A 115,343-nucleotide genomic window follows, 5' to 3' on the forward strand; every position below is an offset into this window, starting at 1 on the left:
TTAAATAATTGAAACTGACTAGCCATGAATGCTCCTACAAGTGTACCGCTTGTAATGGGTTGGATAAGCTAAATATAACCTATATCAAATATAATAGGCAGCACTAAAACGAGCCCGCTTTGTCAAGCTTGCTAAGGATTGTAAATAATAGCTATTACTATCAAAAACTTATAATAATATAAGATGGGATTTACCGATGTTAAGCCGTATAATAGCAATTGCTTGCTAGAAATATATATCCTCGATGCTATGATTTAATAATTAACTAAGTTATTATTTGTAAGCTTGCCCTTTAGTCTGCGTCTGCAACGATTTATAAGCATAGTTTTATTATGCCAAATGAAGTGATAGGAAATAAGTACATGAGTGGTCTATCCCCAACTCCAGCATTTGGCAGCTTGCGCTTGCCGACGCAAGATACTATACAAGATAATATAGAAGTACTAGATAGCCCTAATACTCAGCGTTTAGGGGTTGGTTATCCTTATAAGCATTTTGCTCGCTCAGCATTATTTACTGCGCTTACTACTAGCTTTGTAGGTTTAAGTATGAGCCCAGCAATGGCGGCTACTACCTCTAATACTAAGGCTAATAATAGCTCTGCAGCTATCAGCTCTGATGCTGAAATAGATAATGTACTTGATGCGCTGCGTCTTAAGCAAGCAGTTGAACAAGGGATTATTGATCGCTCGGTACTAGAGGAATATGCCCAACAGACTTTAGGCAATAAATCTAATAACAGTAATAACAATAGTAATAGCAACAATAATACAGCTCCTGAGGTATCGGATGCAGAGTTACAGCAAAAAGTAGCAGAGATGCAGCAGCGTGGCTATCAGATGATGACCCCTGAGCAGATCGAAAATGAGCTGGCAGCCTTAGACATATTAGATAGTGGACAAAATAGTAATAACAGTAATTTTAATAACAGTAATTTCAATAACAAGGCTAATAACAATATTAGCAATAGCATTGGCGCCGACGGTTTTAATGAAGATATTTTTATCACGGGTAATGATTTTAATCGGCCTATTGCTACCTTAGACAGTCGCCAGCCTCCTATTGGTCTAGATACTGAGTTAGATCAATCTACTCTACCAATGCCTAGTAATCTTGATACCCTTAACAAGCCTCAGAATCAGCAAGATCGTGCTGAAACTGCTGAGATTATGGCGCGTCCAATCAATGTGAGTGCTGCGGTAAGTAGCGGTCGGGTTGATTCAGGCGTTAATATCAATCAGCAGTCAAACCCAGAGCAAGTTTTAAGGCAGCAGCAAGCTAAGCATGTCACTGGTGCCACTGATAAGGTGCAGGATACTGTAGCTCAGATTAATGCCGGCAAAACACCCGATGTTGATCCTAAAACGGGTACTGGAGTTAATAGACCAAAACGTAAAGGTAGTGTTATAAATCCTGATGATTATCTACCGGACTATCAAGTAAGCACCGAAAAGCAAGCCATCAGTGAAAGTTTGCAGCAAGGCTCAAAACTTAAGACCAGCGCTCGTAATCCAGAAAGCTTTATTAAGCGCGCTTACAATAGGTTTTTTAATGGTGGGGTCACGGCGCTACCGCATGTCGAGACTACGGTTTATCTACAGCAAGCGTCAAGCAGCAAAGATGATAATAGCCCAGTAAAATTGGTTAAAGCAGACGACAAGATTCAACCTATCAATAATATAAAAGCGGCGTTAGATGATACTACAGTACAGTCTGTGGTTGATTTTACTGCCGCGTTGCCACGCTTACGTCAGTCGGCACTAGATGCGGCTAGAGCGGTTGGCTACTATGATATTGCTCTAAGCTTACGCCAGCCTAACAGTGATACTATCGATGTTATTATCGAGAGATTAGGCGAGCCGGTGCGGGTTGATAGTAGCATCGTCGATATACGTGGCGAAGGTAGCAACCAGCCAGAATTCCAAGCATTGCAGTCCAATCTACCGCCCAAAGAAGGGGATATCTTTAATCATCGAGTCTATAAAAGTAGTAAGGCGGCGCTAGAAGCCTTAAGTAATACTTATGGTTATTTTGATCAATATTGGTTGAACAAATCTGTTGATATCATCTTACCTGATAACACAGCCGATGTATCGCTAGTCTATAACACTGGCGATCGTTATCAGTTTGATGAAGTAATATTCTTTACCTATGATGAGGCAACAGGCACTTTGACCAGTGACCCTGCTAAATTGCCTGTTGAGATGTCGTTATTGAAGCAATTGTTTGATTTTGAAGCTGGTGATCCTTTTTATCGTCCGGACATTACCAAATTCAGTAATGACTTGTCCGCTACTCGCTACTTTAATACCGTCAATGTAGAGTCAATCCTACCGCCAGATGAGCGCAACGAAAACAGTACCTTAGCCTTTGACAATACCCCATCTAAAGATGAGGGCAGTGTTACTGATGAGGACGTTAATAGCGCCGCTACTGCCAGTAAGTTGACTACTAATGAGGAGAGTGGTAATGCTGCTAATAATGCAAAAAGCGCTAGCGATGACAGTGTTGTCGCCAATACTGGTGCCAGAGTAGATTCTGCTGATATTGCCCCTATTGAATTCGAAGTCGATGAGCAAACTAGTGAAAAGCTACAAGCTATCAAGCAAAAAGCCACGCGTTTAACTCAGCTGCCAAACAATCGAGTTTTAGATGAAAAGCAAGATAAAGCCGAAAACATCTTAGGCAAAATAAGCGACTCTATTAGTAGCGTGGTCAAAAGCATATTCCCTGATGGTGAGAAACCTTTTACAGATGAAAACTTCGTTGCCCCAACCCTTGTAGGCCGTATAACCCCTGAACAAGTACTGCAGAGCAAAAAAGTACCACTATATGTGTTTGTATCATCTGATAAGCCTCGTGATGCGCAAGTTGGTCTCGGTTATGGTACAGATACTGGAATACGAGCCACAGCAAAAATAGATTACAATTTAATCAATCGTAAAGGCTATCAGGCAGGGGCTGAGGTTGAGCTTTCTAGTGTTACCAAAAATGCTACGCTATACGGTAGTCGACCATGGAAGCACCCACTCAATGATAAACTTGAGGCACGTTTGACTTACGAGGAAGAGGTTATCAACCAAGGTGAAGGTAACTTTGACTTGTCTACTCAAACCTTAAAAGCGGCATTAGCGCGTAATATTCGCAACGAAAATGGTTGGAATCGAAGTTACTTTGTTAAGTATCGCTCGGACAAGCTAGAGACAGGGTTAGAAGGGGCTGATCTAGAAGATTTGCCTATACGATTTGTTTCCTCAAATCCTACTCAAGAAGCATTGCTGTTCGGTTATGGTGTTAATAAGACTAATGTCGATAATGTGCTCAATCCTACACGTGGTATTCGCCAATATTATAGTGTTGAAGCGGGCAGTAAGAGTTTACTAAGCGATACTGATATGGCAATTGTCAGAGCAGGGGTTAGTGGGCTATATAGCTTTGGTGAAGATGATAAGCACCAGCTGATCGGTCGCTTTAATACTGGCTATATTTGGGCTGACGAATTCGAAGCAGTACCTTATAAGCTACGTTTCTTCGCTGGCGGTGACCAAAGTATTCGTGGCTTTGACTACGAAAGCTTATCGCCACTACAGAATGGCTATCTGACAGGGGGTCAAATACTGGCGGTAGGTAGTGCTGAATATAATTATGAGTTTAAACCAGGTTTTCGCGGTGCATTTTTTACTGATGTAGGTAATGCTTATGATACTAACTTTGATACTGAAACCAAAGTCGGCGTTGGCGTTGGTATACGTTGGGCGTCACCAGTAGGTACCGTGCGAGTCGATGTCGCTGCTGGAGTTACTGAAGAGAGCATTCCAATAAGATTACACTTCTTTATCGGTTCCCCTTTATAGCTGTTAGAATACTAGTGATAAAGTGATGCTGAGTCCTATAGTTGAGATCAACTAAGTACTTTGAGTCTAGGAAAGTTATTACCTTTTTATCGCTAGTAATCTTGCCTAGCAAGGCTTCAAAAAACGCGCTAATCTTTGGTTAGTAATTAGAATTTTAATGCAGTTGAGTATAATGTTGACCAATAATACCACGCCTCCTAAGAACCCTATGGATGAAGATCCGGCCCAAAGAGATGCCCGTTTACTGCGTCATTGGTACCCGTTGTCCTTCCTATTAAAACTGCTTATTTTGATCCTTACCGTATTAGTGATCATGTTTGCGGTTTTTTTCTATATGGCAGGTACTGAGTCAGGTACTGAATTCCTACTAAAGAAGATCAGTGCTGAGACTGGTATTGGGTTCAAATATGGTAGCGGTAATTTACGCGATGGTATTTGGGTCACTGATATTGATATCAAGGCCACTGAAGATATCCAAGTATTGGTGGATAAAGCCTATGTAAAAATAGGCTGGCGGGCAGTTTTTGCTAAAGAAGTTCATTTGCGTGATGCCAATATCCAGCGTATTGATATTATCAATAAAAAAATGCCAACTGGCGAGCCTTTTGACTATAAAACTCTTAAGTTACCCGTCAACTTGCGTTTTGATCAAGCAAAAGTAAAAACCATAGTTTATCAACAAGTCAGCAAAGACCCTATTGTAATCCATGATATTTTTGCGCGTGATCTTACTTGGGTTGGCAGTCAAGTGACGGTAGGCGGTGGTGATTTGCGCTATGCTGATATTGTCAAAGTCAGTGCTTTGAAAGGTAGTATTGATTTACAAGGGGATTACCCATTAGATTTCAGCGCCATCGCTGAAGTCAGCGCCTTAGAAAAAGCTTATGTAGCTCCGCTTGATATCACAGCGACTGGTAGTTTAAAGCGTACCGTAGGTAAAGTGCGTAGCCGTTATAACGAAGGTGATGTACGTGGCGAAGTAGTGATACAAGGCCTGGATGCTGGTGCGCCTTTTGAAGCCAAATTACAGTGGGATGACCTACTTATTCCTTATGCTGATGAGCAAAAAATCCATCTGAAACAAGGTCTGCTTACTGCCTCAGGGGTTCTCTCCGAGATACAGTTGCGCATTAATACAGAATTGACCGCTAAAGACATCCCTTCAGGTCATTATCAAGCTCGCGGTATAGTCGCTAACAGCCAACTGCGTATTGGGCAACTCAATGCTAATGTACCTGCTGGAGACTTATTGGTGCAAGGAGTTCTGGACTGGAAAAACAGTTTTGATGCCAATTTGCGCGCTACAGGTAGTAACTTCGATATTCGACAGGTTATTCCTAAAGAGTATGCAGAATATAAAGTCTATGCACCCAAAAAGCTCAATGGAGAGCTATCCTTTCATTATCAGCATAATAATAGCGCTGGTAACTTAGAGATAGATGCGGATCTACGCCAGCGTGACGGCGAGCATGTCAATGCTAATATTATACGCGGTAAAAAACCAGTTAGATCTAAGCAGCCAGCGCCTTTGTATATCGATGCCAGCTGGCAAAACCTAAAACGTCAGGATCTTCCTAATATAGGTAATGTTGACAGTCCAAGTGGGAAAGCAAAGGTTACTGTTCGTGGCTCAAGCTTGTCTGTCGACTATAACGCGGTTATTAATGAGTTGAACATAGCGCCAAAAGGTAACTACGATGTGCGCATGCGCAAAGTGGCTAACGTAATCGATATCGATCGTTTGAATTATAAAGGTATTGTCGGCGACCTTTCAGGTACTGGTCAGATTCAATTGGCCAGCAAACAGCGTCCGCTAACTTGGCAGATAGATGCTCGTACTAAAGGGTTGTTACCTAAACAGTATCGCAGCGACTTACCGATAGAGCGCTTAGTAGGACGTATTAATGCTCGCGGGCGTTTACTCAATATTAGTAAAAACCGAGTAGAAGGTCAGCGTCATATCATCAGCTTTGATAATACTGACCTGCAAGTCAATCTTGATAATACTCAAGACAGTCGTGCTATAGGCATCGTTGGCGGTGGTGATGCTAGTATTGATGTTATCGGTGGTGAGCTGTCAGTATTCGATGCTCGTTTTGAGGGGCAAATTGATACCGCTGATGTGCCAAAAGGCCGTTTATCTATCGATGCTGCCGGCACGCCTAAGCTAGTTAATATTCGTAAATTAAATTATGCTGGTGAAGCGGGAGCGGTAAAAGCCAAAGGGGTGGTTGATCTCCGCAAAAACCTAGGCTGGAAACTAACTGGGCGTTTTGATAACTTTAACGTAGGTTATTTCTTGCCTAATAATCCAGCTATAGTGACTGGTGACTTAGTGACTAGCGGTGAGTGGCAGTCAGCCCCTAAAAACCAAGTTAACGCTAAAGGTAAGTTACAGCAGTTTGCTATCAACTTTGATGGGATACTTGATGCTGAGCAATTGCCAGCTGGTAAGCTAACCTTAGATGCTAGTGGCGACTCACAGCTTATTCGTATCAAGCGCTTCCGTCATGTGGGTGCTGCTGGTAGTATCGATGCTAAAGGCACCGTAGATGTGCGTAAAGCAATAGCGTGGAATATTAATGCGGTTATGGATCGCTTTAATCTAGGTTATTTCCTCAAAGATACCCCCAGTGTGATCACAGGAACGATTGATACTGATGGTAGTTGGGGTAAAACCAAACAAGTTGTTAATTTAAAGCGCTTTAATTTAAGCGGAAGTTTGAAAGGACAGCCGTTGACGGCCAAAGGTAGCTTGTCAGCTAAGCTCAATCTACCAGCAGATCTTTCCAGTTACTTTAAGCGTCTCCAAACTCAAGATGCTGAAGCGCAATATAAGCAAGTTAATGGCCTCATTGAGAGCTTGAATGCTAACGATGTCGTACTGCGTTGGGGAGACAATTACCTGACGGCTAATGGTAATGCTAAGCAGTTAGAAACAAAAATCAACATCACTAGCCTCGATCAGCTCTCAGATAAATTAGCGGGTAAAGTAACTGGCGGGGCCACTTTATCGCAGCCCAACGGAGAGGCGCTACCAACAATTTATATCGATTTGGTAGGCGAGCGTATTTCGTTACCTGGCATTATCCTACGTCAAGGTCAGATACGCGGTAAGCTAGTCAATCTGGCTAATAGTCCAAGCCAGCTGATTATCAGTGCCGAAGGCTTAGATGTCTCTGGTCAGAGTTTCAAAAATGTCAATGCCGCCTTTAATGGGACTGAGCAGGCACACACCCTAAATCTTGCTGTTGCAAATGATCAGCTTGATATCTCTGCTAGACTCAAAGGCGGGTTTGACCGTGCCAAGCTTAGCTGGTCCGGAGCTATAGGGAACGGTCGAGTTAAGTCTCAATATGCCACTCTAGATCAAGTACAACCAGCACAATTGATCGTCAATTTGCCAAGTAATAATAATAGCGATCTAAAAGTACAGTTGGCAGCGCATTGCTGGCAGGCTGCAGATCAGACTGGTAAGTTATGTTTGCGCGAAAACTTAATAGCATCTGCTGCCGCAGGCCAAGTCAACCTCACTGTACAGAAGATTGATACTTCATTATTTGCTATATTTTTGCCGGACGATATTGATTGGCATGGCAAAATCAATGGTAAGGCAATTGTTGGCTGGCAACGTGGTAAGCCGCCAACTATTAATACTACTTTATACTCGGACAACGGCAAAATCGGTTTGATTCAAGACGGAGATGCTGAACCGGTAACCTTGCCCTACCAGCGGGTATCGCTAATTGCTTTATCCGTTCCTGAAGGTTTAAAGCTGCGCTCAGATATCAATACAGGGCGCGGGGCTCGTGGCTACGCTGAGGTCATTGTTGATCCTTATAAAACCCCAAAACCTATCTCAGGAGCTGTAGTCCTTAACGAGTTAAATCTAGCAGTATTTAAGCCTTTCTTCCCAGGTATGCGGGTATTAGAAGGCAATATTACTATGGCAGGGGGCTTAGGCGGAACTTTAGATAAACCGCAGTTCTATGGGGATGTCAAACTAGTCGATGGTCGTGTAGCGATGCTAGACTTACCAGTCAATCTGTCCAAAATTGGGGCTACTGCTAAGATTCGTGGTACCCAAGCGACTGTCGATGGTAAGTTCAATAGTGGTACAGGGGCAGGTACTTTGACAGGGACTATCGATTGGCGTGAAAAGCTGCAAGCTAAGCTAAGTATTATTGGTGAGCGCTTAGTGTTGACTCAGCCACCTTTACTACTAGCTGAAGTCAATCCAGATATAGACATCATCGTGCGACCTAGTGATCGTTATGTCAATATTGCTGGGGCTATCAGTGTGCCATCCGCTACTATTCGTCCGCCAGAAGCTAGTGAAGATATTATCACTCAGACTGAAGACGCCGTGGTGCTAGATAGACGTTTAATTGGTAATATTGAGGAAGTACTAGCGATCTCTAAACCTTGGTCAATCAATGCTGATATTGGTATAGATTTGGGTGATGATATCAACTTCCGTGGTTTCGGTGCTGTTATTCCTTTGGCTGGCGCTATTAATGTCACCCAAAATGGCACAGGCGTCATGCGAGCGAAAGGGGTGGTTCAAGTAGCACGTCGTACTAGTATTGACGCTTTTGGACAGAGTCTCGAACTCAATTATGGTCAAGTGCGTTTCAATGGCGACGTTATGAAGCCTAACTTAAGTATCGAAGCGGTTAAAACTATCAGTGATAATACGGTGGGTGTGCGAGTTACGGGGTCTATAGAAAGTCCTAATATTATAGTATTCAATAACGCCGGCTTAACCCAACAGCAAGCTATGAATGCTTTAGTTACCGGTCGTATCAATGATGGCAGTCCTTCTCAGATTAGTGAACAAGGATTCAAATCACAAGTCACCAATAACTTAGCCGCTGCTGGCTTGAACTTTGGCTTAAGTGGTACTCGCAGTCTGACTAATCAAATAGGTCAAGCTTTTGGTCTACAGAGCTTAACGGTTGAAGCCTCAGGCAATAGTGAAGATACTAACGTTAACGTCACAGGTTATGTTACTCCTGATTTATATATACGCTATGGGGTCGGGGTGTTCAACGCCCAAAGTAGTCTGTCCATCCGTTATCAGCTGACTCGCCGTATCTATGTCGAAGCAACCTCAGCTGCTGAAAATGCAGTCGATGTAGTGTACAGCTTGCAATTTTAATCGCTGGTAATGGTATTAGTTTGCAATTGTCCTAGCTCAGCAAGGTAGCGCATAAACGGTATAGACGCAGGTTAGATGTTGATTAATAAGAACAGCCAATAAAAGCTGCCAATAAAAAACGCCTTCTAGTTAAAGGCGTTTTTTATTGGCTAACTAATAATATTTATACTGACTTCTAAAGCTTTTTTTTGATAGCTTTTTTCTCAATAAGTAAAGATTGGCCGTCTTCAGTCATCTACGCGGCTATTTAGTCAAAATCAAGCGGTTGTTACGGGTAAGGCGTAAGCGATATTCTTCGCCTTCGTGTTCAATACGCACCTCATTAGTCAGCGCAAATAAGTGCTGAGATTGCATAGTAGGCAAACGGTTGTCACGGTAGTTTAGATAACGAGAAATAACGATGCTCATAATAAATTCCTTTTGATGAGTGGCTAGGGTGTGAGTTATAGGGATAAAAATCAGTGCCAAGCTAGCTAAATAAGCTGAGTAAATAGGGTAAAGACAGAAGTTGGAAAACACTAACTTTGCTTAAGTAACGATAATCATTATCATTTACTATTTTGTAATTTGCAAGCAATTAAATAAATAAATATTAGCAATTAACTAAACTGATGTATTTAAGCCTTTATAATGAGTACTACTACGGACTTTTCTACTACAAAAAAACCGTACTCAGGCTAATTATAAATTTTTTAGGTGTGATTTATGCAAGGTGAAGTTGTAGCGCAGCAAGCCGCTATCGATACTAATAAGCCAAATAATGATCAAGCTGCTACGGTTATCAATGTGGCAGTAGCGGTTATTCATTATAAACAACAGTACTTGCTAGGGTTTCGTAACCGTAACCAACATCAAGGTGATCGCTATGAGTTCGTTGGCGGCAAGATAGACAAGGGTGAGGATGCAAGCGCGGCATTGATACGGGAAGTGAGCGAGGAGACTGCTATTGATATCAGTAATACTAGTATCAATGTCGCAGTGAAACTGGGTCGTTTGTATCATGATTATGGCGATAAAAAAGTATGCTTGCAGGTCTATAAAGTGGCGCTTAGTAGCGAGCAATATCAACGACACAAAAATGATACTTATGGGTCAGAAGGGCAAGCCTTAACTTGGGTCGATGAAGCTGAGCTGTTAGCAGGGCAGTATCCATTACCGGCAGCTAATCAGACGATCTTGGCTTGGTTGCGACTGCCAGCACAGATAAGTATTAGCTATCCTTTAGCGCACTTTCACTCAGCTGATAATAGCCGTAAGGCATGGTTAAACTACCATGAGCAGCATATCGCCAGAGGCGCTTGGGTCTATATCAGGGTCAAAGATCACCACTCAGCTTCCCTTGCCGAGCAGCTACTAGCATCAAGAGCTGATATTTATAGCATAGTGCCCAACCAAGACAATGTTAAAATCAGCCCTGAAACTAGTAACACCTCAGATGATCGAAGCCTGAATAGGCGAGTCAATGCTGTGCATCTTAGCCATAGCGAGCTGTTAGAGTGGTTTGATTCTTGCCAACATAGTGCTAAAGATAGGCAACCCTTGACTACCGCCTATCCCTTGATAGTCAGTTGCCACGATGTAGCTAGTATTCAAATCGCTAATAAATTAGCTGCGATACGCTTGCAACATAAACAGCCGCCGGTTATCGGTATTTTTTTAGCGCCAGTACTAGCAACGGCAACCCATCCTGATACTAGGCCGTTAGGATGGAAAGCTTGGTCATCGTTAGCCCAACTAGCTGATATGCCAGTAATCGCTTTAGGGGGGCTAGCGCCAAAGTTAAATCAAGTTGCAACTAGCCACGGCGCCACAAGTATCGCAGGAATCCGTCAATTTTTAATGCATTAATCTAGCATCAGTTTAAGCTTGAGCCATGAGCTACTAGGTGACATACACTGGCGTCTGAATGGTTCAATAATAAAAATCAATAGTAAAATACTGTACAGCTATAATTTAAGTTATTGTTTTAGCTAAAAATTACAAAGCCGTTACTAGTGACTGCTAATTGTGAATGCAGTGCATTGTTATTTACAAACCGTTGCTTTTCCCTACATTGCCACACTAGTTAGCTGACTACCATGCGCCTACTATAGAATTTGAAATTGGATAGCATTTTCTATCTCATAAATGCAGATAGAATGAATATACTTTAGTTGATGACAGTGTGAGTTACTAATACTGTTAGCTAGCAATCGAAAGTCATTCAGCCATTCTAATAACTCATTATATAATTGATAATGGTATTTTTTATGAAAACCAATAGATTACCTGATTCAGTATGGACTGATTCACAGGCAGCTGGTTCTCAGTCGCATCAGTTTAGCCAAGCCAGTAGTCCATACTTGAGATGCGATAACACTCACCAGACTGGCCGTGCCAGCAATGATGCCAGCTACGAAAATGAAGTTTCACAAGCAATGGCTAAAGTTATTGCTAATAAAAAAAACGCGCATACCGCCAGTGTATCAGGTATGCCTTATGTCGAAAAAGCTATGAACATAAATGGTGATTATAAAAAAGCGACTAGCGAAACTAGTTTTTCTCGCAACTCTATAGCACATAGCAACGATGCACTAAGCAAAAAAATTAAGCAAGATTTTCAAGATTTTACATCTACTAGCGGTATTCAGGTAAATATCGAAGCTGACAATGCCGAACCCCTTATGCATAATAGCCGTGGCAACCGCAATCTTGTCAATAATAATAAAATTAATAGTAAAATTAATAGCAATATTACAAATACTGATAAGTCAAACCCCTCGAAGCTAGGGTGCAAACAAGTCGTCAACCAACAACATAACAACATCCCAGAGCGTATATTCATGAATGGTTTACTTAAGCATACCGCTATTGCGTTAGCAATTATTATACCTTTAGCTGCCTTTTCTGCTTATGCAGCACCAGCTAACATAGTTAGCAGTACTACTACTGGTAGTAGCCCTACTGCTAGTATGAAGGCGGCAACCTTAGCGGTTGAGCCTGCTGATATTATGCATAAATCTGCTACTACTCCTACTACAGTGGATAGTGTCGATTTAGCAAAGTATGCTGGTACTTGGTATGAGATAGCCCGTTTACCTATGTATTTTCAGCGTAATTGTGATCGCGATGTGACGGCTACTTATACTAGCAAAACGGATGGATCAGGTATCGTTGTTACCAATAAATGTGTGGGTAAAGACGGCAAGGGGATTGCCGCAGATGGCTTAGCTAAACCAGTAGATAGTACTGGTAGTAAGCTAAAAGTTACCTTTTTGCCTTCTTGGATTCGTTGGTTGCCAGTAGGCCGTGCTGATTATTGGGTACTAGCGCGCGATGCTAATTATCAAACAGCTTTAGTAGGCACCCCAGACAAAGATTATCTTTGGTTACTAGGTCGTACGCCTGATATTAGTCAGCAAACTTATGCTAAGTATCGTCAGATTGCTCAGCAACAAGGTTACGATCTAAGAGAGTTTAAGTTGACTCATCAAAGTAGTCAGACTGTTAACTTAGTGCCTTAAGATTTATCAGCTATCTATTGGTTGGTTATCCGCATGCTACCTGCTGTTTATCGCCACTTAGTTGCCTCATTTAGCTTGCCAATGCTGATAATAAGCGGTTTTATCCCCCATAAAGAATAGTAATTACGGTTATCACTGGCAAAATAAGGCATTTTAGGCTAAAATCTAGGCGATTTAGAGGCTGTTATGGCCCTGACAGTGATGATTTAGACCTCGTTGCTGTCTTATTATAGCTACATTAATAATGCTATTCCCCTCAAGGCTATTTGCCTCATTTTTTACCGCGTTTTAACTATTTATACCCTATCTCTTAATTGTGCTATTCATTTTACTGACTATAAGGATGTTTCTCGTGAGCAATGCTAATACCTTACGCCAATTACATCAAGACCGTTTGAACGATTATAATAATCAAGAACAACAAGTGATCGAATTAATCGGTCTACTTAATAAGCTCTATAATGAGCAAGACGTACAAGTTACTTTGTTTGGTGAGGCTATTGATACCACCTCAATCAACCAAGTACTAGCGCTGCACCAAAAAGCAGCTATCCGTCATCAAGACAGTAAAGCCATTGCGATTGCTGATACGTTAGCAATGGTCAAAGCTTTAGCGGCTAGTGATATCCAAGCTACTCGTGTTGATGTCGGTCAGTTAATTACTAATGGCAGCGATATCCAGCAAGTATTACAAGCGCTGAGCAAAGATGATAATACTGTAAATGGTGCCACTGATGTAGTGCTGTACGGATTTGGTCGTATCGGTAGAGTATTGACTCGCTTGCTACTTTCGCAAGCATCGAGCGTCAAGGGCTTACAGCTAAAAGCTATTGTTGTGCGTCCTGCCGCTGCTGGTGATTTGGCCAAACGCGCCTCATTACTTGAGCGTGATTCAGTTCATGGTGGTTTTTTAGGTAGTGTTAGCGTCGATGAAGACAATAATGGCTTGCTGATTAATGGCCGTTTTGTACAAGTTATCTATGCTAAAGACCCAAGTGAAATCGACTATACTGCTTATGGTATTAACGATGCGTTGATTATTGATAATACGGGTATCTGGAAAGACGAAGATGGCTTAGGTAAGCATTTACAGTCAAAAGGCGCAAGTAAAGTATTATTGACTGCCCCTGCTGGCGGCGAGATCAAAAACGTTGTTTATGGAGTCAATAACGACACTGTCGGCGATGACACTATCGTGAGTGCGGCTAGCTGTACTACCAACGCTATCACCCCAACCTTAAAAGTACTCAACGATGAGTTCGGTATTGAGAATGGGCATGTAGAGACTATTCACTCTTTCACTAACGATCAAAACCTTATTGATAACTATCATAAAGCCGATCGTCGTGGTCGTAGTGCAGTGTTGAATATGGTTATTACTAGCACTGGCGCTGCCAAAGCTGTTGGTAAAGCATTACCAGAGCTTAGCGGTAAACTGACGGGCAATGCTATCCGTGTACCAACGCCAAATGTGAGCCTAGCCATTTTGAATTTAAACCTAAAAACTGCTCCAGCTAGTGCTGATGCGTTAAATGAATTTTTACGTAATATCGCTAACAGTAGCACTTGGCAATCACAGATTGCTTATACTGACTCTACCGAAGCAGTGTCTACTGACTTTGTTGGTACTAAGCATGTAGGCATCGTTGATGCTCAAGCGACTATCGTTACTGATAATCATGCCACTGTATATATTTGGTATGACAACGAAGTCGGCTACAGCACGCAAGTATTGCGTTTGGCGACCCAAATGGGTGGTATCAATTACGCACAGCTTCCAGCTTAATTGATAGCCGATGCTTGCTTATCAATAACAGTCAGCTATTTTATTGCTAGCTATGATCGGTCGGTAGCGTTTCAATGTTACCGTTCAATGTTATACTAGTGATACTATGATCGATGCAAATTGATAGAATAGATAGCACCCGATAGTCAGATTGGTTATCGGGTGTTTTTGTAGTAATTTTTGTTAGGAGCATTTGTTAATAGTTGTTGTTAAAATAAACTACTACAAATCGTCAAAAAACTCGCTGATAATAATAGCTAATCATACAGCTAGTTTGTTTTTTTATAGCAGTGCTGTATTTATGCTGCTTAGCTCGATTATGAACTCCAGTATTGAGGCTTTTATTTTTAAGTGTTGAGAATTTTATTTTTAAGTACTTTCTAAATATTAAAGCTTTTATTAGTATAAAAAGGGTAGCTTTTATCTACACCAATATTGAGTGTAGCGCTACCAAAACTTGCAATATTCTAAGCTTGTAACGCTATGAGAGAGTCAATGACTGTTCTGATAGATTATAAGTAAGATTGACAATTAAGGATTGAAACATGCGATTTATTGATGAAGCCGTCGTAACGGTAAAAGCGGGTGACGGTGGCAATGGTATCGCCAGTTTCCGCCGAGAAAAGTACGTTCCTCGTGGTGGCCCTGATGGTGGTGACGGTGGCACTGGTGGAGACATTTATGTCATCGCTGATGACAATACTAATACTTTAGTTGATTATCGTTATACCCGTCGCTACGATGCGATGCGCGGTGAGAATGGTCACAGCAAAAACTGTGCTGGTAAAGGGTCAGATGATATTTTCTTACCAGTCCCTATTGGTACTACGATTATTGATACTGAGACTGATGAAGTTATTGGTGATATGACTGAGATTGATCAGACTTTGTTGATTGCCAAAGGTGGCGATGGCGGCTTAGGTAACACCCATTTCAAAAGCTCGACCAACCAAGCACCACGTAAAGCCACTTCAGGTTTTGAAGGTGAGCTTAAAGTACTTAAGTTTGAGCTAAAAGTTGTTGCAGATGTTGGGTTGATTGGATTACCTAATGCTGGTAAGTCCACCTTTATTCGTCAAGTATCTGCTGCTAGACCGAAGGTTGCTGACTATCCGTTTACCACTATCGTGCCTAATTTAGGCGTAGTTGATATCGGCCGTCATCGCTCTTTTGTTATGGCTGATATTCCTGGTCTTATTGAAGGGGCCTCAGAAGGCGCTGGTCTTGGTATTCGCTTTTTAAAGCATGTGGCACGTACGCGCCGTTTGCTACATATTGTCGATGTCCAGCCTATTGATGCTACTGATCCCGTCAACAATGCTCGTATTATCCTTAATGAGCTTGAGCGTTTTTCACCTGAATTGGCTAATTTGCCACAGATCTTAGTCTTGAATAAGATTGACCAAATTATCGATGCAGAAGAGTTAGATGAGCTATGCAATCATATCGTAGCTGAACTTGGTTGGACTGGCGATGTGTTCCGTACTTCTACCTTAACGGGCGAAGGTACTGACGCTGTCAAATACCACTTGATGAATGAAATTGAACTTGAGCGTGAGCGTGAAGAAGAAGATCCAGAATTTGCTGCAGCCCAAAAAGCACGTTTTGAGCGCTTAGAGATAGAAGTGCGCCGCAATACTGAAGCTCAGCGTGAAGCTTATCGTGCCGCTCGTAAAGCCCAGCGTGAAGGTTTAGAAGTAGAAGATAGTAGTTTTGATTATGATGACGAAGGTTTTGATGATGATGATGACGGTGTTGAAGTCGTCTATAGTCCTTAAGCTATTGCTATCAACAGCAGTTGCTAGCTAGCTTGCTTAAGACTGCTGTTATGATGGTTGAGTTAATTTTTATAAGCTATTTTTAGATTTAATTTTTGCAACATACAGGAGTTTTTATGGCAGTTGACAGGGAACAGGCGACCGAAGAGGCAAGGTTCATCAAACAAGATCGTAACTTTGATATTCATCGCGTTATTGTCAAGATTGGCTCGTCGCTATTAACTAATAATGGTCGGGGTCTCGATCGTACTGCCATTTACGAGTGGGCAAAACAGATTGCAAGATTGCACAACAAAGGGATAGAAGTACTCTTAGTATCATCAGGTGCCGTAGCTGAAGGAGTAGTGCGCATGAACCTTGATGAGCGCCCTAAGAAATTAGCCGCTCTACAAGCTTGTGCTTCTATTGGCCAAATGGGTCTGATTGAAACTTGGTGGTCGGCATTGATCCAACACGGTATTCAAAGCTCTCAGCTGCTTCTTACTCACGATGATTTGTCTAACCGTAGTCGTTATTTGAATACCAGCAGCGCCCTGACTCAGCTATTAGAGTGGCGAGTATTACCAGTCATTAATGAAAATGATACTATTACTATTGATGAGATAAAATTTGGTGATAACGATACTCTAGGGGCGATGGCAGCAGCGATGGTTAATGCTGACTTATACATCATTCTAACCGATCAAGAAGGGGTGTTCACTGATAACCCACGTAACAATCCTGATGCTAGAATGATTCGTCAAGAACGAGCTATGGCTGACTATCTATTTGATATTGCTGGCGACGGCGGTAAATTAGGTCGTGGTGGTATGCTAACCAAAATCCGTGCTGGTCGTTTGGCCGCTATGGGTGGTTGTCCGACCGTTATTGTTAGTGGTGCTATCGATGATGTTATCACCCGGGTAGTTTCTGGTGAAGCAGTAGGTACTTTGCTAACTACTAACGATCAAGACAAAATTATTGCTCGTAAACAGTGGATAGCGGCACATCTACGCATGTCCGGTACTTTGATTATTGATGCTGGCGCTGCTAAAGCGATAACTGAAAATAATAGAAGCTTATTACCAGTCGGGGTCGTTGAAGTTCGTGGCGATTTTGATGAAGGTGAAGTAGTACAGATTATCCATCAGGATACTGGTGAGCGTTTAGCAGTAGGCCAAGTGAATTTTTCATCGAGTGATGCCCGTCGAGTGGCTCGTGAGCGCACTGGACAGTTTGATAGAATTCTCGGTAATAATGAAGAGCGTATCGTTATGGTACATCGCGATAACTTAGCTTTATCTATGTAAAGACCATTGCAGCGACTGTATAGCAGCCGTCTTGATAATGATTTTATTTTAATAATAAGTATTTTAATTCTGACAATAATAAATATTATTGTATTTTGGAGATTTAGGCATGAGCGTCTTAGAACAAAATTCTACGTCTAACCATGATTTCGCCCCTTTAAAGAACGATAGACTGCTACGTGCGCTACGTTTTGAGCCAGTAGATACTACTCCAGTATGGATGATGCGTCAGGCAGGGCGTTATTTACCAGAGTATAAAGCTACTCGTGCTGAGGCGGGAGACTTTATGAGCTTGTGCAAAGATACTGCACGTGCTACTGAAGTCACGCTACAGCCATTGCGTCGTATGGACTTAGATGCTGCAATTTTGTTCAGCGATATCCTCACTATTCCTGATGCAATGGGGCTAGGTCTATACTTTGAGGCTGGCGAAGGTCCTAAGTTTAAGTATCCTATCCGTGAGCAAGCAGATCTTGACCGTCTGCCAACGCTCGATGTGAATGATTCGCTTGATTATGTGATGCGTGCGGTGACTAGTATCCGTAAGGCTCTAAACGGCCAAGTACCCTTGTTCGGCTTTTCCGGTAGCCCTTGGACGCTTGCTACTTATATGATTGAAGGCGGCAGCTCAAAAGATTATCGTTATACTAAAGGCTTCTTATATAGCAAGCCTGAGTTTTTGCATCAGTTGCTTGATAAGATAGCTATTTCGGTGGTTGATTATTTAGATGCCCAGATCGTTGCTGGTGCCCAAATCGTACAGATATTTGACAGTTGGGGCGGAGCGCTTGGCCATCGTCAATTTATTGAATTTTCGCATGCGTATAATAAGCGTATCGTTGCTGAACTAAAAGTACGTCATCCGCATACTCCTGTAGTGTTATTTACTAAAGGTGGTGGTCTCTGGCTAGAGACGCAAGCTGATAGTGAAGCTGATGCCTTAGGACTAGACTGGACGATGCCACTTGATCGCGCTCGTCAAGTCTTAACTGAAAGTCAACGCCATCTTACTGAGCAAAATAAAAAAGTACAGCGTAGCAAGGCTCTTCAGGGTAATTTAGATCCAGCAACGCTTTATGGCTCACCAGCGACTATACGGGCAGAAGTCAACGCTATGTTAGACTTAGCTTATGCTAATGGTGAAAAAACAGGCTATATTGCCAATTTAGGTCATGGTATTACTCAATGGGTTAATCCTGAAAACGCCAAAGTCTTCATCGATGCCGTACACGATTATAAACTGTAGCTTTTAAGGGTTATATAACTCAGTAGTTTATTAATTATTATTTTGTTAAGTAATATAGATAAGTAATAGGAAGACTTATGATTTCAGCAGCTATAGTCGGCGGTACAGGATATACCGGTATTGAACTTATTCGTTTGTTGTCTGCTCATCCTGAGGTGTCTATTGACCTATTAACCTCGCGTAGTGAGGCGGGCAGACGCGCTGACGATATATTCCCCAGCCTTCGCGGTATCTCAGATATCGTATTTAGTGATCTGGGCGATGATACTTTAGCTGCCTTACAAAAATGCGATGTGGTATTCTTTGCTACTCCACATGGAGTGGCTATGCAACAAGCGCAAGCACTGACGCAAGCTGGTGTTAAAGTCATAGATCTAGCGGCTGATTTTCGCTTGCAGTCTTTGGTAGATTTTGAGCATTGGTATCAACAGCCGCATGCTTGTCCTGAACTGTTAAAGACAGCGGTTTACGGCTTGCCTGAATTGAACCGTGACAAGATTGCTAACGCTTTAGTAGTAGGTAATCCTGGCTGTTATCCGACGACTGCTATTTTAGGTCTAAAGCCGATTATTACTTTGCAAAATGAGCAGTCTCAGCGTTTGATTGAGCCGCGCATTATAATCGACGCAAAGTCTGGGGTTTCTGGGGCCGGTAGGCAGGCAAGTTTGGCACTCAATTATGCTGAAGCTACTGATAATTTCAAAGCATATGGAGTCACCGGTCATAGACATTTACCAGAGATTGAGCAAGGCATTGAGCAATTACTAGCCAGCAAATTCAGCCAACGTGTGCGCTTTTTACCCCATTTAGTGCCGATGATACGCGGTATGTTCAGCTCTATTCATTTAGAGCTAACAGCGGCAGGCACTGCTGTCGATTGGCAGCAAGCATTTGAGAATAGTTATGCAAAAGAAGGGTTTATAGATGTGTTACCGAGCGGTAGCTATCCAGATACCCGTAGTGTGCGTGCTAGCAACCGTTTGCGTATAGCTGTCCATCAAGATAATGAGCGGCTTGAGCTGACTATAATGGTCGTGCAAGACAATTTGGTCAAAGGCGCAGCAGGGCAAGCAGTACAGAACTTGAACGTTATGTTTGGTCTCAATGAAAGCTTGGGACTAAATGCGGCCCCTATTGTTCCTTAACGCTAAGTTGCTAGTTGTTGCTTTATATAGTTTGTTAGATAGATTTTTTATGACTGTAAGCGCTGATGACTAATGAAATAGGGGATTTGATGACTGAATCTCTTTTACGCTTTAGTCACTGTGGTTACAGCCTCATGCTAGGTATTGACGGTAAATTCCGTTATAATACTTCGCCTTTACTGTTAAGAGTACCCGTATAAATGCGTGTTAAGACTGCCCTACGCTTGCATTCGCAGCCTGCACGATTGTTGTGTTACGCTCCTGCATCTACAGCATCAACTGCTGCACCCAATACTATAGTTAGTGCGCTTGCTGATGATACCTTAGTGTCAGACGCTACAATAGACAGCTGCATGCCTTCTACTGCTTATAATAGCAATTACCATCACCGTATTAGTAGGCAACAAAGCGGTGCTAGTACTTTGCTGTTAGCCTTATTCGTGGTCGCTATATTAGTAACTTCGATTGTTGCAGTATTGCTAGGTCACAAGCTAGGTTATCAGAGTGGTTATTACTCTCAAGCTTCTAAAAACAAGCAAGTGATTGAGAACAGCGAACAGGCTACTACTGAGCTCAAAGACTTGCGTATGAGCAATAAAGTCCTTGCTAGTACAGCGGCTACAGCCAAACAAGAGCTGTCGATTAGTCTGAAAAATTTAGACGAGCTGCGTCAAAGCAAGCAGGAGTTAGAAGTTGAGAGTAAACAAGTAGCCCAACTTAATGAGTTCTACGCTGATTTTATCAGTGAAAAGGGTGGGATGCCTTTGCAAGTACTTGGTGCAAAAATTGAACCTTTGCCAGAGAATGCTTTTGAATACGGTTTTGATATAGGTATGCTTAGTAAAGATGCCTCAGCTAAGACTCTGACTGCTGTGTTAACCTTACAAAATAAAGACGATTTTGTAGAAGTACCTTTAGATCCTTCGCGTTTTTCTATCCAAGGTATTGTACGTATTCGTGGTCGTTTTGTGATGCCAGCTGGGTTTAAGCCTCTACAAGTTAAGCTTAGTTTGAAGGCGGGTAATGAAGAGGTTGAGCAGCTTTATAACTGGACAGTAGGGGCTATGGTAGATAGTATGCCGTTGTCGTTAATGGACTTACCAGAAGTTGATCAAAGCCCTATAGGTAGTGAAAAACTTGCCAGTATCAACGGAAAAAATCCGCAACAGTCGCAGTAGCCATAGTTATGTTTTTATAATAGTCATTACTTGTTAATGGCCATTGGTACTATCTGCTTTATTACTCTTGTTTAACAATAAATTTTGAATTGATTTTATGACAAAGCAGACCTTAATGACTTATGAGCAAACCGTAGCTGACTGGCATTTTCCAAATATACCAGTAGATCAGCGTGCCCAAGATAGCGACCCTGCAGGCGAGACTACTCCGCAGGCAGATGTATTGGTTGCTGAGCCAGAAGTAGCTAAGCCACCAATGTATGCCGTGGTGATGTACAACGATAATTACACTCCGATGGAGTTTGTAGTGTACATTTTGCAGTCAGAATTTCGTCATAATGTAGACTCTGCTGTCGAAATTATGCTCACTATTCACAATACCAGCAAAGGTATCGCTGGGATATATCCAAAAGATATCGCCGAAACCAAAGCCAAAAAGGTCAACAGTCTGGCCCATCGTGAAGGCTATCCTTTATTGACCCAAATTGAACCACATCAAGGCGAGTAATTAGTAACGTTCGCTAATAATAGTTGGTTGCACGCATAGTCATGCTCATCTCGTTACCTATGCCAGTTTATGATGGCTGGCGCCCTCGCTAGCCATGACTCACGGTCATCAGTGTTGCTTTTTATCTAAGTGTTATATTTATAAGTCTTTTATCCTTGTCACAAACCAACTTAACTTCTTGACACTAAGGGTTGATAATAAGCGTATTATTTACTCTTGATTTCCTCACCAAACAGCCTTATATACTACTTGTCATCAGCATAAGTATCATTCGTTATTATCTGTTCGATCATTCCACTTTTTACTCTTTAGTTTCATTATCTAGTTTTCATAAAAGTATCTTTTTAGTTCTCTAGCATTGCTACTCTAATAGCTGATTTTTTCTACAAATTAGCAACACCTAATCTAACTTGTGCCATTAGTTACAAGCTTTGATACATTTTAGCAGCGCTTAAAAGATTGACTCTAAGCGTTTATCATGTTGATATGAATGCATGTCTATTGTCATTGCTATGATAATTATTAACGCGGTTAGTAACGTGTTCTCGTTTGATACTATTACGTAATAATGATGCCATCGCCCTTGAACAAACTGTTTACCGCCCTGATTTAACAATCAAGTAACTCATAAAGCTATCCGCTTATAAAGATAGGTATAACCGTAGGAATCCGTTATGTTAAGTCGTCATCTTGAAGTGTCTTTACGTTTAGCTATGACGCTTGCGCGTCAAAAATCACACGAGTATCTTACCGTCGAACATCTGTTGTTAGCCCTGCTGGAAAACACCCATGCTGTTAATACTTTAACGGCTTGTAATGCTAATGTCTCAAGTTTGCGCACGGAACTTGAAGCTTATATTAATAAGCATACGCCGACTGTAGATGTCGACATAGAGCAGTCACCACAACCTACTCAAAGCTTCGATCGTATTTTGCAGCGGGCAATATTTCACGTGCAATCTATTGGCGGTGGTCGTTTAGTTGAAGGCTCAGATGTCTTAGTTTCTATGTTCTCAGAGCATGACACTTATGCTGTCTATTTGCTCAAAAAGCAAGGTATCAGTCGTCTGGAACTCACTCAATACTTGTCACATGGTCAAGATAAGGCTGAGTCAATTGAGCCGCGTGCGTCGAGCACTGGCGAACGTCGTAGTGCTTCTGAAAAGACTAGTAAAGATCCGTTGGTCGAGTTTGCTACTAACTTAAATCAGCGTGCTGCCGAAGGCAAGACTGATCCGTTGATTGGTCGTGGCCCGGAGATTGAACGTGCGGCTCAAGTATTATGCCGCCGCCGTAAAAACAATCCGCTATTGGTTGGTGAGCCGGGCGTTGGTAAGACTTCTATCGCTGAAGGTTTAGCTTGGTTGATTATTAATGACAAAGCCCCTAAACCGCTAAATGGTTGTGTGATTTATAGCCTAGATATAGGAGCACTAATCGCCGGTACAAAATATCGTGGTGATTTTGAAAAGCGCATGAAGTCTTTACTTGATGCGCTAAAGAACAAGCCTAACGCTATTTTATTCATCGATGAAATTCATATGATCATTGGCGCTGGTTCGTCAATGAGCAGTAATATGGATGTGTCTAACCTTATCAAACCCGCCCTTGCTAACGGTGAGTTACGTTGTGTAGGCTCAACGACGTTTACTGAGTATCGTCAAGTGTTTGAAAAAGATCATGCATTGTCACGTCGTTTCCAGAAGATTGATGTAAAAGAGCCAACTATCGATGAGAGCATCGATATCTTGCGAGGTCTTAAACCGCGTTATGAAGAGTTTCATAATGTTGAGTATACCGATGAAGCTTTGATAAGTGCAGTACAGCTATCCGCTAAGCACATCCATGAGCGTTTCTTGCCCGATAAGGCAATTGATGTTATCGATGAAGCGGGTGCTTATAAGCGTTTAGGAGTGATTCCTGATGCCGACGATATTCAAGCTGAAGAAAGCTTTATCGCTGATTTAGAAAAACAGATCGATGAGTCAGATTATGATGAAGATGATGATATCGAAAACCAGATGCTTGATGATTCTACTGCTGCTAAAGCAAACGATGATTCTAGTTCTGATAACGATACGCAGCAAGCCGGTCTTGGTAAAGTTAAGGGTAATAAAGCACCTATAAAAATCGATGTGAGTGATATTGAAGCTATCGTCGCTAAGCTAGCACGCATTCCACCCAAGTCAGTATCCAGTGATGATAAGAGCATCCTTCAGCACTTAGACCGTGACCTAAAACGTTTAGTATTTGGTCAGGACGAGGCAATTGCTAATCTAGCTGACGCCATTAAGCTGTCACGTGCCGGTCTTAAAGCACCTGATAAGCCTATAGGCTCATTTATGTTTGCTGGCCCGACTGGGGTTGGTAAGACAGAAGTCTCACGTCAATTGGCCAATTTGTTGGGTGTGGAGTTAGTACGCTTTGATATGTCAGAGTATATGGAAGCTCATACTGCTTCACGCTTAATTGGTGCACCACCGGGCTATGTTGGTTATGATCAAGGCGGCCTGCTTACTGAAAAGATCAATCAGCATCCGCATTGTGTCTTGTTATTTGATGAGATTGAAAAGGCGCATCCAGATGTCTTTAACTTGCTATTGCAGGTCATGGATCATGGTACTTTGACTGATAATAACGGCCGAGTAGCTATCTTTAAACAAGTGGTTGTCATTATGACCACTAACGTTGGTGCTGATAGTATTAGTCGCTCTTCTATGGGCTTTACTCAGCAGGATCATAGCCGTGATAATAATGAAGCACTCAAACGGGTCTTTACTCCTGAATTCCGTAACCGTCTCGATGCAATTATCCAGTTTAATGCTTTAGATGCATCAGTGGTTGTCTCAGTAGTTGATAAGTTCTTAGTTGAATTGCAAGTTCAGCTTGATGATAAGCAAGTTACCTTAGAGATTGATGATGAGGTTCGTGAGTACTTAGCGGACAAAGGCTACGATCGTTTAATGGGCGCACGTCCAATGCAGCGTCTGATTCAAGACGAAATCAAAAAGCCGTTGGCGAGTATGATTTTGTTTGGTGATTTGGTCAACGGTGGGGTAGTACATCTCACTTTAGAGCCAGAGAAAACGGCGGATACAGACTCGGTTAACCTTGATAAAAACAGTGATAAAGGTTCAGCGGATAGCCGTATTATACTCACAGTAGTCGAAACCCATGAGCCACGTTCAGACTCTGAATCATTAGCAAGCTAAGCTAGAGCTTTTGCTTTATAAAAAACGGTTACTACGGTAGCCGTTTTTTTATAGCTGCTATTTGCCCAGCCTTAAGATAATTTGTCTTACTAGAGGGTTATATTCAAACAGTCTTGTATCAAATTTTTGTCGTATCAAAGTTTTTATTATTATTAAATATAGTTATTTAATATAGCTATGAAATACAACTATTGGCTATAATTATTAAGGGTAATAATGAAAAACAAGCGATTTTTTTGCTACTATAATTAGCTTAATAATGCACTTGCAAATGTCAGTAAATCTGGCTAAAAAGCGTTATCCTAGCGCCACTGTAAACTCGCTCCGTTATAAAATTATAAATAAAGGAATAAGGCTATGAATTTGTTTGATAAAAATGACGATGAAGCTGTCAGTAATAATAAAACAGCAGCAGAAAAAAAAGCTATCTTGGATAATGTGCGATTACCACAGGACTGGAAAATAGCCTTGGAAGAAGAGCTAACTTCTGACAATATGGATCAATTGCGTGCTTTTTTAAAACAAGCCTATCAATCAGAGGCTAATATCTATCCGCCAGCCAATCTGATGTTTAATGCTTTTAACTTAACGCCTTTAGCGCATGTCAAAGTAGTCATTTTAGGCCAAGATCCTTATCATCGCCCAGGTCAAGCTATGGGCTTATCTTTTTCAGTGCCTAAGACCATTCCTAAACCACCTTCGCTTAATAATGTGCTAAAAGAGATGGCTCAGGATATCGGTACTGCTACTTCTAAGCATGGCGATCTGACGTATTGGGCTGAACAAGGAGTGTTATTGCTAAACAGCTCTTTAACGGTCAGTGAAGGCGAGCCTAATAGCCATCAAAACGCAGGGTGGGAGCAGTTCACTGACGCGGTTATTGAAGTGATAAATCAACAAACCGAGCATACAGTATTTATTTTATGGGGCAGTAAAGCGCAAAAAACTGGTAAATATATTAATACTGATAAGCATCTTATCTTAACTGCCGTGCACCCCTCACCACTAGCAGCCAATCGTGGCGGGTTCTTTGGTACTAGACCCTTTTCAAAGACTAACGACTATTTAGCACAATATGGCAAAACCCCTATTGACTGGCAATTACCGCAGTAGCCAATGATGAATAATAACTCTCAGCACCTTAGACGATTGCCAAATGACTGGCCATCAATAAGCCAGTCGCTCGCTAATAGTAAGTTTTGGTCATTGCAAGATGTTCAATGGATGCATTATGCTTTGACGCTGGCACAACAAGGTGCCGCTTGTGGTGAGGTGCCAGTAGGGGCCGTGTTGATTCATGACAATGCCATTATTGGTAATGGCTTTAATGAGCCTATAGGCCGTCACGATGCAACAGCTCATGCAGAGATCGTGGCAATTAGGGGAGCTTGTCAGCATTTGAATAACTACCGCTTAGCGCCAAAGACTACTTTATATGTGACACTAGAGCCTTGTACAATGTGCATTGGGGCCATGATTCATGCCCGTGTTGATAGGTTGGTCTATGCCGCTTTTGAGCCTCGTGCAGGTATGGTAGGTAGTCAAATGGACTTGAGTAGTAAAGATTTTTATAACCATCAATTGCAGGTGAATAGAGGCTTGCTGAACGAGTCTAGTGCTCAGCTGCTAAAAGCCTTCTTTCGTCAGCGCCGAAAAGCAGCTAAGAAAAATAAACCACAATAATATTAATAAACAAAATTGCTGTCACTAGGCTAGTGGTAGTCCTATTTATTTGCTATAATATGCGCCTATTTGGCTGTGAAAAATATATAGCTAACATTACCCTGAGTGCCTATAAGTGAGTTCTATGACTGCTTTTACGTCATTATCTGATACTAAAGCTGCTGATAAAAGTAGCCAAGTGCTACGCTATCCAGTTATTTGTATTGATGGGCCAAGCGGTGCAGGTAAAGGCACGGCAGCATGGCGTTTAGCCAAAGAGCTGGATTACCAACTCCTAGACTCGGGAGCTTTATATCGCATAGTTGGACTTAAGGCTTTTGAAGCTGGCCTATTAGCAGATAGCTTATTAGATGAACAAGCGATTGCGGCTTTAACTCAAAAGTTAGCTATTAGCTTTAAGCCGAACGAAGCCACTGGCAATGTAGATATTTTAGTTGATGGCACTTTAATCGGTACTGATATTCGTAATGAAACCGTTGGTGGCTATGCTTCACAAGTAGCGGTATTCCCACAAGTTCGTCAGGCACTATTGCAACTGCAGCAAGATATGGCCAGTCGTTCAGGGTTAGTCGCTGATGGTCGTGACATGGGGACGGTAGTGTTTCCAGATGCCGACGCTAAAGTGTTTCTGACTGCTAGTGCCCAAGCCCGTGCAGCGCGCCGAGTAACCCAGTTGACGGATGCTGGAGAGAATGCAAGTTATGACTCAATTTTAGCAACGATTAAAGCTCGTGATGATCGTGATGAGAATCGTGCGATTGCGCCATCGAAGCCGGCAGCAGATGCACTAGTAATCGATAGCTCAGTACTAAATGCACAGCAAGTTTATCAGCAGATAAAGAGCCATTGTCAAGCCAAGGGTATCTGTTGCGATTAGTTATAAATAGCTAAAGATTTTTAGTAGTATAAAAATAAATGCAATAGCTACGTAAAACATCTTCTAAAGATAGGGTTTTTACTATAAAATTGCAGTAATTAGAATGACATAGCTTGCATAGTGTTATTTAGTAGAAAATACATAACCGCATTATAGAGTTTGAGTAGGCTGAGACTGTTGTTGCTAGTGAGTTACCGCTTTAAACTTATTAGCAACAACTGTTTTATTATATGAATATGTAGGATATAAAACCAGTATCTCGTTTTATGTATTCATAAATTTGATCCGTACTGTGCTGGACAGGATACGGCTATACAAAGGTAGACATAATGGAATCATTTGCTGAACTATTTGAAGCGAGCATTGAAGAAACAGGTCTTGATATCGAGCGTGGCTCGGTTATTACAGGTACTGTTGTGGCCATCGATAACGACTGGATCACTGTTGATACTGGTCTGAAATCTGAAGGTATTGTCGCTCGTGAAGAGTTTTTAAGCGAAGAAGGCGAACTTGAAGTTGAAGTTGGCGATACTGTCGACGTTGTGGTTGAAGCGGTTGATAACGGTATGGGTCAAACCTTACTGTCACGTGAAAAAGCCAAACGCGTTGAAACTTGGAATATCCTTGAAAAAATCTCTGACAATGATGAGATCGTAAAAGGTATCATTTCAAGTAAAGTTAAAGGCGGTTTTACTGTTGATATCGGTTCAGTACGTGCGTTCCTACCAGGTTCATTAGTAGATGTTCGTCCTATTCGTGACACTACGCACCTTGAAGGCAAAGAGCTAGAGTTTAAAGTTATTAAACTTGATCAAAAGCGTAACAACGTTGTTGTTAGTCGTCGTGCCGTTATGGAAGCTGAAAACTCAGCTGAACGCGAAGAGCTATTGAACAAGCTTGAAGAAGGTATCGAGATCGAAGGTATCGTTAAGAACCTTACTGATTATGGTGCGTTCGTAGATCTAGGTGGTATCGATGGTCTATTGCATATCACTGATATGGCATGGCGTCGTATTAAGCATCCATCTGAAGTCGTTGAAGTTGGTCAAGACCTAAAAGTTAAAGTATTGAAGTTTGATCGTGAGCGCAATCGCGTAAGCTTAGGTCTAAAACAACTTGGTACTGATCCTTGGGATAACGTTGGTGGTACTTACCCAGTAGGTAGCGTAGTTAAAGCTCGCGTAACTAACCTTACTGATTATGGTTGTTTCGCTGAAATCTCTGAAGGTATCGAAGGTCTAGTTCACGTATCAGAGATGGATCATACTAACAAAAACATCCACCCATCTAAAGTAGTTCAAGTGGGCGATGAAGTTGAAGTAATGATTCTTGATATCGATGAAGAACGTCGTCGTATCAGCTTAGGTATCAAACAGACTCTTGCTAATCCATGGGATGAGTTTGATAAGAAACATGAGCGCGGTGATAAAATCTCTGGCACTATCAAGTCAATCACTGACTTTGGTATCTTCATTGGTCTAGATGGCGGTATCGATGGTCTAGTACACCTATCTGATATCTCTTGGAATGAGACTGGCGAAGACGCTATCCGTAACTACAATAAAGGCGACACCGTAGAAGCTATGGTATTGTCTGTAGATGCAGAAGCTAACCGTATCAGCCTAGGCGTTAAGCAACTAAGTTCAGATCCATTTAACGAATACTTGGTTAACAATGACCGTGGTGCTATCGTTAATGGTAAAGTAAAAGAAGTTGATGCTAAAGGCGCAACTATTGAGCTTGCAGACGAAGTAGAAGCTTATCTACGTGCCTCTGAGATCCAACGTGACCGCGTTGAAGATGCTACTAAGCATCTGACTGTTGGTGATGATGTTGAAGCTAAAATCATCAGTGTTGATCGTAAGACTCGTAACATCAGCTTGTCAATCAAAGCTAAAGATGAAGCTGAAGAGCGTCAAGCAATTAAAGATCTTGGCGGCGCAAGCACTACTGCTGCTGCTCCAGGTTCTGATGCTCAGCCAAAAACTATTGGTGACTTGATCAAAGAGCAAATGCAATAAACTGCTTTTTAATAACCACTGATCAATAAGTAATACTATAAGAGAGCGACTTAGGTCGCTCTTTTTGCATTTGTATTTTACTATTATTGACTCTTTTATAGGATTAAGGCCAAAAACCATGGTTGTTTAAGATAATGATATTCTGTTGATATTGACCGAATTTCCTATTACTATGTACAATACTAGTAACTAAATGTAAAATAGTAAATATACATCTTTAGAGAAATCTTTAACCTCTCTAATTAAATTTTGCTTGAGTCAAAATTCCATTGGCAAACGTAACCATTTACTAATAAGGCAAGCGTAACAATGCAACAAACGATTAATAAATCTGATTTTATCAATAACTTAAGTGTTAACTGTGACACTATGACTGATGTCGTTGTAGATGATGCTGTACGCGAAATACTAAACTTGATGGTAGATACCTTAGCGAATGATGGTCGAGTGGAAGTTCGTGGATTTGGTAGTTTTTGTCTTCATCATCGTCGAGCTCGTATGGGTCGTAATCCAAAAACGGGAGAAAGCGTTCCAGTACCAGCTAAAGCTATTCCTCATTTTAAACCCGGTAAAGCTTTGCGTGAGGCAGTAAACGACACCATAGCTTAACTATTGGCTTTTTATTGGTAACGAGTTGTTTTAAATTAGTCTCTAATACTTACTGTTAAGGTGCTTATACCATGCGTATTCTGTTATTTATATTGTTATTTTTGAGCTTTGCTTATGCATTAGGCTTAGTCTTAGCCAATAATGCTGATATAGGTGTAAACCTGCTATTCTCGCAAGCCCCTGCTATGAATTTAGGGTTATTGCTCATACTTTGTATGATTTTAGGTATTATCATTGGCTTGCTATTAGCGTTATTAATGTTCCGAGTCTTGCAGAACAAGTGGGAAATATCGCGCTTACAAAAGCAGAATAATAGCCTACAAGAGCAGTTAGATCAGGCCAAGGTAGTTATAGATAGACAAGCTAACGCACCAACAGTAGAAGAGGCGGTTTATGGTGCCTCTAATGTTCGTATCGATAATGACAGTAATAGAATTGCTAATCCTTCAGATGCAACAGTACTGAGCAAACGTAAACTTGACTAATAGTTATAGTTACTATTTATTCGTGTTGAATCTTCCTAGGTAGTCATTGCTGTAATCGAAGGTTCAACATGTCCTAGCGTAATATTAATTTAAAATATGATATAGAACGGCATCGCTATGACTGATAATTTACAAATTTCTAAGCAGATAACTTCTCCAATTATTGTGGCTTTAGACAGTGCGTCAATAGCTGAGGCTCTAGCATTAGCAGATAGCTTGGATCCAACGCTTTGCCGCTTAAAAGTAGGTAAAGAGTTATTTACTCGTTCAGGCCCTGCTATTGTAGAAGCTCTACATCAGCGTCAGTTTGAAGTCTTTTTGGACTTAAAGTTCCATGATATTCCCAATACTACAGCACAAGCAGTTCTAGCAGCTGCTGACATGGGAGTGTGGATGGTTAATGTCCATGCTAGCGCTGGCGAAAAAGCTATGTCATTAGCTAAGCGACGTCTGCTAGACGGCAATTATCAGACGCTCCTCATCGCTGTCACAGTCCTCACTTCTATGGATCAGACTATGCTAGCGCAGATTGGAGTGGAAAGTGATTTAGATACTCAAGTCAGTCGCTTAGCTCAGTTAACTCAACGCTCAGGTCTTGATGGGGTAGTATGTTCAGCGCAAGAGGCAAAAGTGATCAAGGCACTGTGTGGCCATGACTTTAAGCTAATTACGCCCGGTATACGCCTGCCAGAAGATAGTAATGATGATCAGCAACGTATCTGCACCCCTAAACAGGCACTTGCAGAAGGCTCTGACTATTTGGTTATCGGACGTTCGATCACTCAAGCAGTTAATCCAACCGCCAAGTTACAGCAGATATTGCACAGTATTTGATCTGCAAATAAGCAAATAAGCCTATAATTAAAAAAGACAACGCTTAAAGTTGTCTTTTTTAGTTTCTAGCCCTATATAAATAGGGGGTAGGTTAACTAATTAACATTTTTTATTAATATTGGATAGTATGAAACTACAGATTTTAAGTGACTTACATATAGACAGTTACGCCAGACAATCACAAGAGCTAGGTCACATCCCAAAGACGGATGCCGATGTAGTGTTAGTGGCTGGTGATACTGCAAACAGTGATACTGGCATGCCGTGGCTGCAGCAGCAGGCAGAACGCTTGCAAGTACCGCTAATTACGGTTGCTGGTAATCATGAGTATTTTAATGAAGACGTGCTACATTTCGATCAGAAGCTGGCTACTTGGGACAACTATAATGCAGTGAGCAACCAAGGCGTTAGGGTGCTGCAATGTCAGCATATAGACATAGGTGAAGTACGTATTCTAGGCTGTACCTTGTGGACAGATTATCAGTATCAAGCCAATGAAGACACTATGGCAACGGCCCGACGCTTCATGCGTGATTATAAGCAAATCTATGCTGGTACGGATCTATTCTCGCCTGAGTTATCAATACAGTTACATACTAGGCAACGTCACTGGCTTCAGCAAGCGCTGATTACGGCTGAGGAATTAGGCAAAAAAACGATAGTCATGAGTCATCACAGTATTAGCCCTCTATCAGTGTCAGAGAAGTATGCCACCTTACCTAGTAATGCCGCTTTTGTCAGTGATTTATCGGCATGGATGAGTGAGTCTTGGGCACCAGTATTATGGGTGCATGGCCATACCCATGAAGCCTTTGATTATCGTATTGATAAAACTAGAGTCATCGTTAATCCTCGGGCTTATCCTAATGAGGTTAGTAGTACCGATATTGAGTTTGCTTGGGATAGAGTGATCGAGATTTAGAGCGTATTACCGGGTATTAATGGTTAATTACTAATAATGCTAACAGCGTTAGTTATTTTCAGGTATCTTTAGTTATATTGCTACCAAATTTGTATTTCGTTCACTCCAGACAAAAAATCTGCTACGCTAGCTATTATGAGCAAATACCCTACATCATCTAGTGCTGAATTATCAGCTGAAACGCTGGTAAAGCCAGTATTGAACATATCAGCACCTGCGCATCTGCCCGATAGTATGGTGCCTTCAGTTAGCTTATTGCCTACTGACAAACGACTGATTCTATTCACTAGACACTCATTACGTGAGCGTTCTGATGGTAACGGCTTTACTAGCTATCAGCTGCCACTAACTGCTAAGGGTCGGGTACTGGCTAAGTCTTGGGGGCGTTGGCTAGACGGTAATCTACCTTACTCCCTTGATGTTGATAGCATCTCAAGCCCTATAGGACGGTGTATTGACACCGCACAATTGATGCAAGAAGGTGCAGGCTTGCAACGTTGCATAGCGCATCAGTCATTATTAGTAGAGCCTGGCAGCTTAGTGACTGAGCCTGAAACGGTCAGTGAGGTATTTAAAGAGATTGGGGTACTAAATTTCATCAATAGGTTTTTGCAAGGTAATCTTCAAGGCACCAAGAATTCTTATCAAGGTGGCATAGATATCTTGTCGTTGTTTTATCAGCATCAGCCAGAGCAAGGTCATTTAATGCTTGCAGTCAGTCATGACACTTTATTATCAGCATTCTTGGCTGTAATGTTCGACATCAAAGAAGTGGGCTGGAATGATTGGCCAAAGATGATGGAGGGAGTGTTTTTGTGGTTCGATGATAAACCTTTTATTGAAACTAGCGTTCATCTCGTCTGGCGTGGTAAAGTCCATAGCCGTACCGTGAGCAGCTTACTGGAGGATTATTACTCTTCAGGCTATCCTCAGAGCCATCAGAGCAAGTTATTGCTACCACCTGAAGTTAAGTGGCATTAAGCTTACTAATTGAGTCTGCGGTTTGTTTACTAACGCATTAACTAAGGTGATTAGCCGTATTTAAATAGCTTTTTATCGGCATAAAAAAACCTTGTCACTAGGACAAGGTTTTTTTTCGTACAGTCTAAACTAAAACAGTCTTAAGCTTGTAGGCCTTTGATAGTTTTGTTTAGGCGACTTTTACGACGAGCCGCTTTATTCTTATGAATAATACCTTTGTCAGCCATACGATCAAGAACCGGTACCGCTTTTTTGTAAGCTTCGGTAGCCGCGTCATAATCTTTAGCTGCGATTGCCGCATCAACACGCTTTAAGTAAGTACGAACCATAGAGCGTTGTGACGCAGAGTTCTGACGACGTTTGGTGTTTTGACGGGCGCGTTTACGAGCTTGTGCAGTATTAGCCACGCGTATCTCCTTGATAAAGACAGATAAAAATATGAATGTGAGTTGCAATAATTGGCTTAATCATCATTAGTAATGAACAGCCGTTTCATTATTAATAATATCGATGACAAATATAAATAAGCCATCGCAAACGCTGAGACTATTTGGAATAATTAAATAGCCTTAACGTGTAAAGGCGGTTATCTTAGCAAATTATTGCGCTTAGAACAATATATTTGATAGCCAATGCGTAAACAAGTGCAATACTTAGCTAGTATTTGGCGTAATACGGCTATGATTAGCAAATATGACCCTAATATACTTAGCTGATAAAATCCCTTACAATAAATCGTCAACAAACCACTCCGTTATTCGCCAACTTAGGTATGATATTAATATCTCCTCACCGAAATACCATACTTTTAGTAGCCAATTGCATTGGTGGCTTTTATTAGTAACAATGGTTGTTATGGGCTTACCTTTTTAACAATTAGGTCGGTAGACCTCACGACTCTAAAAATGGACAAGATATGCAACGAAAAGCAATAGTTATTGGCGCGACAGGGTTGGTAGGACAACATCTTGTCAAGCAGCTTAGTGAGCTTTACGATACCTTAATCGTGATTGCACGGCGTCCACCGCGCTATATCAATGCCAGTATGCATTTTTATCAAGTTAATGATTTTGACAACTTAACCGAAGTGTTTACTAGCATTGGGGTAAATAAGAGTACTGACGCTTTTAGTTGCCTTGGCACTACTAAAAAACAGGCCGGCAGTGATGAAGTCTTCCGTAAAGTTGATCATGATTATAATGTTAACTTTGCTAAGCTCTGTCATAGCAAGGGTGTGGAAAACTTCTTTTTACTCTCATCAATGAATGCTGATATTGATAGCCGCTTCTTGTACAATAAAGTGAAAGCTGAGACAGAAAACTCGATAACTGAGTTGGATTTTAGCCAGTTGGTAATATTTCGTCCCTCATTATTACTTGGCAAACACAAAGGGCGTCCGTTAGAGAGCATCAGTCAAAAAGCTTTTCAGCTGATTTCGCCGCTGTTATCTGAATCCCTACCGCTACATCCTATCTCTGCCAAACGTGTCGCTAGTGCTATGGCGATGAGCGCTCACGATATATATGAGCGCAACAAGTACCGCCCTGAACCTAGTATCAATAATGTCACTGTTATCGAAAATAAGCAGATGCTTGCGATGACGCGAGTAAAACATTAAGCTAACTACTCAGTAGCAATAAATAGACATACAAGCTAAAAATAGCCTAAGTATCAATAGTTATAACAACAGTAACAGTAACAGTAACAACGCTATTATCAATAATAATCACTATTAGAAGTGCTTTAAGATAAAGCTTAATAATAATTATCAACAAGGAGTGTATAGATGTCAGAAGTTACTATGAATAAAGAGAATTTTGTCACTTGTGATCTTTTAGATGCCAATCTTGAGTCGCAAGTTTGCCTGCCAAATATCGAGGGTAAGTCATTTTACAGTTTTGGTGGCAAAGATAGATTTTGTGGCGAGATTGTCACAGTAAAATGTTTTGAGGATAATAGTCGTGTCAAATCTTTGCTTAATAGCGATGGCAAAGACAGCAATGGCGAAGGTAAAGTGCTAGTAGTTGACGGTGGCGGCTCTATGCGTTGTGCGCTACTAGGCGATATGATTGCGCAGTCGGCGATAGACAATGACTGGGCGGGCATCATCATTTATGGCTGTGTGCGTGATGTTGATGATATGGCTCAAATGGAACTTGGCGTTATGGCATTGGGTTGCATCCCACGCAAATCTAACCGCCGCGATGAAGGTCAAACCGATCTTGAAATTAGCTTTGGTGACTTGACCCTTAATTCGGGTATGTTTATATATGCAGATAACAATGGGATCATTGCTAGCGATAGAGCCTTGATATAGCCTATAATTTTATTCGTTATTATATTGCTTACCTGTAGTACTTATAACAACGTAATACTTAGCAAGTATAGTACTGATAAAATACAGCAGGTTATAAATCTCAGCTTAGCGGCTGGGATTTTTGCTTTAGTAAACCAATTGTCATCTTAATCACAAACCGTTACGGCATACATTTTGGTCAAACGGCAAAAAATTCGTATAATAACCCTCTGACTTTTAACTTAGATCCTACTATCTATGCCTATTACTGCTCTGACTGATGCTTTTGCCCCTATTAACCAGCAGCTATTCCCCATTGACAATGCGCAGCGACGCTGGCTGACGCCGGTGCATGGTGCTGTCAGTAGCTTATGGCTAGCAAGCTTGATTCAATCACCATTTTGGGATGTGGCAGAGCGCCTAAAAGTAGTAGTCACTCGCGATCAAAATCAGCTTAATCAAATTGAGACTGAGTTGGCGTTTTGTGGCGTCGACGCTTATGTGTTTCCTGATTGGGAAACTTTAACCTACGATGAGTTGTCACCGCATCAAGATATTGTCAGCGAACGTATTAACCTGCTGACTGATATGCCAACTTCAGGGGTGCTGTTGATATCTATTCAAGCTTTGATGCATCGTGTTGCACCTCCAAGCTGGTTAATAGGTCAACATTTTGATCTTAGTGTGGGCGATCAATTCGATATTAATACCCAGCGTGAGTTATTAGCAAAAGCCGGTTACCGAGCGGTCGAAAATGTATTTGAGCCAGGAGAGTTTGCTGTACGTGGCAGTATCATTGATATTTTTGCGATGGGCCAACCCTTTCCACTGCGCTTAGATTTGTTCGATGACGAGATTGAGACTATTCGGTTTTTTCATCCACAAACCCAGCGTACGCTTACTGAGGATGATCTTAAAGCGATGTTATCTGGCAATGATAGCAGTATGGGTAAAGAGTCGATATCGCTATTACACAAGCTACCTGATATCTCTAAGCCTATTCAACAGTTCCAGATTCTACCAGCAAAAGAGTTCCCACTAGAAGAAGGTAGAGAAACCTTTCGGATGAACTTTGCGGCGATGTTCCCTAATACCAGTAGTCGCAAATTTGAGCTGTATAAAGATGTAATGGCTGGTATCTCTAGTAGTGGTGTTGAATATTACCAGCCGTTATTTTTTGATCTAAAAGACTGGGTTCAGGAGAGTAGCCTCTTCGCTTATCTGCCTAGTAATGCCTTGTTAATCACTGATGAGCTAATTAGCGAGCATCAAGTTGAGTATTGGTCACAGATTCAACGGCGTTATGAAGAGCGTCGTCATGATATCGACAAGCCTATCGTTGCCCCTGAATTATTGTATTTGTTATCTAATACCCTAAACGAGCATCTGAACCGTTATCCGCGAGTTATCCTAAGCGCGCGTAATGAGCTTGTGCAGATGACGGATGTGGCTTCAATTGATAACGAGAGCTCAGTATCAGCTTTAACTGTAAATAAACAACAAGGTTTAGTCACCTTAAATGTTCAACCACCACCGCAGCTAGCAGTCAATCATCAGAAGTCTGAACCGCTAGCTGAGCTATTAGCTTTTTTAGGGTTACAAGCACAAGCTGCGACCCCAGTATTGATCGTTGCCGAAACTGCGGGTCGTCGAGAGATTTTGATTGAGCTGTTTAAGGGCAAGATTGATGTCACTGCATATGCAACTTTCAAAGAATTTCTGGCGGCTGAACACTCTAGTGCTTTAAATACTAACAACCAACGTCCTCATGTCGGGCTCACAGTTGCTCCTATTGAGCGCGGTGTTTATGTCCCTGAGCGCTTAGTGATTATTAGTGAGACCCAACTGTTTGGCCGGCAAGTGTTGCAAACTCGTCGCCGTCGCCAAAGTGGGGTGTCAGAAGAGTTCTTAGTCAAGAGCGTTACTGAAATGACCCAAGGCAGCCCTATTGTGCATATTGAGCACGGTATCGGTCGCTATAACGGTTTGATTACCTTAGATGTCGGTGATGGTGACCAAGAGTTTATTCACTTAAAATACGCTGATGAAGCCAGTATTTATGTGCCAGTTGCTAATTTGCAAATGATTAGCCGCTATAGTGGCGGTGATCCAGCGCTTGCCCCTTTACATAAGATTGGCAGTGGGAAGTGGGATAGGGCCAAGCAAAAAGCCCTCGAGCAGATACATGACGTCGCTGCTGAGCTACTTAATATACAGGCTAGACGTGAAGCCAAAGTTGGTATTCATTTCAAAATTGATATCTCGCAATATGAGCTATTTGCTAGTCAGTTTGCTTTTGAAGAGACTCCGGATCAGGCCAATGCTATTCATGCGGTGATGGAGGATATGAAACAAAATCAGCCAATGGATCGCTTGATATGTGGTGACGTGGGTTTTGGTAAAACGGAAGTCGCTATGCGAGCAGCCTTTATCGCGGTTAGTGCGGGTTATCAAGTGGCGGTATTAGTGCCAACTACTTTGCTGGCAGGACAGCACGAAGACAACTTCCGTGATCGTTTCGCTGATTGGCCGGTACGTATCGAAACCTTATCGCGATTCGGGGGCAAAAAGCATCAACAGACAGTGTTAACTGACTTAGCAGCGGGTAAAGTTGATATTGTTATCGGTACTCATAAGTTGCTACAGCCTGATGTTAAGTTTTCTAACTTAGGCTTGATGATTGTCGATGAAGAGCATCGTTTCGGTGTCCGGCACAAAGAGCGTATCAAAGCTATTCAGACTGATGTCGATAGCATGTCAATGACTGCTACTCCTATTCCGCGTACTCTGAATATGGCATTATCAGGTATGCGAGATATGTCTATTATCGCCACCCCGCCAGCACGTCGTTTGGCTATCAAGACTTTTGTGATGCAAAAAACAGATGCTTTGATGAAAGAGGCTATATTACGTGAGCTACTACGAGGTGGGCAAGTTTATTTGCTGCATAATGATGTAGCTAGTATTGAGCGTATGGCAGAAACTATCCGTGAGCTAGTACCCGAGGCTAGAGTAGGGGTTGCACACGGGCAGATGCAGGAGCGTCAGCTTGAGCAAGTTATGGAGCAGTTTTACCATAAGAACTTCAATGTGCTGATCTGCTCTACTATCATCGAAACGGGTATCGATGTTCCTAATGCTAATACTATCATTATCGAGCGTGCTGATAAATTTGGCTTAGCGCAACTGCATCAGTTGCGTGGTCGAGTGGGACGTAGCCATCACCAAGCCTATTGCTACTTGCTTGTGCCATCACTTAAGGGGCTAAAAGGCGATGCTAAGCGGCGCTTGCATGCCATCGAGCGTGCTAATACTTTAGGGGCAGGGTTTATGCTAGCCAGCGAAGATTTAGAGATTCGCGGAGCAGGCGAGATACTCGGTAAGCAGCAGAGTGGTAATATGCAAGCGATAGGCTTTAGCCTATATATGGATATGCTAGAGCGTGCTACTAAAGCGATCAAGGCTGGTCGTGAGCCCGATCTAAATACCCCGTTATCATTGACTAGTGAGATTAACTTACATAGCTCGGCGCTGATACCTGAAGAGTATCTGCATGATGTGCATCAACGTTTGCTGTTCTATAAGCGTATTAGTAATGCCGATGATCGAGAAGCTTTAATCGATATTCGTACTGAAATGATTGATCGATTTGGCACTTTACCCGATCAAACTAAGCAGCTATTTGCAGTACATGGACTGCGTATCCAAGCTGAGCCATTGATGATTAATAAGATCGATGCTAATAGTAATAGTATGACTTTAGAGTTCGCTCCTGATACGCCAGTTGACGCTTTAGCTATTATAAAATTGATTCAGACTGATGGTCAGCGTTATCGTATGAATGGCGCATCAGGTATTCGTTATAGTGACTCGGCTAAACTTGCAACTGCGCAACAGCGGGTAACGGCGGTCCAAGACTTGTTACGCTATTTTGATAATCATAAAGTAGTAGAGCCTGCATAGAGGTTTTACTATAGCTTAGGCATTTAGACTATAAACTTAGCTAGGTAGCCCTTATTAACGCTAAGGGTTATTTGTAAAGTTGTCTATCTTATTATAGGATAGAGCTTGTTGTTTGATTGGGTCGTCATTGCGACTATGAATAATGGCCTTGGTTGTACTGGTCTATTAGATAATTTCTAACAATATTTAACCCTAGTACAGTTAAGGTAGATATGACAATGACGCTATTTTATCTGTTAGATAACTGATAAAATGACGTCAGTAGACTTTTTGTGGGTTTTATTTCCTTTATTAATACTTTATAACAAGAGAAACCGTCATTATGTTCCAATTACATCCTAAGCTTGCTGCCGATAGTTTTTTGGTGGGCGATTTCCCGTTATCAACTTGTCGTTTGATTAATGATTGTCAGTTTCCTTGGTTGATATTGGTACCACGAGTATCAGGCATTAAGGAGCTTTATGAGTTGTCTGAGAGCGATCAGACGCAGTTTTTACGTGAGTCAAGCTGGTTATCGAGCCAGTTAGCTAAGACTTTTCAGGCGGATAAAATGAATGTCGCAGCTCTTGGTAATCAAGTGCCACAATTACATTTTCATCATATTGTACGTTACCAAAATGACAGTCAATGGCCAAACCCAGTATGGGGTATACCTGCGATACCTTATAGCCAAGAAGTTATGGCACAAATGCAGCAAACTTTGATGATGGCGCTACGTGGACATCATCAAATGCCTTTTGATTGGCAAATGTGAGAGGCGACTGCTGTACTGTAAGCGCTAGATAACTAGGTAATAGAGCCGTTTTTACGCCGCTCGTTTGATATATTAAACGCCGTTATCGATAATTTAGGATTTTTTAGCTAAATTATTTGATATAAGGCGTTTTTTTGTGACAAACGGTAGATTATCTATATGATTATATCCTTATAATCTATAAGCTGATAAAGCCTTATCAAAAGACATGTCTTGCAACTCCTTCTCCTTATTTTCTTTTGGTAATAACGAGTCAATAGTATGGTCGTTTTAGAGCCACTGAAACCTGATCCCTCGTCCAAATCCCATACTGTGGGTAGCTTTGATTATCCAGAAGTCCTAGTATTGTTGCTTACTGTGACTCTCATAGTGCTACATTCCAAGTTTACTCCCGAATCGATGGCATTATTCGTGGCTGTCAGCATTCCTAGTTTGATGATTTTGATTTACAACTATCGGCGTCAAACTAGCTTCTGGACTTCTAATATAGTAGTGATTTTATTATCTACTGTTATTGGGTCTATGCAGTTTTGTGTAGTGTTATCGCTTAGTTTAAGCTTATTGATCGGTGTACGCATTTTGACTAGTGAGCCTGATAGTCGATTAAGATTACTTATCATCTCTATGGTCAGTATATGGATATTTTACTATGTCAGTATTACCTTAAATGATAATAAACTCGATTGTAATACAGGGTGGCTACCATCTTCAGTATTGCTGGCTAGTATTGCGGTGATCTTGCAGCAGTTTTGGCATATGCATCATCAGTATCTTAGTTATAACACCACTGCCAAGCAAGCCACAGGGCAAGCTAAAACGATGTTATCGATTATTAATAAGTTAACGCTTTTTATACCTTTGCAAGTATGGCAACCGATTGTAAAAGAAAATAAACCGGTCTCTATAGATAATAAACGTGCCAAGCTATCCATTATGTTTTCGGATATCGCTGGCTTTACTGAGTTGTCTGATAGTCTAAGTGCGGATAACTTAGCAGAAATCCTAAATACTTATATGCAGTGTATGACCGCCATTGCTCATAAGCATGAAGCGGTTCTCGATAAGTTTATCGGTGATGGGATGGTTTGCTTCTTTGGTGAGCCTAGTAGCCGTGGTACCCGTCAAGATGCTCTAGACTGTGTAGCTATGGCTATTGATATGCGCCGAGAGATGCGTAGCTTAAGACAGAAGTGGCGGTTAATGGGCTTTGAGGGGTTATATGTACGTATAGGAATCACTACTGGCTACTGTCATGTGGGCAATTTTGGCAGTGATAATCGTCTCAGTTATACGGTTATTGGTAGAGAAGCTAACTTAGCAGCTCGCTTAGAGGTTATGGCTGGCAAAGGAGAGATTCTGATCAGTAGACGCACTCATGACTATGTTTGTCACGATTACGAGTGTAAGTATGTGGGTGCTTTTCAGCTAAAAGGTTTTAACAAGGAAATAGAAACTTGGCAAGTACTAGATCCTAGCGCCAATGAAGATCAATTATCGAAGTGGGTCGATCATACTTTACCTGGTTTTAACTTGCATCTAAACTTTAAAGACATGCAAGATGAGGATTATCAAGAGATCAGAAGTAGGCTGAATTTTGCTCTTGAACGCATTGAAAGAGAGAGTAATGCGGCAACTACTAGCCAGCAGAGCAACAAGTAGTACCTGATACTAATAAATAGTACTTGAGACTGATAAATAGCCGCTAGGATGAAAAGCGAGACTATAATTGAGGTGCTTAATAAGCAAAAGAAGCTATTTAAGACGATTAAAAAAGCCTACTATCATAACTATAGTAGGCTTTTTTATGACTGATTTTACAAATATAGGCGATTAACTTAACCCGCTTTTATAATCCAATCAACAGCAATTTATGTAATTAATGATTTTCTTTAGCATGGTTCAAAGTATATTTAGGAATCTCGATGGTTAAGTCGTCATCTTCTATCATTACTTGACAAGATAAGCGTGAATCTGCCTCTAGACCCCAAGCACGATCTAACAAGTCAGCCTCAATATCATCCATTTCCTCTAAACTATCAAAACCTTTACGCACGACTACATGACAAGTGGTGCAAGCTTTTGACATCTCGCAGGCATGTTCAACTCTGATGCCTTTTTCTAATAATGCTTTGCATAGGTTATTGCCAGACTCTAGTTCAACTTCAATCCCTTCTGGGCAAATTTCAAAATGTGGTAATATAGTAATCTTTGGCATGGGTTAATTATCCGCTGCTAATGAGTTCAAAAAAAGTGAGATATAAAAATAATGACATAACATCAAGTAGCGATCATCCGCTACCGATTTAGGATTTACCAATCTTGAGCTTTAGTTCCAGCCATACTGGTTTTGACGCTTTGGTTCATAATACGGGCAGCGAAGTTATCACTGTGTGGCTTGAGCTTAGCTCGTTGAGCGTCAATCAACGCTAAGTCACCAGTACTTAAAGCCGTCTGCATTTGTTGCATCTGCGTGGCTAAAGTCTGCTGCTCTTCTGCGTCTAATAAGGGGGCAAAGTCAGTTAGTGCTGATTGTAAAGCCAATAATTCACGCTCAGTTTCTACTTTAGTCTCTATCAATGAGCGCGCGTTTTTATCTTCTTCGGCATATTTAAAACCAGCAATCAACAACTGCTCTTTTTGCTCATCTGATAAACCATAAGCAGGAGTGATCTCAATTTTACTTTCAGTCTTGCTCGTGGTTTCTTGCGCACTAACCGTCAGCTGACCATTAGCATCAATACTGAAAGTAACTTCAATGCGCGCAAAACCAGCTTTCATCGGCGGAATACCATACAGCTCAAAGCGTCCAAGCGAACGGCAGTTATCTACGGTCTCACGCTCGCCTTGCACTACATGGATGACCATACCCGTCTGTCCATCTTGATATGTTGTGAATACTTGGCGCTTCTTGACTGGGATAGGGGTATTACGCGCGATAAGCACTTCAACCAGACCGCCCATAGTTTCAAGGCCAAGCGATAGAGGCGTAACATCGAGTAGCAGTAAGTTGCTATTACTGTCACCATTAACTAGCTGATGCGCGGTTTGGGCCGCACCCAAAGCGACAACTTCATCAGGGTTCAAACGACACAAAGGCTCTCTAGCAAAAAACTCAGTGACTATTTGCTGTACGGCTGGCATACGAGTAGAGCCACCGACTAATATCACCTCGTCTAATGCATCGATATTAAGTTTGGCATCACGCAGTACTTGCTCACATACCGCTAAGGTACGACGATTGACTGGCTCAGCGATAGTCAATAAATCTTCACGACTCAATACCCCTTGAAAGGCTTGATCGTTGATGGTGATATTGATATTGACTTGCTGATGGTCGGTCAGTGCTTGCTTATACTGCTTAGCTTGCTGCGCTAGTAGCGATTTGTCATGCAAGCTGACATCACTAGGCGCGATATCAAGCTGTTTAATCAACCAGTTAGTTAACAGGCGGTCGATATCGTCACCGCCAAGCGCACTATTACCACCAGTGGCTAACACTTCAAATACCCCATCGGTTAGCTTAAGGATAGACACGTCAAAAGTACCACCACCGAGATCATAAATAAGATAGTACTGTTCGCTATTGTTTTCTGCACTACTATCCGCTGTACTATCGGTGCGCTGAGCTATTTTGTCGAGGCCATAAGCGACTGCTGCTGCCGTAGGCTCGTTGAGTAAACGCAGTACTTTGATACCAGCAGCTTGCGCCGCATCTTTAGTAGCTTGGCGCTGCGCCTCATCAAAATAGGCAGGAACAGTGATCACCGCCCCCTCGATACTGTCTTCAGGTAGAGCACTGAGCGCACGCAGCTTAAGTGCCGCTAGTATTCGCGCTGAGACCCCTACTGGAGACACTTCACCTTGGGCAGTCACAAAGGCTGGCATATCTTCTTTATCACCGCTTAACTGATAAGGATGAGAGAATTTGATATCTGCTTGGCTACGACCCATAAAGCGTTTAGCTGAAATGATAGTGTTCTGAGGATCATCAGATAAGTGATTTAGCGCCTCATCACCGACTAGAGGGGTACCAGTCGCTGGATAGTAAACTACAGAGGGTAATAAAGTATCTTTAGGGTTATTGGCCTCTAGTACTTGCGCTTTACCTGAGCGAACCACAGCTACTAATGAGCGCGTCGTTCCTAAATCTATACCGATACCGAAACGATGCTTATGTGGCTGTGCACTTTGATTGGGTTCAGCGATTTGTAATAAAGACATAAGACAACTCAAAGATAGAATGAATAAAATATAAGGGCAAAATACTTGCCAAAAATAATAACTAACTATAGCAGTAGAATATCGCAATTAGACTGCTATAACGTTTTGCAGATTATACGGTATTGGTAACCGCTATTTAACCTCAAGCACAACTTTAAATAGCTTTGGAAGCTAATTAAACGTACAAGTCATCATCTGTTTGATGGCTATCAGCCAAATTATCAAGGGCTATAGTGATATCAGCGTCTAGTTTCACTAAGAACTTTAGCTTTTGCGTAGCATCGATAGCCGTTTGCCAGTCCTGACTAGTATAAGCTTGATTAAAATACATAGCTTGAGTGCTTAGACGGTCCGCTATCTGTGGATGTAACTGTTGTAAGGTTGACTTATCCTTACTATCAATGGCTTCATCCAAATCAATACGCAGATCCATAGCATCTTCTAAAAATTCTAAGTCAGCGATTGAATTCTCTAGCGTTTGTGCTTGCCCAGCCATATCCAGTAGGTAACCGGCTCGGCTATCTGCTCTACTCAAAGTTTGATAGGCTTGATTAATAATTGCAGAAGCTTGCTCGGCTTGTTGTAGAGACTTGGCAACATTAGCTTCAGTGCTATTCTTGGCAACATTGTCAGGATGATAGTGCTTTTGCAGTTGACGTAAACGCTGATCAAGCTGGTTTTGTATCAGCTCAAACTGTACCGGCTGCTCAAATAATGCAAAAAAATTATCGAACTGAGCCTCAGGAAGGTTAGTTTCAGTGATAGAAGTATCTAACTGAGAGGTAGTAACTGAAGTCATGTTAGCGGCCTTATGTAAATGAGCTTTGCAATAAACTAAACGATGCTTAGCCTTGAGAAATAGTTAAACTAAACAGGGCTGGATTTTTTACAGTAACCTGACGCATGTGCGCTGTACAGGCAAACGGATTCTATACTGTAAAGGACTCGCCACAGCCACATTCACCTTTTTGATTAGGGTTAGTGAACTTAAAGCCTTCATTAAGACCTTCTTTTTCATAATCCATCAACAGACCATCTAAATACACTAAGCTTTTTGGATCTATAAAAATACTAACGTCACGGCTTTCATAACGAGTGTCATTGTCGTCAGGGGTATCGACGAACTCTAAGACATAAGCCAAACCTGAGCAACCAGCAGTACGAATACCGACTCTGATACCTTCACCTTTGCCGCGATTGTCCAAAAAATCTCGAACATGCTGAGCGGCGCGTTCTGTCATTTCAATCATGCCAACTCCTATTAATTATTGATAATAATATTGTGCTATCAAGACTAAAATTCAAGTAACCAATCAAGGTAACGGCTAGTACTAATAGCTTGTTTTTTAGAAATTTTTGCTGTTGAGAATGAGCATAAAATAAAAGGTGACAATTACATAAACGTTATTGTCACCTCTATAGCTCAAGCAGCTTGTTATAACTTATACGGTAATCAAGTGCTAATTACTTTGAGCCATTTAGCTAGTTGCAGCTTCTTTCGCTTCAGTGCTAACAGCGCTGTGCTTACCTTTATAGTCGCTAATAGCGGCTTTGATAGCATCTTCTGCTAGTACAGAGCAATGTACTTTCACTGGTGGTAGCGCAAGCTCTTTGGCGATATCATTGTTCTTGATTTCACCTGCTTGATCCAAGCTTTTACCTTTAAGCCACTCAGTTACTAGTGAGCTTGAAGCGATAGCTGAACCACAACCGTAAGTCTTAAAACGTGCATCTTCAATGATACCGTTGTCATCAACTTGGATTTGTAAGCGCATTACATCGCCACAAGCTGGAGCGCCAACCATACCGGTACCAACGTTTTTGGCATTTTTATCAAGGTTGCCAACATTGCGTGGATTTTCGTAATGATCAATAACTTGGTCACTATAGGCCATGAGTATTCTCCTGGTTAGATGATGAGCAATAGTGCTAAGCAGCTGGTTGCTCATCTAAATTGGGGTCAAACATTTACTCGTAATTGACGGTATTGTCTGATAAATAATGGTTTACGGTCAGCTCTTAATGTTCAGCCCATTCGACTGAATCTAGATCAACACCCTCTTGATACATATCCCAAAGTGGTGATAGGGCACGTAGTTTATCTACAGCAGAGTGCATCTGACTGATAACGGTATCGATGTCTTCTTCGGTAGTATAACGACCGAAACTAAAGCGAATAGAGCTGTGCGCTAACTCGTCTGGACGACCAATAGCACGTAGTACATAAGAGGGCTCTAAGGTAGCTGAAGTACAAGCTGAACCTGAAGATACTGCCAAATCTTTGAGTGACATCATTAATGACTCACCCTCTACGAAGTTAAAGCTGATGTTTACGATATTAGGCACACTGTGCTCGAGGTCACCGTTTAAGTAAATCTCTTCAATATCTTGTAAACCATCCCAAAGCTTTTGACGTAGTTTTGCTGCATGAGCATTGTCTTCTTTATGGCGTTCATTAGCTAAGCTAAAGGCGGCGCCAAGTCCGACGATTTGGTGAGTAGGTAGAGTACCTGAACGCATACCACGTTCATGACCACCACCATGTTGCTCTGCTTTTAGACGAATACGAGGTTTACGACTGACAAACAAGGCACCGATACCTTTAGGACCATAAGCTTTATGACCTGAGAAACTCATCAAATCAACTTTAGTGGTTTGCACATCGATAAGCACTTTACCAACCGCTTGAGCAGCATCAACATGGAATACTACGTTGGCGGCACGAGTGAGTTCACCAATGGCGGCAATATCAGTCAGAGTACCTAGTTCATTGTTAACTACCATCAATGATACTAAGATAGTGTCTTCACGCAAAGCGGCTTTAACTTGTTCTGGTAAGATTAAGCCTGTGCTCTTTTGTGGCTCAAGGTAAGTAATCTCAAAACCTTCTTGCTCAAGCTCACGGCAAGTATCTAGCACTGCTTTATGTTCGATTTTGCTGGTAATGATATGTTTGCCACGTGATTGATAAAAATGCGCAGCACCTTTGATAGCTAAATTATCTGACTCTGTAGCACCAGAAGTGAAGACGATCTCACGAGGATCAGCGTTGATTACTTCAGCAACTTGCTGGCGAGCAGTTTCTACTGCTTCTTCGGCCTGCCAGCCATAGCCGTGTGAACGTGATGCTGGGTTACCAAAGATGCCATCTACTGTTAGATATTCGCTCATCTTAGCGGCTACCGTTCTGGCAACTGGCGTTGTGGCGGCATAATCTAAATAAATAAGTTGGTTATGTTGGCTCATGCTGGGTTTGCCTCGCTGGTCGATAAAGTAATAGTATTAATGTCTTTTAAAACAGAGATCTGTTGACGTTCTGAGATAGATTGTACGTGTTCCATATCTAGTAATTGTGCTAAGGTAATGTTCTTTAAGTAATGTTCAATGTGATTGGATAATGCGCACCAAAGATCATGAGTTAAGCACATAGTACCGCCCTGACAATCCCCACGGCCTTCACATTGCATCGCATTAACTGACTCATCAACTGCAGAGATAATAGTCATGACATCGATTTCGTTAAGCGGCTTGGCTAAATAATAGCCACCAGATGCCCCGCGAATACTAGTAACTAATCCTTGCTTACGCAATTTAGAAAATAGCTGCTCAAGATAGGAGATAGAGATGGATTGGCGCTTGGCAATGTCAGATAGGGAAACTGCGCAGTCTTGTTGACTGGTTTGTAATGCTAAATCTAACAAGGCGGTAACCGCGTATCTACCTCGGGTAGTCAAGCGCATAATATATCCCCAACTGAGTCATAGTAAGTTAAATTCAATAACGAGCTTATTTCTGTGTTAGGTTTTATTAAATAGACCTATGATTGTTATAATAGAAATACAGCTTATCGTGAGCACCTAATACAGAAGCTAAATCACCTGTTATTGCAATTAAACAATAGACTATTGAACCTGAATATAAGGTATGTTGCGTGTAATATGTGCTGCGATACGGCTATTATACTGAATCCCGACTAATTTAGTCAAGATTAAAATGGTAGCTGATCATTAACATGATAGATGACTGTTATTTACAAAAGTAATCGTAGGATTAATACTGTTTTCTGCTAAAAACACTATTAAACTAAGATAATAAACCAGCTAAAGACTAATAATAAATAAGTCTATAGCAAGTAGTTTTTAGGCGTTTGATGACCAGTTAGCTCAATTGACTCCCTTATCAAGCAGTTAGATCAATAAGGGAGCCATTAGAGTATCGGTTAACTGGTTACCTAAAAGATTGCACACAGTGTTAATTGATAAGCAAAGCAATCAGGGCACCAATAGCGATGATAGTAGCAACCACTGCAGCAATAGTGACCGTCTTCTGTTTACTTTGTTGCTCTTTCACTGTGGCTTCAAGCTCGCGATTTTTGATAGTGAGGGTGTTAATTTGAGTTTGTTGCTCAGCAATACGTAGTTTATAGTTATTATTTTTCTCTTCTTTGTCCGCCGTGTTTGGCTTATTCTTGCTATCTGAGCCTTTAAATCTTTTTAATAAACTCTGAATCAGGCCACCCATGCCTACTTGGGCAATGAATCCTCTCACTAACTGTACTTTTTCGGATTCACCACGCATTTGCAGCTTATCGGTAGTAGCGCTGTCATGCGTTGCTAGCGCTTTTAAAAGCTCGACACTATAGGCATTAATGATGACGTCTGGTTCGCTACGCTCAGCAGGTAAGTTAGCATCTAGTAATACCCCTTTATAACTAAAAGTCGCAAAAACTTGAACGTGAGGTAAGTACAAGCGTAAACAAACCACAGTACCTTGCTTAGCAAGGGGATAAGCGGCTTTGCGCAGATCAGAGTCTAAACGTAATAGCAGCGTCAGTGCAGACTCAATGAAGACTAAGATAATACTAAGAAGAGAGTGAGACAACGTAGAACGCTTCATATGAATAATCCGTTAAATTTAGCAGGTTAAAAAAGTAGTAATACAAAAGCTAAAGGTAGATAAGGCAGCCGTACATCAATAGCATCATAAACAGTAACTGCTCGAATCAAAATAGAGATAAGCAGACGCAACAGTTAATAATAGTGCTATAAACAGTATTCCAGGATAGTGCTAAATGCCCAAATAGTTAACTTAGTAAAATCGATTCTATAAAATAAAATCTATATAACAAATATATATAACTAAGGGTATAAAATGGTCTTTGGCTGACTAAAAATAACCGATAAGCAGGTTGAAATAAAGCCCACCCTGTGCAACAGTGCTCATCATAACGGTTTCATAATAAAAAGTAATGTATCTCTCTGTCAGTTTGTGTATTGTTGCTTTAGCTAGTAACGGCCTGTTATAAGTTTGTTTAAATGCTACGCTGCAAAAATAGCTATTTTCCATAACTATTGGCGGCGATACTAAGATCAACGCATCTCAACGCAGCTCAACCTATTTAGCTTAGTGTCGCCAAGGAATAGCCTATATTAGGGCTATAATAAAGACTCTAACAGAGGCCATGCTTAAATATTTAGCATAGCTACCAAAAAATAAATGGATAGAAGGTAGTAGTAACTGACCACCAGCGTTGGTTATAGTCAGTATGAGTATTGCTACTACTGGCCTTATCCATAGCAAATAACCCATTAATTGATAACTTATTGATTTGCTAGGACAGATAGTAGCGGTTTACAGGAGTTTTGCGTAACCTTAAGTGTTAAATAGGTAGTAGAGCCCATTAAAAAATGTAAAATCGCTTGCACTGCCTTGCCTGCCTTGCTATAAAGACGTTAATACTTCGTTACCGACAGATAGGCGTTGCGCATATTGTTTATATTGCTTATATTTCATGAGAGCGATACAATAATTGGCGGTAGCGTTTATTACAGCCCTTAAACTTGAAGGAAAATTTATGAATAAGTCAGAATTAATCGATAGCATTGCAGAAAAAAGTGGTCTAAATAAAACTCAAGCTGGCGATGCTTTGAATGCGGTTATGGAAAGTGTTGGCCAAGCTTTAGAAGCTGGCGATAGCATTTCATTAGTAGGTTTTGGTACTTTCAGCGTGAAAGATCGTAAAGCGCGCACTGGCCGTAATCCTAAGACTGGTGAAGAATTGGCTATTCCAGCTAGTAAAGTACCAAGCTTTAAAGCTGGCAAAAACCTAAAAGAGCGCTTGAACTAAGTCGCCACTATTGATAATCCTAATAATTTGTATAAAAAAGCACCTTAATCGAGGTGCTTTTTTTATTAATAAATTTTAGCTAACAATAGATGAATATTTTGAGTATCTACTAAAATTCACGTATCATAGTCGGCGCATTAGTATCGCTGGCATAGATTTTGTTACTGCTTTATAGCATACTGACGTTTCTCACTATGCCGTTGCCCGCCAAGAGTGCATTTATTGTTGCAATGGTCCTCATCACTATAGGTTAAGAAGCAGAAATAATTATGGATAAATTGCGCGATTTTCTGAAAAGTTGGCCTGGTCGCATTTTATTGATCCTATGCCTATCGCCCCTCGCACTTTTAGGGATTGAGAGCTACTTTGGCGGCTCCAATGATCCCAACCAAATCGCCCAAGTGGGTGATGCAAGTATAGGGCTATCAGAGTATCAAAGCGCTGTGAACAGCCGACGTTCTGAGATTTTAGAGCAATTGAATGATGCCAGCTTACTCAATGAAGATGTACTGCATCAGCAAGTTCTAAAAGGTCTAGTTGATCGCACTTTGCTAGAACAGCAAGCCGGTAAGCTTGGGATGACTGTATCCGATGACACTATCAATCGTCTGCTGCGTCAAGAGCAGATATTCTTAGATGCCAATGGCGAGTTCTCTAATGATCAGTTTTCCAACTTCTTGCGTCAGCGCGGCATGAATAAGGAGCAATTGTTTACAGAGTTCCGCAATCAGTTAAGTTTGGATCAGCTAAATGCTAGCATCGTCGGTACCGCTATCTATCCTATGCAGTCAGTCAGTCAGCTGATCGGTTTGCAATTAGAGTCACGAAATTTGTGGGTACATCGCTTCAATTGGCAAGACTATCAACAGCAAGTAAAGCTGAGCAAAGCAGATATACAAAGCTATTATGACCGTAATAAAGAGGCGCTAAAAAGTGCCGCTGTGGTAGATTTGGCTTATATTCAATTAGATCCAGCTACTATCCCTGTTGATACGGTGACTGAAGAAGAAATCAAGCAGCAGTACGAAGCTTATAAGCAAGGTTTAGAAGTTGTTGATGAGCGTGAGATAAGTCAGATTTTAGTTACAGGCGAGAACGCTAAAGATCGTGCCACTAAGATTAAGTCGCGTTTGGATAAAGGCGAAGCTTTTGCTGCAGTTGCTAAAAAGGACTCTGATGATCCCTCAGGCGCTGATGGTGGAGCAATTGGTCGCTTTAACCCTGCAGTATTCGGTAAGGATGCACAGGCAGTAACTAAAGCTTTAGAAGGCCTGAGCGTTGGTGGTATCAGTGCTCCAATCAAAACCAGCTTTGGTTATCAGATATTTACAGTGACTAAAGATAGTGGTAGTAAAGTCCCTACTATGCAGAGTGTACGACCTCAGCTAGTTGCTAAAGCCCAAGACTATAAGCGTCAGAGTGTTTATGCTGATAAAGTAATGGCGATTAACGATTTGGCTGCTGATGGCTTAAGCATCGAAGACATTGCTCAACAAGAGGCGGTTGCTTTAAAGCGTATTAAAGATTATCGCAAAGACAATAATACCTCAGTATTATCGCAACCAGCAGTAGTTAAACAAGCTTTTGATGAGTTTACTATTCAGGATCAAGCGGTTACTACTAGTATCGATATAGGTACCGGAACAGTATGGGTACAATCAACTAATTATCGGCCTACTAAGACTATGAGCTTGGCTGCTGCTACTCCGAGTATTACTCAGACGTTGCTCAAGCAAAAAGCCAGCGCTCTAGCACTCGAAGACGCTAACAAAGCAGCAGCTGGCATCAAGTCTACAGCTGATATTAATAAGCAAGCTGTAGGCTTTCAGTTCTTAGGTGAAGTGAATCGTCAAACCACCTTATTGAGTGAAAAAGAACGTGGTTTAGCTTTTAGTAAGCAAGCACCTGATAACGGAGTAGTAACCTTAGCCAGCATCACCGAAACAGGGGCTACTTTGATTGTCGGTGACAAGATTAAGACTCAACAACAAGCGCAGTTATCAGCGCTTGAGAAAGCACAAACAGCACGCATCATTCGTGATAATTTAGGTCAAGATCAACTACAAGATTATCTAGAGTATTTACGTTTAGTGTATAAAGTTGAGGTTAATGAAAGTAACTTGTCTGGTGCCCAAGGTCGCTAATAAGTGCGATTACTAGCCGCTAAGTCAGCCGCTACCTTAACTCAAGCCTATAAAAAAGCCACTGCGTTAACGCAGTGGCTTTTTTGGTTTTAAGGTTTAAGCGGTAGCTAGCTAAACGCTTTTACTACTAACTTATTGCTGCCAGCTTAATGACGGAAGTGACGCATGCCAGTAAATACCATAGCGATACCGTGCTCGTTAGCAGCAGCGATAGTCTCGTCATCACGCATAGAACCGCCCGGTTGAATAATCGCAGAAATGCCGACTGCTGCCGCATTATCAATACCATCACGGAAGGGGAAGAAAGCATCTGAGGCCATGACTGCACCAGCAGTAGCAAGTCCAGCATGCTCAGCTTTGATAGCAGCGATACGAGCTGAGTTAACGCGACTCATCTGTCCTGCACCCACGCCTATAGTACGCTGGTTTTTGCCATAAACAATAGCATTAGACTTCACATACTTAGCCACGGTCCATGAAAATAGTAAGTCGGCAATTTGCGACTCAGTAGGCTGGATATCAGTGACAATTTTAAGCTCATTAGCAGTGATAATACCTAAGTCTTGCTGCTGTACTAGTAAACCACCATTTACCCGCTTGTAATCTAGTTGCGCATGACGCTCAGCTGGAGTAGGTAGCGCACCTGAGACTAGTACGCGGACGTTTTTCTTACTAGCAGTTACTTGCAATACACCGTCTTCAATACTAGGGGCAATGATAACTTCTACAAACTGACTATCGATAATAGCTTTGGCAGTAGCCACCGTCAATGGGGTATTAAACGCAATAATACCACCAAATGATGACTCAGGATCCGTACTAAAAGCGGTATGATAAGCCGCTACTTGATCGTTATTAATAGCGACACCACAAGGGTTAGCATGTTTGACGATGACACAAGCTGGGGTGCTAAACGCTTTGACACATTCAAGAGCAGCATCGGTATCGGCAATATTGTTATACGACAGCGCTTTACCTTGTAGCTGCTTAGCAGTGGCGATGGAAGCTTGACTAGCTGCTGATTGACTCTCAACATAAAAGGCGGCTTGTTGATGAGGGTTTTCGCCGTAACGTAGGTCTTGAACTTTATTGAGCTGCAGATTAAAAGTGCGCGCAAAGGCTTCTGGTTGCTGTGTTTCATTAACACGAGAGCCTAAGAAGTTGGCAATCATACCATCGTATTGAGCGGTATGTTCAAAGGCTTTTACTGCCAAATCATAGCGTAATTCAGCGCTCAATTTGGTATCGTCACCTAGGGCAGTAAGCACTCGCTGATAGTCAGTAGGGTCAGTCACAATACCCACATGAGCATGGTTTTTCGCGGCTGCACGTACCATAGTTGGGCCACCAATATCGATATTTTCGATAGCTTCATCCATAGTCACATCAGCGCGAGCAATAGTCTCGGCAAACGGGTATAGATTAACGACTACTAAATCAATACGATCGATCGCATGTGCGCTCATGATCTCATCATCGACACCACGACGACCCAAAATACCACCGTGAATTTTAGGATGTAGTGTCTTAACACGCCCATCCATCATTTCAGGGAAGCCGGTATAATCCGACACTTCAGTAACGGCGATATCGTGTTCTTTAAGTAAGCGATAAGTGCCACCAGTTGATAATAAGCCAAAGCCTGATTTGATTAGACCTTGAGCAAATTCAACAATACCGGATTTGTTAGAGACCGAGAGTAGTGCAAGTGCTGTTGTACCCATAAGACAAATTTCCATAAAAAAAGCCTGACACGGTGTCTGGCAAAGGAGAACGAGGGAAAACGAGTAAGCATCATAAAACATTTAAGCACTTTATACAAAAGTGGATGAGCGTTTATAAATAATCTATAAGCAATTTATAAACAGTCACTCTATGCCATCAAGCCATAAGTCTTTAGTTTTTTGCGTAACGTGCCACGGTTGAGACCTAAAATTTGCGCGCATTTGGACTGATTGCCACGACTTTGCTCAAGGACTACAGTTAGTAGCGGTAATTCTACTTGCCTCAAAATAAGCTCGTATAAGTCAGTTGGGAGCTCATCGCCTAGAGCATTAAAATACTGGCGCACAGCATGTTCTACATGGATATGTAGCGGTACTACGCTTTCTATAGCGCTAGTTGCCTCTAGGGATTTATTGCTATCCTCATAGATTATAGCGGCCATAGTTTGACTAGGGCAGTTGTGATCAGTAGTAGCATCAGCACTATGAGCAAAATGGTCAGAGTTGTGTGCATGGGATGCCATAAAGTAATATCCTTGAGATGAGCAGCAGGTAACACTGATAATAAACTATAGGGTTATAAGATGACAGAGTCAGTAACAAGCAAAAGGTCTTATTATTGATAGTCGGTAAGCAGCAATCAGCGACCTAATAACTAATAAATAGCCTCGATAGTAACTTGCTGAATTTTCTGTACCGCTACTGGGATAGTGAACATTAATGATTTACTCTTATTACCCGCAATTTGGCTTTGGTTACTGAGTAAATAATCCTCTGGCATAGCGATAAAAGCGCCAAGCAAGCCAGCTTTATCATAAACAGTCACCTTTAAACTAGGCAGTAGCTGTTTGTATGTACTTTTATTGATTATATTTGCTTTTATATCACTAAAATTATTGCCTGTATTTACTTGACTGCTGCTATAAGACTGCTTAGTTATACTAAACATAGCTAAGTTAGCACTAGGCAAGCTACAAATGGCTACCGAGCAAAGGGCTTGTAGTCTTGCAGCATAAGCTGGGTTTTTAATCAAAGTGTTTAAGTTAAAAATAACGTATTGTGCAAATAGTAATAGCACTAGTACCAGACAACCTACTAACCATAGTAGTGAAGCTAAAGGTGTGTGTGGATTTGCCTTTATAGGTTGACTACGAGCTTGCGCAGTACTTCTAGACTGTTGGACTATGGATTGAGAATAGTCTATAGCGTTTCTACTAGTTGGCAAAGGAGTAACCGCACTGGGTTCAGCGATTTTATCAGTAGCCTGATAAGGGTGAACATTGTCTATATCCTCACTCAATGCCTCATCTAACAGGGTTTGCCACACATTAGTCTCACCATCATCAATTGCTGAGTGCTGACAAGCTATAGAGTCAATTGGCTCTATCGATTCAGAATGAAATTTAGCGCTATTAATACTATTTAGCTTAGCAGTATCAACATCAACATCAGTAACACCCTGTATACCCCTGACCATATCAACAGCAGAGTTAATTTGGTTAGCCCTGACTCCATTATATTTAGAAGCTTTACAGTATTTAGAAGCTTTATAAACACTAGTATCAAATAAGGCTTTATTAACTAAAAAAATCTGCTGACAGTGACTACAATGACTCCTATATGCCGCTTGGTCTAACTTTGCTGCTGGCAAGTCATAACCACTAAGACAATGCGGGCAGAGAGTTTGAGTCGAAGGGGTCATGTCATTGAATCCTAAAAGATAAAGCAATAGTATGGTTTACCGAATGCTGCTCCCTAAGACAGAATCTCTAGTAATCTGCCCTAAAAAAAGTTTATAGGCAGATTATAGTGTTAAATTTATAAACTTTAGCTGAGTAACTATCGTAACAGATGTAATCAGATGTTGCTAGCCTGTAAAAGTCCCTGATAAGCGCTGCCAATGTTGATCCTCTTGTGCCGTATAGGCATGCTTGGCATCTAAGGCAAAATAGGGGCTATAAGCGTCACTAACTTGTTGGGTCTGCGACTCAATCAAGCCTGCCAATACGATTCGACCTTTATCGGCAATTAGGGTGGCAAAATAAGGAGCTAGGCTTATTAATGGCTTGGCCAAAATATTAGCCACAATCACATTAACCGCACTGACTTGCTGCTCAGCACAGAAGGCTCGGAAATCGTCAGGTAAAAACGCTTGTAGCTGACCTTCAACATTATTGCGAGCAGCGTTTTGATTGGTGGCAAGTACCGCTTGTGGATCGATATCTACGGCATAAACATACTTTGCTCCTAATAACAAAGCAGCCACTCCCAAGATACCTGAACCGCAACCATAGTCGATCACTACTTTATTGGTTAAGTCTTGTTCAGTCAGCCAATCTAGACATAAACGCGTAGTAGCATGATAGCCAGTACCAAAAGCTAGACCCGGATCCATGATGATATTAGTAGCTTCAGGTTTAGGTGGGGTCAGCCAATTAGGTACAATCCATAGATCGTTAGCGCATTCAATAGGATGATAATGGCTCATCCACTCACGTTCCCAATCCTTGTCGGCAACAGCAGTAAGCCAAATACGACTGGCATTAACTTCTGCAGCAATCTCATGACTTAGTTGTTCAACGGCTTGTCGACTGCCATTCTCTGCACTAGCGTCAAATAGCCCCGTTAAGATTACCTCATCCCATAATGGTGATTCACCAGGAAGCGGCTCAAACAAAGGCTGATCTCCAGCATCATCGAGAGCGATAGATAAAGCGCCTGCTTCTAGCAGTAGCGCTTCAGCAAGATCAACATTCGCTTTTTCACATTGTAAGTGTAGTTGTTGCCATGCCATAAGATAACCTCAGTTAAAATTAGTATAAAAATAGGTAAAGTATTTGCCTTAGCACCTTAGTGGTTAGCGCAAGGCTTGTTTGGCCTCATTAATCACTCGGGTGTTGTTTTGCACTTGTCCAGACTTTAGGATAATCTGCCAAAGAGCATGACGACGACTGGCATCTTCAGAAACGACTAGACCACGACGCGCCATAGCTTCTGCCTTACGAGGCTGATTTTTCTTTAGGGCAACTTGTGCCAAATAGAAATAGACCGCTGAAGATTTAGGGGCCAGACGTTGAGCACGAGTAAAGCTACTCTCTGCTGCTGTCAATTGCCCAGCTTTTAATTGACTGATACCAACTTGCATCAAGTTACGAAACGCCGGCAAGCTACTACTGTTAGCAGTCGCTTGACGAGTTTGCTGTTGAGAATTTTGCCGTGCACGCTCTAATAGATCATTGTGTGAGGGCAGAGGCGGTAGCCTTGAGCTGACCGGATCACGGTTGGAAGGTGCAGTAGCACTTGGCACAGCGTTGGTCTCATACACTGGTGGATTAATTGACTGATTAACAGCCGCATTAGGAGGTGCTGGAGTAGAAGGCGTAGTATTACTAGCAGCAGGTGGTATGTACGGCTCTATAGTATAGTCGTTAGCATCATCCGCGTAGTCGTCATTACTATAATAGCCATCGTCAGAGTAATCGTCATTAGCGTAGCTATCCTCATCAATAGTGTAGTCACTATCAGCTTGTGCTAACTCATCGGCGCTAGGGATAATTATAGTGCGCTGTACTGTAGACTCAGAATCTACTGTCACTGAGGTATTGGGGCTTTTTACTGAAGGAGTCACTGAAGGGGTCACGGAAGGCGTTGCTGGCGAAAGTGGCGCAGTTTGACAGGCACTCAATAGCAAGCAGCCACACAATACGCTTATGGACAGTAATCCTTTAGAGCATCTTGTTTGCCAAAGTAAGGCTTTATTAGTTGTAGTGTGGCCAGTAGTAGTCTCAGCAATAATTATTTGAGTCAGCCTGACCTTAGCCGATAAGCGGATAGATGGTTTGTTATATTCTATAGCTATAGGCACTGCTGATTGCTTAAATATTGCCATGTTGACACCCTTTTCTCACCACATTTTTGATAAAATATTTATTTTAATACGTGTAGAGACAGCAGTCATAACTTTCTATGACTGCTGCTTAGATTAATGAGTTACTAGACTAATGAGCTGCTAGAGTCATTAGTTACTAGTGGGTCAAGCACTAGAACCACTCAAGGGCTCGATCATACCAAGTGTCGGCGTTTCTTTGTCCTTCGCCATCTGCTTGATTATCATTTTGTTGTGTTCCATCGCCATTAGGGGTATATAACCCTTCACGCTGGCGTTGGCGATTGATAGCGTCTTGTTCACCCTCCAGCTGCGATTGTTCACGATCCCGATCTTGCTGATATAAGTCAAGAGCACAACTGCTAGCTTCTTCTGGCAAATAAGCAGAGAGAACCGGTAAGTAGCGGGCATTAGCACAGCGCTCGTTAGAGAGCTTACCAGAGTTGTTTTCAAGCCATAACCATTCAATACCTTCAGGCTCAGCCATAGACACTGGCGTCAACTTTAAGCGCTTCATATAATCGACCCAAACCGGTAGCGCACCGCTACCACCACTGAGACCTATAGGCTTGTTATCATCACGACCTACCCAAACTACGCTCACATAGTTGCCACTATAGCCAGCAAACCAAGCATCACGAAAGTCATTAGTGGTTCCTGTTTTTCCGGCTAGATTGAGGTTACTACCTAGAGACTGAATGCTCTTAGCAGTACCGTCTTTAACCACTTGTTGTAGCGCATAATTAACTAAATAGTTGGTTTCAGGTGGTACGCTACGCTGAGTATTTAACCCAGTGCGTTGTAAAATACGTCCACGATCATCGACAACCGTACGAATACTATGAATAGGCGTGCGAAAGCCACCAGTAGCAAACACTTGATAAACACCGAGCATATCCATCGGGCTAAGGTTGAAAGAACCTAACAATGCTGACGGGTAAGGAGGGATTTTTTCTTCAACTCCTAAGCGTCGTAGCTGTTTGGCAAATGAATCTAGCCCAAATTCCATACCTAAGCGTACCGCACTTTGATTATAAGATTTGGCTAAAGCCGTAGTCAATGGGACATAACCATGATCACGGTTGTCATAATTTTTTGGATTCCAATTAGTGCCGTCGTTTAAGTTGACAGTAATAGGAGAGTCATCAACAGAGCTTGCCAAGTTATAGCGACCACTTTCTAAAGCGGTCATATAAATTATCGGTTTCAATAACGAGCCGACTTGACGCTTGGCATCGACAGCACGATTAAAGCCAGTAAACTCGCTGCCACTACCTACCACGGCAACTAGCTCACCAGTTTCAGGATTAGCACTAACTAAGGCACTTTGTAAGTCTTTAGTTTTGCTACTATTGCGACGCAAATCGCTAAGTTTGTTGCTGACGGCTTTGTCAGCGGCCATTTGAGCAATAGGGTCGAGGGTGCTGATAATAATCAAACCCTCATTCTTTAGATCATCGGAATAGTAAACGTCATTGAGTTCGCGTTTGACGATATCTAAAAAGTCAGGAAAACGGTTCTTACCTTCTACCGGCTTATCAACCACGCCTAAAGGTTTCTTGATAGCAGCGTCATACTCTTGTTGATTTAGCACCCCAATAGTCAGCATGTTATTTAACACAGTATTACGGCGCGCTTTAGAATCGTTAGGATTTCGACGAGGGTTATAAACACTAGGACCTTTGGCCATACCGACTAATAAAGCCTGTTGATCAACCCGCAACTCATTAAGAGGCTGATCAAAATAAAACTGCGAGGCCAAACCAAAACCGTTAATCGAACGGTTGCCATTCTGACCTAAATAGATTTCATTTAGATAGGCTTGTAGGATCTCGTCCTTGGTATAATGTAACTCTAATAATACCGCCATCAAAGCTTCATTAGCTTTACGCTTCAAAGTGCGATCTGAGTTGAGATAGAAGTTCTTTATCAGCTGTTGGGTGATAGTTGAGCCACCTTGCCGAGCGCCGCCGGAGGAATTATTAAGGAATGCCCGCGCAATACCCCGTATAGAGACGCCCTTATGTTCATAAAAACCACGATCTTCAGTCGCTACTAAAGCATCAATAAGTGGTTGCGGCACATCTTCTAAAGAGACCACCATGCGGTCTTCGTTATTATCAGGGTAGATACCACCGATATTCACTGGCTCTAGGCGGATAATACCAGTTTTATTCTGCTGAGTGCTTTGAATGGCTGAGATTTTATTATCAGATATGGTCATCTTGATAACTTGTTCTTTATCAACGTCATTAGCGCTGTAACTAAAGCCACGAGTATGAATAAAGTAATTATTACCCGACTTATGATAGCTACCAGTACGGTCATAAGCTGTATTGCTGCGATAATTTAGCAGCTCAAGCCAACTCTTCATAGTATCGTTATCGACGTTAGCGCCTTGATAGAGTTCAAGGGGCTGCGAGTACACTTTGGCTGGGATATCCCAACGCTTGCCTTCAAACTTTTTAGTAATAGTGCGATCAAGTTTGACTAAGTAGAGGGCAAAGAGCACCATACCGGCAATGACAATAATCAACAAAATGCTGCTAATCACTAAACCGCGCTGTTGCGAGGGCAGAGTGCTTATTACCATTTTGGCTGATTTTGGCGGAGTAGAATAGGGTTTTTGCACTGATAACGCACCGTTTGGATATAAAAAACTGCTTTATAATGACGTAAATTGATAAAACTTTCAATCTATCATCATCACCATAGCTATTGATTAGCTTTGAGCTGTGAGGGTGTATAATAACCATTGCTAGTTATGACTTTAGCGCTATCATAATAGCATTAAATGCCAGTTGGCTTTGAATAAAGCGCTTAAAGCCGTTAATTTAGTCTATAAACAGTATATAAAATAGCAACTTATCGGCGCTGTTATGATGTGTTTTTTATGAATTAACAGCAGTAGATCGCTTAGCAAATTTGTCTAAAGGAAATACTAAATACCATGTCTAGCGTTTCATCACTGCCATCGAATACCCTTAACTACGATGATCACTCGATTACTCAAGGGCTAGTATTGCCACCAATTGGCCACTGCTTTCATTGTGGGGATCCTGTACCACGTCCACCGTTCCATACTGACGTACTAGGTAGCGCACGTGAGATGTGCTGTATGGGTTGTCAGTTGGCATCACAAAGTATCGTTGAGGCCGGTCTTGAGCAGTATTATTTGGATCGCTCAGAGATTAACCGTACGGCTAGCTTGCCTATCCAGTTGACGCGCTTAGAAGCTTATGATCACCAAGAGATTAAGTCGCAGTTCGTCTATGCGCAAGATGGTCTATCCGTCGCTGAGTTATCTGTTAATAATTTACGCTGTGCCGCTTGTACTTGGTTGATCGAGTCGAGACTGTATGAGATTGACGGTATCAGTAAGTGTCAGGTCAATCTGACCAATCAGCGCATGCGTATCGTTTGGGACGAAGCTAAATTACCTATCAGTCGTATCTTGGCAGTCATCAACGAAATCGGTTATGAGGCCAAGCCGTATCGGCAAGACACCCATGAGGCTATGCTCGCCAAACATAATAATAAAATGCTATTGAGATTAGGGATTGCGGCGCTTGGGGCGATGCAAGCGATGATGTATGCAGTGGCGCTGTACTTTGGTGAGCATAGCGGTATGTTAATACTGCAACGCGACTTTTTGCGCTGGGTATCTCTATTCGTTAGCATACCGGTGTTCTTTTATGCTGGCGTGCCGTTCTTTACCTCCGCTTGGTCAGCAGTTCGTGCTCGGCAAGTCAATATGGATGTGCCGGTCAGTGTGGCACTGATAGTTACTTTTTTTGCTAGTCTCTACGCCACTATCACTGGCAACGGCCAGACTTATTATGATTCGGTTAGTATGTTTATTTTCTTCCTATTAGCTGGACGCTATATCGAGCACAATGCACGCTTAAAAGCCGCTACTATGGCTAATGATTTAGTAGTCATTGAGCCTATATTAGTAGAGAAAATATCCGAAGATAAACAGGCTGCTAGCCTTATATTGCAACAGATGAGCTCAACGAAGCCGGTTGCACCTAGCGCTGCTACTGATATCGACGGCGCTGCTAATATTAATACTAATGCCGCTATCACCACAGCTGCTAACCAGGCGACTGCTACTCTAGCTATAACGCCGACTATGGATGTAGCGGCAAACTTTATGCAAGGGATGGATAGTAAGCTGCATGCTATCACTGAGCGTGTTGCCATTGCTTGGCAGCAGCAGAATAAGCAGCAAGCTTTAGCTAGCAACAGCGCTTTGCAACAAGCAGAGCCAGCAGTAGCCAAGAAAATGGTTACCGCTCATAGCTTGCAAGTCGGTGACATTATTATGATTGAAGCTGGGGCTGAGATTATCAGTGACGGTATTTTACTCAGTCAAACGGCAACAGTCTCGCAAAGCCTGCTAACGGGCGAGGGCGACTTGATTATAAAAACCCAAGGCGATTATATTATTGGTGGGGCGCAAAACGACAGTCAACCATTTCAGATGTTAGTTACGGCCTTGCCAGCAGATAGTCAGATCGGGCTGATTGATCGGTTAATGAATCGGGCGATGAGTGAAAAACCTAAGCTGGCCCAGCAAGCAGATAAACTAGCACGCTGGTTTGTAGCGCGGATACTAGTGTTATCAGTATTCGTGTTTGTCGGCTGGTATATCGTTGATCCTAGTCAAGCGATTTGGGCGACAGTAGCAGTGCTAGTCGCCACTTGTCCTTGTGCATTATCTTTAGCCACCCCGATTGCTTTAACGGTAGCCACCAATAGATTGGCAAGCTACGGATTCCTAACTACTCGTGGTCATACTTTGCAGACTTTAGCTGAGATTACCCACGTAGGCTTTGATAAGACGGGTACTTTGACTTATGGTAAGCCTAACTTATTAAATATTGAGCTACTAAAGCCTAATAATGAGCTGGACTTAGCAGTACAAAAAGATCAGTGGTTATCGATTGCCGCAGCTTTAGAAGTCGGTAGTCGTCATCCGATTGCTCATGCGTTACTGACGGCTGCTTATCAACTGCATTTACCAGCAACCCAACAGTTGATTCATTATCCAGCTGGCGGGGTCGAGGCACTACTCGATGGGGTAAGATACCGAATCGGTCATCTTGATTTTGCTTTAGATAGCGGCGATGCTAGTCCTAAAAATTCAGCGACCAACGATAAAGTAATCAGCGATAAAGTCACTATCGACTTAGTCAGTCAGCGGGCCAGCTCAGCAGTAGTGCTCTCTTGTCAGCAAGTTAACGAACAGATGTCTTCGACTACTGGCGAACCAGTAGCTAGCTGGCAAGCACTAGCTTGTTTTTATTTTAACGACAAGGTACGTGACACTGCACAAGCCATGCTTGATGCCCTTAAGGCTGCTGGTCTAGAGTCAGTTATGCTGACGGGTGATCCTAGTCCGCAAGCACTGATTATGGCTAAGTCTTTAGGGATGCAGTCGGCTTATAATGGCTTGTCACCTACTGGTAAAGTCGATCATATTCAGCAGATACAAGCGCAAGGCGGGGTAGTGTTGATGGTCGGTGACGGCATCAATGATGCACCAGTATTAGCAGCAGCTGATGTCTCTACATCTATTGCTGGTGCTGCAGATTTAGCACAAGTATCAAGCGATAGTATTATTCTCAATGGTCAGATCGAAGCTATCACTGCGGCTAAGCGTATTGCTGATAAAACTGAGCGTATTATTAAACAAAACTTCCGCTGGGCCTTAGCTTATAACGGCATTGTGCTAATACCGGCTATATTTGGCTATGTACCCCCTTGGTTGGCTGCTATTGGCATGTCGCTAAGCTCACTGTTGGTAGTGTTAAATGCGCTACGTTTAAAACGTGCTTAATCTAGGGGGTATTTGATAGCCTTTGGTTAATAGCGGTACTTACTATAAAGATAAAACCTTTAGCCATAAAAAAACCGTCGATAATCTAATTATCGACGGTTTTTATTATTTAATGGTTTCTAATACTGCTAATACTAGCCGTTCAATTAGTCTTGTAAATAGCTAAGTAGACGCATAAATTCGATATACATCCACACTAAAGTAGCCAAAATACCAATACTAAATAACCACTCATAATCTTCTGAGATACCAGCGGCTACACCACGATCGATGTTATCGAAGTCGAGTAATAAAGTAAAAGAAGCAATAACAATCACAAATAAACTAAAACCTATAGCGATAGCGCCGCCTTCAAACAAGAAAGGGAGACTTGAACCAAAAGCTAGAGATAACACCCATTGCGCCACATAAACTAGCATAATAGCAATAAGCGCTGAAGTTACGATTGAGCGAAGCTTTTGCGTGACTTTGATCAGCCCAGAACGATATAATCCAAGCATTACTGCGGCCGTGACAAAAGTAGCACACATCGCGGTTACAGGTACAGTAGGGTACATTCTCATAAAGAATAGTGAGATACCACCCAAGAAAATACCTTCTAATAGCGCATAAGGTACGGCAAAGGTTTTGGCTTTATGAGGTTTAAAAGTAATAAACAAAGCTAAACCAAAGGCGGCAAACATACTACCAAAAGCGGCCATGGTAATAAAACCTTGCGATAAACCAGCCATAAGCGCATAAAAGAAGAAGCCGACGCCAGTGATAGCCGCCAGTCCCAGTAATAAACTGGTCTTTTGTATTACACCTTTGACGGTCATTGGCTCACCGCCGATCGCAAGTTCTGCGCGACTGACAATAGGATTTGCCATACTTGTATCCTTAATAATAAATAAAAAAATAATATAGATGTTTGCTACTTTAGCAAAACCGTAATTATTGTCAACGGTGTTTGCGTGAGTGTTTTAAGCGCTCAAGTCGCCTGCTTACCTTGAGGTTAGCTACTAACTTCCCTAGTATTAACTAATAATTGTACTCAGATAAATAAGCAGCGAGATAAATAGATTAGTAGCATTGAGCAGACACTAAGTAGCAGTATAATGCTTCAGAAATAGATATTTGATAATCAATATATGGGGGTTATTATCATTATTAACAATGATGATTGATAAAACGGGCTGGTCTAAGCGCTTATTTCTCGTTATCATTGTTATCAATAAAGCGATGTACCTTCATTAGGCAATTTACTATTGTCTGCCCACTCAACGCTATGCCGAGTCATCTATGGAAAACTCAGCGCAGTCGACAAGATTGCCGCATTTACACCAATCAGAGCTATTTCACGCTATAAAGAACCCAGCATTTCGCCGTATTGGTTTAATGGGTAGAGCTGGAAAGCGTAGTGTGACCCAAAGTTTAGTACAAGTTGCAAATATCGTTAATGAGATGGGTTTGACCTTGATCATGGATGTAGAAACTGCAGAACTGCCTACTTTAGACTTAACAGAAATCGAAAAAGTTAAAATCGTCAAGCGTAGTTTAATCGGTGAGATTTCTGATTTAGTTATCGTAGTTGGTGGCGATGGATCTATTTTGCATGCTGCTGAAGCGCTCGCTCGCTATCGGGTACCAGTACTAGGGGTCAATCGTGGTCGTCTAGGATTCTTAGCTGATGTAAAACCTAATGAGGTGGCCTTAAAGCTACGCCAAGTATTAATGGGTGAGTACCAGCTCGATCATCGTTTCTTACTAACTATGGAGATACGAGAAGGCGATAGGATCATTCATGAGGATATGGCACTTAACGACATCGTGTTGCATGCTGGTAAGTCAGTACATATGATTGACTTTCAGATGAAAATTGATGGTCAAGACGTTTATCGACAGCATAGCGATGGTCTAATAGTAGCAACGCCCACTGGCTCAACGGCCTATGCGTTATCAGGGGGCGGTCCTATTGTTCATCCTAGTATGGATGCTATTTGTCTAGTACCTATGCATCCGCATACCCTGTCGAGTCGGCCTATCGTGGTCAGTGGCAACAGTGAAATTTGCATTCGTATTCATGAGGATAATCGCACTCAGCCTATGGTGAGCGCTGATGGTAAGCCCAGCATTGCCTTAGATCAGCAGCAGCGTCTATATATCCGTAAGCATCCTGATAAGCTGACCTTATTGCATCCGCCTGGCTTTGAGTTCTATGAAGCTTGTCGTACTAAGCTACACTGGAACGTCCATGCTGAAGAGTTCGATCTTGATGATGATGATGATATTATAGAAGGTCAATAAACGTCTTTAATAGTAGCCTGTAAAAAAGTAAGTGGAGCAAATAACATGGATAAACAAAGCATATTAGCCAGTCTAACCCCAGAAGTTGCTGACAAGTTTCGTATGGCTATTGAGTTGGGAAAATGGCCTGATGGGCGCAAGTTGACTGATGATCAGCGTGAGACTTGTATGCAAGCGGTAATGATATGGGAGCATGAACATTTAGCACCTGCTGAGCGCACCGGCTACATACATAAGCCAGTAGCGGCAGATGGCTCTACGGTAGGCGCTGAATGTGATGTGGAACATGAGCATCATTATCCTAATATGCCCAATCCCAAAGGGGCAATACAGCCAGTAAAATTCCGCGACAAATAGATATAGCGCTAAATCTTTACCTGTTAAGCCAATATTATTGCTAATCGGTTAGGCTTAGAGTGCTAATAATCTAGAACCATTAAAAAGAGCCAAGCTATTACTAATAGCTTGGCTCTTTTTGATATTAATATTAAGCTAGTACAGTGCTAAAGCGCAGTAGTATCGACGCTTGGACGTACAGTTAGTGGATTCTTTTGCATCAAGAATCCTTGCCAGCCCCAATGTAGAAAGTTACGAATATTGGCGTGATCAGTACCATTAGGCGTCTCTAGTACTTGGTTATAGTATTCACCAAATAGTTTGAGAGTGTCTAATTGGCTAAGACCATGATGCAGGGCAAAACCAAAAATTTTGGCACTACCTTCGTTATCACCAGCAGCATTATGAACCATGCCATTAGTGAATGATTTAGGAGCGTAACGATAGAAGTCATCAATAAAACTGATAACATCATTGAATCCAAGAGCTCTTTTACTCAAACCATTAAGCAGAGCTGATACGTCTGACTGGCGAATACTCATAAGTAGATGACCTTAAAGCAAATTAAACTAATTAGTATTAAAAGTGTTTAATAGATGCTTATTAGTTAGGGTTAAAAATGAAAGATCTTAATAAGACTCTATAGCAATCGATTATTAACGATTAAAATAGTCCTCATCATCAAATGACGGTGCAAAATTGCCTTGCTCTAAATGCTGCATTTGCGACTGCACCGAACGTTCATCTTGAATACGCTGGTATATCTCTTCACGGTGTACCGCAATATCTTTCGGTGCATTTACCCCGATACGTACTTGGTTGCCCTTAACGCCTAAGACCGTTACGCTAACCTCGTCGCCAATCATCAATGTCTCGCCAACGCGGCGGGTCAAAATCAACATACGTCACACTCCTTATGTCGCAGTAATAAACTATTATGCATGGTGTTATATCTCAGTTGCAGTATACCATCGCTACCAAAAACTAGCCCAATAGTTATAAACTATGAAAAACAGAGTGATTTAACTTGTTAATCATAACCAAAATTAAGGTTCAGTAGATTGTTGAAAAATAGTGCGAATAACGATGATAATAATTAAAAAATTCATCTTGCCCAGATGAAGCGTCTATTATAAGTTGCCTAGTAAGGGCTGTCACTGATTTTCACAAAATTGGTAGGTAAACCCGCCATCAGTAACAATTAATAATAAAAAACAGGATTATAAACAATCCTGTTTTATTAAATTGGGGCTATAAGTCTTTTATAAACTCTATTAGTAAGTCTATTGTCCGGCGACAATACTCTCACCGTCTTCACGGTCAAGACCAAAAGCGGTGTGTAGTGATTTTACTGCTTTATCTAAATATTGTTCTTGAATCAGGACAGATACTTTTATTTCGCTGGTCGATATCATTTGAATATTGATATTGTTTTCAGCCAAAGTTTGGAACATAAGACTAGCTACACCAGCATGAGAGCGCATGCCAACACCGACTAGTGACACTTTGACCACATCGCTGTTACCTAGTACATCAGTAGCACCAATCTCATTTTTAACTTCTTCATTAAGCACCTTCATGGTTTTGTCCATGTCGCTGCGATTAACAGTAAAGCTGAAGTCAGTGGTGCCATTAGTCGATAGGTTTTGTACGATCATATCGATTTCGATATTGGCACGTCCAATAGGGCTAAGGATAGCGGAAGCAATACCTGGGTGATCAGGAACACCGCGTACTACAATTTTTGCTTCGTCACGGTTAAAAGCGATACCTGAAATGATTGCCTGTTCCATACTATCTCCTTCGTCTATGGTAATTAGAGTGCCAACGTTGTTTTTGAAATGCTCGTCAAAGCTGCCATCAGTGTCTGTGTCAAAGCTCGATAATACTCGTAACGGCACGCCATATTTGCCCGCGAACTCTACGGAGCGGATTTGTAATATTTTTGAGCCGAGACTGGCCATCTCTAGCATCTCTTCAAAGGTTATTTTTTCAAGCTTTTTGGCCTTTGAGGTTACGCGTGGGTCAGTAGTATAGACCCCATCAACGTCAGTATAGATTTGGCACTCATCAGCGCCCAGAGCGGCAGCAATAGCGACTCCAGTAGTATCAGAACCACCACGACCTAAGGTAGTAGCATTGCCATACTGATCGATACCCTGAAAACCGGCGACTATCACTACATTGCCCGCATCTAATTGCTCACGAATATTCTTATCATCAATCGACTCAATACGAGCCTTATTATGGGCAGCATCCGTTTTTATCGCTACTTGACGGCCAGTGAATGAGCGTGCGCCAATGCCAAGCTCTTTAATCGCCATAGCTAGTAGCGAGATCGATACTTGCTCACCAGTTGACACCATTTGATCATATTCACGTGGGTCAGGCTGACTACTAATTTGGCGTGCCAAATCGATCAGACGGTTAGTTTCACCACTCATAGCAGAGACTACGACCACGATTTGATGACCGTGGTCGTGCCAACGTTTGACCCGCTTAGCGACATTTTTGATGCGGTCAATACTACCCATTGAGGTGCCGCCGTATTTTTGTACTATTAATGCCATAAAAATTCTTACCTATTATTCACCAAGGGCTATCTATCATGGTCGATTAAAACCAATAGGATTCCGCATCGACATCAATGACAGATAAAGCCGGATTATAAGAATGGGGTGCTAGCCTAGCTCTGCCAGCTTGTATTAGCTTTGCTAGTCATGCTTTGATATACAGATAGGCCATGTACGTTATACCATATTTGCACGCCAAAATTAAGTCGCAAGTATAGTTAGATACATGGCGATTGGTTATAGACAATCATAACCAATCCTAGTAGCAGTTATTATTTATCCTATCTGAGCGCTTGGTACTGTTTAGCCATGCTATCTAGTCATACTGCTTAGCCATACGGTTATAGCAAGTTAGCTATCTCAGGATAGCCAGCTTAGCCCAGTTGCGTTTCTATCCAAGCGGGTAGTGCGCTGATAACTGCTACAGTGTTAGCTGCTTTTGGTGCTCCGCCTTGAGCATAGTCAGGCTTACCGCCACCTTTACCACCAAGCTCACCAGCTAAATGACGAATGATATCACCCGCTTTTATACGACTAGTGACTGACTTAGCAACGTTCGCTGAGAGGGCCAGCTGCTCCTCTTTATCACCAATTAACACTATAACGCTATCAGGTAGTTTTGACTTGATATCATCCATCAAGGGACGAATCGATTTACCGTCAATGCCAGCTAAAGTACTAATCAATACTGGAATACCGGCGATAGTTTGTACTTCGCTGAGTAAATCGGCGGCTTGAGCGCTGGCTAGCTTCTGTTGTAAACGCTCCAGCTGTTTTTCTAAATCGCGCTGCTTATCAGCCATAGTCTGTACCCGTTCGGCAACTTGGGGACGTTTGACTTTTAGCTGGCTGGCAAGAGTACTTAACTGCTCATCATTTTGCTGAATATACTTAATAGCACCCATGCCCGTAACGGCTTCAATACGGCGTATGCCAGCAGCAATACCAGACTCACTAGTGATTTTAAACAAGCCAATATCACCAGTACGTTTGACATGCAGACCGCCACATAGCTCGATAGAGAAAGGCTGCGGTTTGCCATTAACGATGCTATCAGTACCCATAGTTAGCACTCGAACATCGCTACCATACTTTTCGCCGAACAAAGCCATAGCGCCTTTTTGCATAGCTTCATCGATAGACATACTCTCGATATGAGCAGTGGTATTGGCCTGGATTTGTTCATTAACCAAGCGCTCGACTCGGCTAATTTCAGCAGCAGTTACTGGTTGATCATAAGCAAAGTCAAAACGTAGCACATCACTGGAGACCATAGAGCCTTTTTGACTGACTAAATCGCCTAGTACCTCGCGCAATGCGGCGTGTAATAGGTGAGTGGCAGAGTGGTTCTTAGCACTAGCGGCGCGAATACTAGAGAGCACTTGAGCTTCTGCGCTCTGATTGCTATTAATAGTACCCATGTTGACCACCCCATAATGGATGATCGCTTGGCCAGATTTTTTGGTATCTTGGACTTCAAAAACCCCAGAAGCCGTACGAATTTCGCCAAGCTCACCGACTTGGCCACCGCCCTCAGCATAGAAAGGCGTACGATTAAGTACCACAACCCCTTCGTCGCCTTCAGCTAAGCTAGTCACTGGATTACCGTCTTGATAAACAGCGATAACTTCGACATCAGTATCTACTAAATGCTCGTAGCCGATAAACTCAGTAGGATTATCGACTTGAATGACGCTGCTATAATCAACATCGAACTTGCCAGCATCACGCGCTCGAGTACGCTGCGCTTGCATGTGTTCATCGAACTCATCTTCATTGATGCGAATACCACGCTCACGAGTGATATCAGCAGTCAAATCTAGTGGGAAGCCATAAGTATCATAAAGTTTAAAAGCGGCCTCACCTGAGAGTACGTCACCATCTTGCAAGCCATCAAGCTCAGTAGCCAATAAGCGTAACCCTTGTGCTAGAGTCTTAGCAAATTGCGCTTCTTCTTTTTGGATAGCGTTTTCTATGATGCTTTGCTTTTCAGTTAGCTCAGGGTAGGCAGCACCCATCTCAGCAACCAAAGGCGCAACCATTTTATAGAAAAATTCACTCTCAGCGCCAAGCTTGTTACCATGACGCACGGCACGACGAATGACTCGACGTAACACATAGCCACGCCCTTCATTACTAGGCATCACGCCATCAGCAATTAAGAACGATACCGCCCGTATGTGGTCAGCGATCACTTTAAGCGAGGCTTGTTGCTCATTATTAATCTCTAAAACAGCAGCAGCTGCATCCATCAGATGCTCAAATAAATCGATTTGATAGTTACCATGAACGCCTTGCATGATGGCGCTGATACGCTCAAGACCCATGCCAGTATCGACACTAGGAGCAGGTAAAGGCAGCATCGTGCCGTCTTTTTGGCGATTAAACTGCATAAATACACAGTTCCAAATCTCGATATAACGGTCACCATCTTCTTCAGGAGTACCAGGTAAACCGCCTTCTATATCAGCACCGTGATCATAGAACACTTCAGTACAAGGGCCGCAAGGACCTGTATCACCCATAGTCCAAAAGTTATCAGAAGCGTAAGGGGCACCCTTATTGTCACCAATACGGATGATGCGCTCTACTGGAATACCGATATCTTTATGCCAGATGTTAAAGGCTTCATCATCAGTCTCATAGACTGTGACATACAAGCGCTGTTTATCGATAGCTAACCAATCATCTGCAGTCAAAAATTCCCAGATATAAGCAATAGCTGCTTGCTTAAAGTAGTCACCAAAGGAGAAGTTACCTAGCATCTCAAAGAAAGTATGGTGACGTGCGGTATAGCCAACGTTATCTAAGTCATTGTGTTTGCCACCAGCACGTACACACTTTTGCGAGGTCACTGCACGAGTATAATCGCGCGGCTCCATACCCAAAAAAGTCTCTTTAAACTGATTCATACCGGCGTTAGTAAACAACAAAGTCGGATCATTATGAGGAATCAAGCTCGATGAGGGTACTGAGGTGTGCTGTTTACTCACAAAAAAATTGATAAAAGCTTGGCGAATATCGGCTGAGCGAAATGGCTGGCTCACAGCGGCTCCTTACTGGCGGATAGAATAAGTGACAAATGAAATAGAACGAAGTGAAAATGGCGCAAAATTTGATTAAATAATTTTGCAAGCGATTTTAGCACAAATGCTTATAAGGTGTTTGACCATTCACGCTTACGCTTAGCAGTAAATGTTACTGCTAATAGCTTAGGCTTAGTTTTTGTAAAGTACAACGTCATTAGTTGCTCAAGATAGCGGCATCCGTTTTATCCAGCTGGTCGGCAATAAGAGGATCGGACTCAATAACTTGCACTGGTAGATAACGCAGCTGCAGCTTAATGGGTAAGTAATCGGGAAAGTTATCAGCCATATTTTGAGTGATAGTGGCTTCAATTTGACGGACATCGTAAGAGCTAGGCGTAGTCTCACCACGAATAACCGCACGAATGGTTTGGTAACCATTGGTTTTATCAAACTGAGTATTAGTCAATACATTACCTTTATCTATAAAGTAGCTGTTAATCGAGTCTTTCACATTGTTCTCAAAGGTTTGCTGCTTGGCATTGGTATTGAGGTTGATAGTTAAGTAAATACCTAAGCCTACTAACAACAATAAAGTAACCGCATTACGTCGCAAAAAAGTTAAATAAGTATTCGACTTATAATCATCATCTACTAAACGGCGAAAGCCTAAGAACCATAGCACCAGCGCATTAGTGAATTGGATAGCGATGATGTTAGTAATGGCTAGTAGTAAAGCGCCCAGCCCAAGCTGCATCTCACCATTGGCGAATAAGATACCGCTGGCGGCTAAGGGGGGTACTAAAGCGGTAGCTACCGCCACTCCCACTACCGCCACCGATAAGTGCGGCGATACCATGGCATAAGCCCCTGCCGTACCACCAGCTAGCGCTATCATTAGGTCCATCGAGGTAGGCTGAGTACGCGATAAAATCTCTGCGGTCAGCGCTTGATCTTTATGTAACCAGCCGACCACAAAACCTACTAGCACTACTAAAGATATACCAAGCAAGACAGTAATTAACGATTTGCGTAGTAGTGGCATACGGTAATCAATGATAGCTAGCGCCACGCCAGTAATAGGGCCGAGCATCATCGCAACTAACATAGCACCAATGACTACAGCCGCAGAGTTGGTCACTAGCCCGTAGCTGGCAATGATCGCTGACAAGACATTCATCACGAAATACATTTTGCTAGGTAAGGCGTTAGCTTCGATAGTAACCCGTACTTCCGGATAATCTATTTTTTGATCGCTAAATTGTCTAGCAATAAACTGTTTGTAGGACTCGAGTTTGGCTTCTTTGACTTCTTTAACTTCTTCTTCCTCGTCCTGTTCTGCAGATTCCATCGAAGCTATAGACTCTGACTCTAGCGCTGCATTGCTTTTCTTACGGTCTGTTGCCGCTAGTAGAGGGCTATTAGAAGGGCCATTAGCAGGGCTATTAGAAGAAATATCGTCAGCGCCGTTTTTAGCGAGGGGGCTATTAAGGGTGCTATCGACAGTGGTATGACTATTATCTTCAGCGTTTATGTCGATAACATCATTTAACTCTGTATCTAAGCTTGTATCTAAGCTTGTATCTAAGCCTGCGTTTAACTCATCACTAGAGCTTGCAACAGCTTCAATTTCAGGCTCTACAGTAGCGATAACCACATCGGGACTAGGTGAGGTCATTTTTACTTTGAACTTAGAGGGTTGAGCAGCTAAATCGTCTTGAGTGCTTAGCAGATTATCACCATTAGCATAATCTTCATTCTCGGCCTGTGCACTTTGCAAATTAGCGTCTTCGTAACCGTCGCTATTATCAGTTTGTGTTACGGCTGGTTGCTGAGGGTTAGAGGGTGAAGTCATGATAAGGTCACTTTAGTCATAGAATAAGACAAAATTCTTATTGTAATGATAAAGCTCAAAAGATGTCTATATTTTTATGACTCGATAGCAGAGGTTCTGTTAACAATAGGAGTATAAAGAGAAGCTAAAAGGCGGAGGTGTTAGAGGCATGGTAAAAGTAATTATAAATTAATCACGCAGTGGCTATTCATTAAATATTCATTAACTATTTAGTAACTTTATGGTGATTATATAGTAACAAAGTTATCGCTAAGGTTTAATACTGAGTAAAAGGTGGCTATTAGAGATATTTTTTTGCACCTCAAATAACTCCCTAATATTATCATGGTTTTAGATAGGAGTCACTGAAAATAAAAGGCTGTAGCGTCTATTGGAAATACTTACTAATTGTGTGGATATAAGGTATAAAGTAGATATACAAGATAAACACACAACTTAAATAAGGATTAAATTATGAACTGGCCATTATTTTCTGTAATCTACTCTATGGCGTCTACGGTTATCGTCGGAATATTTATGATTACCGCTTTAGTCACGGGTTTCAATGAAATTCCCCATATTCAAATTGCGGTAGCAATAGGTCTGTTAGTCTCTATACCAGCAGGACTATATTTCACTAAAAAAATAGGTAGTATTACTGGTAACGAAGAAGGCTATAAAGACATTATTGCTTAAGCGCTCACTGCGATCTGTTGAGGGACAAGTTTAAATAGTAGCGAAGTTTGAGGAACTAGAGCCTGTTAAACTAGGGCATGTTGAACGAGAGACATAGCACTAATACGCATAGTTATTAATAAATAGAGCAACTAATAGGCATAGTCATTAACTATACTAATAAAAATTATTCCAATAAAAAACAGCTCCCAAAAAAGGAGCTGTTTTTTTATGACTAATTTAGCTGAGATAATAGTTAATTTGCTGTAAAGCTATAACCAATTATTGTAGTACTACAGTAGCACCATTTTCGATATTGGCATAAACCTCAAGTACATCCCAGTTGGTCAAGCGCACACAACCTGCTGACGCTTGGCGGCTGATGCCTTCAGGGGTAGGAGAGCCATGCAAACCATAAGAAGGTTTAGATAACCCCATCCATACTACGCCTACTGGATTATTAGGTCCTGGTGGTAGCATATGTACTTTCTTTTGATCACCTTCGCCAACAGTTGCTTTATACCACGGCATTTTGACTTTATTGACGATTTTAAAAGTGCCTTGTGGTGAAGGCGTGCTACTACTACCAACAGTAGTCGGATAGGTAGCCACTAACTTGTCACCATTATAAGCATACAAAGTTTGATCAGCTTTGTTGGCAACTACTCGGTTAATACGCTGATTAAGTGGCCCACGATTGTTCAATACCGTAATCGTTTCCCCAGCTTTATAAGCTTTATTCTTGTTAAGCTTATCTAGATAACGCACATCCATATGGAAACGCTCACCTAGCATCTCTTTTATATCTTGATAATAAAGACCTTTAACCTTTGATTTTGCCTCTGATCCAGTAGGAGTCGTGGCAAAGTTAGTTTTGAGATCTTCATCAGTCAAAGTATAAGTTACTAATACTGGTTTGTTCGCAGGAATGTTTTTAACTAAAGCATCCCAAGTTTTTTGATCCATTTTACCAGTCGCTGGCAAGCCCTTCATATTTTGAAAGTTGATCAAAGCTTTTTTACTGTTCATGCCCCAGCCGCCATCAATCGGACCAGGAGAAGCATGATTCCAATCCAACAATGCTTGTATCTTGATTGTCATTGCTGAATTGACGTTCATATTCGGCGACCAAGTGGAACCGTTGACTTGTTTAGCATAACTAGACAAGTTCAAAGTAGTATGAGTTTTGCCATCGACATCTTCGATACTCTTGATAGAAGAATCGGTACTAGCGTCTAGACTTGGTTGACTCTCTGCAAGCTCATAAGATGAAGAGTCAGCCGAAGCAAGTGCGGCGGCGCTAGGGCCAGCAACCGCTTGTCCGTCGCTCATGTCGTCAGTGCTTTGAGACTGCTGATCTTTACGAGTCAGCTCTTCAACACTCATATTATCAGCGCTGACACTCGGTGCTACTTGAGTACGCTGATTATCAATCAGTTTACCCATGCTATCCGCAGTCTTAGCGGTTTTAGCTTTAGAGGGCTTACTAGCAGTAGAGTTGGCATCGATAGAACGATTACGGTTCTCTTCAACTTTAAGACTAGCCAACACCGCTATATCCGGCAAACCCGCTGCCGTGCGCACTGGTAAAGTGCGAGCGCTATCAGTAGGAGCCGCGATAGCGCTGATATTGATACCAGCGGTAAGTGCGGCTATTGACATCGAGGTAACGATTAACTTTATCTTCATAATATTTGATCACAAGGTTGCTACTAATGGGACTATTATGCGCATAATTGAGACGCTGCGCAAACTTTTGATACATCTTTTTAAAGCAATAGAATGTTAGACGTCAATAACTGACGTATTCACTACAATACCGTGATAATTGAGTCAACTTTTTCTCTAATTTGGCACTATTCCTCTACTTTAGTAAGCTTATAATCACAGGAGCTGAGACGGTTTTTCTGTTAATAACTTATAAGTAGCTAACAATAGACTACTCGCTAAAGCATAAAAGCAAAAAAGGCCTAAAATTACTATCATACTAGATAGCGACTACAGTTATTGGCGCTGCTATTGATTTGCGTCTATAATAGGGGATAGTTTTTAGTAGACTTTTTTATCTGCTTGCTAAGTTGTTATTTGCACAGCTAGTCACGGTCAAACCATAAAACGTCAGCCGTTTATTCACTCTACTCCCACCTCACCAATGAACACGTCATCCATACGCAATCAACATGTAATTAATAAGGTACGATATGCCAGAAGAACAGACTATGAGCGCCGAAGAGTTTCAAAATCAATATGGCTTTGATGTTGATGACTTTAATCTGGATAATTTACAGAGCGATGAGGAAAATGAGTTTGCTAATTTGCCAGCAGAGCTCGAAGAAGCTCGCCAAGAGCTAGTTAGCATCCGTGACTTTATTCGCTTTGCTGTCACCCAACTGCGCAACTATGATGTAGTAGTAGCCCAGGGAACAACAGACGAATTCGCTGAAGCCGCGGCGATTGTATTGCACTCGTTAGCATTGGACTGGTCTGCTAATGAACAGATTCTAGATTGTCGTCTGACCTCTAGTGAGAAGCAAACAGTATTGAGCTTGTTAGAAGAGCGCATAGCTGAGCGTAAGCCATTGAGTTATTTGGTTAATTTGGCTTATTTCTGTGATTTGCCTTTTTATATTGATGAGCGAGTTCTGATACCACGCTCACCAATCGCTGAGTTGATTCGTCAGCAGTTCTATCCATATTTTGATGCTAATGAGCTGGCCAAACCTTTAGGCACAACAGTCAATGAGCAGTCTACAGCTTTTTATGAGCATGGTTTAGAGATGAAGCAGCTCTCACATCCAGAGCGCATATTAGATTTATGTACTGGTTCTGCTTGTATCGCTATTGCCTTGGCCACCCGTTTTGTCGATGCATTAGTGGATGCAGTGGATATCGATAAAGGGGCGCTAGAAGTCGCTATGGTCAACGTTGATCATCATAATCTCAATCATCAAGTCAATGTGATCGAGTCTGATTTGTTCGCCAAGATACCTGCTGAGAATCAATACGAACTAATCGTCACCAATCCCCCTTATGTCGACGCTGCTATCATGGCTGACTTACCCCCTGAGTTCTTATATGAGCCTGAACAAGCTCTTGCTGCTGGTCAAGATGGCCTAGACCTAGTTCATCATATCTTGTTTGAAGCCGCAGATTATCTGAGCCCTGAAGGGTTGTTAGTTTGCGAAGTTGGTGACAGTGAGTGGGCGTTAAGCCAAGCTTATCCTGATATTCAGTTCGATTGGCTCAAATTCGCTCATGGTGGTCATGGAGTGTTCGCTATAACCTTTGATGAGCTAGTAGAGCATCGTGCGCTGTTTGCTCGTTATGTCAATAATGATGCTAGCTAATATTTATGATGGCAGGATTTGATGGTATTGAACCTTCTACTATTAGAGCATTCGATACTTGATATCTGATGCTTATTGATGCTAGATGAGCACTGTTATCGTTACTAGTAAGCAAGATTTTAATAGTTGATTCGGTAGTTGGGTTAATAGTGGGTTCGATAGTTAGTTTAATACCTAAAGATAAATTTTACTTGTTAAGGATAGACATGGCAGGCAACAGTATTGGTAAGCTTTTTTGTGTAACCACTTGCGGTGAATCGCATGGCGCAGGTTTATTGGCCATTGTAGATGGTGTGCCACCTGGTCTTGAGTTATGTGCGGAGGATTTGCAAATCGATTTAGATCGTCGCAAGCCTGGTACTTCTAAATACTCAACTCAGCGCCGTGAGTCTGATGAAGTCGAAATTATCTCTGGTGTATTTGAAGGATTAACTACGGGTACTTCTATTGGTTTACTTATTCGTAATACCAATCAAAAATCTAAAGACTATAGCGAAATCAAAGATACTTTTCGCCCTGGCCATGCCGACTATACTTATAGCATGAAGTACGGCTTTCGCGACTATCGTGGTGGCGGACGCTCATCGGCACGTGAGACGGCTATGCGGGTAGCGGCTGGTGCTATCGCCAAAAAATACTTGCGAGTGCGCTTAGGTGTGGAAGTGCGTGGTCATGTGACTCAAATAGGTAACGAGCGTAGCGAAGTGCTCGATCCTAGCATTATTGATTGGGAGTTTGTGAATAGCAATCCGTTCTTCTGTGCTGATAAAGAGGCAGTAGGTCGTTTTGAGACTCTAATAGACAGCTTACGCCGTGAAGGTACTAGTTGTGGCGCACGTTTAGAGATTATTGCCAGCGGTGTGCCAGTTGGTTTGGGCGAGCCAGTATTTGATCGCTTGGATGCTGATATTGCTCATGCGATGATGAGTATTAATGCGGTGAAAGGTGTTGAGATTGGTGATGGGATGAAAGTCGCTGAACAATTCGGTCACAAGGCACGTGATGAGATGACGCCAGACGGCTTTACTGCCAATCATGCCGGCGGTATCCTAGGCGGTATTTCTTCAGGACAAGATATTAGTGTGAGCATTGCGCTGAAACCTACCTCTAGTATTACTACTGCTGGCAAGAGTATCAATACTCAAGGCGAAGCGGTTGATATGTTGACTAAGGGTCGTCATGATCCTTGCGTTGGAGTACGTGCAACGCCTATCGCTGAGGCAATGCTGGCTATCGTGTTGCTAGATCATTATCTACGTAACCGTGGTCAAAACGCCGATGTTGAGCCACCAGTAACGTCAATTACTTAGGACTTTATTGCTTGTTAATTGGGCGTTAGCATTAGGCGCAAGTCAAACCGCTATTGAAGCTAGTTATCCTTAAACAACCCTTTACTTTGATCTTACAAGGTAGAGGGTTTTTTATCGGCTAGATATTGTGAATGCGCTTAAGCTATCACGGATTGAAGGGCTTAGGCGAGCGCTTGATAACCATCAATAGCTATACAGTGCTGATTTCTGAAGACTAGTAATAGCTTTTCACTAGGAATTGCCAACCAGTGACCGAAGTCGACACTGTCTATACCTTGAGTTAATAAGGCTTGGATACAGTCATGACGACTATAGCCTAAGCAATTACTGGTAAATTTACTGGCGATAGAGGAGTTTTTCATGAGCTTACTGGCCTATAGTTAAGTGTTTTATTAATAATGAGTTGGTTAACACTATTTTAGGATACCTAGATATAAAACTGATGTAAGCATTATGGAGATTTGATGGATTAGTAACTAAGCTTAGGGTGCTGCTATGGTTAATCCTCAATAAAAACAGGACAGCCGTTAAGGTATGCTAATGGTATAAATTCTCCTTACGTGCTGAGTTCTTAGAGGCTGCACAAAATTCATCGCAGTAGCACATCATTTGTTAAGCTAATATTTTGTAGTGAATCGACTATAGGAATAGAGTCATTTAAAGTGAAAATAACCCTCTACTATTTTGATTGGCTTTTTAGCTTTCAGTTCTAGTTGTTAGCTAATGGCAAAGTAATGCTAAAGGTTACGCCAGCGAGCTGATTAAGCATAGGGTTGGCAGCCGTATTGCTAATAGCTACTGTACCACCATGATGCTCAATGACTTGCTTGACTAAGGTTAGCCCCAGTCCAGTGCCTTTTTTGGGCATAGGGCTAGACACTACAGCTTGGTTCTGCGCCATACTCTGGAGGTAATCGTTTTGCTGAGTATCACTTGGCTGAGCATTATTTGGCTGATCAATGTTTGGCTGATCAGGGTTTAGATCGCTAGTATTGGGATAAGCAATGCTCTGATGAGATAAGCTAAAGTAACGATCGAAAGCTTTAGTCAGCGCATAGTCTGGCAGTAACTTACCATCATTGAAGATAGTGATAGTGACAGTGTGTTCGGCGTTAGTATAGATAGCAAAAATAACTTTATGATTCGCAAAGTAAATCGCATTATCCAGCACGTTTTGCAGAGCTTGTAGTAGCCAAAAACTGTCAGCATAAACCGTAGTCTTGGCAGTTAGTTGTGCTTGTACAGCGCTATTTTCAGTAATAGTTGCTAGTTGCTGGTGATTTATTTTCAGCTCAATGGCTGCTAAACGCCGCTGTTGTAACTTGGGACTGCTGTTTTTGATAAGGCTATTGAGTAGCGGTAGTAAAGCTATAGGCTGACGGTTTAATCTAAAACTGGGCTGCTCAACTTTCGCCAATAATAACAGCCGATCAATCAGCTGCTGCATCTTGATACTCTGCTCACCGATAGTTTCATTCAATAACTGCCTATCCTCAGCATCAAGCAAGTCGTCTTCTAGCAATTCGCTACTGGCACGGATGGCGGTTAGCGGACTCTTAAGCTCATGAGTCAGGGTATGCACGTAGTCGCTGACATAAGCTCGATTCTCTAGTCGATGCTTCATGGTCTCGATAGTGTCAGTCAAACTGTTGAGCTCATGGCCTAGATAGAAATAAGGCTTTTTTGTTTGTTCTGCTAAGGCACTAGTATATTGAGTGACTAAAGTGATACTTTGTTTTAGCCACCAAGCGACTAGTCCGGCTAAGATCAGCGCCGCTAGGCTAATGATGAGCATAGTAATCAGCATCTGTCGCCGAGTATGGTCCAAATAGGGCAGCACGCTGGCGACAGGCTTGCCGACACTGACCACCCCGATAATCTGGCCTGTAGCATCTTTGATAGGTTGCGCTACATACATAATGGAGCTATCAGGTCCACTATAAGTATCAGAAGTACTTCTAGCGCCATATAGTCCACGCAAGGTCAAATACACATCATTCCATTGGCTAAAATCCTGTCCTTCAGCATTAGTAGCTACGGGCAACGAGTCATAGATGACTTTACCAGCACTATCAGTGACATAAAGGCGAAAGCTACTGAATTTTTTTCGTCGATAGGCAGGTTGCTGCTGATAATTAGCGCCCTGGTTAGCCACGCTGCTATCAGTGTTCAGCGCTTTAGCTGTCGCTGGCGTGCTGGCAAAAGCACTATCGAGCTGGCTTTGATAAACGTCAGTATAGAGCTGTCCGGACTGCAACGGCAGGCGTAGATTGGCCGCCATAAGCTTACTAGTATCTAATAAAGTATCTTCAATAACTTGTTGGGCGGTAGGTTTGACGTGACCGAACAGCTGAGTAAATACTACGATACCGCAGATGATAAGCACTAGCGCTACCGCCAGCCAAATCCGAAAAAATATACTCAAGTTGAGCAAGCGCTTAGGGGGCGCATCTTGCTGCTGGGCACTACCTATCGGATGCAGTTTGGCGTACCAGTTGCTCTGGTTCAACTGCGAGTTAGCAGGGCTATGAGGGTGTTGATTATCGTCAGCCATTAGGCAGGGCACAACGCATAACCCAAGCCGCGATGGGTATGGATGACATCAATGTCTGGGCGAATAGTAGCCAGCTGTTTGCGAATGGACTTGATATGGCTATCAATAGTCCGCGCCAAACGGTGGTCGGGATAGTCACTAACGGCATTTAAGAGTTGTTCACGACTAAAGACCTGATTGGGTGCTTGTAATAAGGTTAATAAGATTTTACGTTCGGTATTGCTAAGCTCCAGCTTTCGTTGCTGCCATGTCAGCGAATAATTAAGCGGCTGATAGTACCAAATACCTGCTAGGCACTCAAAAGTTAGCGCTTGTGCTGCAGTGGTAGTATTGCTATTAACAGTCTGACTTGAGTTATAATCGAGCGAGCTTACAGAGGCATTCTGTTGCTTGGCAGACTGCTGGGTAAGTAGCTGCTCCCGACGCCAAATAGCTTTGAGTCGAGCTACTAACTCTCGGGGACTAAAGGGCTTGGCACAATAGTCATCACCGCCCATCTCTAAGCCCAAGATACGATCGACCTCATCACTACGAGCGGTCAAGAAAATGATAGGCGTGTCTTTTAACTGGTGAATATCAGGAGCGTGGCGAATCTGTTGACAGAGGCTCAAGCCATCACCATCTGGTAGACCAACATCGAGTATTATTGCCGATAGATCTTGCGCCTCAGCAGTATGTAGCATGGGCAATACGTTACTAGCATTGTCTAACCAAGTGATTTGCCAGCCTTCACGTTTGCAAGTGACTTTTAATGACATAGCGATAGCTGGATCGTCTTCTACCAATAAAATATGAGTCATGAGCGCTACTTAGTCGTTAAGACGTTAGTGGATGGATATTTAAAATATACTGGCAACAACAGTCAGTTAAAAAAAGCCATTTAACAATAGACATTGAAAACTGAGGATAAAGCATCATAAAACGCTAATGGCTAAATGGCCATAAATTGCTAATTGCTTTAGCAGTGAGCTGTTAGTGACTTTAAGAGCTTTAAATTATCGTAGCATAAAAGCCGTTCAGTATTGTTTGCTTAGCCACCAAAAGTTGTGAAAAATTGATGGATAATTTTATATAATTAAAGGATGTTTTATGAGTAACTATTTAGAGTGTGTCATAGTTGAGCACAATCCAGCCCAAAAGCAGATAGATCGCGCTGTTATTTGGTTACATGGTTTGGGTGCTAGTGGCCATGACTTTGAGCCGGTAGTACCGCAATTGGGCTTGAACGATGACATGGCTGTGCGCTTTGTATTTCCGCATGCTCCTAAGCGTCCTGTTACTATCAACGGTGGCATGATCATGCCGTCATGGTACGATATATTTGAGATGAGTTTGGATCGCAAAGTAGATGTGGCACAAATTGAGCAGTCGACTCAGTATATTCAAGATCTCATTAGCCGTGAGATAGAGCGTGGGATATCTGCTGAAAATATCGTTATTGCTGGGTTTTCGCAAGGTGGGGCAGTAGCTTATCATTTAGCGCTGAGCTATCCTAAGCCTTTGGCTGGCTTGTTGTGCTTATCTACTTATCTGGCAACCAATGACACTATTAATTACAGTGCAGCCAATAAAAAGCTGCCGATATTGATCGAGCATGGTACTCATGATCCAGTAGTGCCAGTATCGCTAGGTGAGCAGGCCTCCAAAACCTTAGCCGCTAAAGGCTATAATGTCGACTACCGTACTTATCCTATGGCCCATCAAGTATGCATGCCACAGATTCAGGGCATTGGTGTTTGGTTAAATAAGATACTTTTATAGAGTAAGCTACATACAGTGAGCTAATACTATAAAGTAAGTTATAACCAATAAAGCTATTAGTCTGCTAGGTTAGTCAACGCTATCAAGTCAGTTTGGCAAGCAAGTCTAAACAGCAGTAGATGTAACGTGATGTAATATTGTCAGTTATCGATTGAAATAGGATAGTGACTTACTATATAATACGCTCTTCTATTGGGGATGTTCTGGCTTCGACGCTGGTGATGAAACTCAATGATGCATGTCGAGAGTATATGTCCTCTCGTTAATCCAACATATATTGTTATAGTCGCAAACGACGAAAATTACGCTCTAGCAGCTTAAACCCTGTTTACTTGGTTGCTGATCACCTACAGTTGGTCAACTAAGTTGAAGCGTCCGCATGTAGGATCGCCACAAGGGATTGTCTCAATCCTTTGGGTTCAAAAGTAGAGACTCGGCTAATCCATCCTGACTGTCGGATCGGTGCAGACTAAAATTAAAGACAGAAACTAAACATGTAGATTCATGAGCGTAATGCTGGCGGACGCGGGTTCAACTCCCGCCATCTCCACCAAATATTAAAAATCCGATCACTTAGGTGGTCGGATTTTTTTATGTCTGGATTTTGAGCAAGTAAGAATACAGTAGCTAGATGAGCATTATGGCGTGTAACAACGTAATCCTAAAAATGAGTATAGTACGCACAGTAACAGGTTTTTCAGGAATATAGAGATATAGAGATATAGAGGATGGTTGTTTGAGTAGGCTAATCGCTATTAATAATCTGTTATATATACCTGTTTTTTTAGAGTCAATAAAAGAGCTTTTTACATATATTAGAACCTGTTGGAATTAGCATTCAAATTCAAAGCATACAAAAAATATTGGTCGATTTTATAAGACGTAGGGCGTGAGTATTAATTATGCTTACATTTATTTTTGTTAGAGTATGAATTATTTTAAATAAAATTTTGGAGTCATATAACGCGTAAACTTACTATCATCTTGCTTTGTAATGTTTGCTCATGCTGAGCGTTATGATATTTACTTGCACGAGCAAGCCAGCCTGAACAATGCGCCTTTAATGGTCAATAGTGGAATAGATTTTGACAGGCTATCGAGTAGTTTTGCAGAAGGACAGAGCATAAGAAAAGCATGGGATGCTCGTAAAACTAGAAAACAGCATGAAAAAGCTATGCAAGAGTTGATTAGTCTTAATCTGAAAGACAATAACGTTGTAGTAAATTTTGCGAAAAAATATCCATATAAAATTGATAAATTAAGAGAGATTTTTTTAATACAAAACCAACTTACTAATTAGACCACAAGTCGCCGGCTAATCCACAATGACTTTTTAGAGAGTCGGTTAGTATGGTTGCCTGTTCGCTCTTTACCTCTAAGGCGTTTCCTACATTATCTATGTGGTCTTGACCTGATCTGCTATATTAGTCATCAGGCGAGCAGTGATTGTTACTCAACTGAACTCTCCCTGTAAGCCAATTTCAAGCGTGCTGGCTTTTACCCATTAATTATTCCATAGCGACCCATAAGTACCACAGTTTCGCTCTATAGCATTCATGGTATCTTCAGTCGTATAATTGTCAGCTCTCCATTCATCTACGCTCAACTGTATATAGGCACGGCAGTTGCTAGGATGACCCGATGATCCAAGTTCAGGCTTGCTGTTATGGTCACCGCTACAAGCTGAAATAAATAATATCGCTATTAAGATGGGTATATTTTTCATGCAAACTATATCTCCAGGCTATCAAAGCTTAGGGTTTTCAAAACATAATTCTATAACTGTAGAATCGCAAATGACTTTTAATTTTGAGAAATGCTTGCTCACCGCGCATTTTTACTAATCCTAATCCAGCGCTTCACGATACCATCGCAATGGTAGCGTGTGTACTTACATGGATAAATTGAAAAAGTGGCAATTCAGCGATATTGGCATAGTTCCATTAGAGTCCCAGCTTTATTTTATGCCTGAAAAATTACATATATCTTTAAACCATATTTCGCCATAGGTATCTGGAAGTACTGGCTGAAATTTAGTTATATCGACATTTCTCACCTCATTTGTAATGCTATATGCCACAGTACCATCCACTCGATAGAGGTAAGAAGAGTTCTTAATAAATTCGTCTTCTTTACATTTTATGTAATATTCGTCTAATTTAGAGACAATATTATCATCTCTATTATTAAAAGTAGTTTTAACCCATCCAGATATCACTGGGCTAGTGGATGGAAAAGATGTTTTAATTCTTTTTATTTTGTCGGTATTAATCGTATTAACATCACCATTATCGCTAACAGTTGATATTTCCCAGCCCGATGCAACAGCCATCGAAGAGCTAGTAAAAAGTAGTATAAAAAATAGTATTCTCTTCATAAGTAAGTCCTTTGTATTATTTATATGCTTTCATATCTATCTATACCTAACAAACTTACTGTCCACTATACCCACCAACGAGCATTCACGCATTGAGACCATCTTTTGATCAGGCCAATCAGGATTAAGGAGTTTTAAGTACATGTCATCAGGGCCGTCACCAATAACAAGCTGCTTAAACGTGGCTTGTTTATCATCATTGCAGTGGGTAATAATTAAATCACCATCTTTTAGATCCCAAGGTGCTATCTCAGGCTCGATGTAAATTATTTCATCTGGCTTAAACTCAGGCCACATACTTCTGCCTTGAATGACTAATCCAAACGCATGCTTGGACAAGTATTGTGGTCGTGCAATCCAATCTGTCACATCATCTATAGTTACTGGCACAACATTACAAAAGCTACTGGCAGCGACCCAGCTAATTACAGGCATCATACCATCCATACTGTCCATGCCATAATCTAAAGGTACTTTTGCAGTATTATTAGGTATGCCTTTTTGTGACTCATTAACCTCAAAGGTGCTATTCATACGTCCTACACCTGATAACAACCAATCGGTATTGCATCGCAAATAAAAAGCGAGTTTTGTAGCGTATGCTCCAGATGGTTTTGTGTCTCCATTCACCCAGCTTGAAATGGTTGCTTTACCTGCGCCAATCCCTCTTTTTATATCAGCCTGCGTAATGCCAAGGTCACTCATTCTTATAAGAATTCTGTCTGCCATGCTGCTCATGATCAATACTCCTTTGTTCGCATATCAAAACACATTTGGTTGGCGTAAGCTAGAAACATTTGTTCTAACAAACGAACGAATATGGATGGGAAGACGAACATGATCTTTAAAAAACTTATTAAGCACTTTGATTGTCATAGCTATCAAACTATAGGTAGAAAACTTGGAATCCCTCATAGCAATCTCAATTACTACAAAAAGCATGGGCTCCCTGCTGGTAGGCAGGCAATTATTGAAATCCAAACTGACAAAAAGCTTAAAGCTGATTTGACATCTATCAATGAAGAATAAGTAAATCATACAACTTGCCAGCAACGAACAAAACGTTTTAATAAATAGGTAGAACACAATGAACGTAATAGACGCAACACCTGCCACAGTACATAACCCTAAGCATGGCGGTAATATTGCATTGGCATCACGCATGGACATGTCTAACACCATGCTAAATAATAAAGTAAACCTAACTACTAATACCCATAATCTTCGCCTTGATGAAGCGTTGACGGTTATGGAGTTTACTGGCGATCACAGCATCATTCAAGCAATGGCTCATCAATTGAGTGGTAAGTTTACGATGTTGATGATCTAAACAAAGCTAGTGGCAATAATAAAAACCATAAAGTTAATAAGTTCATGCAATTAAAGCCCAAACTAAAGAGGCATATCAATAGCACGCTTCGACAGATGCAGCTCACCCTTGAGCTAGTAGGAGGTACTGATATTGATAAATAATAAACATCACTTAGTACCATACCCTGTTGTTATGGTGGCTTACTTTATAGGTAGTCATGCCTCACATGCTATGAGCCATTAAGCATGTTGTAACGTGCAAGGGTTAAAGCCTATGGGTAGCGTATAACAGATATCTTTGCAACGACTAGCTAGCAGATACAGGCAATAAGAAAACGTTTAAGCTGGCATGACGGATAGCATCAAAATAGTTATAAATATATCCTATCCTTTCTATAATTTAGTCAACGGGAACGTATGACACAGCAATGGCTACTTATAAAATAGATAACGCTGATGACTACTGTACAACCGCTCAAAAATTTTAAATCTTAAAAGCTGATCTTTTGATTTATAGGTGGGTATTTAAAATTCGAAATTTTCGCTTAGGATAACGCTAAAGTAATGCATATTACGTGAATATTTTATTAACTATCAATCACTTAGCGGTTAATAATAGTGCAAATAACCGCTGCCACTATTGTGTGTAATGCTAATTACCATGAGACCAATGACCTAGGATAAGGTGCGGCTGTGAACTATTAAAAACATAAGCTAAATTATGATTGATGAAAGGGTTGGACGGTGATATGGTCCGAGCTTATATCTTTCTATTCTTGAGGGAGTTACTTATGAAAATTTGGTCAGCTTTTATTGTTTCTATGTTAATGATGTCACCAGTTGTACAAGCGAATGCCCAGAACTATCCTTGTTCTAAAAGTATGGGCGGGGTATCGCACTGCCAAAATGGTAAATTTGTTTGCAATAATGGTAAGATTAGTCAGTCTAAAAAAGTGTGCAGTTAATAAAAATCAATAAAATTGTTTTTTCTAAAGGGTGTAGCCGTTAGTAAGTTATAAATGACTTTGCCACTCAACCGTCAAAATTTATATAACTTAGTAGTTTGTATTTAACTTTTAGTTTTTATCCTCTATAACAGCTATTAGCAATCCGGTCATTTAATTGATCGGATTTTTATAAGTAAATTTTCTGTAGGTATTTATATTGATCTACTTAAAAAGCATTTAATAGTAAAACCAAAGCTGCTAAACCGCATATTTCTTCGCTCCGATCACGCATATTATAGCGCCCAAAGTACTCACTAACATGCCAACGCTGACAGACTCATGCAGTAATAGTGCGGCTAAAGTCAGACCCATAAAAGGTTGTAACAGCTGTAGTTGACCGACCGCCGCAATACCGCCCAAGGCTAAGCCTCGATACCAAAAAACAAAGCCGATAAACATACTAAATATCGAAACATACATTAGGCCAGCCCAAGCAGTAACGCTGACTTCTGCTAAAGAGTCAGGCCAAGTTAAGCAGATAATAGGGAGCATAATAGGTAACGATAAAACTAAGGCCCAGCTAATCACTTGCCAGCCACCAAGTGTTCTGGATAGACGTGCGCCTTCAGCATAACCTAAGCCGCAGACTATCACAGCGCCTAGCATCAGTAAGCCTCCTAACAACGAGCTATGAGCACTGCTTATTGCCGCATAACCTGCTATAAATGAGCTACCTAACAATGCAAATAGCCAAAATAATAATGGGGGACGTTCACCGCCACGCCAAACTGCAAATATAGCTGTAAACAGCGGCAAAACTCCTAAGAATACGATAGCGTGTGCTGAGGTAACGTACTGCAATGCTAAGGCGCTGAGTAAGGGGAAGCCGATGACTACGCCAAAAGTAACGATAGCTAAGCTAGGGAGATCAGCTTTAGTAGGCATAGGCTGTTTGAGTAGTAGCAACACTGCGCCACCGAGTAAGGCGGCAATAGCGGCTCTGGCGCTCGTAAGAAATACAGGGTCGAGTCCCATGACCGCTAAGCGAGTTGCTGGTAGAGAGCTGGCAAAAATAACTACCCCAATAAAGCCACTAAGCCAGCCTTGAGCGCTGTTTTTCATTATAGATATCATCCTGTATTTGATTTTGGGTTTGAGCTTGAGTCTAAGAGGATGATTAAAACAAAAGCGCGGTAGGTTATCTATATACAATCCAGTACAATTAAGCAGAACTGTTTGGTATGTTTAACCCATACAGGGCGGTTTTAAAGCTGATTTTTATATTATTTTTAGCACCAGTCTACGACAGGCAACAAAGATGATGACAAGCTTATAAGCTAAAAGGTAGCGGCTATTAAGATGAGTAAAATATGAAAGCTGAGTTAACAAGAATCGAAATAGTGATGGCTGAAGTCAAAGAAAAAATAGCCACAGTGATCTATATGCCGGGTACACGCCTGCCCTCTGTGCGTGCCGCTGCTAAGACTAATGGCTTCTCAGCTTCGACAGTAGTAGAAGCTTATGAGCGTCTGCAAACGCAAGGGATAATATACTCGCGTCCTGGCGCTGGTTTTTATGTCGCTGACTCTATAGCGCCCTTGTCGCTAGCGGATATCGGACCTAATCTTGATCGGGCGGTAGATCCATTATGGATATCACGGCAGGCGCTTGAACCTGCTGACGATATCTTAAAGCCAGGCTGTGGTTGGTTACCGCCGGACTGGTTATATGAGCAAGGTATGCGTCGTGGATTAAAGACTGTAGCGCGAGCTGATGCTAAGGTAATGAGCGAGTATGCCACGCCTTTAGGTTTATTGGAGTTACGTCAATTACTGACTAGACGTATGGCGGGCTTAGGTATCGAGGCAGAGCCTGCGCAAGTGATATTGACCGATTCTGGTACGCAAGCGATAGATTTAATCTTTCGCTTCTTATTAACGCCGGGTGATACGGTAGTCGTTGATGATCCTTGTTACTTTAACTTTCATGCGTTACTTAAAGCCCATCGGGTAAAAGTAGTCGGGGTGCCATACACAGCGACTGGCCCAGACGTAACTGCCTTTGCGGCGATATTAGCAGAGCATAAACCACGGCTATATATAACTAACGCCGCTATTCATAATCCTACAGGGGCGACTTTATCACCAGCCACTGCTTACCAAGTTTTACAACTAGCGCAAGCAGCGGGTCTATACCTCGTTGAAGATGATATCTTTGCCGATTTTGAGACCACACCAGCGCCACGATTGGCAGCATTGGACGGTTTATCACAAGTGTTCTATATCGGCAGCTTCTCTAAAACTTTATCGGCGTCATTGCGCTGTGGCTATATTGCAGCACCGAAAGAGTGGGTCGAGAGCTTATTGGATCTAAAGATAGCTACTGGCTTTGGTGGTAGTCAGTTAGCAGCGGCGGTCGTGCTGTCAGCTTTGACTGATAGTGGCTATCGTAAGCATATCAATACGGTTCATACCCGCTTAGCAAAAGCTCGTGCGCAGACAGTGCCAAGACTGGCCAAATTGGGTATCGTGCCTTGGTTGATACCGCAGGCAGGTATGTTCTTATGGTGTCAATTACCTGATGCTAGTAGCGCTGCTGAATTGGCAACTCACTGCTTAGCGCAAGGGGTAGTATTAGCGCCGGGCAATGCTTTTAGCCAAGCACAGAATGCGCAGAATTTTATGCGGTTCAATGTGGCGCAAGCGTCTGATGCGAGAATTTATGAAGTATTAGCTGGGGCTTTGAATTGAATTCGGTTGGCTTGACAATTGACATAGGGATGGCAATACTCTATGCCTGCTGAATCGGCAGGGAAGCTTAGTTATCTTTGAGCAAACCAACAAAAAGTAGTCCAATAACAACTTAGTTCACTGAATAATTAAGGCTTTTTAAGCGTATTTATAAGCTAGTAGCGATAATCATGGCTAGCGTTTTTGTTTTAACTAAAATATAAAGGACAAAATAATGAAAAATCAATTAACTGACTTTGATAGACAGATGATAGCAAGATCTGTTGAGCTTGCCATTGAAAACGTAGATAAAGGCGGCGAACCTTTTGGCGCTGTTCTGACCAAAGGCGAAGAAGTTATCACAGAAGCGGTCAATGAGGCTTATATCGATTATGATCCTACGGCACATGCAGAAATGCAAGCCATTCGTCAGGCTGGCAAAGCGTTGAACTTAGCTCAAGATTCTGGGTTTACTATGTATGCAAGTGGTAAGCCTTGCGCTATGTGTATGGCCGCTATGCTGAATGTAAGGATAGCACGGATAGTGTTTGCAGCAGATGATGATCTTGGTGATGCTTATGGATGGGGCACAGAGACTTTATATGATAAACTCAAAAAAGACTTTGGTCAGCAAGGTGTCGAAGTCGTATATTGCCCAGATGCAAAAAGCAAAGAAGCCTTTGAGGCATATGATAAGAAAAATAAAGCATAAATAGTAGATCGCTAAATAAAAAAGTAAGCCAATAACTCAAAGTTACTGGCTTATTTTTTGGCTGTTTCATCTTACAATGAGTTGACATAAATAGGATCAAAACTTACCGACCAAACCAAAGATTATCTTCAAGTCCGCCGCTTTGATTAGGGGTGGTGATATGACGCGCAGCTTTTGCAAATATATCATGTGAAGCTTTAGAAAACGTTTGCCATTCCGCCCATCGTTTCAATACATATACTGTCTTTGGTACATGCTCATCTAGACTCTCGGTAGTTGATTGCAAGATTTGTAGCCACCACGTCTTTAGTTCTTCATTTAATTGGTAACCGCTAGTCTTTCCCTTTTCTTTACGAGCATTCCATTGTTCCAACATTATAATAGTATCTGTCACGCTAGGACTGCCTTGAACGATAACGACGGCTACTAGCGCTCTAAACCAATATCCCAAAGCATTACGCTGTGCATGGTCATCGAGATGTGGCAGCACGCACAATACTGCATGTAGGCTGGTTAATCCATGTACGATAAAGAACTCATTATCGCTAGCGTACACCGCAGCCGCTGCAATAACTGTTAGTACTTCAATAGAAGCCGTTAAATCTTCACCAATCTCAGGTAACCTTAGTGTCACCATGTTGTTAAGAAACTGTGCCATAGGCTCATCAGGGTTATCAAAAGTAATCAAGCGCTGCTGAAATTTACCTCTATTTAACTTTTTATAATCTTCAGTTTTACTTAATATATAAGCTTGTTCCGTCAGCTTAGCAGTTCTATCATCGGTTAGAATTTGCTTAAGTGCTTCGAGCATATTTGGCGCATCAGGTGACCATAGCTGACAAGGTTGATAGTTACTATGGTTTGCGCCAGTTGCTAATGGCTGAAAGGCTGTGGCCATATAAGCTAGTCCTTCGGCAGCCATATCATTACACTCTACATCGACTGCCCAGCCTGTATGAATGACTGGATGTAGCGCAGCTCCTGCTAGGCCTTCAGACAATGTAGGGTAGTAGCGTTTAAGACAAGCGCTTAAGCCTAGCTCTACTATTTTTGCATCAAAAAAGTCTCGATACGACTCAAAGCCAATACGGGTGGATTGCAAGTTATTGAGCCAGTTAGCTTCTGTTATTTGTGTATAGTCTATCGGGTTATTACGAGGAGCCTCTAGCATTGACAGCTCTGTTGCAGGGTTGACAGAGGTGTTGTTGCTTGAGCTATTAGTCGCCTTAGTAGTATAAACTTGTTCCCACCACTGCATTTTTTCATAGCCCGCGCCAGCAGCGTCTAAAGCTATCCAATTATGAGTGAGGTGATTAGATAGATAACCTCCATACTCAATGTGCCAGTTTCGACCACGCTTAAGCCACCCCTGTAAATGTTCAGAATAATGAGGTGTTGAATAAAAGGTCATAAGAACTCCTATTTGCTGATAAATCGATAGCGCTAGCCGAGTAGATGAACTTATAAACCGTTATGCAAATTTAAAATATCCCCTAATAGGCAATAGCCCATTAAATCAGCAATCAGCAATCAGCAATCAGCAATGATCTATAATAAGTAGCCTAACCATAGTAAATCTCCTGCATAAAAAAAGCCAGCAACGTAAAGTTACTGGCTTTTTTTAGACTTAAACTAGCTATGCTAAAGATTACTCTTCAGAATAGTCTTCGCTTTCGTCTGCTGCATCTTCTTCTAGATCTTCGTCATCGCCATCTTCAGATAGGATAGTAACTAAGATAGTAGCAGTAACGTCATGATGTAGTTGAATATCAACACTATATTCACCCACTTGACGCAAAGTACCTTCTGGAAGTTTGATTTCAGCACGGTCAACTTCTAGGCCAGAGTTGGTTAACGCTTCAGCGATATCGCGAGTACCGATAGAGCCAAATAGTTTACCTTCGTCGCCTGATTTTGCACGCATGATAACATTAACATCAGTCAAGGCATCAGCACGTTCTTGAGCTACGCTGACTTCTTTTGCTTCTTCAGCTTCAAGCTCAGCACGACGTGCTTCGAACTTTTCAATGTTAACTTTAGTCGCAGGCAAAGCCTTGCCATGAGGGATAAGAAAGTTACGTCCGTAACCTGGTTTTACATCGACAGTTTCACCGAGTCTACCAAGGTTGACGATACGCTGTAACAAAATAATTTGCATGAGTCATTCCTAGTTAACGGTTAACCCTGATGGTTATCAGTGTATGGTAATAGAGACAGATAGCGAGCCTGCTTGATAGCAGTAGCTAGCTGACGCTGATATTTAGTAGAAGTACCAGTAATACGACTTGGTACGATTTTGCCATTATCACTGATATACTGTTTTAGCAATTCAACATCTTTATAATCGATGTGAGTGATGCCTTCAGCAGTGAAACGGCAGAATTTGCGACGGCGATAGAAACGTGCCATGAGTATTCTCCTTTAATTAGTCATCACTGTTGTTGTCGTTGTCGTCATTATCATCACGATCTGGACGACGAGTAGTAGCTTTGCGTGCGCGTTTTTCATCGGCATTCTTGGCTAACTGCGACTCTTCAGTGACAGCTTCGTCACGGCGCATAACTAGACTACGAATGATCGCGTCGTTATAACGGAACAATTCTTCAAGTTCAGCTAAAGTATCACCGTCAGTTTCGATATTGAAAAGGACATAATGAGCTTTGTGAATCTTGTTGATTGGGTAAGCCAGTTGACGACGGCCCCAATCTTCTAAACGATGGATAACGCCATTGTTGTCTTGAACCAACTTGATATAGCGTTCAACCATGCCGACCACTTGGTCGCTTTGGTCTGGGTGTACAATTAACACCACTTCGTAATGTCGCATTTGGACTCCTTACGGATTAGTAGCTATCAACCCTATGTTAATAGCAAGGAGATTTATAAAGTAAACCTAATATCAAAAAAATCAGCTAAAAAATAAAAATCAGCTAAAAAAAGTAACAAATAAGCTTAGTATATAAAGCGCCGTATTATAACAGTAACTGGCTATTAATACAAAGTTTAATAAGCAGCTACTATTAAATATATATAAATAGTATTTATTTAAGATAATAGGGCTAGAAGCAAACTAAGCTACTTACCATAAAAAAGCAACGACTAGGCGCTGCTTTTTACTATCTCTTAAACTATGAAAGCTGTTGACCTATAAACTGTTTTAAACTATCTCTTAGGGTGTTTAACTAACTGGCTATTATCAGCTTTAACTACTAAAGTTTTGGCTAGTTTATCATGCCAACCGATATTCTCTGGGCTTCTTGAGGCCATGTAGTAATGAATAGCAATAACCACAAATCCCAAAAAACTAGTAAAAGAGAATAACAAGTTATAAATAATAAACAGCATCAAGGTACGAGTACCGATGAGCTTAATAAAAGAAGGCAAGCGGTGTGTGGTCTGATCCACTACTCGAATACCAGTAATAACCTTACCTAATGATTGACCCCGTAAAGTAATAAATATCAGCTGTAGAGCGAACAAGCCAAATACTAATACCTGCGACATCATCAAAGTCCCACTAGGAATAGCTTCCATTAGGGTCAAAGAATACTGATAAGCGGCGTCCATATTTTGAATGTTTTGAAACTTAGTATAATCTACATTCATCTTGCTCAAGGCCAATACTAAGGGAAATATTGCCAACAGATACATCAAAGCATTTATCGCTGTAGCCAATATTCGCGACATAATAGGCGCTAGTATGACATCACCGACTACTACGTCTTTCGCTGTAGCGTTTTTGACAGCGTTAGGCTTTTTCAATGACATATTACCAGGACTATGCTGGCGATTGCTGGTCATATCCACTTTAGTATTAGGCTTTGACTCAGGCTTACCATAAAGTCTATCTATGGATACTTTTTTGCCATCCGGGCTCTTTGAGAGAGCATTAGTTTCAGAGTCTTCTGGGAATACAGTGACATTATTAATAATAGAATCGTTGGCAACGACTGTAGTAGTGGACGCAGTATTAGTAGGGCGATAGGTGTGTTGATTGCCCGTTAAATCACCAATACGCTGCCACTTATCTAAGCCTTCATGCCACACCAAATCATCAAGCGTTACCTCACCAGAGGTCAGCATGATATTGAGCTGATCTAAGGTATAAGGACCGGCCTGGACATTATTTCGAGCAAGGAAAATCTGCATAATTGCCTGTATAGTTAGTCATATCTTATTTTATTATATTAGGGCGTATTTACTATTCACAAGTAAAATGATGATATCACTATAACTGAATACTAAATACGGCTTAGGGTTTGTTCACTAAGGCATCAAAACTACCGATGCTTAGCAAACAAACCCTAATGGCTCAGTATCACACTTTGACGCTTTTAGCCGATTACTTTGCTTCTTCACCTGCTAAGAAGAACCAAGTATCTAGTACGGAGTCAGGGTTCAACGATACCGAGCTAATACCTTGCTCCATCAACCAGTAAGCTAAGTCTGGATGATCAGATGGACCTTGACCACAGATACCGATATATTTGCCTTGCTTACGACAAGCAGCAATCGCCATTGCCAATAGTTTTTTGACTGCAGGATCACGCTCATCAAACAGATGCGAAATAATACCTGAATCGCGATCTAGACCCAAAGTTAACTGAGTTAAATCGTTTGAGCCGATAGAGAAGCCATCGAAGTGCTCTAGGAACTCTTCTGCTAATAAACAGTTGGTTGGTAGCTCACACATCATGATGACGCGCAGACCGTTTTCACCACGTTTAAGACCATTTTTCTCAAGTAACTCGATGACTTGCTTAGCTTCACCAACCGTACGTACGAATGGAATCATGATCTCAACGTTAGTCAGACCCATCTCATCACGTACGCGCTTAAGGGCTTTACACTCAAGCTCAAAACAATCACGGAAGTTGTCAGAGACGTAGCGGCTAGCACCACGGAAACCGAGCATTGGGTTTTCTTCAGACGGCTCGTATAATTTACCACCTAGTAGGTTGGCATATTCGTTCGATTTAAAGTCTGACATACGGACGATAACCGGCTGATCCATAAAGGCTACTGCTAAAGTGGCGATACCTTCAACCAATTTATCAACATAAAAATCGATCGGTGAGGCATAACCTGCAATGCGCTCATTGATCGCTTGCGCCACTTCACGTGGTAAGCTATTCATATTGAGTAGGGCTTTTGGATGCACACCAATCATGCGGTTAATAATGAACTCTAAGCGTGCAAGGCCAATACCTTCATTAGGCATTTGGGTAAATGAGAAGGCACGATCTGGATTACCAACGTTCATCATGATTTTGAAGGCTAGCTCTGGCATAGATTCGATAGAGTTAGTCTGAATTTCAAAATCAATCTGAGTCTCGTAGATAAAGCCAGTATCACCTTCTGCACAAGAGACAGTAACGTCTTGACCGTCAACTAGCAATTCAGTGGCATTACCACAACCAACGATAGCTGGTACGCCAAGTTCACGAGCGATAATAGCAGCGTGACAAGTACGACCACCACGGTTAGTGATGATAGCTGATGCGCGCTTCATTACTGGTTCCCAATCCGGGTCAGTCATATCAGAAACTAAAACATCACCATCTTGAACTTTATCCATTTCGCTAATATCACTAACGATACGCACTTTGCCAGCACCGATACGTTGACCGATTGAACGACCTTCACAAAGTACTTTGGCATTGGTAGTGTTAATGACATAACGTTCCATAACGTTGCTGTCTTGGCGACTTTTGACAGTTTCTGGACGGGCTTGAACGATAAAGATTTCACCAGTATCGCCATCTTTTGCCCACTCAATATCCATCGCTTGACCGTAATGTTTCTCAATGGTCATCGCTTGCTTAGCAAGTGAAGTCAGCTCTTCAGTAGATAAAGAGAACTGCATACGTTCTTGTTTTTCAACATCTACAATCTTCACCGATTTAGCAGTACTGCCTTCTTCGCCATAGATCATTTTTTTATGTTTGCTACCTAAGTTACGGCGAATAACGGCCGGCTTACCATTGGCTAGCAATTTTTTGGAAAGATAGAATTCATCAGGGTTGACTGCGCCTTGCACAACCATTTCACCTAAACCGTAGCTTGATGTGATAAACACCACTTGATCAAAGCCACTCTCAGTATCTAGAGTGAACATAACGCCAGCAGCACCCGTTTCTGAGCGTACCATACGCTGAATACCAGCAGATAGGGCAACGCCTTCGTGCTCAAAGCCTTTGTGCACGCGATAAGAGATAGCGCGGTCATTATATAGTGATGAAAACACTTCTTTAATAGCAATAAGGACGTTATCAATACCACGAATGTTTAAGTAAGTCTCTTGTTGGCCAGCAAACGAGGCATCTGGCAAATCTTCAGCAGTAGCAGAAGAACGTACGGCAACAGCGATATCTTGACCATTGCTCATTTCTTCGAACGATTGACGCACTTGTTGCTCAAGGTCACTTGGTAATTCTTGGTCAATAATCCAACCGCGGATTTTTTTACCAGTAGCGGCCAACTTATTAACGTCATTAACGTCTAAGTCTCTAAGCTCGTTGTTGATTTTTTCCAACAGACCAGTTTCAGTCAAGAAACGATTAAAGGCATCGGCAGTTGTTGCAAAGCCACCGGGGACACTTACGCCTAAATCTGATAAGTGACTGATCATCTCGCCAAGCGAAGAGTTCTTGCCACCCACCGTGTCAACGTCGTGTTTTCCTAGCTGATCTAGATTGACTACAAGTGCTGAAGATTGCTCTGCCATGATAACTCCAGAAAATAAGGTTATTTAGTAAGGATTATAAAGGGGTGATTATACCGCTATATTTTGCTAATTTCGAGGGGTGAAAGCAAAAAACTCCTCAAAATGTTGAAATTTTTATGTTTTTTGAGTCACTTATGCTTCAGTGATTTGTTTTTCTTTAAGGTTATCTTATAACGATGAGTATTAGTTGACACTGGCGGCTTAGTAATAAATGCTTATAGGCTAGCTAAAAAGATTAGCACGATGATCGATTTATTAACAATATTTTGTTAGGGTTGTTACAAGGGTATTGAGCTTTTACCAGTAAACAGGGCTAAAGGAGTAAATCAGTGTTTCAAACTACAGGCAAGTCTAAAACAATGCCGATATCTATAATACTGATGCTTAGAATATCGATGCTTAGCTAGAATAGCTATACCTAGATAGTATAAGATCGTATCAGAAATGCGCTCAATTCAGCCTAGTGTTTTGCCAGTTATAGCAACTTTGATTCCTATTGAGTCGCTATTATGGGTATAATGTAGAGCATAAAATATCAAGCGTGCGTCGACAGCTGCGTCGAACAATAATTCAGCAATGGCTCAGTGATTATCCATTAGTAATTGTCCATTAGTGGCAAGTTAATTTTTGGTTGGTTAAATAAAGTCAATTATTGAGGTCCTTTAGTTATGTATTCTAATAGTCCATCTGAACAGGACATGCCTACTATCCAAAATCGACATGCTTTGAGGTTGGATAACTCACAAGCCGTGAGGAGTGCGTTTTTTATCTCTGATGGTACTGCTATCACTGCTGAGACGCTTGGACGTTCTATTTTAAGTCAGTTCGCTTCGGTGCCTTTTGAGACTCGAGTATTGCCTTATGTCGATAGCTTAGAGCGTGCTGAGGATGCGGTACAGCAGATCAATATTGCCTATCAGCGTGATGGTCTATTACCATTAGTATTCGATACTATTGTCAATCCTGAGATTCGTGAAAAGGTCAATTCGGCGCAGGGCTGTAATTTGGATATGTATGAAGGCTTGATTGGTCGTATTGCTGAAGAGATTGCCGTCGAGCCTGATGGTCATACAGGTAACGCTCATGATAATGTCGATTCTGAAAACTATAAAGACCGTATTGATGCGGTACACTTTGCTTTAGACAATGATGATGGGGCGCGTACGCGTCATTATAGTATGGCTGATATTATTCTTATTGGCGTCTCGCGTTCGGGTAAAACGCCCACTTCTTTATATTTAGCATTACAGTTTGGTATTCGTGCAGCCAACTATCCACTGACCGAAGATGATCTATACGACAATCAGCTACCAAAATCTTTACGAGAGCATAAGGATAAGCTATTTGGTCTTATTATCAATACCGACCGTCTAGTAAAAATCCGTCAAGAGCGCCGTGCCGGTAGTCGCTATTCTAGCTATCAGCAGGTTCAGCAAGAGCAGCGTGCCATCCAAGGCATATACATATCGCAAGGCATTCCAAGCCTTGATGTCTCAGAGATGTCGGTAGAAGAGATTGCTACTCGAATCTTGCAAATGACGGGTCTTAAACGCCGAATTGGGTAAGTTAGAATACTTGCTCAATACTAAATTACAGTAAGTTAGGTTCTTCAAACCTAGCTTTCAAACTTGATTTTCAAACCTAGTTTTCAAGTCTGGTTTTCAAATCTAGTTTTCAAGTCTGGTTTTCAAATCTAGTTTTCAAACCTAGTTTTTAACTATGGCTCTTAGCTATAGTTTTGAGCTACAGCTTTTAACTACAGCTGTTAAATACGGCTTTTCAATACCGCTCTCAGCTCTTAAATATAGCTTACCCAAAAATTTTTAAGCAAGGTTTTAACTCACGAAAATGAGGCTTAATAGATAAAAGAGTAAGCTGAGCTGATAATACAGCTCAATGACACACCACCACTATCAAATCGCTATTAGCAATCTTATAGCTCATACTTTATTTTAAAAATTAAAGCGTAGATATAGCAGTGTAGCTGCTACTTAAATGAACGAATGAATAAAGAGGACCAAATGGTAAGCAAACGCAAAGATGGTGCCACTAATAATACTGGCAAAGATACGCAAACCGAAGTTTCTAATAACAACAACGGCAGTGCGCCGATTACTATGCCGGAAAAAACCAAGGGCATGGATAAACAAGAAAAAATCGAACAAACTCATGAGCAAGTCACTGATGACATCATGCATCATCCTGATCTAGTCAGTCCGCTAGATGACACACGAGTCTATGTTAAATCAGGCTTTGGTAAAGATTCTGAGCGCTTAAAAAAAGATAAGCACGAGTATACTTACGACGTACTAATATTAGGAGCAGGTCCTGCAGGTGAAGCGGCCGCTATGAAGCTTACTAAATCGGGAAAAAAAGTCGCTGTCATTGATCCCCGTGATCAAGTTGGCGGTAACTGTACTCATGTCGGTACTATACCAAGTAAGTCACTACGCCAATCGGTGTTTAACCTGATTAACTTTCGTCGTGATCCGATGTTCACTAAAACTTTGGATTACCACCGAGTCCCCCTAAATAAAGTACTAGCTAATGCTCGTCAGGTCATTCGTCGCCAAGTCACTACTCACACCCGCTTTTATGAGCGTAATCAAGTAGAAGTTATTCACGGCTGGGCCAGCTTCGTTGATGCGCATACCGTAAAAGTTGAGACCGAAGAAAGCGTCTTTGAGACCATCACTTTTAACAAAGCTATTATTACTGTCGGTAGCCGTCCTTATCGTCCTGACCTATTAGATTTTAATCATCCACGGGTGTTTGACTCAGATAAAATACTACAAATGGATTATGTGATCAGAAAAATCATAATCTATGGTGCAGGCGTTATTGGCTGTGAGTATGCTTCTATTTTTACTGGTCTTGGCTGCAAAGTGGACTTGATCAATAACACCGACCAACTGCTTAGCTATTTGGATAGTGAGATCAGCGATGCGCTTGCCCATGACTTTAGACAATTTGGGGTAGTCATTCGTAACAATGAAGAGATCGATCATCTAGAAACTCATGATGATTATGTTATTCTGCACCTAAAGAGCGGTAAAAAAATTAAGTCCGATGCTATTCTTTGGTGTAATGGGCGTTCAGGAAATACTGAAGGGTTGAATGTAGAAGCGCTTGGTCTTAAACCCAATAGCCGTGGACAATTAAAAGTCGATGATACTTATTGTACTGATGTAGATAATATCTATGCTGCTGGTGATGTCATTGGATGGCCATCTCTAGCCTCAGCGGCTTATGATCAAGGTCGTTGTGCAGCTGCATTTATGGTCGGTGATAGTGATGCAGAGCCAGTCTCTAGTGTACCAACGGGTATTTATACTATTCCTGAGATATCCAGTATCGGTAAAACTGAGCAAGAACTTACTGATGATAAGATTCCTTACGAAGTAGGACAGGCATTCTTTAAAGACTTGGCACGTGCTCAAATCATTGGTGAGCGTACTGGAGTACTGAAAATCTTATTCCATCGTGAGACGCTAGAGCTATTAGGTATTCATTGCTATGGTAACCATGCCTCAGAGATTATTCATATTGGTCAAGCGGTGATGAAGTGTAATGCTACGCTTGAGTATTTTGTCAATACTACCTTTAACTATCCAACGATGGCAGAAGCTTATCGGGTAGCAGCATTGAATGGTCTTAACCGCGTGTTTTAACCCTTAAAAAGCCAATTTGATAGCAATAAAAAAGCGTCTGTATATTTTACAGGCGCTTTTTTTGCTTCGTGGTCAGGGTCTTTATAGGGTGGATTCCGTCATGCAAAAAGACAGGCTTTATGCAAAATACAAATTTATTCAATAATTAGCGTAAGTGCTAACCTACGGCCATTAAGATTATTTACGCATTTCACTGCTAGGCTGAGTACGCCAGCGAAAGATAAGTAAAAGGATAAAATAAAAACTCCACAATCCTGCCAGTGCATAAAAGCCAGTAGCCACTTGGGCAACGCTAGCCCCCATTTGATTCATTTGTACTGACATGTTTACCCCAGGAGTAGTGGGTACTAGCCAGCGGATGATCTGTAATACTTCAGGCAGCTGATTGGCAGGCCATGGATAGCCGCTAACAAAGAATATGGGTAGCGAGCTGAAGACTAATATCTGCAAACTACGTTCACGCTGGCGAAACCATAAGCCAAGTACGCAGCCAAGCGTAGCGACCGTTGGGCAAAAAATCGTCAAGAATAACAAGCTACCCAGTATATTCTGGCCGCGCGGATAATGATGCAGCTCAAACGCCCAGCCATAATAAAAGCAGCCTACAACGAAGCTGAGCATACTCAGCGCTATAATACGACCCAGCCAGCCGCGCACGCTAGTAGCATGACGACGCTGCTCATACCAAGTACCAATTAACATAGCTGTCGCCATCAGTAAGGTCTGCTGAAGGATCAATATAGCCACTGCTGGCACTACATAAGCGCCATAGCCTTCGGTTTGATTATACAGTGGGATAATCTGTAGCGGCACCGCTTGAGTATTACTGGCTGCTGTTGCTAGATAAGCGCCTTGGGCGACATTTTTTTTGACTTCGATACCAGCTGATACGGTACTTACCGCTTTTAAAAATCCTAACTGTACGTTCTTATTTAAAATAAAATAGCCGCCATTACCTAAGACGCTGACACTAGCGGCCTTACCGGACAACACTTGCCGCTCAAGACCGCTTGGAATAATCATATAGCCAGCGATATCATTAGACCAAATAGCCTCTTTAGCCTGTTGCTCATTAATAAAGCCTTGAGTATCTAACTGCGGACTGGCATTAGCATAGCGTATGATAGTACGAGATAGCTGACTGTTATCGTTATCGATAATGCCGACTGGCACATGGTTGACTACCTCACTGGAGTAGGGCCATGGATAAAAGAAACCGTAAATAACAGGAGCGATAAGCAGCATCAGCACCACACCGCTGTCCTTAAAGACGTCTTTAAAGGTTTGCAAAAAGCTCGCCCAAAAAGTAGTTGGCGAGGAGACTTTATTCAGATTATTAGCCTGGTTAACGTTTTTCGTATTTTTAGTGTCTTTAGTGTCTTTAGTATTGTTAGCGGCTGACATTAGCGTGCTCCCCAGCGTTGAGGATTTGCCAATGCACGTTTGCTCAGCAATGCAGTCAGCAACATGGCAATGATAGTGGCTAGCGCTAATCCATAAACGATAGACAAAGAAACGGCGAGTGGGGCGTGCATTTGTAATTGTGCTATATGTAATTTGAGATAATAGGTTAAAGGTAGCATATCCGACCAATGCTTAGCGCCATCACTAATAGCAATATAAGGAAAAGTAACGCCAGCAAAAGCATAGGAAGGGGCAGAAATAAAGCCAGTAGCCGATAAGCCTGCACGCAGTGAGAAAGAGGCTAAAGTAAAGATAGCCCCCAGCCAAAGCGAAAGCATCATTAATAATACTAAGCCAATATAAGTCGCTAGTAAGGAGCTCGGCGCAGTAGGATATTGCGGAGTGGCTAACCAAATTGCTAGGAGCGCCCAGAGACTATAAGCCAGAGCTGGCCAACAGTACTTACCGGCTAAACCTGCTAGCAATACTGAGATACTGACTGATTTTGTCACAGCTGCTATTGGCGCCGTTAGGTTAGTGCGGGCTGACTGATCTTTTATGTTATTGCTATTGCTCACTGAACTGCTTGTTAAATGGTTATTTGCTGAGTTTTTAGTGCTTAGAATATCATCTGTAGCTAAGCTCAATTTAGAAGATCGACCCTCTATAAAGCGATACCAACGGCCCAGTTGCTTATCACGTAGCTCGCGACCGATAGTCGTTGCACCAATCACCATAGCCAAAATATGCAACAACGCCGGAATAACCGTCGAGGCCAAAAACTGCTGATAGTTAGTCGCCGCGTTGAATAGGCTAGTACGTTGGATATTAATAGGTGAGTAGGCGATAGCGGCTTGCGTAGGAGAGATACCTTGTTTGATTAAGCGCTGAATCTCAACGCCTGCGGACAAAGTACCGGCTACTGACTGTACGCCTTTTTGGATAATACCCGAATGGATACCGTATTGAGCATTGACTTGCAAGATGATAGGTGACGGCTTACCAGATAAAATATTACGCGAGAAGTTCTCTGGAATAATAACTAGTGCATAGACATCACGCTGCAAAATCCCGTCCTTGGCCGCAGCTGGCGAGTTATAGAAGTTAGCGATGGTAATGTCAGGACTAGCTTCTAAGTAGCGCACTAGCGTATTAGCCATAGGGCTTTGATCTTGGTCCATCACCCCAATAGGCAAGTCACTGATTTGAGTTTGCGAAAATATCCACCAAATCAGCAATACAGTTGCCAAAGGAATCCACAGTACCATTGCCAAATCCCATGGGTTTTTGGCTAAGAATCGCCGCTCATAAGCAGCACTACGCACAAAAGCTTGAGTCAAACGCATCATTTACTCTGGGGTCTGCTTACTAGTTGATGGACTGGCCACTTGCGGAGTAATGCGAACGATAACACTCATACCCGAGCGAATACGCGAGTCTGGGGTTGTTGGTCGTGCTTTGACTTCAAAGGTGCGTACATCAAAGCCATCGTCATTATTGGTTGGTCGCCACGTAGCAAAGTCAGATAGAGTAGAGGTTGCATAGACGGTAAATTGCTTAGTATAAGGGCGCTCGGTAGAGGACAGAGCAGGGATAGTGCCAGTGAACTGCTGACCAATAGCGAATTGATTAAGATAAGTCTCAGTAACGTTTAACACTACCCACTGTTTATTAGTATCGACTAAGGTTAATAAAGGGACGCCTTGACCTATAACCTCACCAGGACTGACAATCACACTATCTACAATGCCAGCAATCGGACTTTTTAAGTTGGCTTCTTGCTTAGCGACTAAGGCTTCTTCTAACTTAGCATCCACTTGCGCCACTTGCGCTGTAGCAGCAGACTTATCTTCACTGCGCGCCCCTTCCATCGCTATATCATACTGCAAGCGGGCCGCTTCCGTTTGTGCTTGGGTAGCTTGGTACTGGGCAAATGATTCATCACGTTTTTGCCGTGCCATTAGCCCCTCCTCATACAGGCGACTTATACGTTGATAAGTGTTTTCTGCCAAATCAGAGGCAGCTTTGTTGGCTTGCCATGCCGCTTTAGCTTGCGCAATCTCTTGCGGGCGTGCGCCATTTTCTGCTTTATCCAGTTGGCTTTGTGCTAACTCCTTACCAGCCTGCGCTTGATTAATCTTAGCATTAATCTCTGGCGAATCCATCTCGATGAGTTGCTGACCTACCTCCACCGTATCGCCTTCAGTAACTAATATTTGGGCAATGCGGCCGGGTACTTTTGCGGCAATAGAAGTTTGCTGCATCTGCATTTGCCCTTGTAGAGTAACCACTTCTGGCTCTTTGCTTTGGTTGCTCTTGAACAGTCCGTATGCGATCACGCCTAGTACTATTATAGCTAATAGTGCCAAGATAGCTTTTTTGACTAACGAGGGTTTTTTAGGCTGTCCCTTACTACGGTCATAGGCAGGCACTGTTTGCTCCGTACTATTAGGATCAGAGGTACTAACCGTTGGTTCGTTATCAACGATGTCTGCGTCATTTAAGTGGTCAGATTCATCATGAGATTCAGGCATAATAGCGAACTTCCTAGAGCAGTAAAGTGGATAATAAAAGGGTTATTACAAAAGCTAAATAAGTACTTTATAGATAATGATTGCGCTATAAATAATAGTGCTAAGTTTTTTTAACGGCCTAGTATCCCTAGACAGTAAGCATGACTTTTTACAGTAGCTTTTTATGGCCTAATCAAGCGTCTAGCAGGGGCTCTAAGGATAGACTCGAAAAGCATGGGGTCTAGCGTTTTCGGCAATCTCAAAGTTAAAAACAGCCCCAAGGGCCACGATAAATGCTGAGTAATATAACCACATCATTATTACTACCGCAGCTGACAGCGCACCAAACTCGGCACTATAATTATTAAAGTTTTGTACATAGATTGAAAATAGGCCAGATAGTAGTATCCAAAGAACAGTCGCTAACAGGGAGCCTGGCACTAGTTGGCTTAACTTTACGGTTTCACGATTTGGCGCAAAGCGATAAAGGCCCAAAAAGCTAAAGAATATGATAATAGTCAAGATCGGCCATCTGCTCCAAAGCGCGATAGTCTTCACAACTGGTCCAAAAGGAAAATAACCAGCTATTAGTGGCAGCGCAGCGATAGAGGACAGCGCTATAATAAATACTATGAGCGCTGCAAAGGTCAGACCGATCGCTCTGATAAGACTTTGCAGAAAGTTGCGCTCTTCGCCAATATGAAAAGCAAGATTGATTAGAATGATTAAGTTCTTGATACCACGAGAGCCGGCATAAAGAGCTAACGAGGTTGAGACCACTAGGCTAAAGGTAAGCCGAGTAGTAGTATTAGAGATAAGCTGACTCAAACGCGCATCCAGTACTTCATATACTGTGGTGGGTATAAAAGGTCGCAAAAATGAAATCTGTTCCTGCATCTCGGCAGGTGAAAAAGCTAGGCCATAAATCAGCACAAATACGGCCATTACTGGAAAAATAGACAAAAAGCCAAAAAACCCTACGCTGGCGCAATGTGCCCAGACGTTAGAGTTACTAGTATTGCGCCATGCTGGCACAAGCATTTGCATCCATTTCGATATTTGGGGATGTTTCATAGTCATAGTATTGGCAACGCGGTAAAGTTATCAGGGATGATGATAAAGTTTTTAGAGCACATTTTGTTAGCCTTCTAATAATCGATATAAGGGTCAAGGTTACAGAATTTTGGTAGGGCATTATAAGGTGCTGACTATAAGTTTGCTACAGGCCATATTATTGGCTATACAAAGCCGGTAGGCGAATATCAGCAGCATTCACATAAGCGTTAAATGCCAGAGGAGTACCGCAGCTTTGCATTAATGCGGCTAACCCTTGTACATAATCATTTGCTGCTTGTGCCTGCTCAGTACGGGCTTTAAGTGACTTGGTTTGGGCTTGTACCACATCGACAGTAGTATTAACCCCTTCTTGTAGACCCAAGCGCCGTAAACGCAACACTTCAGCCGCTAAATCAACATTGCTCTGTAGCGCTTGATAGCGTGATTGCGCATTATTAACATCGTGCCAGTTTTTTTCGACCAGTAATAACAAATTATCACCAACTTCGATCTCTGATAAGTCCGCTTGACGTATCTTCGCGTTACTAGAGGCTAAGGTTGCGTTTTTATCCAGCCCACCCCAAAGCTTCCAGCTGGCTGAGATCCCAGCAACCCAGCTTGGGTCTCTTTCTAATTGACCATAGCCATACAGCAGCACGGTCGGCTTATATCCAGTATCGGATAAGGCATGCAGTTGCTGAGCCTGCGCGCGTTTGGCCGCAACTTTTTGTAATCCTGGATGATTGGTTAGGGCTAACTCTTGAAAGTAGCTGACATCAGGCAGTGGTTTGCTAGACACGAATAGCGGAGTAGTCGGCTTAATGCGGTAATTGGTACGTAGTAAACGCTGTAAAGCGATCATCGCCAAACGGGCATCATTATTGGCATTGATAGCCTCGCTTTTAGCGTCAGCAAGTGCTGATTGTGCCTCTAAACGCTCCACACGTGATATAAAGCCTTCTTCAAACAAACGCTGAGCCATATGATCAGTCTGCTGCAAAGTACCGTAAGCATCTTCACGTAAATAGGCGGCAATGATAGCTAGCTGCGCCTTAAAGTAGCGCTCAATTAAAGTATTATAAAGCTGATTCTTATCTAAGATACTATCAGCAACCGCCTCTTGAGTGCGGGCATCTGATATTCCCACTAGCGCTTCTGTGCGCCCAGCGGTATAGACTGGCCAAGCTACGCCAACTCCTGCCCCTGTACGTGTTCCTGAGCGTTTAAATTCAAAGGAGTCTGGTAGACGATCGCCAACCAGTTCACCGAAGTTTGGCAGTTGGGGTAAATTGGGAATAGGGGGAATAATCTCACCAATATTTCCCCCTGCATTATTGACGCCATTAATGATGCCGCTCTTAATATCGGAGAGGTCTACATCTCCTTGTAGAGTATAAGCACTGGCTGAAACTTGCGCAAAAACAAAAGGTTTGTCAATAGTGCTGAGCGCATCCGTTTGATAGTTGCTGGCAGCAATGGCGGCCTCGTTAGCAGCAATTTTTGGGGAGACTTGCAGCAGAACTGCTTGGGCTTGCTCTAGACTTAAAAAGCTAGAAACTTCCAAGGGATAGCTGTTTTCAATATACTTATCAGTGATAGGGTCTCTTAAAGTCGCCAGCGTACTAGTCGGCGCAACGTCTGCCTTATTAAGAAGCCGTGTATTATTGGCAGCACTCGGTAGTCTGTCAGCATGGCTATCATAATCACTGTCAGTAATTTGAGTAGTTGCCACTGGCATTACCCCGTCTTGTAAGCCGTTATCATAGCTACTAGTACTGATACTAGGGAGCGCTCCGACAGAGCTACTAGCTGATGTTTGACTTGACGTTCCTGCTAGCACAATCAGCGCTATAGCAGCAGGGAGTGCAGATAAAGCAAGTTTCATAGTATGAGAAGCCGATAATTAAAAAGCGTAGGTGAATAACCAAGCGTACACTGTAGTGCGACAATCGTGACGGGTCAATGCTCATTAGTTTCTGTTTACGCATTGAATAAAAATATCGATTGTGTTAGCTCAATAATTGCAGCCTTAATAATAGCATTATTATTAACTAAGCCATAAAAATTTATTAGTAGCTTAGCTTTGGGTTTTGCTACAGTGGCAGGCGTAGCCAGTAATTGCTTTTAATGTACTCAGCGCTATTAATAATAGATAAAAAAACGAGGAGAAAATAATGGCAGGCTATATATTAGCATTGGATCAAGGGACTACTTCCAGCAGAGCTATCTTGTATGACGATCAAGCACGACCTATTAAAATAGTACAGAAGCCTACCAGCCTACAGACGCCAAAAGCCGGTTATGTCGAACAAGATGCTAGTCAAATTTGGCAGACTCAAATTAGCTGTGCTCATGATGTGATTAACCAAGCGGGACTGCTAGCAACTGATGTGACAAGTATTGCTATTACCAACCAGCGTGAGTCTATCGTTATTTGGGATAAAAAAACGGGTAATGCTTTGGCACCAGCGATTATTTGGCAAGATAGACGTAGCGCAGATTACTGCCAAAAATTGGCTGACCATAATGCTTATAAGGGCAACGCTAACTTAGCAAATCAAGTACAGCGTATTACTGGATTACGTTTAGATCCTTACTTTAGCGCCAGTAAGATTGCGTGGCTGTTGGAGCATAATCCGAAGATTAGGGCGCTAGTCAACAGCGATCGAATCGGGCAGGTTGCCGTAGGCACTATAGACAGCTGGTTGATTTATCAGCTAACAGGCGCTGAGCATGTTATAGATGTCACTAATGCTTCGCGCACTTTATTATATGACATTCATAAGCTAGCTTGGTCAGATGAGCTGTGCACTGTTTTTAATATTCCGCAGTCAATACTTCCTAAAGTATTACCTTCCGATGGCGACTTTGGTAAAACCAAAAAAGGATTGTTTGCCAAACAAATTCCTATTCAAGCGGTACTTGGGGATCAGCAGGCCGCCTTATTTGGTCAAGGCTGTCTAGAGGCTGGCATGGCAAAAAACACTTATGGTACAGGTTGTTTTATGCTAATGAATATTGGTAATACTGCCAAAATTAGCGAGCATCAACTGTTGACTACAGTCGCTTGGCAACGCAAAGCCAACGCAAGCAAAGCAGATAGCTCATCTATTGGTCAGATCATGCACTCAGGTAAGCGCTTGCTACAAGCTTCAAATTTTAAGCCGGAGCGTGAAGTCACTTATGCCTTAGAAGGCAGTGTGTTTATGGCAGGAGCAATTGTCCAGTGGTTGAGAGATAACTTAGGTATGATTGAACAAAGTTGCGATGTCGAAACTTTAGCCCAGCAAGTACACAGTAGTGAAGAGGTAGTATTGCTACCAGCCTTTACTGGTCTAGGAGCTCCCTATTGGCGCTCTGATATTAGTGCCAGTATCAGTGGGATGAATCGTGGCACTACTAAAGCCCATATTGCTCGCGCCGCACTCGAATCAATAGCTTATCAAACTTATGATGTACTGATAGCTATGCAAAAAGACAGTCCGCACCCCCTAACTGAGCTACGGGTCGATGGCGGTGCTGCTAATAATGATCTGCTGATGCAATTTCAAGCTGACTTACTAGGCGTGCCAGTACTGCGGCCACAGGATACCGAGATTACTGCAAAAGGAGCGGCTTTACTGGCAGGGCTAAAAACTGGCTTATATGATCAATCGACGATGTCGTCGTCTTGGAAAGTAGAGCGAATATTTGAGCCCAATATGGCTCAAGATAAGCGAGATACTCATCTAGAAAAATGGCAGCGAGCGCTCAGAAGAGCCATGATGGATTAAGATAATAAAGGGCTCTAAATAGCTCCTTTTACTTTAAATGCGAGCTAGTTATGCAATTTTGTCATAAGTACACAAGCTGTAACGCAAGATAATCGAGATGCTGACATAGGTTACATAATCAATCTAGCAGTCGATATTATAGTATCCCTATACTAAGGAAGGTAAGCTTAAGCTCTAATAAACCTAAGCTGTAATAAACCTAAGCTGTAATAAATCTAAGCTGTAATAAGTAGAGTTTCTAAAGAACATAAAGATGACTTATCTACATTTAATTAGTTCATTTCTAATTAGCCCGTTTTGATAGGGCCTCAATTTCGTGTAAATCAATAATAATGAATGAAGGGATACTATTATGAAAGACAATGACAATATCATAGATAATACTACTCATAGAGTTGACGCTAACGGCCGTGTCATCACTGAAACTGATCATGTACTCACTAGCGATAATATGGAAATAGCTGACAAGCAGCGTATTATCGATGACAATGCTCGTAGAATGGCAAACCCAGAAGTCGTTGATAGAAGAGTGGTCACTAACGACCCTAGCAACATTGATGGTAATGTAGTAAAGCATATGTCAAAAGAAACTAGAGAAGATTTGAATGCCGATATTATTACTGGTGAGCCAGGTTCACATCCAGTAGGGACTACTGTAGGTGGCGTAAGCGGTGCGATAGCAGGAGCTGCTATTGGTTCTATGGCAGGTCCGTTAGGAACCTTAATTGGTGGTGCTATTGGTGCGGTTGCTGGTGGTACTGCAGGTCATGCCTCAGCAGAAGCTATTGATCCGACCCATGAAGAAGCTTACTGGCGCGCTCAACATGCTAATGTCGATTATTATAAAGACGGTTATGAATTTGACCGTGATATGCATCCGGCCTATGCAGTAGGTTATGCTAACCGTGCTCGCTATCCTGTTGATGCAAATTTTGATGATCATGAAGCAGATTTAAGACGCTCATGGGAAGAAGTCAAAGGGGAGTCACGGATGGAATGGGACGATGCACGCATGGCTTCACGTGATGCTTGGAATCGGGCAAGATAGTTGAGTAGCAAAACTAATACTCATCGATAATTTATGTTATATATATTGGTAATAAGCGCTGAGTTAGACAACAATAAGCAAGTAAATATTGTAGAACCTTAATTTTTTGTAAATTACTGAGACTAAATGTAGCCAATTAAGTGCGTAGATAATATAAGAATATTAGTTATGCTATGTTAAAGCCTCTAGGGAGAACTCTAGGGGCTTTTTTTATAGCTGTTGAAAATTATCAGCTCAGTAACCCCTAATTGCTTAGCATAGCAAAAACTATAATATAAATTAGCTACCTAGCCCTCAGTCAAAGTTGGGCCTGTTGATTGTTTATTTAGATAGCTATTTAGCTATTGCTAGACGTGATTTTGCGAGTCACATTACTAGCTTACCGTTTACCGTTTACCGTTCACCGTTTACTTTTTAATGAGTTATGAGCAATTTTTTACTACCAGCAGTGCCTTCTTGAGAGGGTTCAACAAGCCCTAGAATAACTAATAATAAGACAACCAATAATAAGAGGTAATATATGACTCGTTATAATAATTCAGAGGGCAATAAACAGTTTTATATTGCTACTGCTAACTTGCTTAATCTTGCTAATCCTAAGCGTATCTTTTATGAAAATGCACCTGCTTATGACCAGCAGGCATACCAGCACAAGATAACCGGTATTACTGAGCTATTGTCTAAGGCTCATGCTGACATTATTGCGGTACAAGAGGTTTGGGATAGCAAAGCAATCGAGGAGATCGCCCTGAATTTAGGTTTTAGCCCTGAACAAGTAGTTATTCCGCTAGCTAGTAATGATAGTGCAAGTTTACACACTAAAGGTCATGGCGCTCAAGGCACTCCAGCGGTAGGAATTATCACTCGCTTCGATCAGCTAGAGAGTCAATTACTCGAAAACGTAGTCACTGAGGCCGTAATAGATATCCCTGATATCGGACCTTATACTCACTTTAAGCGCCCGCCATTGTTACTACGAGTCGATGCTTATGGCCAGCCTATTACTATCATTACCGCGCATCTTAAAAGCAAACGAGCATTCTTTTTGCGAGATGACAAGGGACAGTTGCTCGAAGATATGGATGATCCTAATATCAGAGTGCGTGCTAAGCTTCGCAGTTTATGCATGCGCGCAGCAGAAGCTGCATCGATTAGAATGACAATTATTGAGCGCCTACTGCATACTCGTGAGCCATTGATTTTGCTGGGTGATATGAATGATGTCACAGGGAGCGTAACTACTCAATTAATGGCCGAAACAGGAGAAGTGAACTATGATAAAAGTATGCGTGATGTCGCACTATTTGATGCAGCGCGTATTCAGTCTCGCTATGGTTGGATGAAAGACGTGGCTTATACCCACATTTATCAAGGAATACCAGAAGTTATCGATCAGCTATTCGTTTCAGAAGAGTTCTTACCCGATAGTAAATTCACTATTGGGAACATTGAGAGAGTAGATTATTTCAATGACCATCTCAAATGGGACTATCCAGATAGAGTCATTGATCACGGTATCGTACGAGCAAAAATAAGATTGGAATAGGCATCAAAGACATGATTAATCAGTACATTATCTGGTAACTTATTCATGCCCCTTGCTTGCCAATGTACAAGGGTTTATGATGCCCTGTATTGAGCGTGGCCGCAGTTATATTTTAATTATAAGCCACCGTTAACACGCAAATTGAGTGTTGATGTTGCTCAATAACGGCTTAATCATAAAAAAGAGTATTAAACTAAGAGGTTTGTAATGAGCGACTATAAAGACGACAAGATAGAAGATGTGTTAGTAGACTCGGAACTGGCAAAAAAGCTAGTGCCTAATAAATTCAAATTTACCAGTCAACAAGGTCGTATTCGCCGTCAGAAATTACTGATGGGTGCTAAAAAGCTAAGTGAAACTCACCCTATTAATGATATTACTTTAGCTGCAGTATGTGAAGAAGCGGGTATTCCGCGAGCTTCAGCTTATCACTTTTTTCCAAATATTGAAGCGATATTCCTAGCTTTACGTTTCTTGAATGCTATTGAAATTCTAGAAGTATTAGGCACAGTAGAAAATGTAAATTATGATAGATGGCAGGGGTATTTGACCGCGTTAATTGAACGTTGTGTACATATATTTCATGCTGATCAAACCAAAGCTAAGCTAATATACGATACTAATACACCAGATTTTGAAGGTGATAGTTTTGGTGAAGATATCGATCATCAAATCGTAAAGCTAATCTATGAAAGATTGTCTGAGGGCTATGAGATGCCTAAGTATGACGATATACAAGATATTTTGTTAGTAACTTATAGCATTATAAACGGTATATTTACTTTATCTTATCGTCGTCATGCCAGTATCACTGATAACTATTTACAAGAAGCGACTACCGCTTCTATTGCTTATTTACGCTGTTACTTACCAGAAAAGCTACCGCATAAAAACCGTTAAGCTGTGGTTATTAGCAATGGTTACGATAAAAATAAAAAAAGCCGACATGCTTATGTCGGCTTTTTTATGGCTGTTAGTTTAGTAAAGATAACTATTCAAGGATGCTATGAGTAGCCGTTATTCTAATAGCCGTAATGCCTGCTGCACGAGAGCTTTTTATCTTTACCAATAACTTAAGTCTCTACATTAGTTAAAGCCTTACTAGTGACTAATCTCTAAAGGGTATCAACGTCTGGAATAGGGGCTAAAAAGGATTGACCATGACAGCTATCATCACTAGGATCCAAAGAGGCATACTGCTTATAGTAGCGGTTAATTAGCTGCTCAAGAGCAACATTTACCTTTGAATCATGCACATTGATATAGGATTCACGAGCCTGTTCAAGCCAGCGATCAGCCATTGTAAAACGCGAGCCTAACTGACTCGAACCATGCGCACAGTGATCGGCTGCCGCCCATATCAGGCCAACTTCACTAAATGCTAACTCTTTGGGTGCATAATTTATACCGCCACTATCTTTTAAGGCCGTTAGTATAGCCCAAAGGTCAGGGCGCATTAATGCTGAGCTTGTAGGTATATCTGGGTTTAGCGCCAGATTTTGCTCAGTAGAAGTTAGCAGCGCTTGCAAAATAGTATCAGCGGCGTGTAGCGCTTGTGTTTCGGCAATAGAACGGCTATCTATAGTATCTTGGTAGCTAGCATAGTCGAGCCAAGCTCGCGCTTTATAAATTAGATACTGTTGACGGGCTGCTTGCTCTACTGTACGGCTATGTAAGGCTTGCTCAGCTTGATAGCGCTTGAGTTGTAACCGCTTACAGTCGATAACAAGGCGATTTGCGCTTAAAGATTTCAGCGACTCTGCTGGTAATGCTTGTGTTTGGCTAGCACAAAGAG

The 115,343-nt window shown here is 41.9% G+C and carries 89 protein-coding genes, 1 other RNA gene and 1 pseudogene (2 of these 91 cut by a window edge); 48 read left to right on the plus strand and 43 right to left on the minus strand.

The window, feature by feature from the left end; translation table 11 throughout:
* Positions 1–26 carry the 5' end (the start) of an MFS transporter gene (locus tag KZA12_RS01435; protein ID WP_201622322.1) on the minus strand. 1,327 nt of this gene lie to the left of the window's left edge, so 26 of the gene's 1,353 nt are visible here — the first part of the coding sequence; the start codon lies at positions 24–26; the stop codon falls past the left edge of the window.
* Positions 27–362: 336 nt separating this feature from the next.
* On the opposite strand from KZA12_RS01435, the gene KZA12_RS01440 reads away from it, so the two are divergent.
* Positions 363–3,854, plus strand: a complete 3,492-nt coding sequence (locus KZA12_RS01440) for an autotransporter assembly complex family protein (RefSeq protein WP_218688960.1) — start codon at positions 363–365, stop codon at positions 3,852–3,854.
* 172 nt (positions 3,855–4,026) lie between these two features.
* Complete coding sequence (locus KZA12_RS01445) at positions 4,027–9,015, plus strand: translocation/assembly module TamB domain-containing protein (protein ID WP_218688961.1); 4,989 nt, start codon at positions 4,027–4,029, stop codon at positions 9,013–9,015.
* A 243-nt stretch (positions 9,016–9,258) separates the two neighbouring features.
* Here KZA12_RS01445 and hemP read toward each other — a convergent pair whose 3' ends face one another.
* Entirely contained in the window at positions 9,259–9,423 is a 165-nt protein-coding gene (gene hemP, locus KZA12_RS01450; protein ID WP_201622320.1) for a hemin uptake protein HemP, read from the minus strand.
* Between the two features lie 297 nt (positions 9,424–9,720).
* Between hemP and KZA12_RS01455 the strand changes: the two genes are divergently transcribed.
* The 19 genes from KZA12_RS01455 (at position 9,721) to KZA12_RS01545 (ending at position 33,072) form a co-directional block, all read left to right on the plus strand.
* Complete coding sequence (locus KZA12_RS01455) at positions 9,721–10,863, plus strand: NUDIX domain-containing protein (RefSeq protein ID WP_218688962.1); 1,143 nt, start codon at positions 9,721–9,723, stop codon at positions 10,861–10,863.
* 401 nt (positions 10,864–11,264) lie between these two features.
* Complete coding sequence (locus tag KZA12_RS01460; RefSeq protein WP_218688963.1) at positions 11,265–12,518, plus strand: lipocalin family protein; 1,254 nt, start codon at positions 11,265–11,267, stop codon at positions 12,516–12,518.
* 343 nt (positions 12,519–12,861) lie between these two features.
* Complete coding sequence (locus tag KZA12_RS01465) at positions 12,862–14,304, plus strand: glyceraldehyde-3-phosphate dehydrogenase (RefSeq protein WP_218688964.1); 1,443 nt, start codon at positions 12,862–12,864, stop codon at positions 14,302–14,304.
* Positions 14,305–14,849: 545 nt separating this feature from the next.
* On the plus strand, positions 14,850–16,082 hold the full coding sequence (gene cgtA, locus KZA12_RS01470; RefSeq protein ID WP_218688965.1) for an Obg family GTPase CgtA: 1,233 nt from the start codon (positions 14,850–14,852) through the stop codon (positions 16,080–16,082).
* Between the two features lie 116 nt (positions 16,083–16,198).
* Complete coding sequence (proB, locus tag KZA12_RS01475) at positions 16,199–17,371, plus strand: glutamate 5-kinase (RefSeq protein WP_201622315.1); 1,173 nt, start codon at positions 16,199–16,201, stop codon at positions 17,369–17,371.
* Positions 17,372–17,480: 109 nt separating this feature from the next.
* On the plus strand, positions 17,481–18,617 hold the full coding sequence (gene hemE, locus KZA12_RS01480) for a uroporphyrinogen decarboxylase (protein WP_201622314.1): 1,137 nt from the start codon (positions 17,481–17,483) through the stop codon (positions 18,615–18,617).
* 77 nt (positions 18,618–18,694) lie between these two features.
* Positions 18,695–19,762, plus strand: coding sequence for an N-acetyl-gamma-glutamyl-phosphate reductase (gene argC / locus KZA12_RS01485; RefSeq protein WP_218688966.1), 1,068 nt, complete (start codon positions 18,695–18,697; stop codon positions 19,760–19,762).
* A 200-nt stretch (positions 19,763–19,962) separates the two neighbouring features.
* Entirely contained in the window at positions 19,963–20,940 is a 978-nt protein-coding gene (locus KZA12_RS01490) for a hypothetical protein (RefSeq protein ID WP_201622312.1), read from the plus strand.
* Between the two features lie 97 nt (positions 20,941–21,037).
* Entirely contained in the window at positions 21,038–21,448 is a 411-nt protein-coding gene (locus KZA12_RS01495) for an ATP-dependent Clp protease adaptor ClpS (RefSeq protein WP_201622311.1), read from the plus strand.
* A gap of 674 nt (positions 21,449–22,122) precedes the next feature.
* Entirely contained in the window at positions 22,123–24,660 is a 2,538-nt protein-coding gene (gene clpA, locus KZA12_RS01500; RefSeq protein ID WP_218688967.1) for an ATP-dependent Clp protease ATP-binding subunit ClpA, read from the plus strand.
* Between the two features lie 357 nt (positions 24,661–25,017).
* Positions 25,018–25,773, plus strand: coding sequence for a uracil-DNA glycosylase (locus KZA12_RS01505; protein ID WP_201622309.1), 756 nt, complete (start codon positions 25,018–25,020; stop codon positions 25,771–25,773).
* A gap of 6 nt (positions 25,774–25,779) precedes the next feature.
* Complete coding sequence (gene tadA / locus KZA12_RS01510; RefSeq protein WP_201622308.1) at positions 25,780–26,343, plus strand: tRNA adenosine(34) deaminase TadA; 564 nt, start codon at positions 25,780–25,782, stop codon at positions 26,341–26,343.
* A gap of 124 nt (positions 26,344–26,467) precedes the next feature.
* Positions 26,468–27,220 carry a (d)CMP kinase gene (gene cmk, locus KZA12_RS01515; RefSeq protein ID WP_218688968.1) on the plus strand — a complete coding sequence of 251 codons (753 nt, stop codon included), beginning with the start codon at positions 26,468–26,470 and terminating at the stop codon, positions 27,218–27,220.
* Between the two features lie 329 nt (positions 27,221–27,549).
* The gene (gene rpsA, locus KZA12_RS01520; RefSeq protein WP_201622306.1) at positions 27,550–29,241 is read left to right on the plus strand and encodes a 30S ribosomal protein S1; all 1,692 of its coding nucleotides are present in this window, start codon (positions 27,550–27,552) and stop codon (positions 29,239–29,241) included.
* 309 nt (positions 29,242–29,550) lie between these two features.
* Positions 29,551–29,850, plus strand: coding sequence for an HU family DNA-binding protein (locus tag KZA12_RS01525; protein ID WP_216580787.1), 300 nt, complete (start codon positions 29,551–29,553; stop codon positions 29,848–29,850).
* 71 nt (positions 29,851–29,921) lie between these two features.
* Positions 29,922–30,335, plus strand: coding sequence for a lipopolysaccharide assembly protein LapA domain-containing protein (locus tag KZA12_RS01530; protein ID WP_218688969.1), 414 nt, complete (start codon positions 29,922–29,924; stop codon positions 30,333–30,335).
* 117 nt (positions 30,336–30,452) lie between these two features.
* Positions 30,453–31,169: an orotidine-5'-phosphate decarboxylase gene (gene pyrF, locus KZA12_RS01535; protein WP_256932770.1), complete on the plus strand. Its 717-nt coding sequence runs from the start codon at positions 30,453–30,455 to the stop codon at positions 31,167–31,169.
* Positions 31,170–31,296: 127 nt separating this feature from the next.
* Positions 31,297–32,091 carry a metallophosphoesterase gene (locus KZA12_RS01540; RefSeq protein ID WP_218688970.1) on the plus strand — a complete coding sequence of 265 codons (795 nt, stop codon included), beginning with the start codon at positions 31,297–31,299 and terminating at the stop codon, positions 32,089–32,091.
* A 135-nt stretch (positions 32,092–32,226) separates the two neighbouring features.
* Positions 32,227–33,072: a histidine phosphatase family protein gene (locus KZA12_RS01545; RefSeq protein WP_218688971.1), complete on the plus strand. Its 846-nt coding sequence runs from the start codon at positions 32,227–32,229 to the stop codon at positions 33,070–33,072.
* 140 nt (positions 33,073–33,212) lie between these two features.
* On the opposite strand, the gene rpsT is transcribed toward KZA12_RS01545, so the two are convergent.
* Entirely contained in the window at positions 33,213–33,479 is a 267-nt protein-coding gene (gene rpsT, locus KZA12_RS01550) for a 30S ribosomal protein S20 (protein ID WP_010200097.1), read from the minus strand.
* 509 nt (positions 33,480–33,988) lie between these two features.
* Here rpsT and KZA12_RS01555 point away from each other — a divergent pair.
* From KZA12_RS01555 to KZA12_RS01575, 5 genes are all read left to right on the plus strand, one after another.
* Positions 33,989–34,690: an NAD-dependent epimerase/dehydratase family protein gene (locus tag KZA12_RS01555; protein WP_201622301.1), complete on the plus strand. Its 702-nt coding sequence runs from the start codon at positions 33,989–33,991 to the stop codon at positions 34,688–34,690.
* A 183-nt stretch (positions 34,691–34,873) separates the two neighbouring features.
* Positions 34,874–35,389, plus strand: coding sequence for a ribonuclease E activity regulator RraA (gene rraA / locus KZA12_RS01560; protein WP_256932794.1), 516 nt, complete (start codon positions 34,874–34,876; stop codon positions 35,387–35,389).
* Positions 35,390–35,626: 237 nt separating this feature from the next.
* Complete coding sequence (gene mfd / locus KZA12_RS01565) at positions 35,627–39,331, plus strand: transcription-repair coupling factor (protein ID WP_218688973.1); 3,705 nt, start codon at positions 35,627–35,629, stop codon at positions 39,329–39,331.
* A 322-nt stretch (positions 39,332–39,653) separates the two neighbouring features.
* Positions 39,654–40,085, plus strand: coding sequence for an HIT domain-containing protein (locus tag KZA12_RS01570; protein ID WP_201622298.1), 432 nt, complete (start codon positions 39,654–39,656; stop codon positions 40,083–40,085).
* A 261-nt stretch (positions 40,086–40,346) separates the two neighbouring features.
* Positions 40,347–41,744, plus strand: a complete 1,398-nt coding sequence (locus KZA12_RS01575; protein WP_201622297.1) for an adenylate/guanylate cyclase domain-containing protein — start codon at positions 40,347–40,349, stop codon at positions 41,742–41,744.
* A 217-nt stretch (positions 41,745–41,961) separates the two neighbouring features.
* On the opposite strand, the gene fdx is transcribed toward KZA12_RS01575, so the two are convergent.
* The 8 genes from fdx to KZA12_RS01615 all read right to left on the minus strand — a co-directional run bounded on the left by fdx (position 41,962) and on the right by KZA12_RS01615 (position 49,202).
* The gene (gene fdx / locus KZA12_RS01580) at positions 41,962–42,300 is read right to left on the minus strand and encodes an ISC system 2Fe-2S type ferredoxin (protein ID WP_201622296.1); all 339 of its coding nucleotides are present in this window, start codon (positions 42,298–42,300) and stop codon (positions 41,962–41,964) included.
* A gap of 95 nt (positions 42,301–42,395) precedes the next feature.
* Positions 42,396–44,306 (minus strand): Fe-S protein assembly chaperone HscA, encoded by a 1,911-nt coding sequence (gene hscA / locus KZA12_RS01585; RefSeq protein ID WP_218688974.1) that lies wholly within the window; start codon positions 44,304–44,306, stop codon positions 42,396–42,398.
* A gap of 175 nt (positions 44,307–44,481) precedes the next feature.
* Entirely contained in the window at positions 44,482–45,105 is a 624-nt protein-coding gene (gene hscB / locus KZA12_RS01590; RefSeq protein ID WP_218688975.1) for a Fe-S protein assembly co-chaperone HscB, read from the minus strand.
* A 130-nt stretch (positions 45,106–45,235) separates the two neighbouring features.
* Positions 45,236–45,556 carry an iron-sulfur cluster assembly protein IscA gene (gene iscA / locus KZA12_RS01595; RefSeq protein ID WP_201622293.1) on the minus strand — a complete coding sequence of 107 codons (321 nt, stop codon included), beginning with the start codon at positions 45,554–45,556 and terminating at the stop codon, positions 45,236–45,238.
* A 228-nt stretch (positions 45,557–45,784) separates the two neighbouring features.
* Positions 45,785–46,201 carry a Fe-S cluster assembly scaffold IscU gene (gene iscU, locus KZA12_RS01600; RefSeq protein WP_218688976.1) on the minus strand — a complete coding sequence of 139 codons (417 nt, stop codon included), beginning with the start codon at positions 46,199–46,201 and terminating at the stop codon, positions 45,785–45,787.
* Positions 46,202–46,325: 124 nt separating this feature from the next.
* Positions 46,326–47,552: an IscS subfamily cysteine desulfurase gene (locus KZA12_RS01605; RefSeq protein ID WP_201622291.1), complete on the minus strand. Its 1,227-nt coding sequence runs from the start codon at positions 47,550–47,552 to the stop codon at positions 46,326–46,328.
* A complete protein-coding gene (locus KZA12_RS01610; RefSeq protein WP_201622290.1) occupies positions 47,549–48,046 on the minus strand; it encodes an Rrf2 family transcriptional regulator in 498 nt (165 codons plus the stop codon). The genes KZA12_RS01605 and KZA12_RS01610 overlap by 4 nt, the downstream gene beginning before the upstream one ends.
* A 511-nt stretch (positions 48,047–48,557) precedes the next feature.
* Positions 48,558–49,202 carry a hypothetical protein gene (locus KZA12_RS01615; RefSeq protein WP_201622289.1) on the minus strand — a complete coding sequence of 215 codons (645 nt, stop codon included), beginning with the start codon at positions 49,200–49,202 and terminating at the stop codon, positions 48,558–48,560.
* A gap of 958 nt (positions 49,203–50,160) precedes the next feature.
* Between KZA12_RS01615 and KZA12_RS01620 the strand changes: the two genes are divergently transcribed.
* Complete coding sequence (locus KZA12_RS01620) at positions 50,161–50,433, plus strand: HU family DNA-binding protein (protein ID WP_201622288.1); 273 nt, start codon at positions 50,161–50,163, stop codon at positions 50,431–50,433.
* A gap of 269 nt (positions 50,434–50,702) precedes the next feature.
* Positions 50,703–52,577 carry a SurA N-terminal domain-containing protein gene (locus KZA12_RS01625; RefSeq protein WP_218688977.1) on the plus strand — a complete coding sequence of 625 codons (1,875 nt, stop codon included), beginning with the start codon at positions 50,703–50,705 and terminating at the stop codon, positions 52,575–52,577.
* A 146-nt stretch (positions 52,578–52,723) separates the two neighbouring features.
* Here KZA12_RS01625 and purH read toward each other — a convergent pair whose 3' ends face one another.
* The 6 genes from purH to mrcB all read right to left on the minus strand — a co-directional run bounded on the left by purH (position 52,724) and on the right by mrcB (position 60,780).
* Complete coding sequence (purH, locus tag KZA12_RS01630; RefSeq protein WP_201622378.1) at positions 52,724–54,301, minus strand: bifunctional phosphoribosylaminoimidazolecarboxamide formyltransferase/IMP cyclohydrolase; 1,578 nt, start codon at positions 54,299–54,301, stop codon at positions 52,724–52,726.
* A gap of 149 nt (positions 54,302–54,450) precedes the next feature.
* Positions 54,451–54,744, minus strand: a complete 294-nt coding sequence (locus KZA12_RS01635; RefSeq protein WP_227677159.1) for a helix-turn-helix domain-containing protein — start codon at positions 54,742–54,744, stop codon at positions 54,451–54,453.
* 212 nt (positions 54,745–54,956) lie between these two features.
* The gene (locus tag KZA12_RS01640) at positions 54,957–56,003 is read right to left on the minus strand and encodes a DUF3426 domain-containing protein (RefSeq protein ID WP_218688978.1); all 1,047 of its coding nucleotides are present in this window, start codon (positions 56,001–56,003) and stop codon (positions 54,957–54,959) included.
* A gap of 165 nt (positions 56,004–56,168) precedes the next feature.
* On the minus strand, positions 56,169–57,095 hold the full coding sequence (prmA, locus tag KZA12_RS01645) for a 50S ribosomal protein L11 methyltransferase (protein ID WP_218688979.1): 927 nt from the start codon (positions 57,093–57,095) through the stop codon (positions 56,169–56,171).
* Positions 57,096–57,158: 63 nt separating this feature from the next.
* Positions 57,159–58,190, minus strand: a complete 1,032-nt coding sequence (locus KZA12_RS01650) for a tetratricopeptide repeat protein (RefSeq protein WP_218688980.1) — start codon at positions 58,188–58,190, stop codon at positions 57,159–57,161.
* A gap of 151 nt (positions 58,191–58,341) precedes the next feature.
* Positions 58,342–60,780 (minus strand): penicillin-binding protein 1B, encoded by a 2,439-nt coding sequence (gene mrcB, locus KZA12_RS01655; RefSeq protein WP_256932795.1) that lies wholly within the window; start codon positions 60,778–60,780, stop codon positions 58,342–58,344.
* Between the two features lie 357 nt (positions 60,781–61,137).
* On the opposite strand from mrcB, the gene KZA12_RS01660 reads away from it, so the two are divergent.
* Positions 61,138–64,032 carry a heavy metal translocating P-type ATPase gene (locus KZA12_RS01660; protein ID WP_218688982.1) on the plus strand — a complete coding sequence of 965 codons (2,895 nt, stop codon included), beginning with the start codon at positions 61,138–61,140 and terminating at the stop codon, positions 64,030–64,032.
* Positions 64,033–64,178: 146 nt separating this feature from the next.
* On the opposite strand, the gene KZA12_RS01665 is transcribed toward KZA12_RS01660, so the two are convergent.
* Entirely contained in the window at positions 64,179–64,901 is a 723-nt protein-coding gene (locus KZA12_RS01665) for a Bax inhibitor-1/YccA family protein (RefSeq protein ID WP_201622280.1), read from the minus strand.
* A gap of 412 nt (positions 64,902–65,313) precedes the next feature.
* On the opposite strand from KZA12_RS01665, the gene KZA12_RS01670 reads away from it, so the two are divergent.
* Together KZA12_RS01670 and KZA12_RS01675 are read left to right on the plus strand one after the other, a co-directional pair.
* The gene (locus tag KZA12_RS01670; protein WP_201622377.1) at positions 65,314–66,318 is read left to right on the plus strand and encodes an NAD(+) kinase; all 1,005 of its coding nucleotides are present in this window, start codon (positions 65,314–65,316) and stop codon (positions 66,316–66,318) included.
* 45 nt (positions 66,319–66,363) lie between these two features.
* Complete coding sequence (locus KZA12_RS01675) at positions 66,364–66,675, plus strand: YeaC family protein (RefSeq protein WP_201622279.1); 312 nt, start codon at positions 66,364–66,366, stop codon at positions 66,673–66,675.
* Positions 66,676–66,821: 146 nt separating this feature from the next.
* On the opposite strand, the gene KZA12_RS01680 is transcribed toward KZA12_RS01675, so the two are convergent.
* The 5 genes and pseudogenes from KZA12_RS01680 to KZA12_RS01700 form a co-directional block, all read right to left on the minus strand.
* Positions 66,822–67,196: a HopJ type III effector protein gene (locus KZA12_RS01680; protein ID WP_201622278.1), complete on the minus strand. Its 375-nt coding sequence runs from the start codon at positions 67,194–67,196 to the stop codon at positions 66,822–66,824.
* 192 nt (positions 67,197–67,388) lie between these two features.
* Positions 67,389–67,556, minus strand: a pseudogene (gene csrA, locus KZA12_RS01685) (carbon storage regulator CsrA); the annotation flags it as partial.
* Positions 67,557–67,937: 381 nt separating this feature from the next.
* Positions 67,938–69,224 (minus strand): aspartate kinase, encoded by a 1,287-nt coding sequence (locus KZA12_RS01690; protein WP_201622276.1) that lies wholly within the window; start codon positions 69,222–69,224, stop codon positions 67,938–67,940.
* A gap of 377 nt (positions 69,225–69,601) precedes the next feature.
* A complete protein-coding gene (gene alaS / locus KZA12_RS01695; RefSeq protein ID WP_201622275.1) occupies positions 69,602–72,274 on the minus strand; it encodes an alanine--tRNA ligase in 2,673 nt (890 codons plus the stop codon).
* A 196-nt stretch (positions 72,275–72,470) separates the two neighbouring features.
* Entirely contained in the window at positions 72,471–74,108 is a 1,638-nt protein-coding gene (locus KZA12_RS01700) for a DUF389 domain-containing protein (RefSeq protein WP_218688983.1), read from the minus strand.
* Positions 74,109–74,561: 453 nt separating this feature from the next.
* Here KZA12_RS01700 and KZA12_RS01705 point away from each other — a divergent pair, with 453 nt between their 5' ends.
* Complete coding sequence (locus KZA12_RS01705) at positions 74,562–74,783, plus strand: hypothetical protein (RefSeq protein ID WP_201622273.1); 222 nt, start codon at positions 74,562–74,564, stop codon at positions 74,781–74,783.
* A gap of 261 nt (positions 74,784–75,044) precedes the next feature.
* Here the strand turns inward: KZA12_RS01705 and KZA12_RS01710 are convergent, their stop codons facing one another.
* Entirely contained in the window at positions 75,045–76,451 is a 1,407-nt protein-coding gene (locus KZA12_RS01710) for a L,D-transpeptidase family protein (RefSeq protein WP_218688984.1), read from the minus strand.
* 512 nt (positions 76,452–76,963) lie between these two features.
* Between KZA12_RS01710 and prmB the strand changes: the two genes are divergently transcribed.
* Positions 76,964–78,109: a 50S ribosomal protein L3 N(5)-glutamine methyltransferase gene (prmB, locus tag KZA12_RS01715; RefSeq protein ID WP_218688985.1), complete on the plus strand. Its 1,146-nt coding sequence runs from the start codon at positions 76,964–76,966 to the stop codon at positions 78,107–78,109.
* A gap of 206 nt (positions 78,110–78,315) precedes the next feature.
* Positions 78,316–79,419: a chorismate synthase gene (aroC, locus tag KZA12_RS01720; protein ID WP_216580754.1), complete on the plus strand. Its 1,104-nt coding sequence runs from the start codon at positions 78,316–78,318 to the stop codon at positions 79,417–79,419.
* 161 nt (positions 79,420–79,580) lie between these two features.
* Here aroC and KZA12_RS01725 read toward each other — a convergent pair whose 3' ends face one another.
* From KZA12_RS01725 to KZA12_RS01735, 3 genes are all read right to left on the minus strand, one after another.
* Positions 79,581–79,781: a hypothetical protein gene (locus KZA12_RS01725; protein ID WP_201622269.1), complete on the minus strand. Its 201-nt coding sequence runs from the start codon at positions 79,779–79,781 to the stop codon at positions 79,581–79,583.
* Between the two features lie 347 nt (positions 79,782–80,128).
* Positions 80,129–81,973 carry a two-component system sensor histidine kinase CreC gene (gene creC / locus KZA12_RS01730; RefSeq protein WP_218688986.1) on the minus strand — a complete coding sequence of 615 codons (1,845 nt, stop codon included), beginning with the start codon at positions 81,971–81,973 and terminating at the stop codon, positions 80,129–80,131.
* Positions 81,973–82,773 carry a response regulator gene (locus tag KZA12_RS01735; protein ID WP_218688987.1) on the minus strand — a complete coding sequence of 267 codons (801 nt, stop codon included), beginning with the start codon at positions 82,771–82,773 and terminating at the stop codon, positions 81,973–81,975. The genes creC and KZA12_RS01735 overlap by 1 nt, the downstream gene beginning before the upstream one ends.
* A 289-nt stretch (positions 82,774–83,062) precedes the next feature.
* Here KZA12_RS01735 and KZA12_RS01740 point away from each other — a divergent pair, with 289 nt between their 5' ends.
* The 3 genes from KZA12_RS01740 to KZA12_RS01750 all read left to right on the plus strand — a co-directional run bounded on the left by KZA12_RS01740 (position 83,063) and on the right by KZA12_RS01750 (position 85,034).
* Complete coding sequence (locus KZA12_RS01740; protein ID WP_218688988.1) at positions 83,063–83,734, plus strand: alpha/beta hydrolase; 672 nt, start codon at positions 83,063–83,065, stop codon at positions 83,732–83,734.
* Positions 83,735–83,928: 194 nt separating this feature from the next.
* Positions 83,929–84,287: a transfer-messenger RNA gene (gene ssrA / locus KZA12_RS01745) on the plus strand.
* A gap of 441 nt (positions 84,288–84,728) precedes the next feature.
* Complete coding sequence (locus KZA12_RS01750) at positions 84,729–85,034, plus strand: hypothetical protein (protein WP_218688989.1); 306 nt, start codon at positions 84,729–84,731, stop codon at positions 85,032–85,034.
* 204 nt (positions 85,035–85,238) lie between these two features.
* Here KZA12_RS01750 and KZA12_RS01755 read toward each other — a convergent pair whose 3' ends face one another.
* From KZA12_RS01755 to KZA12_RS01765, 3 genes are all read right to left on the minus strand, one after another.
* The gene (locus tag KZA12_RS01755) at positions 85,239–85,460 is read right to left on the minus strand and encodes a kynureninase (RefSeq protein ID WP_218688990.1); all 222 of its coding nucleotides are present in this window, start codon (positions 85,458–85,460) and stop codon (positions 85,239–85,241) included.
* 231 nt (positions 85,461–85,691) lie between these two features.
* Positions 85,692–86,111, minus strand: coding sequence for a hypothetical protein (locus KZA12_RS01760; protein ID WP_218688991.1), 420 nt, complete (start codon positions 86,109–86,111; stop codon positions 85,692–85,694).
* A gap of 36 nt (positions 86,112–86,147) precedes the next feature.
* On the minus strand, positions 86,148–86,849 hold the full coding sequence (locus KZA12_RS01765) for a S24 family peptidase (RefSeq protein ID WP_218688992.1): 702 nt from the start codon (positions 86,847–86,849) through the stop codon (positions 86,148–86,150).
* Positions 86,850–86,948: 99 nt separating this feature from the next.
* Between KZA12_RS01765 and KZA12_RS01770 the strand changes: the two genes are divergently transcribed.
* The 3 genes from KZA12_RS01770 (at position 86,949) to KZA12_RS01780 (ending at position 88,387) form a co-directional block, all read left to right on the plus strand.
* On the plus strand, positions 86,949–87,140 hold the full coding sequence (locus KZA12_RS01770) for a hypothetical protein (protein WP_218688993.1): 192 nt from the start codon (positions 86,949–86,951) through the stop codon (positions 87,138–87,140).
* Between the two features lie 58 nt (positions 87,141–87,198).
* Positions 87,199–87,441 (plus strand): phage regulatory CII family protein, encoded by a 243-nt coding sequence (locus KZA12_RS01775; protein ID WP_218688994.1) that lies wholly within the window; start codon positions 87,199–87,201, stop codon positions 87,439–87,441.
* Positions 87,442–88,213: 772 nt separating this feature from the next.
* On the plus strand, positions 88,214–88,387 hold the full coding sequence (locus KZA12_RS01780; protein ID WP_218688995.1) for a hypothetical protein: 174 nt from the start codon (positions 88,214–88,216) through the stop codon (positions 88,385–88,387).
* A 240-nt stretch (positions 88,388–88,627) separates the two neighbouring features.
* On the opposite strand, the gene KZA12_RS01785 is transcribed toward KZA12_RS01780, so the two are convergent.
* Positions 88,628–89,491: a DMT family transporter gene (locus KZA12_RS01785; protein WP_218688996.1), complete on the minus strand. Its 864-nt coding sequence runs from the start codon at positions 89,489–89,491 to the stop codon at positions 88,628–88,630.
* Positions 89,492–89,739: 248 nt separating this feature from the next.
* Between KZA12_RS01785 and KZA12_RS01790 the strand changes: the two genes are divergently transcribed.
* A complete protein-coding gene (locus KZA12_RS01790; RefSeq protein WP_218688997.1) occupies positions 89,740–91,119 on the plus strand; it encodes a PLP-dependent aminotransferase family protein in 1,380 nt (459 codons plus the stop codon).
* A 214-nt stretch (positions 91,120–91,333) separates the two neighbouring features.
* Positions 91,334–91,810 (plus strand): nucleoside deaminase, encoded by a 477-nt coding sequence (locus KZA12_RS01795; RefSeq protein ID WP_218688998.1) that lies wholly within the window; start codon positions 91,334–91,336, stop codon positions 91,808–91,810.
* 103 nt (positions 91,811–91,913) lie between these two features.
* On the opposite strand, the gene KZA12_RS01800 is transcribed toward KZA12_RS01795, so the two are convergent.
* The 6 genes from KZA12_RS01800 to ppsA all read right to left on the minus strand — a co-directional run bounded on the left by KZA12_RS01800 (position 91,914) and on the right by ppsA (position 98,537).
* Complete coding sequence (locus KZA12_RS01800; protein WP_218688999.1) at positions 91,914–93,221, minus strand: questin oxidase family protein; 1,308 nt, start codon at positions 93,219–93,221, stop codon at positions 91,914–91,916.
* 237 nt (positions 93,222–93,458) lie between these two features.
* Positions 93,459–93,968, minus strand: coding sequence for a 50S ribosomal protein L9 (gene rplI, locus KZA12_RS01805; protein ID WP_201622259.1), 510 nt, complete (start codon positions 93,966–93,968; stop codon positions 93,459–93,461).
* Between the two features lie 20 nt (positions 93,969–93,988).
* Positions 93,989–94,219 carry a 30S ribosomal protein S18 gene (gene rpsR / locus KZA12_RS01810; RefSeq protein WP_010198808.1) on the minus strand — a complete coding sequence of 77 codons (231 nt, stop codon included), beginning with the start codon at positions 94,217–94,219 and terminating at the stop codon, positions 93,989–93,991.
* A 16-nt stretch (positions 94,220–94,235) separates the two neighbouring features.
* Entirely contained in the window at positions 94,236–94,637 is a 402-nt protein-coding gene (gene rpsF / locus KZA12_RS01815; RefSeq protein WP_201622258.1) for a 30S ribosomal protein S6, read from the minus strand.
* 335 nt (positions 94,638–94,972) lie between these two features.
* The gene (locus KZA12_RS01820) at positions 94,973–95,959 is read right to left on the minus strand and encodes an RDD family protein (protein WP_256932772.1); all 987 of its coding nucleotides are present in this window, start codon (positions 95,957–95,959) and stop codon (positions 94,973–94,975) included.
* A gap of 193 nt (positions 95,960–96,152) precedes the next feature.
* Positions 96,153–98,537 (minus strand): phosphoenolpyruvate synthase, encoded by a 2,385-nt coding sequence (gene ppsA / locus KZA12_RS01825; protein ID WP_218689000.1) that lies wholly within the window; start codon positions 98,535–98,537, stop codon positions 96,153–96,155.
* Positions 98,538–99,235: 698 nt separating this feature from the next.
* Here ppsA and KZA12_RS01830 point away from each other — a divergent pair.
* Positions 99,236–100,102, plus strand: coding sequence for a pyruvate, water dikinase regulatory protein (locus KZA12_RS01830; protein ID WP_227677158.1), 867 nt, complete (start codon positions 99,236–99,238; stop codon positions 100,100–100,102).
* A 573-nt stretch (positions 100,103–100,675) separates the two neighbouring features.
* Positions 100,676–102,208 carry a Si-specific NAD(P)(+) transhydrogenase gene (gene sthA, locus KZA12_RS01835; protein ID WP_373416567.1) on the plus strand — a complete coding sequence of 511 codons (1,533 nt, stop codon included), beginning with the start codon at positions 100,676–100,678 and terminating at the stop codon, positions 102,206–102,208.
* Between the two features lie 177 nt (positions 102,209–102,385).
* Here the strand turns inward: sthA and KZA12_RS01840 are convergent, their stop codons facing one another.
* The 5 genes from KZA12_RS01840 to KZA12_RS01860 all read right to left on the minus strand — a co-directional run bounded on the left by KZA12_RS01840 (position 102,386) and on the right by KZA12_RS01860 (position 109,066).
* Positions 102,386–103,612: an ABC transporter permease gene (locus KZA12_RS01840; RefSeq protein ID WP_218689001.1), complete on the minus strand. Its 1,227-nt coding sequence runs from the start codon at positions 103,610–103,612 to the stop codon at positions 102,386–102,388.
* Positions 103,612–104,958 carry an ABC transporter permease gene (locus KZA12_RS01845; RefSeq protein WP_218689165.1) on the minus strand — a complete coding sequence of 449 codons (1,347 nt, stop codon included), beginning with the start codon at positions 104,956–104,958 and terminating at the stop codon, positions 103,612–103,614. Before KZA12_RS01845 ends, KZA12_RS01840 begins: the two co-directional genes overlap by 1 nt.
* Positions 104,959–104,961: 3 nt before the next feature.
* On the minus strand, positions 104,962–106,146 hold the full coding sequence (locus KZA12_RS01850) for an HlyD family secretion protein (protein WP_218689002.1): 1,185 nt from the start codon (positions 106,144–106,146) through the stop codon (positions 104,962–104,964).
* A gap of 192 nt (positions 106,147–106,338) precedes the next feature.
* The gene (locus KZA12_RS01855) at positions 106,339–107,199 is read right to left on the minus strand and encodes a YihY/virulence factor BrkB family protein (protein ID WP_218689003.1); all 861 of its coding nucleotides are present in this window, start codon (positions 107,197–107,199) and stop codon (positions 106,339–106,341) included.
* Between the two features lie 157 nt (positions 107,200–107,356).
* Entirely contained in the window at positions 107,357–109,066 is a 1,710-nt protein-coding gene (locus tag KZA12_RS01860) for a TolC family protein (protein WP_218689004.1), read from the minus strand.
* A 289-nt stretch (positions 109,067–109,355) separates the two neighbouring features.
* Here KZA12_RS01860 and glpK point away from each other — a divergent pair, with 289 nt between their 5' ends.
* From glpK to KZA12_RS01880, 4 genes are all read left to right on the plus strand, one after another.
* On the plus strand, positions 109,356–110,954 hold the full coding sequence (gene glpK / locus KZA12_RS01865; RefSeq protein ID WP_218689005.1) for a glycerol kinase GlpK: 1,599 nt from the start codon (positions 109,356–109,358) through the stop codon (positions 110,952–110,954).
* Positions 110,955–111,453: 499 nt separating this feature from the next.
* Positions 111,454–112,002: a hypothetical protein gene (locus KZA12_RS01870; RefSeq protein ID WP_373416568.1), complete on the plus strand. Its 549-nt coding sequence runs from the start codon at positions 111,454–111,456 to the stop codon at positions 112,000–112,002.
* Positions 112,003–112,522: 520 nt separating this feature from the next.
* Positions 112,523–113,548: an endonuclease/exonuclease/phosphatase family protein gene (locus KZA12_RS01875; protein WP_201622250.1), complete on the plus strand. Its 1,026-nt coding sequence runs from the start codon at positions 112,523–112,525 to the stop codon at positions 113,546–113,548.
* A gap of 207 nt (positions 113,549–113,755) precedes the next feature.
* Complete coding sequence (locus KZA12_RS01880; RefSeq protein WP_201622249.1) at positions 113,756–114,448, plus strand: TetR/AcrR family transcriptional regulator; 693 nt, start codon at positions 113,756–113,758, stop codon at positions 114,446–114,448.
* Positions 114,449–114,663: 215 nt separating this feature from the next.
* Here the strand turns inward: KZA12_RS01880 and KZA12_RS01885 are convergent, their stop codons facing one another.
* Positions 114,664–115,343: the 3' portion of a hypothetical protein gene (locus KZA12_RS01885; RefSeq protein ID WP_256932774.1), read on the minus strand. It continues 157 nt past the right edge of the window; only the last 680 of its 837 coding nucleotides appear in the window; the start codon falls outside the window, past its right edge — the gene reads right to left on this strand; the stop codon is at positions 114,664–114,666.

It is taken from the genome of Psychrobacter sp. BF1, assembly GCF_019279065.1.
Lineage (GTDB): Bacteria > Pseudomonadota > Gammaproteobacteria > Pseudomonadales > Moraxellaceae > Psychrobacter > Psychrobacter urativorans.

Bases quoted from the DNA above. Each gene is read 5' to 3' on its own strand.
- KZA12_RS01440 (WP_218688960.1), top strand. From the start codon at position 363: ATGAGTGGTCTATCCCCAACTCCAGCATTTGGCAGCTTGCGCTTGCCG.
- KZA12_RS01445 (WP_218688961.1), top strand. From the start codon at position 4,027: ATGTTGACCAATAATACCACGCCTCCTAAGAACCCTATGGATGAAGAT.
- hemP (WP_201622320.1), bottom strand. From the start codon at position 9,423: ATGAGCATCGTTATTTCTCGTTATCTAAACTACCGTGACAACCGTTTG.
- KZA12_RS01455 (WP_218688962.1), top strand. From the start codon at position 9,721: ATGCAAGGTGAAGTTGTAGCGCAGCAAGCCGCTATCGATACTAATAAG.
- KZA12_RS01460 (WP_218688963.1), top strand. From the start codon at position 11,265: ATGAAAACCAATAGATTACCTGATTCAGTATGGACTGATTCACAGGCA.
- KZA12_RS01465 (WP_218688964.1), top strand. From the start codon at position 12,862: ATGTTTCTCGTGAGCAATGCTAATACCTTACGCCAATTACATCAAGAC.
- cgtA (WP_218688965.1), top strand. From the start codon at position 14,850: ATGCGATTTATTGATGAAGCCGTCGTAACGGTAAAAGCGGGTGACGGT.
- proB (WP_201622315.1), top strand. From the start codon at position 16,199: ATGGCAGTTGACAGGGAACAGGCGACCGAAGAGGCAAGGTTCATCAAA.
- hemE (WP_201622314.1), top strand. From the start codon at position 17,481: ATGAGCGTCTTAGAACAAAATTCTACGTCTAACCATGATTTCGCCCCT.
- argC (WP_218688966.1), top strand. From the start codon at position 18,695: ATGATTTCAGCAGCTATAGTCGGCGGTACAGGATATACCGGTATTGAA.
- KZA12_RS01490 (WP_201622312.1), top strand. From the start codon at position 19,963: ATGCGTGTTAAGACTGCCCTACGCTTGCATTCGCAGCCTGCACGATTG.
- KZA12_RS01495 (WP_201622311.1), top strand. From the start codon at position 21,038: ATGACAAAGCAGACCTTAATGACTTATGAGCAAACCGTAGCTGACTGG.
- clpA (WP_218688967.1), top strand. From the start codon at position 22,123: ATGTTAAGTCGTCATCTTGAAGTGTCTTTACGTTTAGCTATGACGCTT.
- KZA12_RS01505 (WP_201622309.1), top strand. From the start codon at position 25,018: ATGAATTTGTTTGATAAAAATGACGATGAAGCTGTCAGTAATAATAAA.
- tadA (WP_201622308.1), top strand. From the start codon at position 25,780: ATGAATAATAACTCTCAGCACCTTAGACGATTGCCAAATGACTGGCCA.
- cmk (WP_218688968.1), top strand. From the start codon at position 26,468: ATGACTGCTTTTACGTCATTATCTGATACTAAAGCTGCTGATAAAAGT.
- rpsA (WP_201622306.1), top strand. From the start codon at position 27,550: ATGGAATCATTTGCTGAACTATTTGAAGCGAGCATTGAAGAAACAGGT.
- KZA12_RS01525 (WP_216580787.1), top strand. From the start codon at position 29,551: ATGCAACAAACGATTAATAAATCTGATTTTATCAATAACTTAAGTGTT.
- KZA12_RS01530 (WP_218688969.1), top strand. From the start codon at position 29,922: ATGCGTATTCTGTTATTTATATTGTTATTTTTGAGCTTTGCTTATGCA.
- pyrF (WP_256932770.1), top strand. From the start codon at position 30,453: ATGACTGATAATTTACAAATTTCTAAGCAGATAACTTCTCCAATTATT.
- KZA12_RS01540 (WP_218688970.1), top strand. From the start codon at position 31,297: ATGAAACTACAGATTTTAAGTGACTTACATATAGACAGTTACGCCAGA.
- KZA12_RS01545 (WP_218688971.1), top strand. From the start codon at position 32,227: ATGAGCAAATACCCTACATCATCTAGTGCTGAATTATCAGCTGAAACG.
- KZA12_RS01555 (WP_201622301.1), top strand. From the start codon at position 33,989: ATGCAACGAAAAGCAATAGTTATTGGCGCGACAGGGTTGGTAGGACAA.
- rraA (WP_256932794.1), top strand. From the start codon at position 34,874: ATGAATAAAGAGAATTTTGTCACTTGTGATCTTTTAGATGCCAATCTT.
- mfd (WP_218688973.1), top strand. From the start codon at position 35,627: ATGCCTATTACTGCTCTGACTGATGCTTTTGCCCCTATTAACCAGCAG.
- KZA12_RS01570 (WP_201622298.1), top strand. From the start codon at position 39,654: ATGTTCCAATTACATCCTAAGCTTGCTGCCGATAGTTTTTTGGTGGGC.
- KZA12_RS01575 (WP_201622297.1), top strand. From the start codon at position 40,347: ATGGTCGTTTTAGAGCCACTGAAACCTGATCCCTCGTCCAAATCCCAT.
- fdx (WP_201622296.1), bottom strand. From the start codon at position 42,300: ATGCCAAAGATTACTATATTACCACATTTTGAAATTTGCCCAGAAGGG.
- hscA (WP_218688974.1), bottom strand. From the start codon at position 44,306: ATGTCTTTATTACAAATCGCTGAACCCAATCAAAGTGCACAGCCACAT.
- hscB (WP_218688975.1), bottom strand. From the start codon at position 45,105: ATGACTTCAGTTACTACCTCTCAGTTAGATACTTCTATCACTGAAACT.
- iscA (WP_201622293.1), bottom strand. From the start codon at position 45,556: ATGATTGAAATGACAGAACGCGCCGCTCAGCATGTTCGAGATTTTTTG.
- iscU (WP_218688976.1), bottom strand. From the start codon at position 46,201: ATGGCCTATAGTGACCAAGTTATTGATCATTACGAAAATCCACGCAAT.
- KZA12_RS01605 (WP_201622291.1), bottom strand. From the start codon at position 47,552: ATGAGCCAACATAACCAACTTATTTATTTAGATTATGCCGCCACAACG.
- KZA12_RS01610 (WP_201622290.1), bottom strand. From the start codon at position 48,046: ATGCGCTTGACTACCCGAGGTAGATACGCGGTTACCGCCTTGTTAGAT.
- KZA12_RS01615 (WP_201622289.1), bottom strand. From the start codon at position 49,202: ATGAAGCGTTCTACGTTGTCTCACTCTCTTCTTAGTATTATCTTAGTC.
- KZA12_RS01620 (WP_201622288.1), top strand. From the start codon at position 50,161: ATGAATAAGTCAGAATTAATCGATAGCATTGCAGAAAAAAGTGGTCTA.
- KZA12_RS01625 (WP_218688977.1), top strand. From the start codon at position 50,703: ATGGATAAATTGCGCGATTTTCTGAAAAGTTGGCCTGGTCGCATTTTA.
- purH (WP_201622378.1), bottom strand. From the start codon at position 54,301: ATGGGTACAACAGCACTTGCACTACTCTCGGTCTCTAACAAATCCGGT.
- KZA12_RS01635 (WP_227677159.1), bottom strand. From the start codon at position 54,744: ATGGCCGCTATAATCTATGAGGATAGCAATAAATCCCTAGAGGCAACT.
- KZA12_RS01640 (WP_218688978.1), bottom strand. From the start codon at position 56,003: ATGACCCCTTCGACTCAAACTCTCTGCCCGCATTGTCTTAGTGGTTAT.
- prmA (WP_218688979.1), bottom strand. From the start codon at position 57,095: ATGGCATGGCAACAACTACACTTACAATGTGAAAAAGCGAATGTTGAT.
- KZA12_RS01650 (WP_218688980.1), bottom strand. From the start codon at position 58,190: ATGGCAATATTTAAGCAATCAGCAGTGCCTATAGCTATAGAATATAAC.
- mrcB (WP_256932795.1), bottom strand. From the start codon at position 60,780: ATGGTAATAAGCACTCTGCCCTCGCAACAGCGCGGTTTAGTGATTAGC.
- KZA12_RS01660 (WP_218688982.1), top strand. From the start codon at position 61,138: ATGTCTAGCGTTTCATCACTGCCATCGAATACCCTTAACTACGATGAT.
- KZA12_RS01665 (WP_201622280.1), bottom strand. From the start codon at position 64,901: ATGGCAAATCCTATTGTCAGTCGCGCAGAACTTGCGATCGGCGGTGAG.
- KZA12_RS01670 (WP_201622377.1), top strand. From the start codon at position 65,314: ATGGAAAACTCAGCGCAGTCGACAAGATTGCCGCATTTACACCAATCA.
- KZA12_RS01675 (WP_201622279.1), top strand. From the start codon at position 66,364: ATGGATAAACAAAGCATATTAGCCAGTCTAACCCCAGAAGTTGCTGAC.
- KZA12_RS01680 (WP_201622278.1), bottom strand. From the start codon at position 67,196: ATGAGTATTCGCCAGTCAGACGTATCAGCTCTGCTTAATGGTTTGAGT.
- KZA12_RS01690 (WP_201622276.1), bottom strand. From the start codon at position 69,224: ATGGCATTAATAGTACAAAAATACGGCGGCACCTCAATGGGTAGTATT.
- KZA12_RS01700 (WP_218688983.1), bottom strand. From the start codon at position 74,108: ATGACTTCACCCTCTAACCCTCAGCAACCAGCCGTAACACAAACTGAT.
- KZA12_RS01705 (WP_201622273.1), top strand. From the start codon at position 74,562: ATGAACTGGCCATTATTTTCTGTAATCTACTCTATGGCGTCTACGGTT.
- KZA12_RS01710 (WP_218688984.1), bottom strand. From the start codon at position 76,451: ATGAAGATAAAGTTAATCGTTACCTCGATGTCAATAGCCGCACTTACC.
- prmB (WP_218688985.1), top strand. From the start codon at position 76,964: ATGCCAGAAGAACAGACTATGAGCGCCGAAGAGTTTCAAAATCAATAT.
- aroC (WP_216580754.1), top strand. From the start codon at position 78,316: ATGGCAGGCAACAGTATTGGTAAGCTTTTTTGTGTAACCACTTGCGGT.
- KZA12_RS01725 (WP_201622269.1), bottom strand. From the start codon at position 79,781: ATGAAAAACTCCTCTATCGCCAGTAAATTTACCAGTAATTGCTTAGGC.
- creC (WP_218688986.1), bottom strand. From the start codon at position 81,973: ATGGCTGACGATAATCAACACCCTCATAGCCCTGCTAACTCGCAGTTG.
- KZA12_RS01735 (WP_218688987.1), bottom strand. From the start codon at position 82,773: ATGACTCATATTTTATTGGTAGAAGACGATCCAGCTATCGCTATGTCA.
- KZA12_RS01740 (WP_218688988.1), top strand. From the start codon at position 83,063: ATGAGTAACTATTTAGAGTGTGTCATAGTTGAGCACAATCCAGCCCAA.
- KZA12_RS01750 (WP_218688989.1), top strand. From the start codon at position 84,729: ATGTTTGCTCATGCTGAGCGTTATGATATTTACTTGCACGAGCAAGCC.
- KZA12_RS01755 (WP_218688990.1), bottom strand. From the start codon at position 85,460: ATGAAAAATATACCCATCTTAATAGCGATATTATTTATTTCAGCTTGT.
- KZA12_RS01760 (WP_218688991.1), bottom strand. From the start codon at position 86,111: ATGAAGAGAATACTATTTTTTATACTACTTTTTACTAGCTCTTCGATG.
- KZA12_RS01765 (WP_218688992.1), bottom strand. From the start codon at position 86,849: ATGAGCAGCATGGCAGACAGAATTCTTATAAGAATGAGTGACCTTGGC.
- KZA12_RS01770 (WP_218688993.1), top strand. From the start codon at position 86,949: ATGATCTTTAAAAAACTTATTAAGCACTTTGATTGTCATAGCTATCAA.
- KZA12_RS01775 (WP_218688994.1), top strand. From the start codon at position 87,199: ATGAACGTAATAGACGCAACACCTGCCACAGTACATAACCCTAAGCAT.
- KZA12_RS01780 (WP_218688995.1), top strand. From the start codon at position 88,214: ATGAAAATTTGGTCAGCTTTTATTGTTTCTATGTTAATGATGTCACCA.
- KZA12_RS01785 (WP_218688996.1), bottom strand. From the start codon at position 89,491: ATGAAAAACAGCGCTCAAGGCTGGCTTAGTGGCTTTATTGGGGTAGTT.
- KZA12_RS01790 (WP_218688997.1), top strand. From the start codon at position 89,740: ATGAAAGCTGAGTTAACAAGAATCGAAATAGTGATGGCTGAAGTCAAA.
- KZA12_RS01795 (WP_218688998.1), top strand. From the start codon at position 91,334: ATGAAAAATCAATTAACTGACTTTGATAGACAGATGATAGCAAGATCT.
- KZA12_RS01800 (WP_218688999.1), bottom strand. From the start codon at position 93,221: ATGACCTTTTATTCAACACCTCATTATTCTGAACATTTACAGGGGTGG.
- rplI (WP_201622259.1), bottom strand. From the start codon at position 93,968: ATGCAAATTATTTTGTTACAGCGTATCGTCAACCTTGGTAGACTCGGT.
- rpsR (WP_010198808.1), bottom strand. From the start codon at position 94,219: ATGGCACGTTTCTATCGCCGTCGCAAATTCTGCCGTTTCACTGCTGAA.
- rpsF (WP_201622258.1), bottom strand. From the start codon at position 94,637: ATGCGACATTACGAAGTGGTGTTAATTGTACACCCAGACCAAAGCGAC.
- KZA12_RS01820 (WP_256932772.1), bottom strand. From the start codon at position 95,959: ATGCAGATTTTCCTTGCTCGAAATAATGTCCAGGCCGGTCCTTATACC.
- ppsA (WP_218689000.1), bottom strand. From the start codon at position 98,537: ATGGCAGAGCAATCTTCAGCACTTGTAGTCAATCTAGATCAGCTAGGA.
- KZA12_RS01830 (WP_227677158.1), top strand. From the start codon at position 99,236: ATGCCTACTATCCAAAATCGACATGCTTTGAGGTTGGATAACTCACAA.
- sthA (WP_373416567.1), top strand. From the start codon at position 100,676: ATGGATAAACAAGAAAAAATCGAACAAACTCATGAGCAAGTCACTGAT.
- KZA12_RS01840 (WP_218689001.1), bottom strand. From the start codon at position 103,612: ATGTCAGCCGCTAACAATACTAAAGACACTAAAGACACTAAAAATACG.
- KZA12_RS01845 (WP_218689165.1), bottom strand. From the start codon at position 104,958: ATGCGTTTGACTCAAGCTTTTGTGCGTAGTGCTGCTTATGAGCGGCGA.
- KZA12_RS01850 (WP_218689002.1), bottom strand. From the start codon at position 106,146: ATGCCTGAATCTCATGATGAATCTGACCACTTAAATGACGCAGACATC.
- KZA12_RS01855 (WP_218689003.1), bottom strand. From the start codon at position 107,199: ATGAAACATCCCCAAATATCGAAATGGATGCAAATGCTTGTGCCAGCA.
- KZA12_RS01860 (WP_218689004.1), bottom strand. From the start codon at position 109,066: ATGAAACTTGCTTTATCTGCACTCCCTGCTGCTATAGCGCTGATTGTG.
- glpK (WP_218689005.1), top strand. From the start codon at position 109,356: ATGGCAGGCTATATATTAGCATTGGATCAAGGGACTACTTCCAGCAGA.
- KZA12_RS01870 (WP_373416568.1), top strand. From the start codon at position 111,454: ATGGCAAACCCAGAAGTCGTTGATAGAAGAGTGGTCACTAACGACCCT.
- KZA12_RS01875 (WP_201622250.1), top strand. From the start codon at position 112,523: ATGACTCGTTATAATAATTCAGAGGGCAATAAACAGTTTTATATTGCT.
- KZA12_RS01880 (WP_201622249.1), top strand. From the start codon at position 113,756: ATGAGCGACTATAAAGACGACAAGATAGAAGATGTGTTAGTAGACTCG.